Genomic DNA, 115,343 nt, shown 5'->3' with positions numbered 1-115,343 from the left:
AATGTACAGTTCTCTGTAAATCCGGATAACGACGAGATCATTGCAATCGAGATTAATCCAAGGGTTTCGCGTTCATCGGCATTGGCCAGTAAGGCTACAGGTTATCCGATTGCTAAAATAGCTGCTAAACTTGCTATAGGTTATAACCTGGATGAGCTGGAAAACCAAATTACAAAAACTACATCTGCATATTTCGAGCCAACACTTGATTATGTGATTGTGAAAGTTCCCCGTTGGAACTTCGATAAATTCAAAGGAGCGAACATGGAGTTGGGCTTGCAGATGAAATCTGTAGGTGAAGTAATGGCCATCGGACGTACTTTTATTGAAGCGGTACAAAAAGCTTGTCAGAGTTTGGAAATTGGCAGAGCTGGTTTAGGTGCTGATGGGAAACATAGCCGAAGTATTGAAGAGATTATGCATGGTCTTGAACATCCAAGCTGGAATCGTTTGTTCCTGATTAAAGATGCCATGAGTATGGGTGTACCATTAGAGTCAATCCGTAAAGTTACGCGTATTGATAAATGGTTCTTGTCACAAATACATGAATTGGTTCAGCTGGAGACTGAATTGAAACGTTATTCGCTAAATAATATTCCTAAAGATTTCTTCTTTACCTTAAAGCAGAAAGGTTTCTCTGATATTCAGATTGCTTATCTGCTAGGAAATGTAACGGAAGACGAAGTTTATGAGCGCAGAAAGTCATTAGGCATCAAACGTGTTTATAAAATGGTAGATACTTGTGCTGCTGAGTTTGCTGCACAAACGCCTTATTATTACTCTACTTTTGAAGAAGAGAATGAATCCCTTCGTTCAGATAAAAAGAAAGTAATCGTATTGGGATCTGGTCCTAACCGTATTGGTCAGGGTATAGAATTCGATTACTCTTGTGTGCATGGTTTGCTCGCCGCCAAAGAGAGTGGCTTTGAAGCAATCATGATCAATTGTAATCCTGAGACGGTGTCTACAGACTTTAACATGGCTGATAAGCTATACTTTGAGCCTGTATTCTGGGAGCATGTACGTGAAATCATCGAGTTGGAGGATCCAGTAGGTGTTATTGTTCAATTGGGTGGCCAGACGGCCTTAAAAATGGCTGAGAAGCTCCAGGAGAACGGCATAAAGATCATTGGTACTTCTTATAACGATATGGATGTTGCTGAAGACAGGGGACGTTTCTCTGACTTACTCAAAGAATTGGACATTCCTTATCCAAAATATGGTGTTGCAGAAAACGCTGAAGAAGCAATTGTTGTAGCAAATGAAGTGGGGTATCCGGTATTGGTTAGACCAAGTTATGTATTGGGTGGACAGGGGATGAGCATTGTGATCAACGATGAAGACCTTGAAAAGGCCGTTGTTAAATTATTAGGTGACCTTCCCGGTAATCGCGTCTTGATTGACCACTTTCTGGACAGAGCGGAAGAAACCGAATCGGATTCAATCAGTGATGGTGAAGACGTTCATATTGTTGGATTGATGGAGCATATCGAGCCGGCTGGAATTCACTCTGGAGACTCTAGTGCTGTGTTGCCGCCTTTCAGTTTGTCTGAAAAGGTAATGAACGACATGGAGACTTACTCTAAAAAGATTGCGAGAGCCTTAAATGTAATCGGTTTGTTAAACATTCAGTTTGCAGTTAAAGACGAGAAAGTATATGTAATTGAAGCCAATCCAAGAGCGTCAAGAACTGTTCCTTTCATTGCTAAGGCTTATGATGTTCCTTACATTAACATTGCCGCTAAAGTGATGCTAGGTGTCAATAAGCTGAAAGATTTTACCATCGAGCGTAAACTGGAAGGTTATGCGATTAAAGAGCCTGTTTTCTCTTTCTACAAATTCCCTGAGGTAACTAAAGAATTGGGCCCGGAAATGAAGTCGACAGGGGAATCCATCAGATTTATCAAAGACACTGAAGATCCTTACTTCAGACAGCTTGTTAAAGAAAAATCAATGTATTTATCTAAATAATATAAAGTCCCGAAAGGGACTTTTTTTATTAACTCCTTTTTTATTCTTTTCCCCAGATTCTGGTGTTAAGATCCAGTTCGTTAATAATTGCATACATAAAGCGAATGATGCTTAGGTCTTCATCTAATGATTTGGTAGTAAGAAGGCTTTTAAATACGGGGGGCTCAAAGTAGTCTTTCTCTAGGGGGAAAGCTATGTAAACGTAAGAACCAATAAAAGATACAGAGATTGTATCGGCGCTTTTGTCGTTTAGCTCGCATAATCTTTCCATCATTGCAGGAGTAAGAATATATCTGGCTTCTACCTGATCAGTTGAATAGGTAACAAAGGCCTTGTTAAATTGGATATTCTCCAGCTTTACAAGCTGTTTACTTGATGAGGAGAAGATCGGCATTTTATCGGATATCCAGGCGCCCAGCGCACTTCCCATGTCCTTTGGCTTAACTACTGTTAGGCCATTAAAATGTTTGTTGAAATCGGCACAAAATACGATTCCCTTTAAGATGGTGTGCCAATGCTCTTGTCGGCCGTTTTTTGTTTGTGTCTCGGTTTTGTATTCTGCATGAACTTCAGAAAAAGAGAACCTTGTTTTTCCTGCATTGCCATAAATTTGATCCTGACTCCTATATCTATCCGGGCGTTGAGTGAATAGCTGAGAATTAATGAAATCGCTTTCCGGTAACCCATACTTGTATTCGATCTCTAAACTTGGATCTATGGACTTTAATACCGTAGCTACCACTCTTTGTTTAAATTCATGCCTGTAGTCATTAAACTTTTGGCTGGAATTACTGAAAAGAACAATAGAAGTAATTATGGATGCGCCACCACTTATGGCTCCCGCGATCATTAAGCTGCCAAGTAAAACGCCGATTGCTATAAGTATTACGCCACCTGCAAGAAACAGGTAGGCCTTTGTTTTTATATCGGAAACCTTTTTTCTCTGTATTTCAAGTTCATTGAGTATGATTTGTAAAGCGGCCCCTGTCGCAGTTTCTTCTGCCATTAGTTATTAAAAAGATCTTTTGCACTTATATTTTTTCGTTCTTCTTCTGTGTTTGCCAGTACAGCAATGGGCTGATAGTTCATCATTCCGGCAAAAATGTTTCCCGGGAACATCATAATTGCATTGTTGTAATCGGTAACTGAGGAATTGTAAGCTCTTCTTGCGGCTGCAATTTGTTCTTCGCTCTCTGTCCAGGTGCTTTGTAGGTTCAGGAAATTCTGGTTTGCTTTCAGATCCGGATAATTCTCTACGTTTACCATTAAGCCTTTAACGCTTGAGCCAAGTTGCTTATCCAGGTCTAATCTTTCCTCGTTACTTAAGTTTGGGCTCGCGGCTTTGGCACGCAATTCTACCACTTTGGTTAACAGGTCTCCTTCATACTGCATGTACTGTTTTACAGTCTCAATTAAGTTTGGAAGTAGATCAAATCGTTTTTTAAGCATTGCGTCAATTGCAGAAAAAGCATTGGCTACCTGGTTCTTTTTGCCGATCAGCGAATTGTATATGCCGATTCCAAAAATTAGTAGCACAGCGATGATAATAGCGGCAATAATCATTATGATAAGGGTTAAGAGGTTAATTAATATTTAAATATATCAAAATTTAACATTCTCAAGCTAAAATTATTTTACGAAAAAAATGTAATAAATAACCCTGTCTCGGAGAAGACAGGGTTTAATCAATCAATATTAAAAAGGAGAACCTTTTTAATTATCCTAAAAGTACAATTCCTTTGGCTTAAAATGAAAAAATCCTCGCTATCTTACGATAACGAGGATAATCATCCCTATTGTTTATTACCATTCATAAATGACTGATAACATGTAGGTATTTGCAATTAGTAGGCCAATCTGTTATACGTCTTCTTTTTTAGGGGTAACTACCTTATATATAGTGTTATGTGCTGTTTTTCTGAAAATGTGCCAAATTTTTTAGAGGGAAAGAATATCCCCAATGTGTAGAAACTAAATGGCAAATATACACGGCAGTTCCACGCTTGGTTATCCAAATAGCAATGAAAATACGTCTTCAATCTTCCTTACAGGGGTCAATTCAATTTTAAATCGATCAAGAATAAGACCCTTTAAATTATAATTGGAAATAAAGATTCTTTCAAACCCAAGCTTCTCGGCTTCCAGGATCCGTTGTTCGATTCGGTTAACTGCTCTGATCTCTCCTGATAGGCCAACCTCTGCTGCGAAACAGATTTTAGAGGATATCGCGATATCCTCATGTGAGGAGATTATTGCAACCATTATTGCCAGGTCAATTGCGGGGTCTTCAACTTTAATTCCACCGGCTATGTTTAAGAAAACATCACGAGTACTTAGTCTAAAGCCACATCTTTTTTCCAATACGGCAAGGAGCATGTTCATCCTTTTGGTATCAAAGCCATTTGCAGATCGCTGTGGCGTTCCATAGGCTGCTGCGCTAACCAATGCCTGTGTTTCGATTAACATCGGTCTTGCGCCTTCTAGGGTAGCCGAAATTGCAATCCCGCTCATTTCTTCGTCACGTTGTGATAGCAGAATTTCGGAAGGATTGGAAACTTGTCGCAAACCCGTACTGTGCATTGCATAAATTCCTAATTCAGCGGCAGCTCCGAAACGATTCTTGATGGAGCGCAGAATTCGATATACATGATGCCTGTCGCCCTCAAACTGCAGAACGGTATCAACCATGTGTTCCAGAATTTTTGGTCCTGCAATGGTGCCGTCTTTGGTAATATGGCCAATTAAAAATACAGGCGTATCCGTTTCTTTTGCAAACCGGAGTAATTCGGCAGTACATTCTCTTACCTGAGATACACTTCCGGGGGTTGAATCGATATTAGCTGAGTGAAGTGTTTGTATAGAATCGACAACAATAATATCTGGCTCAAGTGTTTCAATCTGCTTAAAAATGTTTTGGGTTGAAGTTTCTGTTAGGATATAACAATCTGCTTTAGGTTTGGCAGTAATGCGTTCGGCTCTCATTTTAATTTGCTGTTCGCTTTCTTCTCCGGAAACATATAGAATCTTTTTGCCCGAGATATTTAAGGCAAGCTGAAGCATCAGCGTAGATTTACCGATTCCAGGTTCACCTCCAATTAGTATAACAGAGCCGGCAACTAAACCTCCACCCAAAACCCTGTCAAGCTCCAGGTCGCCTGTTAAAATTCGTTCTTCGCTAATGGATTGTATATCATCAACTTTAGATGGTTTATTTAAGCGTTGGGTACCGCTAGATGTTTTCCAGGAAGGGACCTTAGGGCTTGTTTTCTCTATAATTTCTTCGACGAAGGTATTCCATTCATTACATGAAGGACATCGCCCAAGCCATTTTGCTGATTCATACCCACAACTTTGGCAGAAATATGCTGATTTAGTTTTAGCCAATTGATTACAATTTAATTCTACTAATTTATGCTTAATTCTATTAAAACAAACAGGCCCGATCTCTATGAAATCGGGCCTGTTTAGTTAATAAGTTAATTTTTACAATTTAATTTCTTCGTCTTTTGAAGAAAGAAAGTGAAACTCAGTCAAATTATAAGATGAGACTGATCTGATTTTAATTCGTTGTCCGAATTTAAAAAACCATTTCCACTGTAAAGAGATAAAGCCCTTTTTAATGAAAGCTTCGATATACGGGTGTACACAAAGCGTAATATTTTTTTCGTTTTGCTCCTGCAAAATATAGGTCAGGTTATTTTCAATGTCATCCATTAAAACAATACTGGCCTTAATTTCCCCCGTACCGTCGCAGGTAGGGCATTTCTCACTGGTTACAATGTTCATTTCGGGCCTTACACGCTGACGTGTAATCTGAACAAGGCCAAACTTACTTGGCGGCAATATGGTGTGCTTAGCGCGATCCAGTAACATCAGATCCTTGAGATAGTCGAACAACATTTTACGGTTAACAGGCTTGTGCATATCGATAAAATCGATGACTACAATACCACCCATATCCCTTAAACGAAGTTGGCGGGCAATTTCCTTAGCAGCTTCTTTATTAACCTGCAAAGCATTGTCTTCCTGATTCTCTTTACTAGCTGTTCTGTTTCCGCTATTTACATCAATAACATGAAGCGCTTCAGTATGTTCAACAACAAGGTACGCTCCTCCAGCTAAGTTTACTGTTTTACCGAAAGAGTTCTTGATTTGCTTTTCAATACCAAAATGTTCAAAAATAGGCTCTTTATGTTTGTACAGTTTAACGATCTTTTCCATTTCTGGAGAGATTTCGTGTACATAGGAACGAATATCTTCAAACAAGTTATTGTCGCTTACATAAACATTTGTAAAGTCAGTGCTTAGAATATCACGGATCAATGTTGATGTCCGATCCATTTCTCCCCAAACTCGTTTAGAAGGTTCTGCATCAGGAAGCTTCTTAATAAAGCTTTCCCATTTAGCTACAGAATCTAAAAGGTCTTTTTGAAGTTCTGCAACTCCTTTACCTTCTGAAACGGTTCTGATAATTACCCCAAAATTCTTAGGTTTAATACTTTCAATAATCTTTTTTAAACGATTACGTTCAGTATTGCTCTTAATCTTTTTGGAAATAGAGATTACATTAGAGAAAGGAACTAATACAATATATCTGCCGGCTATTGAAAGGTCTGAACTCAAACGAGGACCTTTAGTTGAAATTGGCTCTTTTGCTATCTGAACAGGTAAAACAAGATTCTTGCTTACTACTTCAGATATTTTGCCTGCTTTGTTAATGTCTCCCTCTAGCTTGAAATTATCCAGTAAAGTGCCATTAACAGAGCCGTTACGCTTGATTTTAGTTAGCTTAATTAAAGATTGGACTTGAGGACCAAGATCAAAATAATGCAGAAATGCATCTTTTTCATAACCAACATCTACGAACGCAGCATTTAGACCCGGCATGATTTTTTTGATGCGGCCTAAATAAATGTCGCCAACGGCGTAATTGTTGTTGATCTGTTCTTTATGAAGTTCTACAAGTTGTTTGTCTTCAACTAAAGCTATGGTTACTCCCAGTGGAGAGGAATCTATAATTAATTCTTTTACCAAAAGCTACAGATTTTAAGGCATTTAATGCCTTATTAACACATGGACAAATAAAAAAAACATTGCAACGAAAAATAAGGCTAAGATCTTGTCGTAGCCTTATTTTCTGTGCAAAACAATAAGAAAAATTATTTTTTCTTATGTCTGTTTTTTCTTAAACGTTTTTTGCGTTTGTGGGTAGCCATTTTATGTCTTTTTCTTTTTTTACCGCTTGGCATAATCTTGAATTTTAAATATTTTTTTAATCTGTTTATTAATTTTTACTCTTTAGCTCCAATACCTTATCATCAATGAATTTAGATAATTTGGGATTGGCGGCTAGCTTTTTACTCTTAAGATACGCATCAATAGCATCTGTATTTTTACCCAGGCTTTCATAAGCTGTGGCTAAATAGAAGTATGCATCTGGAGTAGGCTTAATGGCGATAATGTTGTTAAATCTGATTATGGCTTTATCAAACTGGCCAGATTTAATCGCGAATGTACCTAAACTCATATTCGCTTTCAAATTCTTTGGGTCTTTTTTTACCACATCCATCAATAACGCAATACCTTTCATTGGCATTCCCATTCCATTAACAATGGTAATTCCCAAACCGGTTTTCGCATCAGCACTCGTAGAGTCAATACTTACCGCATTAGTATAAGCAGCATTTGCTCTTTGTAATAATGCAGGTTGTAATATACTGTCTCTTGAGTTGTCAAATGCCTTTAAAAAACGGTCTCCGGTAATTAACCAACTGGCTAATGTTTTCTCTTGATTGGCTATAATCTCAAGGTATAAAGCACTTGGTGCACTCTGTTCAACATCATCCCACTTTTGAGCAAGCACTTTAGCGGCTGCAACCTTATCGGGAGATGCTTTAAATGTGTTCTCAAGTGAAGTAATTTCAGCAGCAAAGTTTGGACTGATCAGGGTTTTACCAGAAGCCGAAACTTCTTCCAAACTAATTGGCTGAGGGGTTTCTGATGTCATCTGCCCTGCGGCTGGAACATTCGTTGTTTGCTCTTTCGGCTTAACTAAACCTTTAATATCCCTTGTAAACAAAAAAGCTCCAAGCAATACTATTGCTCCAATTATGATAATTTGTTTTGAACGGATATTGTTTAGCATAAGTTGATTAAGCTTCTACGCTTACTTTTTTAGAGTTGTTTTTTACTTTGTCAACAAACACTTTTGCCGGTTTGAAACTTGGTACAAAATGCTCCGGGATAATAATTGCAGTGTTTTTAGAAATATTTCTCGCAGTTTTTTGCGCTCTCTTTTTTACAACAAAACTACCAAAACCTCTAACATATACATTCTCTCCTCCGATCATACTGTTCTTGATCACTTTGAAAAATGCCTCAACGGTTTCTTGTACATCTACCTTTTCAATTCCTGTTTTTGTTGATATTTCTGAAATAATATCTGCCTTAGTCATATTCTATTATTTATTTATAGTGTATTATATACTTTATAAGTGTTTTGGGGTTGCAAAAGTATTGCTTTTTAATGAGATAGGAAAATAAAAGATGATTTATTTGTTTCTAATTGTATCAGAGAATTGCAAGTTTTGCCGAAAACAAATTAATAACGCCGTATTTTTGTGTCTATGGCTTTTCAAACAGAAATAGTAAAATGGTATTTAAATCATAAAAGAGACTTACCATGGCGGGGTACAACGGATGCTTATGTGATCTGGCTTTCAGAAATTATATTGCAACAAACCAGAGTTGAGCAGGGATTGCCTTATTTTAATAGATTTTTAGAGAATTACCCAACAATTACAGCGTTTGCAGCAGCTACCGAGACCCAGATTCTTAAACTATGGCAAGGGCTGGGTTATTATTCAAGAGGAAGAAATATGCTTTATACAGCAAAGCATATTCAGGATGTTTATAATGGTGAGTTCCCTACAAAGTACGACGATCTAATTCGCTTGAAAGGGATAGGAGATTATACTGCTGCGGCCATTTCATCATTTTCTTCGAATGAGATGAAGGCAGTTTTGGATGGAAATGTGTTCCGGGTATTGTCCAGATGTTTTGGAATCGAAACGCCAATAAACAGCCCTGCCGGTAAAAAGCAATTCATAGAGCTGGCCCAGAATCTAATAATCGGCCAGGAACCTTCTGTATACAATCAGGCCATTATGGAATTTGGTGCATTGCAATGCAAACCTAAATCTCCTTCCTGCGAATCCTGTCCTGTTCAATCTGATTGTTTTGCCCGAAAAAATGATCTCGTAAATACGCTTCCTATTAAAGAGAAAAAGCTTAAAAAACGCACACGTTATTTCAATTATTTAGTGTGTTTTAATGGAGATGAGATCCTGGTAAATAAAAGAAACCCGGGAGACATCTGGCAGGAACTGTATGATTTTCCTTTAATAGAAACTGACGATAATTATCTGGAAGCACAAGAACAATTTCTGACTATATTGAAGAATAATTTTGGTGACGCCTGTACTATTACGCCGTTAGAGCAGAAAAAACATTTATTAACCCACCAAACTATATATGTTCAATTTTTTGCTTTAGATAATTATATCATTAACTTTAATCAGAATGCAGAAATAAAATGGGTTTCATTAAGCGAGCTGGAGGAATTGCCACAGCCTAAAGTGATAACAAATTTTATAAGCTCTTATTCCGTAAATTAGATAAATCAGAATTCATGTCAGGTATTAACAAAGTTATTTTAGTTGGACATTTAGGAAAAGATCCTGAAGTCAGACATTTAGATGGAGGTGTAACAGTAGCAAGTTTCCCATTGGCAACATCAGAGACGTATAACAAAGATGGCAAAAGAATAGAGCAAACAGAGTGGCATAATATTGTTTTGTGGAGAGGTTTGGCAGAAGTAGCCTCAAAGTATTTGCAAAAGGGCAAACTGGTGTATATTGAAGGGAAGCTTCGCACCCGCTCTTTTGAAGACAAAGAGCGAGTAAAGAAGTATGTTACAGAAGTCGTTGCAGAGAATTTTACAATTCTGGGCAGAAAAAGTGATTTTGAACAAACCCCATCTACGGGCGAGAATAGTACACCAAAAAGCGAAACGGATTATATAGATCCAAGCGATGCCTCCGGCGATTTACCTTTCTAACTAAATATAACGAACTAAATCTGTTACTCTACCGTAACAGATTTAGCCAGATTTCTCGGTTGGTCTACATTACACCCTCTTAATACTGCTATGTGATAAGATAGTAATTGAAGCGGTATGGTGGCCAATAATGGTAAAAATGCCTCACTGGCATCGGGTATTTCTATACAATAGTCTACCATTTTTCTAACCTCAACATCGCCCTGAGTAACTATAGCCAAAACAATTCCTTTTCTGGCTTTCACTTCCTGGATATTGCTGATTACTTTTTCGTAGGACGAGTTTTTGGTTGCGATAACAACAACCGGCATTTCCTCGTCAATAAGCGCAATAGGGCCGTGTTTCATTTCTGCGGCCGGATACCCTTCTGCATGGATGTAGGAGATCTCCTTGAGCTTTAAAGCGCCTTCCAACGCCACAGGGAAACCGCTTCCCCTGCCAAGAAATAAGCAATTTCTTGAATCCTTAAATTTCTGAGCTATTTCTTTTATAAGATCATTAGATTCAAGTGCTATTTGTATTTTATCAGGAATGCAATCTAACTCAGTAAGTAATTCAACCAATTTAGAATTGGTGAGTGTGCCTTTTTGCTGAGCCATATAAAAAGCCATCAAGGTAAGCACAGTAACCTGGGCGGTAAAGGCTTTAGTTGAAGCAACTCCGATTTCAGGGCCGGCATGTGTATAAACACCTGCATGCGTTAATCGTGGTATCGAAGCACCTACAACATTACACACTCCAAAAATCGTAGCACCCCTTTCTTTGGCCATTTCGATGGCGGCCATCGTATCCGCTGTTTCACCCGATTGAGAAATGGCAATCACAATGTCTTTTTCAGTGATAATTGGATTCCTGTATCTAAATTCTGAAGCATATTCCACTTCTACAGGAATTCTTGCATACTCTTCAATTAAATACTCCCCTACAAGGCCAGCATGCCATGAAGTGCCACAGGCAACAATAATTATACGATCAATATTTTTTAGCTTGTCGGCATATTCTTTTATTCCGCCCAATTGTACTTTACCCTCATTAGGGTAAATACGCCCACGCATACAATCTCTGATAGAGCGCGACTGCTCAAAGATCTCTTTAAGCATAAAGTGTTCATAACCACCTTTTTCGAGCATCTCAAGTTTTAGTTCGAGCTCTTGAACATATGGCGTTTGTACAACATTATCCAGGCGTTTTATCAATAACTCATCACGTTTAATAAACGCAATTTCATTGTCGTTCAGGTAGATTACATTCTTCGTGTACTCAACAATAGGCGTGGCATCAGAGGCAATAAAATATTCACCATCACCAACCCCAATAACCATTGGGCTTCCTTTTCTTGCAGCGATCAATTGATCTGGATGCTCTTCGTCCATCAAAACAATTGCGTAGGCGCCGTTAACCTCACGTAGGGCCAGTCGAACGGCTTCGAGCAAATCTATCTTTTCATTTTTGTAAATTTCTTCAATTAAATGCACTAAAACCTCCGTGTCGGTATCACTTTTAAATTCATGACCCCTGGTTATTAGCTCTTCTTTAAGCGTTGCATAATTCTCGATAATTCCATTGTGAATTATAGTAAGCTTGCCATTGTTGGAAGTATGTGGGTGTGAGTTTCTATCAGAAGGAGCCCCATGGGTTGCCCATCTGGTATGGCCAATTCCTGAAGTGCCAGATAAATTCTTCCCTGCGGCAAAGTTCTCCAGTTCAGTAACCTTTCCGGCTTTTTTATAGATGTTTAACCCGTCATTAGAAATAAGTGCGATACCAGCACTATCGTATCCGCGGTATTCTAATCTTTTTAGTCCTTTAATAACTATTGGCCAGGCTTCTCTGTGACCGATATAACCAACTATTCCACACATACATACTGGGTTTAAAAAATATATCCTCCGAAATTAATGATCTCGGAGGATATAAACACAATAGTGTATAAATAAATTTAGCTAGTCGACTATGTTGTAATAGATGTTTAGCTTGATCCCTTTTTCGCCTGTAGCGGGAGTTGCGGTGTTTATGATTGACCTTGCTCCGGAAGTTAAAGAAGGGAAAACATTGTATTCAGTAAGTGAACTAGGTGCCAGGTAAGTACCATAATCTACAGTCTTATTGTCAATTAAAGCCTGCAGGTAACTAGTTACAGTAAATATATATCTTTTATTAGTCGTGTCATAGAATCCACCAAATGCTGCTTCAGAACCGGCATACGTAGCGGGTGGGTTAGGATTGGCCTGTGTAGGACCCTCGTTGTCTGGAATGTTTGCTCTCTGACCGGCTATATCAAGTCTGTAAAGTGATAACCTCTGAGCAGCATTCCAGGGAGAGACATCTGTTCCGCTTTTAAGGTTAACAACCAATTCTGCTCTGTTAATTACTACACGGGCGTCTGCATTTCCGGCCTTTACCTTATCTACAAAAGCTTTTAGATCGGGGAAAGAAATTTTATTCCTTACGCCAGAAAGTGCTTGTAAGTAAGTAACATCAAATGATGCCGTTGGCGCATCTAATTGCGCTTTAACTGGTGTTCCTGTGTAATCATGTTTAACAGTTGCTGCTATAGGGCCCGAACTTGAGGATATAGGGAAATTAACCGCTACAGTATCTTTTTCGACAACGCTTGTTCCAACCTGCTTTTTATAATAAATCTGAAGATTAGCATCAGTTCCACCAAAATTGATAAACATTACACCTCCAGGACCACTTGAGGAAGTTTTGTTAACACTTACCTGCAGGCCTTTAAATACTGCCGAGAATTTAGTGTTTGTTGCTCTTTGTGCTGAATCTACATTTAAAATATGTTCCTGAATAAATGTGTTGCTTAGCTTTATCCTTAGTTGCGGAGCCACAGCCTTAAGTGTATCTGGTTTTCCTTTCACGATATCCGTGATTTTAAAAGGCGTTTTTGGCTTTATCTTAGTTGTAATAGAGCCCACCACCTCAGTTTCTACAGGCCATACTTTATTACTTAAAAAGACCTTTTGTAAAGAAAGATCATCTTTAAGCTGGTGCACATTCAGGCTATAAACGGAAGTTGTTGTATCACCATAAAATTGAGTTGAGTAAGGTAAAACCAGAATCGCTGAATCTACGGTTGGTATTCCTCCGAAACTATAACTAGTTGAAGGAAGGCTTACCGTCATAGAAAGGCTTGCTTCGGTAGTTCCAAAAGTAGCATCTCCGGTAGTATAACCCAGGGGATGTCTTGCTAATCCAATTGATGCAGTAGCTGAATCAAGAACAGTTTTGGAATCAACCAGAACGGTATTGTCTAAAATACCTTTAATAGGAGAGTCGCCATCAGGTGTAAGGCCGATAGTATTGGCATCTTTACAAGATGCAAAAAGAAAAAGACCTATCAACAGGGTCAATAAGTCTAGTTTTATAAATTTCATATTTTAGAATACCTGAGTTTAAGCTATTGAAACCAATTCTTCATCCGAAATCTCTTCATATAATGAGTAGAAGTTTTCGAAATTTTCGGTTAAATTAAAAGCTAAAGTTGGCTTATTAGAATCTTTAACAAATTTTAACACATCAGCATTGATGTTTTCATCAGCTAAAACTACTGCGTCAGAATAAGTTACTGCTCCAATATGCAAGGCACTACAATCTGCTTTTTCAAATACTTTAGTATCCTCAACAGTCATAGAGTTCATTACTGCTTTTTTATACAAATCAGTATTCATTGTTTCAGAGAAACAGTCCTCATAAATTGAATACACCACTTTTGAATTTTTAAAAGTAGGATCGTTTTTGTAAGTAGTTTTAATATATGCAGGTACTAAAGATGTCATCCAGCCATGGCAATGAACGATATCTGGAGACCAGCCTAATTTTTTAACGGTTTCAAGCGCACCTTTACAGAAGAAAATTGTTCTTTCATCATTATCAGCGTAGAACTTGTCTTCCTTATCCCTAAATACATACTTGCGTTGGAAATAATCTTCATTATCCAGAAAGTAAACTTGCATCCTTGCCGCCGGAATTGAGGCAACTTTAATGATCAACGGGTTGTCATTGTCATCAATAATAATGTTCATGCCTGAAAGACGGATAACCTCGTGTAATCTGTTCCTTCTTTCATTAATGTTTCCAAACCTTGGCATTAAAATACGGATTTCAAATCCTTTATCCTGCATTGCCTGAGGTAACTGACGGGTAATTTCTGAAATCTTTGTGAGTTCAAGGAAAGGCGACATCTCGTGTGTAACAATCAGTAGCTTCGTTTTGGCCATCTCCATATTCGTAAATAAAAATTTATGTTAAAGAAAAGATTATCAAGGGGCAAAGGTAAGCAAAATAATAACATTTATCAATATAATACGCAAGATGTTTTGTTGGGAATGGATAAATAACCAACTTTGCCCCCTGAAATTTTATAAGCTGGTTTGGAAGTACTAAATACTATTGCGGCGTTAAAGTCGTTGCTTGGCCCAATTAAATTGGCTCAGCAGAAAATTGCTTTAGTGCCAACTATGGGTGCGCTGCACAAGGGTCATGTGTCATTAATAAAAATGGCTCAAAAGCAGGCTGATATAGTGGTTTGCAGCATATTTGTGAACCCTACTCAATTTACAGATCCTAAAGATTTAGAGAAATATCCGCGTCCGCTGGAGCATGATATGGCTATGCTCAAAGATGCCGGATGTGATGTGGTATTTATGCCTTCGGTAAAGGAAATGTATCCTGCCGAAGAGAAATGGCATATTGATCTGGGACCCGCAGAGTTTCTTTTAGAAGGTGAATTTAGAAAAGGACACTACCAGGGAGTAACCCAAATTGTAAAAAAACTATTTGATGCCGTAAGTCCGGACGTCGCGTTCTTTGGACAAAAGGACTATCAACAGGTATTGATGATCCAAAACATGGTCGCCTATTTCAACCTTCCGGTTCAAATTATCTCTTGTCCGATTATAAGAGAAGACGATGGGTTAGCCATGAGCTCAAGAAATATACATCTTAGTGCTATCGACAGAAAAAATGCGTTAGTATTAAGCAAAGCACTTACCTATGTAAGTGATAATTTTAAGAGCAAAAGCATACCTGAGCTTTTAGAAAAGGCCAGGAAGCTAATTGAAGAAACACCTGGGGTTGAGCTTGACTATTTTACGATTGCCGATGGAAAAACATTACTTCCTGAGACAAACGAAAAAGATCAGAATATTATAGCTCTTGTAGCTGCCAAAGTAGGGCAAACAAGGCTTATCGATAATATGATACTTAGCTGAAAAACGGAAAACCATTCATTCAGAAACTTTATCTAACTTTGCGTTATGATTATCGAGATATTAAAATCGAAGATCCACCGTGTTAAAGTAACACAGGCAGAACTGAATTACGTTGGAAGTATTACCATTGATGAAGATCTAATGGATGCTGCGCAAATTATTGCAAACGAGAAAGTGCAGATCGTGAACAACAATAACGGTGAGCGTTTCGAAACCTATGTAATAAAAGGTGAAAGAGGAACAGGAACCGTTTGTTTAAATGGAGCTACAGCCCGTAAAGTTCAGGTGGGTGATATTCTTATCATTATGTCTTATGGATCTTTACCAATTGAAGAAGCGAAAAAATATCACCCGATATTGGTTTTCCCTGATGATAATAACCATTTGCTGAAATAGGCTGTAATTATATTATAAAAAATAATACTATGCTACCATAGTAATTTGGTTGAGAAATACTAAATTTGGCAGTACGTATTTTTTTATTATATATAATTATGCTATTTCAACTAAGTGAAGAACAATTGATGATTCAGCAGGCTGCAAGGGATTTTGCACAAAATGAACTTAAGCCTGGAGTTATTGAAAGAGATGAACACCAGAAATTTCCGGCAGAACAAGTAAAAAAGCTTGGTGAACTAGGGTTTTTAGGGATGATGGTTTCAGAAAAATACCACGGTAGCGGTATGGATGCAGTTTCATACGTACTGGTAATGGAGGAGCTGTCTAAGGTAGATGCATCTGCCTCTGTAGTTGTTTCTGTAAACAACTCTTTGGTATGTTACGGTTTAGAGGCGTTCGGCTCCGAAGCTCAAAAAGAAAAATATTTAAAGCCTTTGGCGTCCGGCGAAAAGATCGGGGCCTTTTGTTTGTCGGAGCCCGAAGCAGGTTCTGATGCAACATCGCAGCAAACGACCGCAGAAGATAAAGGTGATCATTACCTGCTAAATGGCACCAAGAATTGGATTACCAATGGTGGTACAGCCTCAACATACCTCGTAATTGCACAAACAAATAAGGCGTTAAAACATAAAGGGATAAATGCGTTTATAGTAGAAAAAGGAATGGAAGGTTTTACGGTTGGTCCAAAAGAAAACAAATTGGGTATCCGTGGATCTGATACACATTCTCTAATGTTTAACGACGTTAAAGTGCCAAAAGAAAATAGAATTGGTGAAGATGGATTTGGGTTTAAGTTTGCAATGAAAACGCTTGAGGGCGGTAGAATTGGTATTGCGGCACAAGCCCTGGGTATTGCAGCCGGAGCTTACGAGTTGGCACTAAACTATTCAAAACAACGTAAGTCTTTTGGTAAACCCATTGCAGAACATCAGGCAATCGCCTTTAAGCTGGCAGATATGGCCACTAGCATAGAAGCGGCAAGAATGCTGGTTTATAAAGCAGCATGGTTAAAAGACCAGGGGCAATCCTACACACTTGCCGGCTCGATGGCTAAGCTGTATGCTTCAAAAGTAGCCATGGATGTAACAGTAGAAGCGGTTCAGATACACGGCGGTTACGGATTCGTAAAAGAGTATCATGTTGAGCGATTGATGCGTGACGCTAAGATCACCCAGATTTACGAAGGAACTTCTGAAATTCAAAAAATGGTAATCTCCCGAGAGATCATCCGTTAAATAATCGTAATTATTATCTTTGTTTTTATAAACTTATCATAGTTTATAAAAACAAAGAAATATGCCCGAAATTCTCCTTTTATGCGTTATGTTAATTCCGCAGATTGTGGCTGGGATACTTGCGAAAAGCATGGGCAGGAAATTTTGGTTCTGGTTTTTTATCTCCTTTCTTATTCCTATCATTTCATTAATAGTGCTGCTGTTTTTAGAAGATAAAAGTGAGCAAAGCGGGTATGAACTGGCCGACCACGTAAAAGAAAAAAATTAAAAGAATTTTATAACTCAATATTAAAGCATGAAAGAGTCAAACTCATTGAATCAGGTAGCCGAATTTCACAGAACGTTTAAGCATCCTATAGAGAATTCGCCCATTATTCCATCAAAACAAAGAAGTGATTTAAGAGTTTCTCTGCTTGTTGAAGAAGTGAAGGAATTACAACAAGCCATTGAAGAGAATAACCTGGTTGAGGTAGCAGATGCTTTATGCGATATACAGTATGTATTAGCTGGTGCTATTTTAGAATTTGGTCTTGCAGATAAATTTAAAGACCTTTTTGATGAAGTACACCGTTCAAATATGAGTAAGGCATGTAGGTCTGAAGAGGAGGCAAATCAAACAATAGCCCATTATAAGGCTAAAGATGATAGCGATTCCTATTTTAAAGAAGAAGACTCGTTGTTTTTAGTGTACAGAACTAAAGATAACAAGACATTGAAATCTATAAATTACTCTCCTGCGGATCTTGAAAGCATTCTTTAGAGAATTTGGGAATGACATGGGAGCATACAGAGTAAACGCCGTCATCTCTACGCTAGGAGAGATGACGGCGACTTGTATTTAATCTTTATCAGAACCTGCAATAGCTCCAAATATAGCTTTAATCAAGGCTATTACTATTGCTAAAAGTGCTGCTGCCCAAAATCCGGTAGTATTAAATCCTGCCATAAGGTAATCAACCAATAATATCATTAAAACAGTGATAACGAACGACATCAACCCTAACGTAAGAAAGTTGATGGGGAACGTAAACAGGCGCAAAATAAGGCCAATTGTGGAATTTGCCAATGCAATTAATATGGCTGCAATAATTGCAGATCCATAACCATCTACATGTACCCCGGGTACAATTCTGGCCCCCAGAAATACTGCAAGACCCATTAATAAAATTTCGACAATTAGTTTCATAAAGCTTAATTTAGTGTTATGGTTAATTTTTTTGTTAGGATATTGATGGCATTTTGTGCCATTTCATTTGTTTGTTCGTGTACATCAACAAATAGTAAGCCACTTTTAATAGGTTTCTCGGCCGATAGTTCATCTATTGTATTTGGTAATATAGATCAGCCCGGGCTTTTGCAACTTAAAAATGCACCAGCTGCCGACTCTGTTTTTTACGATGTGATTTCGGTTTTGCAAACACCATCTGAGAACGATACGACCATAAAAGAAACGCCCGTTAAGGGCCAAATACGCATTATTGAGGAGGAAGTAGTATTTGTTCCTGAAGAACCATTTGTAAAAGGCAGGGATTATTTAATTATCACATATTTGAACGCACGCTTTGGCAATGCCGAAGATATTATGAAGGGTAAAGTGAATTATAGCATAAAACCTTTGCAGAAATTATTAACCAGATAATAACTTCTGCTCACATAATTCACACATAACCACACTTTGTTCACAAAAAGGACTTCGTGGATTTTGTGTGAAGGAGATTTGAATCAGGTGTGAAGAAACGGTAATCTTGTGAAGAAGTTGGCAGAAGCTAAAAATGGCTTTCTTTTACAAGCAGAAGTGATTGTGTTATAGCATTTTTAATTTGCAAAAATATTTCTTACATTTGCACGGTAATAGAGGTAAGAGGGGGCAAAAGTCCCCTCTTTTCTATTACTGGTGAATTGGTTATGCAGATAGAAAAAAGAGTAACAGAATTAGTAGAAGAAAAAATTTCGGACAGACCGGAGTTGTTTCTTGTTGAGGTGAAAATGCTGCCAAATAATAAACTGATTATTCATGTTGACGGCGATGAAGGAATCACTATACAGGATTGCGCAGCCATTAGCAGACATGTTGGTTTTCATTTGGAAGAGGAAAACACGATTGATAAAGCTTATAATTTAGAGGTTTCGTCTCCCGGAGTTGGGGAGCCATTGAAACTGAAAAGACAATACGATAAAAACATTGGCCGCGATTTAAGTGTAAAGCTTGCTGGCGGTGAAATAAAAGAAGGTAAATTGCTTTTTGTAGATGACAATGGCATCACTATAGAAGCAAAAGTGAAAGAAAAAGGAAAAAAGGCGGTTCTGGTAGAAACCGGAATCGACTTTAATAGTATAACAGAAACAAAGGTTTTAATTTCATTTAAATAAGAATGAGCAATATTAATTTAATCGATTCATTTCAGGAGTTTAAGGACTTTAAGAACATCGACCGCCCTACAGTGATTAGTGTGCTGGAAGAGGTATTTCGCAGTATGTTGCGTAAAAAATATGGTACTGATGAGAATTGTGACGTAATTGTTAACCCGGATAACGGAGATTTAGAGATCTGGCGTACCAGAAAAGTGATGGAAGATGGCTTTTCTGAGGACGATGATTTAGAAATTGAACTTGCTGAGGTTAAACAATTAGATCCGGATATGGAAGTTGGCGACGATTACATTGAGCAGATCACTTTAGAGAGTTTCGGAAGAAGAGCTATATTAGCAGCCCGTCAGACACTTGTTTCAAAAGTATTAGAACTTGAAAAAGACGAAATCTTTAAAAAATATAAAGACAGGGTTGGAGAGATTGTAACCGGAGAGGTTTATCAGGTTTGGAAAAAAGAAACACTGGTTCTTGATGATGAAGGCAACGAATTAATGATGCCTAAAACTGAACAGATCCCGGCTGATTATTTCAAAAAAGGTGATACCGTTCGTGCCGTAATCCTTAAAGTGGATATGGTGAACAGCACTCCAAAAATTATCATCTCGAGAATTGCCCCTGAGTTTTTACAGCGCTTATTCGAAATCGAAGTTCCTGAGATTTTTGATGGTTTAATTACCATTAAGAAAATTGTTCGTGAACCAGGAGAGAGAGCTAAAGTTGCTGTAGAATCTTACGATGATAGAATCGATCCGGTAGGAGCTTGTGTGGGTATGAAAGGTTCTCGTATACATGGCATTGTTAGAGAGCTTAAAAATGAAAACATTGATGTAATTAACTTTACCAATAACATTTCATTATATATCACCAGAGCATTAAGCCCGGCAAAAATCACATCTATTAAATTAGATGATGAAACAAAACATGCTTCAGTTTATTTAAAACCTGATCAGGTTTCATTGGCAATTGGTCGCGGTGGTCATAACATTAAACTTGCTGGTAAATTAACCGGTTATGAAATAGATGTGTATCGTGAAGCTGGTGAAGAAGATGAGGATGTGGATATAGAAGAATTCTCGGATGAGATCGATAGCTGGATCATAGATGAGCTAAAAGCTATCGGATGTGATACTGCTAAAAGTGTGTTAGCACTTTCCGTTGATGAATTGGTTAAACGTACCGATTTGGAGGAAGAAACCATCAAGGAAGTGATGAGTATTTTGAAATCAGAATTTGAATAATACAAAAACTCACGACCTACAGATGAAATAAATAAGAATAAACGTTACTTTTGTATAAGAATTAAAGAAAAAATAGGATATCAATGTCAGACGACAAACCAATAATTTTATTTAAAGCAGTTAAGGAACTTAACGTAGGGATAGCTACGGCCGTTGAGTTCCTGGAAAAGAAAGGCTTTTCTGTTGAGAATAAACCCACTACTAAGCTCTCTCGCGACATGTATAATGCGCTGTTAAAAGAGTTTCAGGGCGATAAAATCGTAAAAGAAGAAGCCAATCAAATTGTTATTGGTAAAATTCGTCGTGATGAACCTGAAGTAACTGAGAAAGTTGCTGAAGTACCTAGAAAAAATGTTGAATTCGAAAACGAAGGCGTTTTAATCAAGAATCTTCATTCGTATACTCCTCCAGCTGAGAAGCCTAAGGAAGAAGCTCCGGCTAAACCGGCAGCGCCAGAAACTCCTGCAGATAAAACAGAAGAAGGCTCTTTACCTGGTGTTAAAATAGTTGGAAAAATAAATCTTGATGATTTAAATTCTAAAACACGTCCGGTTAAAGCGGACGAAACTCCTGCCCCTGTGCCTGTCCCAACACCAGAGCCAAAAGCTCCTGTTGCTGAGGAAGCACCTAAGGAAGTTGTAAAAGAAGAAAAACCGGCTGAAAAAGTTGAGAAGCCAGTTGAAGAGGTAAAACAAGAAGTTGTAAAACCTGTAGAAGAGGTTAAACCAGTAGTGGTTGAACAACCTAAAGCTGTAGAGCCACCTGTAGTGAAAGCTCCAGRRGYWKNTGGYRMCTAAAGTAGTGCCGACTCCTCCTCCTGCACCTAAGGTTGAGAAACCTGAAGAAACGGAAGTAATTAAAGCTCGCTCTGTAAAACTTTCAGGTCCGAATATCATTGGTAAAATTGTTTTACCGACTACGCCTGATCGTAAATCTCAACCAGTAGCATCTTCGGCTGATAGCGCTGATGCGAAAAGAAAACGTAAACGTAAAAAAACTCCGGGTGGGCATCCTGGACAGGGCGGCCATGGCCAACCTACCGGTGGAGGTAACCAACAAGGTGGTGGACAGCCAAGTGGACAACAAGGACAACCGGGTCAACAACGACCTGCACCCCCAGTTGGCAACAGACCGGATTTTAGAAATAATACAAACAATACAGCCAACAGACNCKAMNCTYTWSSRANAGCAAACCAGGAGGCCCAGGAGGTCACAGTGGTCCGAAAGAAGAACCTACGGAAAAAGAAATACAAGATCAGATTAAAGCAACACTTGCTCGTTTAAGTGGAGCAGGTAAATCTGGTAAGTTTGCTCAGCGTGCTAAATTACGTCGTCAAAAACGTGATGATGTTGCCCTTTCAGCAGATGAAGCTGCAATGGAACAAGAGTTGCAATCTAGAGTTTTAAAGGTTACTGAGTTTGTTACAGCAAATGAATTGGCTACAATGATGGATGAGCCGGTTACAAAGATTATCGCAACTTGTATGAGTTTGGGAATGTTTGTATCTATCAACCAACGTTTGGATGCTGAAACCTTAACGATTGTTGCTGATGAGTTTGGTTATGAAATACAATTCGTTAAACCAGATGATGAAAGTGATATTGTTATTGAAGAGGAGGATTCTGAAGACGATTTATTACCAAGAGCACCTGTTGTTACCATAATGGGACACGTGGATCATGGTAAAACATCACTACTGGATTATATCCGTAAAGCGAATGTGGTAGCTGGTGAGGCGGGTGGTATTACCCAACACATTGGTGCTTACATGGTAACTACACCAACAGGAAAACAAGTTACTTTCTTAGATACACCGGGTCACGAAGCCTTTACAGCGATGCGTGCACGTGGTGCTAAGGTAGCGGATATTGCAATTATTGTTGTAGCGGCGGATGATGCTGTGATGCCTCAAACAAAAGAGGCCATCAACCATGCTCAGGCCGCGGGTGTACCATTGGTATTCGCCTTTACAAAAATTGACAAGCCGGGTGCAAACTCAGATAAGATACGTGAGCAATTATCAATAATGAATATTCTTGTTGAGGATTGGGGTGGAAACTTCCAGTCGCAAGAGATATCTGGTAAAAGCGGTTTAAATGTAGATTTACTATTAGAGAAAGTTTTATTAGAGGCGGAGTTGTTAGACTTGAAAGCTAATCCTAATAAACGTGCAACAGGTAGCGTAATTGAGGCTACTTTGGACAAAGGACGTGGTATTGTTACAACGGTTCTTGTACAGGCAGGTACATTGAAAATAGGTGATCCAATTTTGGCAGGTAGTTATAGTGGACGTGTAAAAGCGTTATTTAACGAGCGCGGACAAAAAGTAGATAAAGCAGGCCCATCAGTACCAGTTCAGGTATTGGGTATGCAAGGTGCACCAACAGCAGGCGATAAATTCAATGCACTTGAAAGTGAAGTTGAAGCAAGAGAAATTGCAAACAAACGTTTACAGTTAATGCGTGAACAGGGTCTTCGTACTCAGAAACACATTACTCTTGATGAGATTGGCCGTCGTTTAGCGATTGGTAACTTTAAAGAGCTTAATTTGATTGTTAAAGGTGATGTGGATGGTTCAATTGAAGCACTATCTGATTCATTATTGAAACTTTCTACTGAAGAGATTCAAATCAATATTATAAGTAAAGCGGTAGGGCAGATCTCTGAATCTGATGTATTGTTAGCTTCTGCTTCTGATGCGATCATTATAGGTTTCCAGGTTCGCCCATCTTCAGGTGCGCGTAAACTGGCAGAGGCTGAGCAGATAGATATCCGTTTGTACTCTATTATCTATGATGCGATCAATGAGATCAAAGCGGCGATGGAAGGTATGTTGGCTCCAGAATTTGAAGAGAAGATCACTGCTAACGTTGAGATCAGAGATACCTTTAAAATTACTAAGGTGGGTACAATTGCCGGATGTATGGTATTAGATGGTACAATTACACGTAATAGCAAAATCCGTATCGTTAGAGATGGTGTGGTAATTTACACAGGTGAATTGGCTTCATTGAAACGTTATAAAGATGATGTTAAAGAGGTATCCAGAGGATACGAATGCGGATTGAATATCCATAACTTCAATAATATTGAAGTAGGCGACATTGTTGAAGCTTACGAACAAGTAGAAGTTAAAAGGAAATTGTAAAAAATAGATAATATATAAAAGGCGCTTTAAAATTTTTTAAAGCGCCTTTTTACGTTTTACATTAGCTTAAGTTGCTCGTTTATCTGAAAATTTTAATAATGTCATCAGAAACAGTTACTATTCTACTTGGATCTTTACTTTTAACAAAAGTACAAAGCTCGTCAATACTAGGATAGTCATCTTTACCTATGAACAGGCGGGCATCATCGATAAGTATTCCGTGGTAAATCTTTGAGGCCAAAATAATTTCCAGTTCATTTAATATAGGTGTATTCTTATCTGCTTTAGCGGTTATTCCGGATGAGTAGTGCCCATCAAGCCAGAACAGCGCTGGTTCATCAATCTCATTTAAAAGGGTTTTTAGCATTATCCCACTGTCTCCCTGAATAATTTTAACATTAGGATAGGCTTTAAATCGCTCGACTGCCTTGATGTGCAGGTCCTCCCCAAGTTCTATGGAATACACTTTCTTGAAATGTTTTCTTTGAGATTCTACCATATCACCTAGGTATGTTCCTGTTTCTACAAATATATCGAAGTTGTTTGCCTCTCTGTATTTATGAATATTGTTCTGCTTAATGATGTGTAAGGTTGGCAGGTCCGTATCAAGATCTAAATAGTCGATAAATTGATCAAAACGGTTTCTATATTTTTTAAATAATAAAGATAACTTCCTGTCGTCTGAACTTTTAAATATTGTATCTCTAATTCGTTTTAACATTTTTTAATTTTGTTTTAATCAAATATATATAATTTATCGACGTATTATAAAGCAGCCAATATGTCGTCAATCCTATTAAAATAGGTGTGGTTTTTTAAAATATTAACCTGCATTTTTTTGATCATTTCAATTCGCTCTTCTGGATGCGAAATGTAATGATGCGTTTTTTCAATAAAGTCGCCGCTGTCAGTAGCAATTATCAATTCGTCTTCATTAAAATATTTCCTGGCGAGCAAATTATCGCAAATTTGGAATCCACCAAGCATGGTGGAGGTGAAAACACGTTCATTAAGTAATATTTTGTTTTTAATTTGGGCTTCTGTATGAACATTTGGAGTTATAAATGAGCGGCTGTACAGTTGTCTGGTTTCGATCGTTTCTGGATTGATCATATTATGCTCTGTATATTCCAGGTAATTGTCGAATTCCTTTTTTAAAGGCTCTATAAACGAGTTGTATGTTGTGAGGCGGTGACCAATGTTACCAACCCATAAAAAGTCGAACTCTGGTGCTGGTAATGGTTCTGTGTATTTTGTTTTGTCTGCACAATGGAGCAGTTGAATAACCTTTAGACCCAATTCTTTTTGATAGCCTGAAAAAAATCTTTCATTAATGAGTTCATCATGTTGGGACCAAATCAATATGTTGTGTTTTGAACTATATTTACTTAAGACCTGTTTGGTTTTTTTAAGTATTGTGTCAATTTGTGGCTCGTAATCACAAGGTGAATAGAAAGATCCCCAAAGAACAAGAGCTGTAGGTTTGAGCCTATTTAAGGGTAGATAAGGAATATTATCTACTGAAGTGAATATAATATCAGGACTGAAAGCGACGAGCTTGAGTTTTTCTGCTGGCCAAAATGAATTTTGGAGCTTACTTATGTCAAAAAATTGAAAGGAATCGCCACGATCTATAAAAGCATTTTTAAAACCATTAGCCACAGTTTTAGCCGCGTAACTCCATTTGTTGGTTGTTTGATAGATGTAAGCAATTTTTTTCATTAAATGAATTTAGTTGATATTTGGAGAAATACAGCTATAAGCTGATCCACTTTTGTGGAAATGACATTCTGATATTTGGGTCGCTGTGATTTACCCATTTTTTAGGCCCTATGACAATTTTATCAGGGTTTGGATTAAGCCAAGCTGCCCACCAGCTAAAACTGCTATTGGCAATGATATTATGCTTGCAGGAGCTCATTAATTGCATGTCAATATAGCTAGACAATTCTTTATTCCAAGAGATAAAGGTACAATTATCAAGATTTAGGTTTTCTGTACACCAAACAATGTCGTCAGAGAAAATAAAGAAACTTGGAGAAGTTAAATCGGATTGGACGTAACTAATCGCTTGTTTGTAATACTCAGGGCCACATAATCCCCCAAGAAGTGGATCTTTAAGATAGTCTCCTCGTCTGATGTGAATGGAAACGCTATTCTTGAGTTTAACCTGATCCAAAATCTGTTGATTTTCCTTGGAAAGAGGAGATGTGAATTGGAAATCGTTTTTTATTTCATCGGCAATATTCTCGAAATATTTAAAATTTTGCCAGTATCCCCAATAATATGCTGTTCTTGGATTATTGAGAATAGATTCGTTGAATGAAAAGAGGGTTTTTTCTTCTATATAAGTATTCTTGAGACCGAATAACCTCCTAAGTTTCCTATAAATCCATTTTTTATTGTAGTATAAATTACTCGTAAATGATGAGACCTTGTTTATTTTCGAACCAAAGATATTCTCTAATTCAAACCCGTTATGCAGTGGGTAGTCATTATAACCATGCAGATCTGCTTTAACATTGGGAAACTTATTTTGTAAAGACTTATACAGGGCATATTGAAACATTTGATTGCCTAAACCGCCTAAAAATCTGATAATTTTCATTGAATTGATTAATGTTTAGTAAACAGGGAATGTTTGTTACAAGTACTGCACATTTTTATGTAGATAATTGGCCTATTCCTTTGATTGAAAGCTTAAATGCTTTTCTAAGCTGACGGAAACTCACATAAGACCATTTAAAAATATTCTTATTTAATAGTAACGAAAGCGCATTCATTTTAGCTTTTTTTATGTAAATTATTTCAAACCAGTAGTTAAACAACATCATTTCAAAAGGTATTTCAGGATATTTATTTAAAGATCTGTTTGCTGCTTTTAATTTAGTGAATAAAGAAAGGTAGTCTGCGAAATTAGGGGTACTATAATCCCATTCTAATATACTGAAAAAAGCATCTGTCAATTTTTTGTCAGCATTTATTTGGAGCTTGGTTAGCTGTTTCTCTTTGATTGAACGAACTTTTATTCGGCCGAGTTCTGATTGTACTATGGAAGTATTGCTGCCATGAATTCTGTATTTTACCAGAATGGAATCTAAGTTACCTACAGGGTATTTGTCTGAAATTCGTATAAATAGTTCATAATCCTCTGCCGGTGCATAGTCATCGTAGCCGTTTAATTCTTTTAATACGGCCTTTTTATACATTACCGTTGAATTGATAAACGTATTTTGAAAGAGCAGCGTCATTTTTATTTTATCGGGTTCGATAGGAACAGTAAATCGGTTGTCAGCCACTGGGGTGCCAACCTCGTCGATAACAGAACCATGTCCGCCACACAGTGCAAAATCCGGATGTTCCTGAAAGAAGTTGTATTGAAGTTCTAAGCGGTTATGTACTGCAACATCATCACTATCTAATATTGCAATATACTCGCCCCTGGCTTCATTTAGAACAACATTCCTCGTATATGTTAAGCCCCTGTTTTTATCATTGTGAATTAACCTAATCCTGGGATCTTTGAAGTTGCTTATGATGTCGACCGTTTCATCTGTAGAACCATCATTCACGATCAATAATTCAAAGTTTTTAAAAGTTTGGTCCAAAATACTTTGAATTGACTCACTTATATAATTTGCTGCGTTGTAAGCAGCCATAAAAACTGTTATTTTTGGGTTCATGCTGAACAAAGATAATGTTGATGAGTGAGAGAGATTAGGATTATGACTGATAATTAGGTGAAAAAAGATATTATTTAGGCATTACTGACAATTCCCTTTTGTAGGCCTCATCAAAATCGCATTCATCAGAAAGTTGCTTTATAGTATTAAAAGCATTGTTACTAAAATTCTTTAAGAGCGCTCTGTTTTTGACAAAATTCTCTAGTTCTTTAACAAATAACATCGCAAGGTCCTCTCCATTGTCGAGATTTTCAACCAGAATTCCATTTTCTTTTTTGCTGGAAATGTAATTTGAAAGTTCACCCACGTTCGTTGATATTGGGACAACACCCAGGTTCATCCCTTCGAAAACAACAAGCCCCCAGCTTTCTCTGTGGGAGGTAAGCAGCAATAGATGCGCTTCCTTATAATAGTTATTCAAGATGTTTTTATCGTGGACTTCTCCAATGACGAGTGAGTTCGGTGGAACAATTGTTTCTCCTGCTTTAAAATCACCTATAATTTTAAATTCAACTGGAAGATTTAACTGGTAACAGATTTCTGCGATCCTGATCAGCACATTTGGCCTTTTCTCAGGGCTGTTTCGGGCAACAAAAAGGACCTGCAATACGCCGTCATAATCTTTCACAGGAAAAAAGCCGTTAAAAGCAATTTTATTCTGAATAACTGTTAATCTTTCTAAATACTTATCCGGGACATTATTTAGTCGGTACAATTCTTTAAACTGTTGGATAAGCACCTTTCCTACCACTATCCTTTTGTTTATTCTAGGTACATGAGGGATGCTATACCATTCTATTCCTTTGTCGTCATCGGTAAAATTATGCATAATATCGATTACCTGAACGTGAGGTTCTAAAAGAGGAATCAGGTCATACATAAATCTACTGCACCACCCAGAAACTATAGGGCTTTCTTGCGCGTTTATAGCTTTAGCTAATTTTTTGAATAAGTGTTGTTTAAGTTCTTTTTTTTCAGCCCATCTGCCTAGTTCAATGACATCCGCGGCAGCCTCAAATTCTTCTTGGAATCCATTAGTTATAGACCTGTCGGTAATGAAGCAAAGTGGTTTAGGGTCATTAAAAAGATTCATTATATCTACATGGACACGCTCTGCACCTCCAAAAGACCATGAGGGAAAGAAAAAGTAAATATTTCTTTTTTTTGAAAGTTGTGTTTTTATGTTAGAATATCTGGATAAAGCAGTAATGTTTTCTGCAAATCTTTTAATCTTTTTAAKCAYMMTAAAYYMYTTTNGNCTTYWKTWYYKAYAGKWSTAKRWNCTAANNGATTMGTTACCCATCCATGAGCTTTTTTATTTTGGAGGTAATGGAATCTGGAGTAATAATAGATGGTAGCAGATAGCTCAGAATCTTCCTTTGTTTTGATTTCTTTTTGTGCGAATAAAAAATATACTTAAACGGAGTGATTAAAGTTAACCTTATTCTATTAAATAGGCTTAGGTTCCCTTTATGGCCAAATTTTAATGCCAGGTAGTAATCATCCATAATTGCATTGGAATTGCTAAAATTTTCATATAATCTGCTCTTATAATTCAACGTCAGTCTTCCGGATGTTATGTAGTGTTTTAAAGATAAATTAGAATCATAATATAATTGATATCCTTTAAGAACGATTCTTAAGCAGTATTCAGTATCCTCGGCAGACAATATACTCTGATCATTTTTATTTATTAAAACTGAAGGGAATGTCATATATGTATCCAAGTAGAGTTGTGTTCTTGATGCTAATCCGGCGCCCCAAAGTCTTGCTTTGTACGTGACATCTCCGGTATTTTTAGCTTGTTTTCCAACGGCATAACCTTCTTTAACTTCATCAAACCATTCAGGAAAGGAAATTCCATCCTCAGATACGGCAATGGCCTGACCGCCAACAGCCCCAATTTTTGGGTCTTTGTCCAAAATATTAAATGCGACATTAAGGTAATCCTGGCTTAACCAATTATCATCATCGCAAATTATAAAATATTCATATTTGGCTTGGGTTATTCCCTTTTGAAAAGCGAATAATTTGCCTGGTTTACTTTCGTGGATAACATTCAGGGGAACATGTTGAATATCATGTTGTCGCCATATTTCTGTTGCACAAGCAGATGTGCCATCTGTTGACGCGTTGTCTACGAGGATGATCTCCCAATTTAAGCTTTTTTGAACAACCTGAGCGGCAAGGTGATTTAGTGTTTCTGAAAGCCTGGTTGCTCCATTATATGTACAAATGATAACGGTAATGCCTTTTTTCATTGAATTTTATTTCCTTCTTTTTGAATTAGCTAAATGTTTGTAATTCAATTAGCTTTTTATAGAGGCCATTATAGTTGATCAATTCCTGATGAGTTCCTGTTTCAATAATCTCTCCCTTATCAATAACAATGATAAGATCGGCACCATGTATTGTACTTAATCTGTGAGCAATTACAACGGAAGTACGGTTTTCCATCAATTTGTWTWWTRCANTMYTGMMYWWKYYWWWCYRAWYSYRWMTSMAGAGSNTGAGGTTGCCTCATCAAGAAGCATAATAGGAGGGTTTGCCAAAACAGCTCTTGCTATGCATAAGCGCTGTTTTTGTCCGCCAGACAATTTGTTCCCCCTGTCACCAGTAAAAGTTTGATAACCATTTTCCGTTTGTAGAATGAACTCATGTGCGTTAGCAATTTTTGCTGCGGCAATTACTTCCTCTTCAGTTGCGTTTGGTTTGGCAAAGGCAATATTGTTAAATATGGAATCATTAAATAAAACAGATTCCTGGTTAACCATACCTAATTGAGAACGAATACTTTCTACAGTTAAATCCGCATAGTCGAGCCCATCAATTTTAATGTGCCCTGATTTTGGGTCATGAAACCTGGGTATCAAGTCCATAAGGGTGCTTTTTCCGCCACCAGAAGGTCCTACTAGCGCTATAGTTTTGCCCTTTTCAATAGTAAGATTAATGTTCTTCAATACCTCTTTTGATTCGTATGAAAATGAGACATTTTCAAAAACCAGGGAATGGTTGAACGAAGATATCTCTTTTGCATCGGGCTTATTGACCTGTTCTGGCTTGGTATCAATTAAATCGAGAACACGTTCTCCGGCAGCTATTCCGGTATGGATTCCGCTAAAAGAATCAGTAAGGGCTTTAGCTGGACGCATTACCTGTGAAAATATAGCTATATATGCTATAAATTGACTTGTTGATAGTGCACCTGGCTGATGGCTTATAATCAGGCGACCACCATACCAAACAATGAATGAAACCATTACTATACTTAAAAACTCAGACAAGGGGGAGCCAAGTTGCTGGCGCCTTACCATCTTACGGTTTATGTTGGAATAAAAAACGTTCTCACTGTGGAATTTTTCTTTTATCCTCTCAGAGGCGTTAAATGCTTTAATAATTTTTATTCCACCTAAGGCTTCATCTAAAAAACCAATCATTTTTGCAAAAGACTCGTGGGCTTCCTTGGCCTGGTGTTTTATTCTTTTTACAATTTTACTTATTACAAAGGCTGAAATTGGAATGACCAATAAGGAAAATAGGGTTAGTTTTACAGAAATAGATAAAAGCACCAAAATATAGAAAATAAGCGTGAGGGGCTCTTTAAATACAACCTGCAGTGTGTTTGTGACTGTAAATTGTACAACTTGTACATCGGCAGACACTTTTGATATTATGTCTCCTTTACGTTCATTATTGAAATAACCAACATGTAAATTCATTACGTTTTCAAACACCGTTTTTCTTAGGTTAAGCAAGGTGTGAACCCTTAAGTCTTCCATAGTTCGTTGAGAGAAGTACCTGAATACATTGGAAAGTAAAACAGAGATCACAATAATGATACAGATATAGGTTAAGGTTTTTTCCTGCCCGTTTGTGATTATTGATGAGTTTACAAACTCTTTAAATTGTGCTGTAATATTAAATGCAGATGCAGCATTATCGGCCAAGCCGGCACTTTTAGTAGGATTTTCAGATATTAAGGTTTCAAATAATGGGGCTAATAAGGTAAGGTTGAGTACACTAAATATAACGGAAAGAACGGTTGTGATAACATAGGGTATAGCAAATTTTTCTATTGGTTTTGCAAAGGAAAGTAATCTGAAATAGATTTTCATTGAAATGTATTTAGTATTTTATCTGTTATGATAATTTTGTTGTTTAAGACTAATAATTAAAGAGCAAAGGTACACACTATTTAGTTTTATTAGTCAGGATTCATTTATCCAGTCTGGATTTCTAGTCTTCAATCAATAATGATAATAGCTGTAATAATCTGCTTGCTATAATCATTTTTGATGTTGGGTTGGAATTTTTACTCTCTATATCAGCAGAGGCTGAATCTTTTATCATGTTCAAATATATTAAAATGACAGTGTAATATAAAACGATGTATATTTGTATTTCATGTACCAAAGCACTGCAATTGACATAGTAATACCTTCTTTCAGGTTAGATGAGAATGTACTTTTAAATATTTTCAATGTTGAAAGACCCGCTGGATTTTTAGTGAATTTTTACATTGTAGCTGATAATCCTTTGTTGGCTATACCCGATAATATTTTAATATTAGCTGCTGAAGATAAAATCAACCTGATTAAAAACGAAATTAATCTGGGGTTTTCCAAAACCCGGAATAATGGAATTAGGTTAGGTAAGGGTAAATGGGTCTTGTTGCTGGATGATGATATTGCACCCTCAAAAAAGCTACTGATAGCGTATGCAGAGGCAATTAAAAAGAATCCGGATTCTATTGGTTTTGCTGGAGTAACTAATTTCCCCCCTCCATTTAACGCTGCTACTCAGGCTATGGATATTAACGGTACAACTGGGCATTTTAAGGCTGCTTTAGATAACAAACCTTTGGTGTGGGTGCCAACTGCGAATGTTATGTTAAATAGAGAAAAAATGGACATTACTTTGTTTAACGAAAAGCTGGATAAAGGTGGTGAGGACGTAGAGTTTCTACTAAGGAATTGCTTATTGTATAAGGAAAAATATATTCCTGTGCCTGATGCAGTTGTAGAGCACCCATGGTGGGATAATGGGGCCATCCAAACTGAAAGGATTTTTAGATATGGACGTGGTGCAGCTGATATTGCTGTACTTGATACGATTAAACCTTATACTTATCATGATTTCCTGAATACCTCGGAACTTTTTTTTCTTTTGCTTGTTTTTTCGCCTTTAATAATGTTTTTTTATTCTGTTAATGGATTGGGCCTGTTGATGTCCATCATCCTTTTCGTGGAAATTTTAACCAACGTCATCAAGGCCTTTTATAAATCAAAAACATTTTCACTTCCTGTGGCCTTGGATCTTTTTTGGATCAAGAACTGTTATGAGGCGGGATACTTGTATCAAAGCTTACTAAGTGGCAGGCTTTTGGGGTTTGGAGAGCGCATTGAAATGGGATTTGCTAAGGAAAACCCCAGTTGGTTCAGATTAAATAAATGGAAGCTCATAAAAATGATCCTTCTATTGGTGCTGTTTATTATCACTCGTTTTTAATTCCATTTTTGCAACGAATAGTCTTTTTTCTGACAGCATTGAGGTATTTTTTGAAATTAATGTCCTCATTATGTCTTGAATTTATTCGGTGATAAAGGTGAAAGCAAACTGCTTTTAATTTTAATTGTCTTTGTCTGATTCCAAGATTTGTTAGCCTTGCAGCTAGTTCAATATCTTCATGGCCCCAACCTTCCAGGTCATTGTTGTAACCATTTACAGCAATAAAGTCATGCTTCCAAAACGAAAAATTACAGCCCCTCAGGTTGTTGGATCGAAAATGATTGCCTTTAAAGAAGGCTGAAAAAATAGGCAAGTAACTAGCATTTATTTTACTGCCGACTCCCTTAGTTAAGGAACTGATGCGAATGTTCTTGGTGCTTATTATGGTGTTGGTTAAGTCTGCTGAAAGCATTGATCTGCTTCCCTTTATATAATAGCCATGCTGAGCTTCCTCGATATGGTCGGCAATAAATTTTGGATGTAAAATAATATCACCATCTATTTGTATTATGTAATTGCCAGAGGCAGAAGAGATAGCCCTATTCATAATAATGGTTTTTCTGAAACCCAGATCTTCTTGCCACAGATGTTTAATAGGCACTTTTATCTGTTGCTTGAATTCTTCTATTATTACTTTTGTCCTGTCGTCTGAGCCGTCATCAGCAATGATTATTTCATCCGGGAATGCTCTTAGGTTCAAAATGCTCTTGAAAACGAGATCGAGTGCCTTTGGCCAATTATATGTAGATATAACAAGAGTTACAGCGATTTTGTTATTCATGCCTATAAATATTTGTCTATACCAGATTCACAATAAACTTTTTTAAGCGCTATAGTCTCCTTAAATAACATCTCGTTTTCCGCTAAAGAAGCTCTGGAATTTTCCTTATGGTAGATATGAAAAGCAATGGCACCCAGCTTAAGAAACCTTTTTTGCAGCCCAATGTTTAGTAATCTGGCAATAAACTCCTTGTCCTCTGGACCCCATCCAATAAAACTCTCATTATACCCGTTTACTTTTATGGCATCAGAACGCCAGAAGGCCATATTGCATCCATGAATTTCATATAATTCGGCGCCTTTAACTTTGTATTTTTTTTCGAAAAGAGGCCATAAAAAAGGGATACGTACGACGCTATAAAAATTGGCTATGTTTTTACTGAAGATATTAATTTTCGAAACCTTCTTGCTGATTAGTTTAGCGGAGAGCTCCTTATCAATATAACCACGACTTGCCCTTACAAAGGTGCCAGGCACAGCGAAGTTTATATGGTCTTCGATAAACTTCCTGTGAATAATGATATCGCCATCTATTTCAATAATATAGTCGCTCTTTGCACCTGCAATGGCCTTGTTTAAAATAAGGGTTTTCCTAAACCCAAGATCTTCCTGCCAGAAATGTAATATAGGAATCTTGAATAGCTTCTTGTATTTTTCAATTATTGTTTTAGTCTCTTGGGTAGATCCATCATCAGCAATGAGTATTTCATCAGGCATTTTAGATTGCATTAAAACACTAGACAGGACCAGGTCCAATGCTGCGGGCCAATTGTAGGTAGAAATTAATAAAGCAGCTGTAATTCGTTTTTGCATTAGGTAGATTGGGATAAAGGCACAAATTTACAACTTACGTGCCCTAATTTATAATTCAATGAAATTTGCTCCTTTCTTGTATCGTATTGGTATGTGAATTTATTCGGGTTTTAATACGGTTGATGAGACCTGAAGTTTTTTCCAGTGATTGGATTTTTTTTCATACAAGAAAAACTTTGCCAGTTTATACTTGTCTTTAAGATATGGTGCATATTCAACTCCGAATGTCCTATGTGGGATGTTTGGATCTTTTGACAAACATTCGTTGATTGCGGCTGTATATACGGTAGGCCCAGTCATCTTATGGACATCATGGGGAAATTCGTTTTTCCTGATATTCTGAAGCATCAGCTCCATGGTTTTTTGAAGGAAGGGGTGACCAGGTTCATAAAACAATGCCCATTGTACGTAACAAATGGGATTCTTTTCAGGGGATAGTACTGCTACATCATCGGGTCTAATAAATTGATTGAAATTCTGTTTAACATTACAGTCAATGTCTAAATATATACCACCTTTTTTTAATAAAATGGCATACCTAAAAAAGTCTGCTTTAGCCGCGCCGATATTTAGTTTTTGATATAGTTTAAATGTTTCATCATCAAACTCTTCTGAGAGGAATTTCTCGATCCTTTCATCGTCGTAAAATTCATACTGATAGTCAGGATTTCTTTTGAGGAATTTAAAGATATGCCAACGCGTAATTAAAGGCAGGTTCTTTGATTTGAATGTTTGATGTATGATTTTTGGTATAGGCATTTTAGAATAAAAAAAGATGTTGGGAATAACGCGTTAAATAATGAATAAATTCTATTTCTTTGTACCAAAGATAGTTTATTAATGGATACCAATTATCCCCTTTTAAAAGGAATTGAGCAGGGAAATTTTTTGGCTTTGGCCAGAGCCTTAACATTGGTTGAAAATGATATTGCACCTTCTGCAGATATTTTGCGCATGCTTAATGTTAAGTCGGCAGTTCCGATAATTGGAATTACCGGACCTCCGGGGGCTGGAAAAAGTACACTCGTAAACGCAATAACAGAACAATTTGCCAAACAGAATAAAAAAATAGCCATTCTGGCAGTGGACCCCACCTCTCCATTTAATTTTGGTTCATTGCTGGGTGATCGTATAAGAATGGCTCAGCAGTTCAATAATCCTAATGTATATATCAGATCTGTAGCAACAAGGGGCGCATTGGGGGGAATCTCCGCAAAAACCATAGAAATGATTGATGTGATTCGGGCGGCTACTTTCGATATGATTATTGTAGAAACGGTTGGGGTTGGGCAGTCCGAAATTGAAATTGCAGGGCTTGCCGATAAGACTGTAGTTGTTTTGGTGCCAGAATCAGGAGATGAAATCCAGAGTATAAAATCGGGAATAATGGAAATAGCTCAGGGGTTTGTTGTGAACAAAGCAGATCGAGAGGGTGCTGATGTGTTTACTAACACCTTGAAGAAGTTAGTTTTGCATCACAAGATCCCAGTTTTTAAAACGGTTGCGGATAAAAAGGAAGGCATAGATGAACTTTGCGAATGGTTGACAATTCCTGTTGAATCTGATGGAAAACGGAAGGCATCGTTACTGGCTGAAAAGGCATTTAAGATTATAGCGCACTATCGTATGAAAAATGTTGATAAAGTTAAACTTCATTCGGAGATGGTAAAAGCGTTGAAAAGATCGGATTTTAACATTTATAAGTTTACTGATCAATGGATTTAGGTGATTTTGTCTTAAAAACAGGACTTTTCTGTATACAGGATTAGGACAATATTTGAAAAATGTTAATTGTTTTTGGTAGTATATAACTTTTGTTTTACATGCTGAAATTAGAATGTCTGATTGTAAAAGTCATCTAGGCGGCTGTAGGCGGTGTTTTTGTGCTTTTTATGCCGTAATGAATTGAGGATTCATTTTTATTGATATTTTTTTAATACAAAACATAAATACTATTCGTATTATGTTTGCATAATTGTCGGTATTTAATAAATTTGGAACAGAGTTTGTACAAGTGTTTTGAGAAATTAAAAATTTGTTTAATTTTGCTACACAAAAAAAACATACAATTAAAATTTGTTTAACCTTAAAAAAGAAAATTATGAATTATTCTACTTTAAAAAAGAGTCTAGCAGTTTCTTTTGTTGCGTTGATGGGAGTAACCTCTCTAGCTAACGCTCAAGATTCTACTGGAACTTCTTCTTCGGCCAAGGTATTTGGTGGAAGAGGTCAGTACAGATCTTGGTCTTTCGGAATCAACGGTGGTGTTTTATCTCCATTTGTTGCTATCGGTGGTACTAATGATTTCAATAAGATGGACGTAAACTTAGGTTACGGTATCTCGCTAAGAAAACAATTAGGTCATGCATTTGGTATTGAAGGTAACATTTTCCGTGGAAAAGTATCTGGATCAAGCAAAAACGCTTCAACTTCTCCTAAAGAATTTGAAACTGAAATTGGCTATTCTGCTGACATCAGAGGTGTTGTTAACGTTGCTACTGTTGATTTCTTACGTCGTGAGAACTCAGTTAACTTCTTCGTTACTGCTGGTTACGGTTTAATCGCTTATGCTCCGAAAGTTGATGGTATTGACTGGAAAGATAAAGCTATAGGTGATGTTAATGACAGACACGATGCTAAAACTTATGTTAAAGAAGCTTATATCCCAGTTGGTGCTGGTGTTAAATTCAAAGTTTCTGAGCGTGTATCGTTTAACTTAGGTTATACTATGCACTTCATTGATGGAGATAACTTTGACGGAACTTACGCAAACGGTGCTTCTAACAAAGATAAATTCTCTTACGGATATGCTGGTTTAGAATTCTCTCTAGGTTCTAAATCTAAACCGAACTTGGATTGGGTTAACCCACTTGCTTTAATGTATGATGAATTGAAAGATCCTTCATTACGTCAAGAAGTTGAAGCTTTAAAAGCTCGTGTTGCTAATGTTGAGCAAGCTGTTGAAGGTTTGAAAAAAGATTCTGATGGTGACGGTGTTTCTGATCAATTTGACAAATGCCCAGGTACTCCTGCAGGTACTGCTGTTGACGGTTCAGGATGTCCTCTACCTAAAGTAACTGCACCTGATACAACTAGCAATGTTACTGGTTTTGAAACTATCCAATTTGAATTTAACTCATCAGTTTTAAAAACTGAAGCTTACCCTACTTTAGATAAATTATCTTCAGTATTGCGTGAAAACGGTGGTAAAGTAGCTGTAAACGGTTACGCTTCAAGCGAAGGTACTGCTGCATACAATTTGAAATTATCTAAAGACAGAGCTAATTCTGTTAAAACTTACTTAGTTAACTCTGGTGTTAACGCTAGTCAAGTTGTAACTAAAGGTTTTGGCGAAGCTAATCCAATTGCTTCTAACGATACTGAAGAAGGTCGTATCCAAAATCGTCGTGTTGAAACAGCTAGAAACTAATACTTTCTAACAACAATACTTAAAAAGGGCCCCATAATTTGGGGCCCTTTTTTTATTTTATCAGCCAGTGCGATTAGTAGGTTTCAATGGATGCACTTATCATTATCAAAATATTTTCACTTACTCCCCAATTAAATTAATTCTGGTTTTATAATTGAGGGAGGAAAAGGCTAATAAATTGTATTTAGGACTATTTTATCTAAGTTTGTAGTAAGATGTATTTTTTTAGAAAAAGAGACCCCAGCAGGCCCACTAACATTAACATTAAAATAATGCATATTATTAATGCAACGGCAATTATTGTATTTGTTGCAGGTATTTTATGGAAATTAATTGATTGGATTTTACTGAAATGAATAGAATAATAAACACAAAAAATGCCCCGGCCCCAATTGGCCCATACAGCCAGGCCGTAACAGCAAATGGCTTTTTATTTTTATCAGGGCAGGTTGCTATAAACCCTGAATCAGGAGAGGTTATACAATCTTCAATTGCAGAGGAGACACATCAGGTTATGAGAAACATTAAGGCTGTTCTATTAGAAGCGTCTTATGGTTTTGAGGATGTTGTCAAGACAACTATTTTTTTGTCGGACATGGCTTTGTTTGCTGAAGTAAATGAGATATACGGATCATTCTTTCATAAGAACTTTCCTGCGCGAGAAACCGTAGCGGTAAAGGGTCTGCCAAAAGGAGTAAATGTAGAGATATCTATGACAGCTTATAAAGGGTAAGTTTTGCCAAAATCTAACCTTAAGTTTTTTTTTGCCGGCATTTTATCTTTTGCGATCTGGGGATTCTTTTCGATACCACTAAGAAATCTTAAAGAATTTCCTTCTGAAGAGATTCTGTACTATAGAATTTTTACCTCCCTTGTGTTTATTTGGATTACCATTTTTATTTTCAGACGTAAATATCTGAAGAGTGACATTGCCTACTTATCATCGATAACTTCTAAGGAAAGGAAAATAGTTTTCCTGCAGTTAGCGACGTCCACTGTACTTTTAACCTCAAACTGGTATACCTACATTTATGCAGTAAACAATGTAAGTTTACAGTCGGCAGCATTTGCTTATATGGTTTGCCCGTTAATTACAGCGTTTGGAGGGTTCATTCTTTTAAAAGAAGAGCTATCAAGATTAAAGCTTTTATCGTTAGCAATAGCCTTGTTTAGCATTATCCTACTTGCTACCGGATCTTTAATCGAAGTGGCATGGTCTGTTATTATTGCGACTTTATATGCTTTCTATTTGATCATACAGCGTAAAATGAAAAATCTGGATAAGTTAAATGTTTTGGCGACTCAAATTGGGTTGGCAGTACTTTTGATGATGCCGTTATACATAGGTAACCATGAATCTTTTCCAACTAATTTATGGTTTTGGGGAAACATTACTGTGGTTGCAGTGATATTTACGATAATTCCTTTGTTTATGAGCCTGTACGCTTTGATAGGAATTCCTTCATCTACGCTTGGAATAATTATTTATGTAAATCCGCTTATCGCGTTTGCAGTAGCTATTTTTTATTTTAATGAACATATTGATTCCCATAAGCTATTGGCCTATTTGTTATTATTAGTTTCGGTTATTGTATTTAATTGGAGCATAATAAAAGATATATTTACATTTAATAGAAAAAATATTTAAAGCCTTGTTTGTTTCTACCTTAGATACGACTATAGAATTTCTTAAAGGCGTAGGGCCTAAACGTGCTGAACTTTTTCAAAAAGAGTTAGGTATTTTTACCTATGAACATCTCTTGAATTTTTTTCCCTTCAGGTATATTGATCGGACCAGATTTTATAAGATTAGTGAATTAGATCCTGAATTACCCTATGTACAAATACTAGGCAGGATAACCAGTAAGGAACAAATAGGTGAAAAACATAAAAAACGCCTGGTGGCCCGACTCACTGACGAGACGGGCTCAATAGAACTGGTATGGTTTCAGAGTTTGAAGTGGGTTGATGAAAATGTTACTAAGGGTAAAGTTTATATTGTATTTGGGAAGCCCACAGTATTTAATGGTTCATTTAGTATTTCACACCCAGATTTAGAGAACTACCCCAGACCAACAACTATTACTGGTAACTTAAGGTTGCAACCTGTATACCATTCTACTGAAAAACTAAAGAAGTTTTTTCTGGATAGTAGAGGGATCCAAAAACTGCAGACTTTATTAATTGAACAGCACCTTAAGGAAATAGCTGAAACCATCCCTCCATATATTCTGGAAAAATATCAAATGGTTGGCAGGAAAGAAGCCTTGTTAAATATTCATTTCCCTAAGGATGTTAAATCGTTGAAATCTGCGGAGCGGAGATTAAAATTTGAAGAACTGTTTTATATTCAACTTCAATTATTGCATAATAAGCAGCTGCGTGAAATGAGATTTAAGGGTCACTCATTTGAAATAGTTGGAGAAAGAATAAATACGTTTTATAAAGAGATCCTGCCTTTTCAACTAACAAATGCACAGAAAAGGGTAATAAAAGAGATCAGGCTTGATACACAGCGAGGAATTCAGATGAATCGACTCGTGCAGGGAGACGTGGGGAGCGGGAAGACAGTTGTTGCGCTTATGAGCATGCTCCTTGCAAGCGATAATGGTTATCAGGCCTGTATGATGGCTCCTACAGAGATATTAGCACGTCAGCATTATCAATCTATTGTAGATCTGTTAAAGGATCGACTGGTGAAAGTTGCTATTCTTACAGGTAGCAGCACAAAGAAACAAAGAACACAACTTCATAATGACCTTGAAGCTGGTGAGATTGATATTCTGGTTGGTACGCATGCTTTGATAGAAGACAAGGTCGTGTTTAAGAATTTGGGACTTGTGGTAATTGATGAACAACATCGGTTTGGTGTTGAACAGAGAGCAAAACTTTGGAGAAAGAACGTTATCCCCCCTCATATCCTAGTGATGACTGCTACACCAATTCCACGTACATTAGCTATGACGTTATACGGAGACCTTGATGTGTCTATTATTGACGAATTGCCAGTGGGAAGAAAACCAATTGAAACAAGACACCTTTATGAGGGGCAACGCCTAAGGATGTTTGGGTTTATGAAGGAGGAGATTAGGAAGGGGCGCCAAGTTTATATTGTATACCCCCTGATAAAGGAGAGCGAGAAGTTAGATCTATTACATCTTGAAGCGGGAATTGAGCAACTTAGTTATCACTTTCCTTTACCCGATTATCAACTTAGCATAGTGCATGGAAAGATGAGCAACGCAGATAAACAATTTGAAATGCAACGCTTCATTGATCACAAAACACAGATTATGGTTGCCACCACAGTTATTGAGGTTGGTGTAAACGTACCCAATGCTTCGATAATGGTTATTGAAAATGCAGAACGATTTGGACTCTCACAGCTACACCAGTTACGTGGAAGAGTAGGCAGAGGTGCAGAGCAATCATTTTGTATTCTAATGTCAGGAAATAAATTGAGTCCCGATGGTAAGCTGCGGTTAGAAACCATGGTAAAGACAAACAACGGATTTGAGATTTCGGAAATAGATTTACAGTTAAGAGGTCCCGGAGATATTTCGGGAACACAACAAAGCGGTGTACTGGAACTTAAGCTTGCTGATCTTGCTAAAGACCAGCAGATATTACAGGAAGCTCGAAATACTGTAATTGAAACGCTTTCTGAGGATCCTAATCTGGAGAATCCTCAAAATAGTCTCCTAAGAACTTACCTCTCTAAAAAAAGCAGAGGCATAGCATTTGATAAAATATCTTAATCCTCGTCACTTCCCGGTAGTGATCCAGAGCCTGAATAAGCACCTTTGCGTATAATAGGTGTTTTAAGGTATTTGTAAAGTTCATCAAGATGTAGCAAACTTCCGTTTGTAAGATTGCCCAGAAAGATAATTACAATGTTTTTCTGAACATCGCGTACATAAATGTGTCTGAATCCATGCCACCATCCGGTATGATAAACTACTTTACGGCCATTATCTCCATCAAATATGCGCCACCCGTAGCCGTAATTAAAATGCCCGTTGATGGCTTTGTTATGGCCTGTATAGGCAGAATCAAGACTTGCCTTTTTTAATAACCTGCCATTCTTTAAAGCTTTGTCATATAGAACCAAATCATGCAGTGTACTATAGATACCCTTATCACCTACTGGACCATCTAGAAAATTTTGTGCTACAGAGTATCTCCATGAACGGTCATGACCAACAACATCTACAGGTATTTTTGGGTAAACCGTAGTTGAATAAACATGAGTATGCTTCATACCAGCCGGTTTAAAAATGTTCTCCATCATATAATCGGAATAGGGCTTGCCTGTTACTTTCTCTATGATTGCTGCCAACACCATATAATTGGAGTTGTTATAGTGAAAGCGATTATCCGGTTTGGTATATGGATTTGGTTTTTTCTCTGCGATGACCTGCATCACATCCTGATTTGATACTCCTTTTTTCATGTCACGCTTTTCTTTGCGCCATATGTCATCGATGAAATACACGTAGTTCATCATTCCGCTACGGTGCGAAAGGAGCAGTTTTACTTTGATTCCATCATACGGAAAGTTAGGGTAAAACTTTTTTACATCATCATTTAAAGAAAGTTTGCCTTGTTCAACTAATTGCATGATGGCAGTACCGGTAAAAGTTTTAGTTACTGAGGCGAGTTCAAATTCAGAGTTTATCTTTAGGCTATCGCGATGCAGGTAATCTGCCCAGCCGATAGCTTTTTCATAAAGGATTTTACCATCCTTTGCAACCAGCATATTTCCGTTAAAGCCGTACTTTTTATGAAGATTCTGTACAAAATCAGCTATCCATTTATCCCCTTTTGCAGGGTCATATGCCAAAAGCACACTATCAGCCTTATCATCTTCAACAGTACGCTCTTTACTGGGCTCTTGTAATGTTGTGCTTTTTCTGGAATTTGAACAGGCAATAAATAAAAAGGCGGCCATTGAAGCCACTGCTAGAATATTACGATAACTCATGAATTGTGTGTACAGTTTAAAAGCCCGAAAATTAAGGAATAATAATGCTTTTAACGTAAAAGAGTTTTAAACATTGCAGGTTTTATTTTATTTGCAATTTTTTTTTGAAGTTGTATTAAACATCTGACACTAAAGGGCTCTTTAAAAATTTTAAAAACCCTAAATTTGCAGGTATAAAACTTAGAATACTATGAATTTTAGAATCGAACACGATACGATGGGTGAAGTACAGGTACCTGCTGATAAATATTGGGGTGCTCAAACTGAACGTTCAAGAAATAACTTTAAGATTGGTCCGGAGGCTTCAATGCCAAAAGAAGTTATACATGCATTTGGTTATTTGAAAAAAGCTGCTGCCTTAGCCAATACTGAGCTTGGTGTTTTGACAACGGAAAAGGCCGATTTAATTGCAAAAGCGTGCGATGAAGTTGTTGCAGGTAGCTTAGACGATCAGTTTCCCTTAGTAATCTGGCAAACCGGTTCAGGTACTCAAAGTAATATGAATGCCAATGAGGTAATAGCAAATCGCGCTCACGTTTTAAACGGTGGATCATTGGGTGATGATAAAAAAGTGCTTCACCCCAATGATGATGTAAATAAGTCTCAGTCATCAAACGATACTTATCCTACAGCTATGCATATTGCTGCTTATAAACAAGCGGTAGAAATTACCATACCTGGATTAGAAAAATTGCGCAACACTTTACATAAAAAGGCAATTGAATTTAATGATATCGTTAAAACTGGACGTACCCATTTTATGGATGCAACACCTTTAACGCTAGGGCAGGAATTTTCGGGTTATGTTCAACAAATAGATAACAGTATCAGGGCGGTGAAAAATGCTCTGGTAATGATTAGTGAACTTGCCTTAGGCGGAACAGCTGTTGGGACTGGTTTAAATACACCTAAAGGATATGACGTTCTGGTTGCTAAGAAAATTGCAAAATTAACAGGACTTCCTTTTGTAACAGCACCTAATAAATTTGAAGCACTAGCTGCCCACGATGCCATGGTTGAACTTTCTGCTGCTTACAAACGTACTGCCGTTTCTTTAATGAAAATTGCAAATGATGTAAGGATGCTAAGTTCTGGTCCTCGTTGTGGAATAGGCGAGATCATCATTCCTGATAACGAACCGGGTTCCTCTATTATGCCAGGTAAAGTTAATCCGACACAACCTGAGGCTATGACTATGGTGTGTGCTCAGGTAATGGGTAATGATGTTACAGTAGGTATTGGTGGAAGTAATGGCCATTTTGAGTTGAATGTTTTTAAACCTGTTATTGCTGCTAACGTTTTACAATCAGGAAGACTAATCGGTGATGCCTGTGTCTCATTCAATGATAAATGCGCTGAGGGAGTATTACCTAACCTACCGGAAATTAAGAAACATTTACAAAATTCTTTGATGCTCGTTACTGCGTTGAATCCTCATGTTGGATATGAAAATGCAGCTAAGATTGCAAAAAAAGCGCATAAAGAGAATAAAACCTTACGCGAAGCTTCCATAGAATTGGGCTTGCTTACCGGTGAACAATTTGATGAGTGGGTTCGTCCAGAGGATATGGTAGGTAGCTTAAAATAGGGAATGAATAAATACCCATATATGTGGAGATTATTGTTTCCTGTGTTATTGTGTTTATGCGTACTCTTCTCTTGTAGAAGAATGCCCAATGTACAAGGAGAAGGATCGCCAATTTTGCAGGGGATTTGGAATCAGGATAGTGTGCCAAATGCAGATCAATTACTGAACTACACACAACATAAATTCAAATTCACCTGTGATTCATTTTATGTAGACCTGGTTACCCATTCTAAAGTGAATTACTATGCAGATTCCTGCTTCAATAACGGAGTGTGGAAAGAATATGCTAAGGGGGTTTATCAGGTTAGGGCTGACAGTGTTTTTTTGACAGGTACTTTCACAAAGTCTAATTATAAACAAAAGATTTCGGGATGTTACCAGATAGGACAGTATATTAAAATCTTCAAAATTAAATTGGCAGATACAAATAGGTTGTTGCTTGAAGGCACCGATAATCAAAGAGAGGTGGATTTAAAGCTTGTAGAAAAAATAATTTGTACACCGCAGGGCTTATAGTATAATGCAGAGCAATTAAAAGTAGACAAAGATGAAAAGAGTAGGTAAGGTTTTTAAGGCAATTATAATTTTTTCTATGTTGGCCTATATGCCATTAAGCGCAGGTGCATGGGGAATGCTTGGCCATAGAATAGTAGGGCAGATAGCAGAAAGCCACCTTAGTAAGAGAGCAAAAAAGAGCATTAAAGAGATTTTAGGTTATGAAAGCTTAGCGATGGCAAGTAATTGGGGTGATTTTATTAAGTCGGACCCTTCTTATAATTATCTCTACAACTGGCATTTTGTAAACCTACCTGCGGGATTGGATAAACAAGGGGTATTTGACTTTTTAGATAAAGATACAGCTGCCAACGTATACAATAAAGTTCCGCAAATGATTTCTGTTTTAAAAAATAAGCAAAGCACACCAGATCAAAAAAAGCTTGCCATGCGTTTGCTAATACACCTGATCGGCGATTTAAATCAGCCAATGCATACGGCTCGTAAAGAAGATTTAGGGGGGAACAAAATTTTTGTTACCTGGTTTGGAGAGAAGTCCAACTTGCATAGAGTATGGGACGAATCATTAATAGAGTATCAGGAGTTGAGTTACACAGAGTATGCTAGCGCTATTAATTATCCTAATGATGAACAATTGAGGGCTTGGAGAGACAGCTCTCTTAAAGATTTTGTTTATGGATCCTACCTGGCATGCAATAAAATTTACGAGAACACAAAACCTGAAGATAAGCTGAGTTATAAATACAACTTCGACTTTGTAAATCTGTTGAATGAGCAGCTGCTCAAGGGAGGTGTTTGTTTGGCAAATATTCTAAATGAAATTTACAAATAATGAAAATTCTAATGGTTTGCCTTGGCAATATTTGCCGCTCGCCATTGGCAGAGGGAATTATGAGGCATTTGATTAATGAGGAAGGATTAGATTGGGGCGTTGCTTCGGCAGGAACAGGGGATTGGCATTTAAATCAACCTGCCGACAGCAGAAGTATTGCTGTTGCGAAAAACTTTGGATATGACATTTCTAAACAAAGGGCTAAACATTTCAATAAAAACATGTTTAATGAATTCGACAGCATCCTTGTGATGGATAGAAATAATTTAAAGGACGTTCAGAGATTAGCAACAAGCGAAGAACAACGCAAAAAAGTAAAGATGTTTTTAACGGACCAAAACGAAGTAACAGATCCATATTTCGACAGTAATCTTTTTGAACCGGTGTTTTTAGAGATAGAAGCAAGATGTAAGGAATTGATCGAAGAGCTTAAGGGGCATATGTAAACTGATGCGTATTATGGAATCACCAAAATTATTTATGTTACTACTGGGCTGTACCCCACCGGGCAGGCATACGGAACAACATGATGTTTTCTTTACAGTAGGAAGTTCATTAAAAGATATTAAACAAGAAATCATTGCTTTTTGGCCAGAGGCAAATTGCAAAATACATATTGATGCCTGGCGCGAGGTAACAGAGGTTGACGGGTACCAGATAAAAGTTGTAAGCAAGAAAGATGAATCCACCGCTGATAAACTTTTCTTTTTAAATTTGGGCGGTTATAAAGAGGGGGAGTTTGACGAGCTTCACTATAAAATGCTAACTGTTTCTGATGAGAAGGCCACAGCTATTAAAAAGGCAAAAGAAACAGCCTTTTATAAACATACAGGATTTGAAGGGGCTACGTCACATATTGATGATAAATATGGTGTAGATGTTGATGATGTGTTTGAAATTGAGGACATTCTACCGACTAGTATTAAACAATATTATAAGTTGCAAATAAGCTCAGCTGCAGATATCCCAAAAGATGAAATGCATTTAGGATACCTTATACTTAGTAAGTTATAAGGAAATAAAAAAGGGCGCAATTTTATGCGCCCTTTTTTATTTGGTTATTTTTTAAACCCCGAATTCCTTGTCTAAGTATTCAGAAACTTTAACAATTGCATTGTCAATGGTATCACTTAAAATAGTAATGTATGATCCTGATTTTGCAGTTGCAATAATGTATTTCAAACAATCATTTCCATTATTATTGATAATGATTTCCATGTTTGGTTTTACCTCATGTATGCCATCTATCAACAAATTAATTATTTCCTGTTGATCGCGGCCTCTCAGGTATTTTTCCTGGCAGATAATGATTTTATCAAACATCTGTGCTGCAATTCTGGCAGTTTCTTTTATGTCTTCATCTCTCCTGTCGCCTGTGCCTGATATTACTCCTACGTGTTCGGTTGCTTCAATGGTTTGTAGGTAGGCTTTTATTCCATTAAAGCCATCAGGATTATGAGCAAAATCGACCAGAATCTTGAACTCCTTAAATTTAAAGGTGTTCATCCTGCCCGGTGTTTGAGCTGCCGAAGGTATAAATGTTTCTAATGACATTCTGATGTCTTCGATCTTATATCCCCATAAAAATGTAGCAAGTGTAGCCGCGAGCACATTCTGGATCATAAAATCAACGCTGCCACCAAAAGTCAAGGGGATGTGGGTAACCTTTTCTACCCTTATTTTCCAGTCGCCTTTTTTGATGGTAATATAGCCGTTCTCATAAATAGCGGCAATACCGCCTTTTTTACAATGCTCTTTAATAACGGAATTTTTCTCGTCCATGCTAAAATATGCGATATTGCTATCTGCATTATTGGCAATTTTTATACAATATTTATTATCGGCATTAAGTACACTCCATCCAGTTCTCTTTACTGCACCAATTACTACTTCTTTTACCCTGCAAAGATCGTCTAGCGTATGAATATCGGATATTCCAAGGTGATCCTCCTGGATATTGGTGACAACACCGATGTCACACTTGTTAAATCCTAACCCGGCTCTCAAAATACCTCCGCGAGCGGTTTCTAATACAGCAAATTCGACGGTTGGATCTCTTAAAATAAACTCTGCACTAACCGGCCCCGTAGTATCGCCTTTCATGAGCTTTGTATTTTGCACATAGATACCATCAGATGTTGTAAAGCCAACTCTGGTTCCATTGCTTTTAACAATATGGGCGATTAATCTTGTCGTGGTAGTTTTTCCATTGGTTCCTGTAACCGCAATAATTGGAATCCTTGCGTCCTTGCCTGGCGGATATAGCATATCAATAACAGGAGCGGCTACGTTTCTAGGTAAGCCCTCACTAGGCGCAAGGTGCATTCTGAAACCAGGAGCTGCATTTACTTCTAAAACAACCCCTCCGTTTTCCGGAAGTGGCTGAGTTAAGTTTTCGGCCATGATATCTATGCCACAAATATCTAGGCCAATTATTCTTGAAATGCGCTCACTAATAAATACGTTTTGCGGATGAACCAGATCTGTAACATCAATTGATGTACCTCCTGTACTCAAGTTCGCGGTTGATTTTAGATACACGGTTTCGCCCTGTGGAGGTACAGATTCTAATGTGTAATCCTTTTTTGCCAGTAAATCTAAGGTATCCCTGTCAACCGTAATTTCAGTTAGAACATTTTCATGACCATAACCTCTTCGTGGGTCTTCATTTTCCTTATCTATCAATTGTTGAACGGTATCCTGCCCGTTCCCGGTAATATGTGCCGGAACACGCAGCGCAGCAGCAACCATTTTATGATCAATTACCAGTACTCTGAAATCGTATCCGGTAATAAACCGTTCAATTATTATTCTTCTTGAATAGTTCTTAGCATATTCAAAAGCTTCGGTGGCCGCTTCTACAGTTTTAACATTTATAGTGGCTCCTCTACCATGATTTCCGTCCAGTGGTTTAAATACCAACGGGAAGCCAACCTTTTTTATAGCATCGGGAAGATCCTCGATATCTGATATGGTTACTCCTTTAGCAACTGGAATAGCAGAATCCTGTAATAGTCTCTTAGTTTCATCTTTATTGCCGGCAATATCAACAGCTATGCTGTTGGTTTTTTCCGTCATGGTGGCACGAAAACGAACCTGATTTTTACCATATCCCAACTGAACCAGGGAACTTTTATTTAGCCTTATCCACGGGATATCTCTTGAAATCGCTTCGGCTACAATGGAACCGGTACTTGGCCCCAATCTTTCCATTTCTCTAAGCTCACGCATACGTTGTATATCTGTCTCCAAATCGTATTCATGGTTGTTTATCAATGCTTCAGCAATTTGAACAGAGGCTTCGGCAGCATAAATTCCTGCCTTTTCTTCAATGTAACTAAATACGACATTATAAATGCCTTCCGTTTTAGTTTGTCGAGTCCTTCCGAATCCAGTATCCATGCCTGCAAGGGTTTGAATTTCTAATGCAATATGTTCAATTACATGACCCATCCAGGTACCTTCCTCAATCCTTGCTAAAAAACCACCAGGCTCCCCCTTAGAGCATCGGTGAGTTTGTAAGGTTGGGATCAATTTTTCAATACGTTCTCTAAAACCATCGATAAGATTGGTAGGCCTCTGCTCCATTTCCCCAAGATCCAGCCTCATCTGAATCAACTTTTTTCTGTTTATCGACCAAATGTTTGGTCCACGAAGCACCTGTATGCCTAATATTTTCATTGGTATAAATTTGTTCTTTAATGATTAAATCCACCTAGCGTTAGTTCTATAACACGCTAAGCTTAAATAAGTTTGTTGTTTACTATTGCTCTCTTTGAAGAAAATGCCCTTGGCTTTTTACAGCATATTTTTAAAAGTATTTCGAATTTTTACCCGGATTACTTTATGCTTTAAATGGAGAGATTAAAGTATAAAAATTTTCCGAGAATTATGCAGTTGTAAATCCAATTTGTTGTGAATATATTTTGTGTAAATAATTTGGAGGTAAAGTTTAAATAATGAAATTGTTAATTGGGTTAAAATTGCATTACAAATCAATTTTATCTAAGTTTGGCCCTATTGGAAATATAAATATTTAAAATGGCTCCGAAGGGTAAATTAATTATTATAGGGGGTGCAATAAATACCGGAAGTTTTACCGAAACTCAGTTCGGGTTGCCCCAAAATATGAACTTTTTTGAAAGAGGTATTTTAAAGAAAATCACTGTTGAATCTGTAAGAGATAGTAAATCCAGATTTGAAATCATTACCACAGCCTCACTTATTCCAGAGAAAGTTGGAGAAGAATATATAAAGGCATTTGCGCAGCTTGATGTGCATGACGTGGGTGTATTAAATATTAATAGTCGGGAGCAAGCCAATTCAAATGAGAACTGCGAGAGGGTTAAGGCTGCTGATGTGATTATATTTACAGGAGGAGATCAACTACGCTTGTCATCCATATTTGGAGGGACATCGATTCACCAAATCTTGTTAGATAAGTATCAGAATGAACCTGTAGTAATTGCAGGGACATCAGCTGGTGCGGCGGCATCTTCAAAAAATATGATCTATCAGGGAAGTTCTAAGGATGCTCTTTTGAAAGGAGAGGTTAAAATTACCGGTGGATTAGGGTTTATTGATGGTGTAATTGTAGATACGCATTTTGTCCAAAGAGGTAGAATTGGTCGTCTGTTATATGCTACAGCAAGTAATCCGGGGATTTTGGGAATAGGTTTAGGTGAAGATACCGGATTATTTATTTCCGAAGGAAATAAGATGGAAGCAATAGGCAGTGGAATGGTTATTTTGGTTGATGGGAGAGATATGGCTGACACCAATTTAACAGATGTTGAGATGGGGCAGCCAGTTTCTATTAAAAACATGATTGTACATGTGATGTGTGATGGAGATACCTATAACCTTACTGAGCATAAGTTGACCATTCATCATCCAAAGGTTGTTTCAACAGATTAGGATGAAAGTAATTATACATGGTGGTTTTTTTAGTGAATCTGATACCAATCAGGAGACAAAAAGGGCAAAGCAGCAGGCGCTGGCTTCTATAGTTACCCAAGCTCATAGTTATTTGCAAACGCATACGGCTTTAGAAACCGTAGTTTATACTGTAAGTTTGCTTGAAGATGACCAATTGTTTAATGCAGGTTTGGGATCTCAGATACAAAGTGATGGCAAGGTACGTTTAAGCGCGTCTTTAATGGATGGTAAAACACAAAAATTTAGTGGGGTTATCAATATTGAGGATGTAAAAAACCCTATTCAGGTTTCCGAGAAATTGCTAAGCTATGAAGACAGAGTGCTAAGTGGCGAAGGAGCATGTGCTTTTGCTACCAAAAATGGCTTTGGTTATTTTGATCCTATTACCCCACAAAGGCGGCAAGAGTACGAGGCAAAATTGAATCAGCAGGAAAGAAAAGGGACTGTAGGTTGTGTAGCATTGGATGCTGATGGCGATATAGCCGCAGCAACCTCTACAGGGGGAAAAGGCTTTGAAATCCCATGCAGAGTAAGTGACTCTGCCACTGTGGCAGGAAATTTTGCAAATCAGTTTGCTGGTATCTCTTGTACAGGTGTAGGAGAAGATATTGTTAACGTTGCAATGGCAGCAAAAATAGTGACGCGTGTAACGGATGGGTTTACTCTGAAAGATGCTTGTGAGAAATCTTTTGCAGAGTTGAAACTTATAGATGGTTTTGCCGGCGTAATAGGAATTTCATCAAAAGGAGAAATTTATCACTTAGACTCTCATTCTTATATGGTTTGGGCTGCTTTTGATGATGGATTAGAAGTGTTTCCTTAATAACACCTAACTGTTTGCGATAACGTAACAGTTATAATACGGTTTTTCTTATAGATTAACTGCATGCTAACACTAATTTTAATTTCGTGAAAGATATTTGACCTGCGGCATTGGCGCACGAAAACTTAATTATTAACGAAATGGACTCACGCAGAGATTTTTTAAAAAAGATAGCGTTATTATCAGGCAGTACAGCCATGTCGACTATGGTGCCTTCTGCAATACAAAGGGCTTTTGCTATAAATCCGGAAATAGGTAGCACATATCTTGATGCCGAGCATGTGGTTATACTAATGCAAGAAAACCGCTCCTTTGATCACTGTTTTGGAACCTTGCAAGGTGTAAGGGGGTTTAATGATCCCCGAGCTGTTTATTTGCCGGATAAAAAACCTGTATGGTTGCAAACGGATGCGAGTGGCAATACCTACTCCCCATTTCGATTAAATATAAAAGATACAAAAGTTACCTGGATGGGCGATCTGCCTCATTCGAGAGCAAGCCAGGTAGATGCCAATAACTATGGAAAATACGATAAATGGCTTCCTGCAAAACGATCGGGGAATAAGACATATGCTGATATGCCTTTAACATTAGGCTACTATACCCGCGAGGACTTACCATTTAATTATAGTATGGCCGATGCTTTTACGGTATGCGACCAGAACTTTTGCTCTGCAATGACAAGTACTACACCTAACCGTTCTTTCTTTTGGACAGGCAAAATTACTCATGATGAGGACGGCATTCCCAAAGCCAACATCAGAAATACAGATTTTGGTTATGGGAATATGCCATGGAGTACTTTTCCTGAATTGTTGGAAGAGAATAACATCCCATGGAAATTCTATCAAAATGATTTAAGCTGTGGAGGTGGGTTTATTGGTGAAGAAAGATCCTGGTTATCAAACTTTGGGTGTAATCTTCTGGAATTCTTTAAAGCGTATAATGTTAAATTCTCCGAGCGGTATATAAAAAATCTACAGAAGCAAGCAGAAGAGCTTCCTGGTGAGATTAATAAATTGCAGGAAAGAACCCCATCTAGTGATGAAGACGGGAAAAAGGCGCTAGAAAGCGTTCGAAAAAAACAAGAGGTGTTAGATAATGCGCGCAGCGAACTTTCAAAGTGGAACAAGGAAAGTTATGAAAAACTGTCGGAGAAAGAAAAGAGCCTATACAAAAGTGCTTTCGTAGTCAATTCTGGAGATGCTGATTTTCGATCTATTACGGCGCTAACCTATAATGATAAAGGTGAAAAACGAAAGGTGACTGTGCCAAAAGGAGATTTGCTTCATCAATTCAGACAAGACGTAAATACAGGGAAATTACCAGTTGTATCCTGGCTTGCAGGACCGCAGAACTTTTCTGATCATCCAAGCGCTCCATGGTATGGAGCCTGGTACGTATCAGAGATTCTGGATATCTTAACTAAGAATCCTGAAGTTTGGAAGAAAACAATATTTATTGTTACTTATGATGAAAACGATGGTTATTTTGACCATGTTCCTCCTTTTTCGATTTCAGATGCTAAATTGCCCGGAACCGGAAAATGTTCTCCAGGTATAGAAACTGAGATAGAACATGTACGTTTGGAGAATGAATTAAAACAGGGAATTCCTAAAAATCAGGCGCGCGAAGCGCCTATAGGCTTAGGTTTTAGGGTGCCGATGGTTATTGCGTCGCCGTGGACCAGAGGAGGTAAGGTGTGCTCACAAGTTTTTGACCACACTTCAACTCTACAATTTTTGGAAGGATTCGTAAATAAAAAATTCAAAAAGAACATAAAGCTTGATAATATTAGCGAATGGCGTCGCACGATTTGTGGGGATCTTACGTCCGCTTTTAATCCTTATAATGGGGATAAATTAGAAAAGATCGCTTTTCTTGACAGAAATAAAAATGTTGAAACCATATATAATGCCAAATTTAAAGGTGATCCTATAGGGTTCAAAAAACTTTCTGATGCAGAGATCAGGAAAATTGAAGGTGAAAAGGCAGGAATGTTGGTGCAGGAAAAAGGAGTACGCTCATCTTGCGCCTTGCCTTATGAACTATATACTGATGGGGGGCTAAGTAAGGACAAGACAAGTTTTGAAATCAATTTCGTGTCGGGAAATCAAATTTTCGACAAAAAAGCAGTCGGATCTCCATTTACGGTAAGCGCACCTGTTAAATACAATGATGAAACAAGTAAAGATGAAATCTCTAGAAACTGGTCATTTGCTGTTTCCGCGGGAGATCATTTAAATTACAGTTGGCCCGTTAATGCATTTGAAAATGGTGTCTATCATCTTCGAGTTCATGGGCCAAATGGGTTTTATAGAGAGTTTATTGGGAACAAGAATAATCCGCAGGTAAACTTACAGGCTAGTTATGAGCATAACCGACTTAGTCCGGTTAAGTTGACGGGTAATATTAAAGTTGATATTGTTAATAATGGAGCAACAGCTCAAACATTTATTATAATAGACAATAGTTATGGCAAAGGCCGTCAAACAAAATTAGTTGCGGCGGGTGGTAAAGCGAGCGTTGTGCTAGACCTTTCAAAATCTTACCATTGGTACGACATCAGCGTGAAGCTACAAGGGAATGATGTTTTTGAAGAGCGGTTTGCAGGAAGAGTAGAAAGCGGTGTTGAGACTAAAACGGATCCCCTAATGGGCGGGATTGTTTAGGATGGTAAAGATGATATAGTGTTGTTTATTACTTTTGTTATATCTTTACCGCATGAACAAGAGTTGGTTAGCAATCATTTTTCTGATTATATCAAATCAAGCAATGACCCAAACCAGTCATTTTCTGCCTCAGCAACCCCCTCAGGGAAGTGGGGCTATAAATATTGTGGTTTCCAATCTGGATGAGAACGAAGGAGATACATACTTTGCTGAAGCCGAGAAAAATGAACGAAATGGAGAACTTAATGAAGCAGTAACCTTATTTGGGAAAGCAGCTTTTGAATACAATAGTGCTAAACAATTTGCTCGTTATGGTGAAGCATTAATGAGATTAAGTAACGTTCATTATCAGTTGGCTCATTTTAGTGAAGCAGAACAAGTTGTTTTAAATGTAGCCTTAAAAAATTACTCAAAAATCGGAAGCCGAAACGGGCAAATGGAATCTTATAGCCAGTTGGGTAGGATTTACCTTGCGTTGAATAAGCCTACCCAATCTTTGTGGTTTTATACCCAGCAAGGAATATTGGCAAAGCAAATAGGGAATAGTTCGGCTTATATAGAGTCTGTTTTGGGTGCTGCAAATGTAAAAATCAGAAAAAAAGAATATGCTTTAGCAACTAAAGATATTAATAGGGCTGAGCTTTTAGCAAAATCAGCAAATACCAATGAATTCAAAAATCAGATTAAAGAGGCAAGATCTATGCTCCCTGCACTAGCAGCAGCAAAACCTGCAAAGAAATCATCAAAAAAGAAATAAAAATACATAATTGTAATCTTCTGTATTTGAAGGTGTTTTTAGTTTAGTTTTTTTAATAGTATTTCCAGAACTTTCGTAAGTTTACAGAAAAGAGACAGTATTATTACTGTCTCTTTTCTGTTTATTTATGAAATTGGTATCATATTAGTGTGTAATTATAAAATGGATTTTAAATTAGTAAAAGAGATGTTGAAAAGAATATTATTGGTAACCTTTACCGCCGCTGTACTCGCATGTCATGCATCACCGCAACCTCAGCAAATGGTTCAGGGTGTAAGTAATATTGTGCCCGATGAAAAACAAGCACTGGTATGCAAAGAAATAGTTACGCTCATTGAAAACTGGAATTACAAGAAAATAAAAGTAAATGATTCAATATCTTCTTTGATTTTGGATAAATACATAAAGGATTTGGATCCTTATAAGTATTACTTCTTATCATCAGACATAAAAGAGTTTGAAAAATTTAGATTTTCTTTGGATGATGATTTTAGAAGTGGAAATCTAAATGCACCTTTTTATATCTTCAATGTATACCTGAAAAGATATAACGAATGGTTGGCATATTCTCTAAATCAGATAAAAGCTAAGTACGATTTCAATCAAAATGATACTTATACTTTTGATCGGGAAAAAATGCCATGGGCAGCATCTTCAACCGCTTTGAACGATATCTGGAAAAAGAAAGTAAAATATGAGCTTGTGAACCTAAGAATCGCAGGTACAACCGAAGCTAAAAATGTTGAGACCTTAACCAAGAGGTATCAGAATTTAAAGTCGCAGGCATCTAAAGTTAATAATCAGGATATATTCCAGACCATTATGGATGCCTTTACGGAGACAATAGATCCGCATACTAATTACTTTAATCCAGCCAACGCACAGGCCTTTAATGAAGATATGGCTCGCTCATTTGAAGGTATAGGCGCAAGATTACAATTGGAAAATGAAGTGCTTAAAATTTCAGAGATCATTCCTGGAGGGCCGGCTTTTAAAAGCAAACTGCTAAGTGCAGGAGATAGAATTGTAGGTGTAGCACAAGGGAATGCAGAATTTGAAGATATCATTGGCTGGAGAATAGAAAACTCTGTCGCAAAAATTAAGGGCCCTAAGGGAACTAAAGTTAGATTGAAAATAATTCCTGTAGGAATGGAACTTTCTTCGAAACCAGTAATCGTTGAGTTGCTTAGAGAAAAGATTGTGATGGAAGAACAATCTGCTAAGAAAAAAGTGAAAACAATACAATCTAACGGCCAGCCATATAAGATTGGTATCATTACGGTTCCGGCATTTTATGCAGATTTCAAAGCTGCAAGAGCTGGAGATCCGAACTATAAAAGTACAACCCGTGATGTACGATTATTAATTGATACCCTTAAAAATCGCGATAAGGTTGATGCAATAGTAATGGATTTAAGGGCCAACGGTGGAGGCTCTCTGGTAGAAGCTATTGATCTTACGGGTTTATTTATTGATAAAGGGCCTGTTGTGCAGGTTAAAGACCTTAAAGGAGGGATTGAAGTTAATGAGGATACAAATGCAGGTGCAATTTGGGAGGGGCCTTTTGGTGTAATGGTTGATAGATTGAGTGCCTCTGCTTCGGAGATTTTTGCGGGCGCAATTCAAGATTATGGACGGGGAATTATTATGGGAACCCAGACTTACGGTAAGGGAACCGTACAATCTTCGATTGACATGAATCAGCTTGTAAATCCGTCGATCCTGCAAAGACTTGCTGCTTTAGTAGGTAAAAATGTAGCGGGCGGAGCTGCAGGTAAAGATGGAGTTGCACCACCTCAATTGGGTCAGATCAATTTAACAATGGCTAAATTCTATCGTGTAACTGGTAGCAGTACACAACATAAAGGTGTAATGCCTGATATAGTATTCCCTTCTTTATACCCAATGGACAAAATTGGAGAAGATACTGAAAAATCGGCATTGCCTTGGGATGAAGTGAAGAAATCTAATTTTATAGCAGTTGCAGACCTTAACCCAATTAAACCTGAATTGATCAAGCTTCATCAGGAACGAATGGCTAAGTCTTTAGATTACAAAATCCTTAACCAGGATATTGCCGACATGAAGAAAAGAGAAAAAGAGGTTTCGATAACTTTAAACGAAAGCAAACTTAAAGCAGAGCGCGACAGTCTTGAAGCTAAATCACTGGAAAAAACAAATCTGTTGAGGGCAGAAAGAGGTCTTGCTCCAATAAAGAAAGGCGCAAAAATTGCTAAGGAAGAAAGCTTTGATTTTGTTGAAGAAGAGAGCTTAAAAGTAATGCTTGATTTTATGAAGTCAGCGAATCCTAAAGATAAGAGTGTCGTTAAAACAGTAAAAGAATTCCAGTAAAAGATTATTAATAATTTTACAAAAAAAAGCCTGATCAAATCTGGAGGGCACTGAAAAAGTCCTTTACAAAAATGGGGTAGTTCATAAATCATGAATTACCCCATTTTCTTTAAATTGTAAGAAGTTTTTCTAGCTGAAATTTCCTGTGGCTAATCTAAGGACGTCAAATTCAGTTATTTCATAACTTTATTTATCTCATATATTTTCGAGCTCCTTTTTCAGTGCCCTCCAGATTTGATCAGGCTTTTTTTAGACCATCCTCCGATATCTATTTCTTATTGTCAGAGGCTTTTTGCATTTGCATGGCCATCATTTCTTTCATTGTTCGATTCATGCCTTCAGTAGATCCATCAAGGAAAATAACATTGCCTTCACTGTTCTCGGCAAATTGTTTAATGGATTCTGTCCACATAGTAAAAAGAATAACTGAGATATCAAGATTAGCCTCTTCCATTTCTTGGGCAGCTTTGGTCATACCATGCGCAACTTCTGCACGAAACAGCGCAATACCCTGACCTCTAAGCTGGGCAGCCTCACGTTCTGCAGCAGCAGCAATTTTAATAGCATTACCGTCTGCCTCAGCACCTTTGGTTTTTGTAATTAATAAAGCCTGACCTTCGTTTTCGGCGGCAGCTTTTAAGTTGTTTGAGGCCACAACGCGACTCATGGAGCGCATAATTTCTTCATCGAATGTAATGTCGTTAAGCTGTAGATCTTGTAAGTGATAGCCCCAGCTTTCTAGTACCTGATCTATCTGATGTTTAACATGATCAACAATTTCATTTCTCTGTGCAAGCACATTTGCTTGCTTTTGGGTGGCAACGTATGCCCTTATAGAGCCCTCAATAGTACGAATTAGAGCTTGCATTAAGTTCGTAGAATCTACGAATTTGAAGGCAACGTTTTTAATCGTTTCCTCGTCATGATTAATTACAGAGTATAGCAACATGGCCTTAAAGTATACATTGGCCTGATCTTGTGTTACGGCCTGGAAAGAAAGCTCCACAGATCTGTTTTGTATTGAAATTCTGGAGTGAATATTTTCAATAAGGGGTATTTTTAAGCTTAATCCCGGGCTTAATAATCTTCTGTATTTTCCGAAAATAGTTACTACTGCAATTGTGCCTTGTTTAACCGTTACAAATGAACTGATTAATATCACAGCTGCGATAAAAAGGATAATGTAAAAAGTGTATTCCATAGCGTTATAATTAATTAGAATAATGAATAAGTCAAGGTACGAACAATCGGGCACAGATATTGTATTAGTAACTAATGTAACTAAAATTTACCTTATGAATGTTAAACGAACTTTTGGAACCATCTTAACTGTTTTGGGAATAATAGCGCTTATTTATGCTGGGTACGGATATGTTCAACATAGCATTCAGACCAGGGAATTGATCGTAGTTGCCGTTATTGGTATTATATTCTTCGTGTCTGGTATAGGCTTAATAAAGAATACAAAAGACGAAGCTTAGTTCTTTCTTAATTCAATGCGTCCATTTGCAGAGAAACTTAACTGATGTTCGGGGAAGTCAGTATTGGTTAACCACTGAATCTTTTTAAAGGCAGTGTAATGGGTGTCTATAGTTAAATTGTTGATCTTATCTTGTTTTACGGAAATGATGTCTGCAAGAATAAAATCGCCGTTTGAGTTGATTTTTAGTTGTAATAATGGAGCAAATCCATTAGGTCCTTTAAGACTAAACATTCCATAAGTACAGAAGTTACCAAGACTATATGCAATGAACTTATTTTTATACACTTCGACTGCCCTTGTAACATGTGGGCCATGGCCAAGGACTACATCTGCTCCTGCATCTATCACACCATGAGCAAACGCATATACATTCCCTCTGTTCTCTTCATAAAATATTTCATCGGTTCTGGGAACATGTTCAAATTTGGCTCCTTCACCACCACCATGAAAGGAAACAATAACAATGTCAACCTGTGCTTTTAATCTTGAAACGAGCGATTTTGCACTATCAAGTTTATTGATAGAGACCGTGTTTTCATTGGGTGCAAATGCACAAAAAGCGTATTTGATGCTGTCTTTTTCGAAAATTACTGAGGGATGCGACTGCAAGCCTGCGTAATGTATGTTTAGTGAATCAAGAATCTCGGCGGTTCTTTTCCTGCCCTTAAAGCCAAAATCGCCAACATGATTATTAGCAATACTTAATAAATTGAAGCCCGCATTTTTTATAATTCCGGCATATCTTTCTGGCATTCTAAATGCGAAACAACTATTTCCGGTAGTGTCTTTACATTTTGTCGATTTACCACTGTTCAGAAAACATCCTTCAAGATTTCCGAAAACGATATCTCCTTTTAAAAAGGTATCGACATTTTTAAAGCTCTTTATAGCGTCTCCCTTTGGTAAATTAGATTTATCAGGATAGGCGGATCCGAGCATGATGTCGCCAACACCAATTATAGAAATGGTGTCTTTTTTAAAAGCTGCAGTATCCTTTTGGAGGATATTTTGACTCTGTGAAACTTCAGTAGTAGTTGATGCTGTGGTAGTGCAACTTAACAAGATTAAGCTGAGTATGATATTTAAAAGGCTTACGCTTAGAAGTCTCATTTTTATTTTATAAAAAAAGTCTTCCTAAAGTATCAGGAAGACTTAAATGCGTTTTTGTCCAAATAGAATTTATTCCTCGATCAGATCATTCTTTACGGCATCTATTATTCTTCCGCCTTTATAGAAATATCTTGAGTAATAAGGTTCATTTAAATTACTGATTACGACACCGCGTGTTGATGAAGCATGAGCAAAGCGATTATCTCCCAAATAGATGCCGATATGCGTAATGGTTCTGCTTTTTATTTTAAAAAATACAAGATCACCTTCTTTTAGTTCATCTTTTGGCAATGGATCAACCATGCTGAAAATATCTCTTGAATTTCTTAATATGGTAGTGTTGAAAACTTTATCGTAAATAGCTTTTGTAAAAGCGGAACAATCAATCCCTTTACTCGTGTTTCCTCCAAATCTGTAAGGAGTGCCAATCCATTCGTAAATGAATTTGTAGAGTTTAATATTAGAAGTTGCATCAACAGCAACACCCATCACTTGCGAAAAATACTGCGAAGCTAAATTATCGGGATCCTCTAATTTATTAGTTTCTTTTGTTTTTGTTTGTGCGYYKWKNGGCCSAAAGGCTGCACAATACAATCAGGGAAGACAACAAAAACTTTTTTATCATGTTATACTGTTAAGTTTGGGTAAAAGGCACTTACACTTAAACGTACACCACTAGGGCTTATTGTTTGGATGGCAAACATATGTATTTTACAAATGTTATCCAAATGTCATGGACCTAATATCAAAAGTTATTAACATTTTTTGTAACCTTAGTGTGCATTTTACATCATTTTCTTCGATATGTTGCAATAAAGAAGTAGATTTGCTCTCGTAAATAAAAATCAACACCCAACAATGAGTGCAGTAGAAATTAATAAAGATACCTATCTGAAGTGGTTTGAGTCGATGTTGCTGATGCGCAAGTTCGAAGAAAAAACTGGACAACTATACGGACAACAGAAAATCCGTGGATTTTGTCATTTATATATTGGCCAGGAGGCCGTTGTTGCAGGAGCAATTTCTGCATTGCAGCCGGAAGATTCCATGATAACTGCTTATCGTGATCATGCTCATGCATTGGCAAAAGGCGTAAGTGCAAATAGCATTATGGCCGAAATGTATGGTAAAGCTACAGGTTGCTCAAAAGGCAAAGGTGGTTCTATGCACATGTTTAGTAAGGAATTTAATTTTTATGGTGGCCATGGTATTGTGGGCGGACAAATCCCTCTTGGMGMMGSTMTTSCGWTNTKMTGAAAAATATAAAGGCACTAAAAATGTAAATGTTTGCTATATGGGTGATGGAGCCGTTCGTCAGGGAGCTTTAAATGAAGCTTTCAATATGGCGATGCTTTGGAAATTACCTGTAATATTTGTTTGTGAAAACAACGGTTATGCAATGGGTACCTCAGTTGAGCGTACCACCAACATGGTTGATATTTATAAAATAGGATTAGGTTTCGATATGCCATGTGCCCCAGTTGACGGAATGGATCCTGTTGCAGTTCACAACGCAATGGATGAAGCTGCTCAACGTGCAAGAAATGGCGAGGGACCGACTTTCTTAGAGATGAGAACTTACCGTTATCGTGGACACTCTATGTCTGACCCTGCTAAATATCGTACTAAAGATGAATTAGAAGAGTATAAAGCTAAAGATCCTATTGAAACAGTAAGAGAAGCGATTCTTAAAGAGAAATATGCTGATCAGGCATGGATTGAAGAAATTGAAAATAAAGTAAAACAGATTGTTGATGAATCTGTGAAATTTGCTGAAGAGTCTCCTTGGCCTGAGGCATCAGAATTATATACTGATGTTTATGTGCAACAAGACTACCCATACGTACAAGATTAATTTAGAACGCATTTCAATAGATATATAGAATGGCTGAAATAGTTAGAATGCCCAAAATGAGCGATACCATGACAGAAGGTGTTATGGCTAAGTGGCATAAAAAAGTTGGCGATAAAGTTAAAAGCGGCGATGTTATGGCCGAAGTGGAAACCGATAAGGCAACCATGGATTTAGAATCATATTGGGATGGTACCGTATTGTACATTGGTGTAGAAGAAGGTAAAGCTGTTCCTGTTGATGCTATAATTGCTGTAGTTGGTAAAGAGGGTGAAGATTATAAAGCTGCTCTTGACGCCGAAGGCGGTGCAACACCTGCTAAAGAAGAACCTGCGACAGAGAAATCATCATCAGATAAACCTGTTGAGGAGAAAAAAGAAGCTGCTTCGGCTCCTGCAGTAACTGATGCAGATTTAGAAAAACAAGGTGTTACGGTTGTTCGCATGCCTTTATTAAGTGATACTATGACTGAAGGCGTAATTGCTGAATGGCATAAAAAAGTAGGCGATAAAGTTAAAAATGATGACATACTTGCTGACGTAGAAACCGATAAGGCTACTATGGAAGTGATGGGTTATGCTGAAGGAACGTTATTACATATTGGTGTTGAAAAAGGACAAGCGGCTAAAGTAAATGGAATTATTGCCATTGTAGGTCCGGAAGGAACTGACATTAGTGGGATACTTAGCCAGGGCGATGCGCCGGCAAAACCTGCTGCCGATAAAAAATCTGATGCTCCAGTTGAAGAGAAATCCTCACCAGTGGCTCAGAAAGAAGAAGCTCCTGTTGCTTCAGGAAACACTGATCGAGTAAAAGCATCACCGTTAGCGAAAAAAATTGCTCAGGAAAAAGGAATTGACCTTAGTCAGGTTGCTGGCAGTGCAGATGGTGGTCGTATCATTAAAAAAGATATTGAAAACTTTAAGCCTGCTGCCAAAGCTGCTGAATCAGGTGCCCCTGCAGAAAAATCTGCACCGGTACTTGCACAATATTTAGGTGAAGAGAAATTCACTGAGAAACCTGTTTCTCAAATGCGTAAGGTAATTGCTAAACGTTTGAGCGAAAGCTTATTCACTGCACCGCATTTCTACCTTACCATGGTTATCGACATGGACGCCGCTATTGCTGCACGTACTAAGATGAATGAATTCTCTCCTGTTAAATTATCATTCAATGATTTAGTTCTAAAAGCAGTAGCTGTTGCTCTAAAACAACATCCAAATGTGAACTCTTCTTGGAGAGGTGATGCAATTCGTTACAACGAGCATGTAAACATAGGTGTAGCTATCGCTGTTGAAGATGGATTATTGGTTCCTGTAGTACGGTTTGCTGATGGAAAATCATTGTCCCGTATCTCTGCTGAGGTTAAGGATTTCGCACAACGTGCGAAAGCTAAAAAATTACAGCCTGCTGATTGGGAAGGTTCAACTTTCACTGTTTCAAACTTGGGTATGTTTGGTATCGATGAATTTACTGCTATCATCAATACTCCGGATTCTTGTATTCTTGCTATAGGCGGAATCTCCCAAGTGCCAGTTGTTAAAAATGGTGCGGTTGTTCCAGGAAATATAATGAAAGTTACATTGAGTTGTGACCACCGTACGGTTGATGGCGCTACGGGTGCTGCATTCCTGCAAACATTTAAAGCATTAATGGAAGAACCTGTTAGGTTATTAGTTTAATCAGAATTCTCTTCAAAGAGATTTAAATATTGAGCTTGCCTGTGTATAATACAGGCAAGCTTTTTTATGCTTGTTACTTTTTGTACTTTTGCGCTCATGTCGAATATCAAACCCTCTTTAGCTAAAGGAACCAGAGATTTTTCTCCACAGGAAATGGTAAAACGTAACTATATTTTTGATACCATTAAAACGGTGTTTAGAAAATATGGATATGCGGAAATACAAACTCCCTCAATGGAAAATCTAGCAACCTTAACCGGTAAATATGGTGATGAGGGTGATAAGCTTATATTTAAAATTTTAAACAGCGGTGATTTCCTTTCTAAGGTAAAGCCAGAAGTGCTTTCGCAGGCAAATTCAAATGCCATTATCTCATCGATTAGCGAAAAAGCATTGCGTTACGATTTAACGGTGCCTTTTGCACGCTATGTTGTTATGCACCTGAATGATATTTCTCTTCCTTTTAAACGATTCCAGGTACAGCCTGTATGGCGTGCCGACAGACCACAGAAAGGACGCTACAGAGAGTTTTATCAGTGCGATGTGGATGTTGTTGGATCTGATAGCTTATTGAATGAGGCTGAGTTTATACTGATCTATCAGGAAGCATTGAGCAACCTTGGATTAAAGGACTTTACTATAAAAATCAATAACCGTAAGATATTATCAGGAATTGCTGAAGTTGTAGGCAAACCTGAACTAATTATAGATATGACTGTTGCTATTGATAAACTTGATAAGATTGGTTTAGAGGGTGTCATTAAAGAGCTATTGGAGCGTGGGTTTACTGAGGTAGATATAGAAAGATTAAAGCCGGTTATTTTGCTAGAAGGTACTAACGAGCAAAAACTGGATAGTTTAAAAACAGTATTGTCCATTTCAGCAACAGGACTTAAAGGTGTTGAGGAAATAGAGGCGGTGTTTGATTATGTAAATTCAATGCTTAAATCAGACTCATCTATGAATCCGAATGTTGAATTAGATATTACGCTGGCAAGAGGATTAAATTATTATACAGGTTGCATATTTGAAGTGAAAACCAATGAGGTTGCCATGGGTAGCATTGGTGGTGGTGGAAGATATGACGATCTAACTGGTATGTTTGGTTTAAAGGGCTTAACCGGAGTTGGGGTATCTTTTGGTGCGGATAGAATTTATGATGTATTACAGGAACTGAATCTTTTCCCTGAATCTGCAGCTGCCGGCACAAAGGTTCTGATCAGTAACTTTGATAAAGAAGCCGAAAGATATGCGCTACCGATCTTACAGCAACTGCGTGAGGCAAATATTGCTGCGGAACTATATCCGTCTTCTGCGAAGCTTAAAAAGCAGATGAGCTATGCTGACGATAAACATATTCCTTACGTAATACTCATCGGAAGTGAAGAAATGAACAATGATGTCTTAACATTGAAAAACATGAAAAGCGGACAGCAAGAGAAGTTAACTATTGCTGCTATTGTTGAACTGTTAAAAGTTAATTAGTCTTTGAGGAAGCCATAAAGGTCTCCAAATTTCCTTTTGCTTTAGTGCTGATCTTATTTCTTAAAAAGGTTGTCCATCCTAATAAAAGCCCTGTAAATCCAAGGGCTTGTTTAGCCCAAATGTAAAAATTGAAATGATCGGTATGCTTTGTTATTTTTCCGTTCTCTATTAGAAAGGAGGCTTTAATTCTATTAACTACCATGTTTCCTGTCGCGGAAAAAGTATAATATGCATCCCATTCGGCGCTTACCACCTGCTCATTTCCCGAAATATTTTTAAACTCAATTCGCATATCCTTGCCGCTTTTGATAAGCATAGCCCACATAGAACGTACCTGTTTTGCATTTAAATTAGTAAATACAGGATCGCTAAAGGTAGCACTATCGGCATAGCAATCTTGCATTGCCTTTATATCTTTATTTTGAAAGCTAATATAAAAGTGGCGGATCAATTCTTCATTTTGAGTCATAACAGCAGCGTTTATCTGGTTTAGATGTAAGTTTTACCGGCCAAAATGCCTTCTATTTTGTCCAAAAGATCATCAATGTCAAATGGCTTAGCAAGAAAACCATTTGGCTTGTATTCACCATGTTCAACATTTTGGGCAGTATATCTCGCAGATATCATCAATACAGGGATTTGATCCGTGGTTGCATCAGACCTAAGTGTTTTTAGCAATTCGCGGCCGTCTCCATCAGGCAACATGATATCAAGAATAAGTAAATCCGGTTTAAGCTGCTCAATATGAAACATCATATCTGCGCTCTTGTTAAGGCCTGTTACATTATATGCTTCACTCTGTAAAATCAAGGTGATCACATCAAGGATAGCATGATTATCCTCAATAACAAGTATGTTTTTGTAAATTGTAGAGCCTTTTGCCAAAATAGAGATATTTAGTAGTACAAATATATTCAAGTAGAATGATTTGTTTATTGTTTATTTGAGAAATTTGAACAAATTATTGCAATAGTATGCCTAATGGTTACTGTTGCAACGTTAAAATAATCTGGGAGTTTCTTTGAACCTTTTTACATTATTAAAGTCCAAGAATAGAGTTTTAGGTTAGAATGGGTGTGGTTGTGGCGACTATGCCCTTTCTTATTTCAAATGAGGTTTGTATGTAGTTGTATTTACAATCGCTTTAAGCTCTTGTAAAATGGCATACAGGCCAAAATTTGTCCGGTTTACATAAATAAAATGCTTAACGCCCCTTGCTTGTTTGAACTCGGCCATCTTAGAAATCTTTTCACCATAGGAATATAGCTGCGCAAAAAAATCCGGATTGTCAAAATTAAATACTTCGCTTGTATATGGCCTCGCGAATAGTTCAATCATTTCACGATAAGCATGATAATAGAATTCGATCTGTTCAGCATTATCTTCCTTATGAATCATTTCTAGTTTTCGAAATGCTTCAATTGTCTTAGCTTTATCTTTAATCACATCAGTGGATATGAGTGAGAAAAAAGGGTAATAGAAGTCATCGGGCATTTCCTTTATACAACCAAAATCGATAACCCCTAGTTTTTCTTCCGGAGTGATCAAAAAATTTCCGGGATGAGGGTCAGCATGAACTGCTCTTAATTCGTGTTGCTGGAAGTTATAGAAATCCCAAAGGGCCTGACCAATTTTATTTCGTAATTCCTGTGAAGGTTTTGTCTTTAAAAATTCTTTTAGATGATGACCATCTATCCAATCCATCGAGATTATTTTCTTTCCCGACAGTTCCGGGTAATAAGTTGGGAAAACAACATTGGTCAGATTTTTACAGGCTTCAGAAAACTCGATAGAACGTTTTACTTCCAGTTCATAATCAGTTTCCTCTAATAAACGTTCTTCAACTTCTTTAATGTAAATATTTAATTCTTTCTCGCTCATACCTAATAAGCGGAATGCAAAAGGTTTTACCATTTTAAGATCAGAAGAGATGCTATCGCCAACACCTGGGTATTGAATTTTCACTGCAAGTTTTTTCCCGTTTAATTCAGCCGTATGAACCTGGCCAATTGATGCGGCATTGGTTGATCTGAGATTAAATTTGTCGTAGATCTTTTCTGGAGTTTTCCCAAAGCTTTTGGTAAAAGTTCTTACAATAAGTGGCCCTGATAGTGGGGGAGCATTATATTGTGATTGGGTAAACTTATCAATATAAGATTTAGGGAGGATATTTTTATCCATGCTTAACATTTGAGCAATCTTTAGTGCACTTCCTTTTAGTTCACTAAGTGATTTATAAATATCTGTAGCATTGTCTTCATTTAACTCATCTTTAGTAAGCTCTGGATTAAATAGCTTTTTAGAGTAGTGTTTGATATAGTTGCCGCCTATCTGAAATCCTGTTTTTACAAATTTGGCCGACCTCTGCGTTTTAGTTACGGGGATACTGCTTTGCTCTTTCATCTGATCTTAGAATCTCATCTTCTCTTTAAAATGCCCGTTCCTTGAAAGAAACTTGCCATACTCCAATAGATTGTCTATAGGTGATCTTTGAAATAGGTCAAAAGTTACATTTATACCTTTTTCTATTGCTTCGTCTGTTTTTTCAAACCCGGCGCTGTCATCATTCATCCAGAATTTTACTATAAAGGCAAATTGAATCCAAAGCGCATCTTTATACCTTTTGCTAAAAAATTTTCTTTCAGCCAGTTCTCCTGTTTCCAGACCTTCGTTCAAGATTTCTTCTGCAAAATGTTCAAATATTGGTTTTACTCCAGAAAGTGCATCTGGGGTCGAGAATCTGTCTTTAGCTGTTTTAAGGCTATAAATCACAAAACTTCTTTGCTTTTTGAGTACTTCAACATAGCTATAAAAAAAAGCAAGGATTTTATCTCTGGATGAATACTCGTTCCAAATCTCCTGTTGCTGTAAAGTATCAATGGTTTCCACTATTAATTCTACCCATATGATCTTTTCTATGCTTTCAAAAGAAGCGTAAAACTCATAAAAATCGGACTCAGATATCTTTAGTTTTTTAACAAAACTATAAACTGATTTAGGTTTCTCATCGTTCATTAAAACGTAATCGATGTAACCATTTCGAATTTGCTGAGCAGTTGCCATTTCCTTTTTATTTATATAACGTTTAAGTAGTTAGCATGTTTCAAAAACCATTTAAAGTTATTGAATTATTCTATCATCGTTTTGTAATAAAAAGTTGAATTGGGTTAAATGTTACAGGCCTAAACGGTGTTTTCTTAAGGTGTCCTTTGCAATATCATAGCCAGCATCAGCATGCCGTATAACCCCCAATGCCGGATCATTATGTAGCACACGTTTAATTCGCGCTTCAGCATCGGCAGTACCATCAGCAACTATCACCATTCCAGCATGTATAGAATACCCAATTCCAACTCCACCACCATGATGAAGTGAAACCCAGCTTGCTCCTCCAGCGGTATTAATTAGTGCGTTAAGAATAGGCCAGTCTGCCACAGCATCTGAACCATCCAGCATTGCTTCGGTTTCCCGGTTTGGCGAAGCAACAGAGCCTGTATCTAAATGATCTCTACCGATTACAATTGGGGCCTTTACCTTTCCTTCGGCCACTAATTTATTAAATGCCACGCCGGCTTTTTCTCGTTCTCCCTGTCCAAGCCAGCAAATCCGTGCAGGTAAACCCTGGAATGCAATGCGTTCCTGAGCCATGTTAATCCATTGTTTTAAACTCTCGTTTTCAGGAAATAATTCAAGGATCAATTTGTCTGTTTCGTAAATGTCTTGTGGATCCCCGCTTAATGCTGCCCATCTGAAAGGGCCTTTGCCCTCACAAAAAAGTGGGCGAATATAAGCTGGAACGAAACCAGGAAAGTCAAATGCATTTTTAACACCCACCTCCAGTGCGCGTCCACGCAGGTTGTTGCCATAATCAAATGTGATAGCTCCTCTTTTCTGTAATTCCAGCATTTGCCGCACATGCTTAGCCATTGTAGCATAAGAGCGTTCTACATACTTTTCAGGATTTGCAGTACGCAAAGCATTGGCTTCCGAAACACTCAATCCTTCTGGAAAATATCCAATTAAAGGATCGTGTGCCGAAGTCTGATCAGTTAAAGTATCAGGTGTAATATTTCTATCTATCAATCGCTGTAATAGTTCAACTGCGTTACAAACAACGCCGATGGATAATGCTTTACCTTCTTGTTTGTAKYGNNCAANGMTCKGWMRAKYGYMGYGTCTATGTCGTGTTCAATTTCGTCGATGTAACGTGTTTCTAGTCTTTTTTGAATGCGCCATTCTTCGACCTCAGCTGCCAGGCATACACCTTTGTTCATCGTTATTGCGAGTGGTTGGGCACCACCCATACCCCCAAGTCCAGCCGTAACATTTAAAGTATTTTTTAAATTACTGTCAAAGTGTTTTTTTGCCAACGCCGAATAAGTTTCATAAGTACCCTGTACTATGCCCTGCGAACCTATGTAAATCCATGAACCTGCTGTCATTTGACCATACATCATCAAGCCCTTATCTTCCAGTTCGTCAAAGTGCTGTTGGGTAGCCCATTTTGGTACTAGTTGGGAGTTCGATATCAGTATCCTTGGCGCGTCTTTATGTGTTGGTAATATTCCTACTGGTTTGCCCGATTGTATTAACAATGTCTCTGTATCTTCCAGGTTTTGTAATGCCTTAATGATTAATGCCAAGGCTTCTTTATTTCTTGCTGCTTTGCCTCGACCACCGTAAACAATAAGCTCTTCCGGACGCTCTGCAACCTCAGGGTCAAGGTTATTCAATAACATTCGCAATGCGGCTTCCTGTACCCATCCTTTGCAGGTTAATGTAGTGCCGGTTGGTGTATTTTTTTTACTGAGATCAAGATTTAAATTCATAAAAAGGCTGCGGAAACCCACTCATCGCCTAAGCGTGGGTGGGGGGAAAGCAGCTACCCCCTAATTTTAAAATTAAAATATTACTATTTTTTTTAGTCAATATAGCTATTGTTTTTAGTTATTTAATTAAGTCCGTACATTAGTATTGTGAAATTGGTATTGAAAATAATCTGGATACACTCCGCAAACCTATAATTGCTGTAGATACATTGGTAAAAGAACCAATAGGGTTTTTAAGTGTACAAATACAAATTGCAAAGTGGCTGTGATAGATGCGGATTTTAATGCCGCTCAAAACATTGCTTTGCTTGGGGTTGCTGTAAATCTGCCCGAAAGATGCGATATGTATAGTTGTACTGTACATTATTGATGTCTAAAGCCCAATCCATCACCAAGTCTGGTTGGGTAGTTTACAATAGCAGTCATATAAAGGCAATGTTACCAGACAAATGTATATAATTATATAGAATTGGTTAAGTTTGGTTTTTGAAATTGAAAGAAAAGATTTTACATATCAATAAAGCTATCTCGATCGTTTTGTTAATGGTCTTTTCCATTGCACTTACGCCATTTAGCATTCTTCATAGCCATCATGAGGAAGAGACGCAATGTGCAAAAAATGGAGAGACCTGTAAACATCAATTTCACGTGCGTAAGCATGCCGACACTTGTTTAATATGTGCGGCTCATTTCGAAAAAGATTACATCACTACCCATTCTCATTACACTTTATATCAGGTTAGCAAATCTGGTTTAAAGCCTGTAGAGGCAATCAGCAATTCTTATGCTGACTTAATCCGTTTAGGGTTAAGAGGACCTCCGATAGCTTAGCATTCTTTAATTTATTGCTTGTGATGACGCTGCATGAATTTTGTGCAGTGTATCATGATTTATACACTCAATTGAAGCCGACTTGAGCATTCAGGGAGGTTTGTAATCATATAATTATATTCATGAAAAAGATACAATTTTTAATAGTTGTACTACTATATACTTTTTTCTCTGCAACTGGTTTTGCTGCTGAACTAATAGAATTGAAAGGTAAAGTAGTGGATGCTGAAACCCAGCAACCGTTACCAGGGGCATCGATTTTAATTCCAGACCTTCGGGTTTCTGTAATGACAAATGAATCGGGTGAATTTACCTTAAAGAATGTGCCCGCCCGCGGGAGCTTCCTTGTACAGATTAGATACGTCGGTTATCAAACAATAACCCAAACTGTCGACTTTAAGAATGTAGGGTCGATGGAATTTGCGTTAAAATCAAGCGTAATCGAGGGGAGGGAAGTAGTTATAACAGGGTCGGCAAATAGTTCCGATAACAAAAAAAACAGCACTTCTATAGCAACGGTAAGCAAGGCCGATTTACTGTATCGTCCTTCAACCAACTTAATAGATGCCATATCCCGTACACCAGGCATATCTCAAATCACAACTGGCGCCGGAATATCAAAACCTGTTATCCGTGGCTTAAGCTACAATAGAGTAGTTACGCTAAATAATGGTGTTAAGCAACAAGGGCAACAATGGGGAGATGAGCACGGAATTGAAATTGATCAATACAGTGCAGACAGGGTTGAAGTGTTAAAGGGCCCGGCAAGTTTAATGTATGGATCTGACGCTTTAGGCGGGGTTATTAATATCCTTGATGCGCTACCGGCTCCAGAAGGAACCATAAAAGGAGAGTTTTTAACAAATTATGCCACAAACAATGGTTTGACAGGTAGCTCGCTAATGCTTCAAGGTAACGAAAACGGATTYRWWKWKAGAKNCAWNGARGYNCKKRKRWRRRKRCTTATTCTTATCAAACCCCAACAGAATATGTTCCCAACTCAGGATTCAATGAATCTAACTTTGAAGGGCAGATCGGGTTAAATAAAAGATGGGGTTATGCGCATTTAGATGCATCGAGCTTCCGCACTAATATTGGGTTCTATGAGCCAGCGCGAAATGAAGATGGGCAACTTGTAAACGAAGATGGAGCTCCATTTACAGATGAGCAGAATAAAGACAGGACGCTAGCATTTCCAAAACAAGATGTCCGTCATTATAAAGTTGCCTTAAACAGTAATATTTTATTAGGTGAAGGTAGTCTAAAAGCAACTTTGGGCTATCAGCATAATTTAAGAAGAGAACTGGAGGCGGCAGAGGAGGATCCTGCTTTGTTTTTAAATAGTTATACCTACAGCTATGATTTAAAATACTCTTTCAATGAAGTGAATGGCTGGGCTCCTGTAGTAGGTGTTTCAGGCGAATTCATTCATAGCTTAAATACAGGGGGGCAGGAGCAGCTAATCCCAGATTTTGATAGTCAGGCATTTGGAGGGTTTGCTTTTGTTAAGAAAACATGGGACAAAAACACTTTTAACATTGGTGCCAGGTTTGATTATAGAAAAATGACCGGCAAAGATTTTCATACTGATGATGTAGATTTTAGTGCATTTAGCAATAAGTTTTCACACATTACCGGCGCCCTTGGCTATACCCATGAATTTAATGATGCATTAAGTTTTAAGGCAAATGCCGGAAGCGCTTTTAGAGCACCAAATATTGCAGAGTTATCATCTAATGGCGTACATGAAGGCGTATTTCGTTATGAGGTAGGTAACCCAAACCTTAAGCCGGAGCAGAGTTATCAGTTTGATGCATCTTTTGATTATGAGAACAAATATCTAAGTGCCAGTTTAGGTGGTTTTGCAAATTATATCAATGATTATATCTATTATAATACCAGCGGGGAGTCGAAAGAAGTGGATGGCAGAAATTTCCCAGTCTACAACTTTGTTCAAGATAATGCCTTTTTAAGAGGTATCGAGGCCTCCTTAACGTTACATCCAGTAAGTTTTATTCACTTAGAGAATGGATTCTCCTTTACAAGAGCCACCAATCGCACTACCAAGGAATCTTTGCCCTTTATTCCTGCGGCAACTTTACGCAATGAATTGCGCTTTGAGCCAAAAATAAATGGCACCGAGCATTCTTATCTTTCTGTTGGTATTGATAATTTCTTTAAACAGAGTAAAATTGACAGTTTCGAACAGCCCTCATCTGGCTATACGCTTCTAAATGCAGCAATTGGAACAACCGTTAAGTTGAGTAAAACTCAAGAGATTACGATTTATATTGCAGGTAAAAACTTGCTGGACAAAGCTTATTATGATCATTTAAGTCGATTCAAGCCCGGAAGGTTAAGTGATGAAGACCCAACTCTTGGTATTTATAATCAGGGGCGAAATGTCACTTTTGGGGTGAACATCCCGTTTACTTTAAAAAAGTAACACATTGATGAAGAAAATAAGAGAGGGGCTAATTTTGATATTTGCCCCTCTCTTATTTTTAAGTTATCATACTCCCTTATATACACTTAGAAACTGTACCGATTTTTGTATTTCTACGGAAAGTAACCTGTCATTTTCATGGGCCGGAATTTCTTGTCTGAAAGCAAAAATCAACTTCTCCAGTTCAGGAGACGTTCTAAGAGGTCTTCTAAATTCTAAAGCCTGCGCAGCGGTTAACAGCTCAATTGCCAGAATTCTTTCTAAGTTATTTACAACCCTCAAGCATTTAGTGGCTGCATTTGCGCCCATGCTCACATGATCCTCCTGCCCGTTGCTAGAGACAATGCTATCTACGGATGCGGGTGTGCATAGTTGCTTGTTCTCGCTGGCAATGGAGGCCGCAGTATATTGCGTTATCATCAGCCCTGAATTTAACCCTGCATTTTTAACCAAAAAAGGGGGTAAACCTCTTTGTCCGGAGATCAATTGAAAAGTTCTTCTTTCGGAGATTGATCCAAACTCTGCTAAAGCAAGACACATAAAATCCAGCGTTAAGGCCAATGGTTGCCCATGGAAATTGCCGGCAGAAATGATTCTGTCCTCATCTGGAAAGACATTCGGATTGTCTGTTACTGAGTTAATCTCCGTTTCAAAAACAGATTGTATATAATTGATGCTGTCTTTACTTGCTCCATGGACCTGGGGTACACACCTAAACGAATAAGGATCTTGCGTTTGTTTACCGGCCTGTTTAATCAACTCACTCCCTTTTAACCAATTGCTAATACTAGCAGCAGTTTGAAGCTGGCCTACATGAGGTCTTATAAGGTGACTAAGGTCATCAAACGGATCTATTCTGCAATCAAAACTATCAATTGAAATGGCAGCTATGGCATCCGCCCACTTTGCAAGATGTTGTGCTTTAGAAATGCAGTAAATCCCATAGGCACTCATAAATTGAGTGCCATTTATTAGCGCTAACCCTTCTTTCGATTGTAGAACAAGTGGCTGCCAACCTAATGTAAGGTACAAATCGGCGGTAGCAGTCTTTTCTCCTTTATAAATTACACTACCTTCACCTATTAGTGGTAAAGCAAGATGTGCCAGAGGAGCTAAATCTCCAGATGCACCTAAAGATCCCTGGGTATAGATTACAGGTAGAATGTCGTTATTGTAAAAGGAGATAAGTCTTTGAACTGTAGTTAACGCTATTGCAGAATGTCCATAACTGAGCGATTGTATTTTCAGTAAAAGCATTAGCCTTACAATTGCTGCAGGAACTTCTTCTCCCGTACCACATGCATGAGATAGAAGTAGGTTATGCTGTAATTGACATAGCATTTCGGCCTCGATTTTTACATTTTGTAAGTATCCAAAACCCGTATTTATTCCATATATCGGAGCGTCATTGTGATTTAGTTTATCGTCCAAATACTTTCTGCACTTTTCAATTCTTTCAATAGCACTGTCAGATAGTTCGATGGTTTGCTTTTCGGCGATGACTTTTGTGATCTGGGCAAGGCATAACCTTTCCTGACCTAAATAATGAATGCTCATTCTTTGTTTATATTTTAGCAAAATTATAAATAATGCTTAAGTTTAGAACTTTCACTACCTTATTATTGTTTCATTTTAAAACTAACCTATGTTAAAAACAATCTCCTTATCCTTCTTTCTTTTATTCTGTGCAGCAACTTCAGTATTTGCTCAAAAAACCGATACGATTTCCATCAACTTAGAAAATGTTAAATATGCTTATCCTGTAAAATATTTTGCCGTTAATACAGAGGGGCAAGACCTTCGCATGGCTTATATGGATATCCCTCCAACCCAACTTACAAACGGAAGAACTGTGGTGTTGTTTCATGGTAAAAACTTTGGAGGATATTACTGGACAAATGTTATAAAAGCACTAACAAGCAGAGGATTTAGGGTTATTGTGCCTGATCAGATTGGATTTGGGAAGTCGTCAAAAGCCTTTCTCCACTATAGTTTTCATCAAATGGCCCAATGGAATAAAGAGTTGTTAGATGGTTTAGGTATTACAAAAGTTAGTGTTCTGGGTCATTCAATGGGAGGTATGCTGGCTACCCGATTTGCACTAATGTATCCTGAAAAAACTGAAAAGCTATTGCTTGAAAATCCTATTGGATTAGAAGATTATCGTCGTTTTATACCTTATTCGAGTACAGAAGAGCAGTATAAAAGGGAATTAACGGCAACCGCTGAAAGCATTAGAAAATACTATCAAGGTTCATACTTTACTGTTTGGAAAGCGGAGTATGAGGAACTAGTCCGGATTGCCGGGGGAGTAACCTATAGTGGTGATTTTCCACGTTGGGCAAAAGTTGCAGCCATGACATATACGATGATTTATGAACAGCCGGTAGTTTATGAATTCTATAACATTAAGGTGCCAACAGTACTGTTTATTGGTAAGGAAGATAAGACTATAGTTGGGAAGGGACTGCTTAGTCCTGATCAACAGGCGTTATACGGACAATACAAACTTTTGGGTAAACAGACTGCTGCTAAAATACCAGGTGCGAAAATTATCGAATTCGAAGCTTGTGGGCATATCCCGCATATAGAAATATCTACTGAATTTAATGTAGCGCTATTGGGTAGCCTATAATGTTTTCTTTGCCGGATCCTGTAAAAATATTTTAGATAAGGTGTCGTATAGTTCAGGATGTTTTGCATTGAACTGTTCAGGCTTTTCAAAGAAATATTCTGAAACTACGGCAAAAAATTCTGCTTCATTGGTTATGGCATAGGGATTAATATCTGATTTGCCATTTTCAATACGCCGTATCTCCTCATGGATCATTTTAACCCATGGAATGGTATACTCGTGTTTCAATAAGTGCTCAGGTACTCCATCGGTTGCTCCGTCAGACTTGTCCAGCAAATGAACAAACTCATGAATTGCAGTGTTCTCTTTATCTGCACTATTTGAAAAACCTTGAAGAAGGGCAGATCTCGATAAGATCATCTGCCCATTCATAAATCCATTACCTACCATACCCATAACCCTTCTTTCCTCACCTTCGTATTGAAATTCAGTATTAAAGGTGTCTGGATATAAAACTACACTGCTTAAATTATTATACTTCCAGTTATCAAAGCCAAAGACCGGAATAATGGCACTCGAAGCAATTAAAATTTTATCTAAAACGGTGATGTCTGTTCCAACACCTTCAATTCGGACATAGCTTAAAAACTCGGAAAGTTTCTGTTCAAATCTGGGTTTATCATCCACTTCCAGTTGCTGATAATAGCTTACGTTTTTAAATAGCAACTGTTTATCTCCCTCGCTTAAGTTTACATAATTATGGCGGTTATCTTTTCTAAGTATAAAATAAACTACCAGAAGTAATATTGGGATAAGAATAAATAAACCTTCCATTTATTATGCTTCCAGAATTTCTAATTGGGTAATCACCTGGTCTTGAGTAACTGGATAGGGAACATCATTAACAACACTCTGATAAACCGCCTCGAATAATGACAGGTAGCTTCCTCTTAAAGAAGGTACTGCGTGTACCGTTTTATTTCCTTGCTCATCAATTAATGTCAATTTGCCTTCTTTTCCTTCAGGTTCAATTCCATAGGAAGCGTCAGAAAGCTTCATTCTTTTTAACAGTTGTTCTTCTTGAATATCGGTTCTTTCTTTATGTAAAGAACCTTTTTCTCCATGTAAAACGAAAGCAGGTAATGCATCAACTAATAATAAATTAGAATGAACAAAAACATTCACACTATTTGGATAGCCTAAATGGATAGAAAAGTAATCATCAACTTTAGTATCCTTACGGTTTTTACCTAAAATTTTATGGAATGTCTCGGGTTTCCCGAATATACTAATCGCCTGATCTAATAAATGAGGTCCCAGATCATACATCAATCCACTTGCTGCTATAGGTTCCTCTTTAAAGGTCTTAGGCCCAATCGCTAATCTGTATCTGTCGTAACGGAAGTGAACTTCGTTCAGTTTTCCTAATTTTCCGCTTTCTATTACTTCACGTACAGCTGTATAATCGCTATCCCATCTTCTATTTTGGTAGAAAAATATTTTTTTACCCATACGATCGGCCAATTCAAAAAGTTCTTTTGCTTCTGTAGATGTGGCAGTGAATGGTTTCTCGACTAAGATATGCTTTCCAGCACTTAGCGATTTGGTCGCATAGTCAAAATGAGTATAATTCGGCGTGTTTATAATGATAAGTTCAATAGCCTCATCAGCTATTAAATCGTCTATTGTATTATAACTAATTACACCCGGATAATCATCCGCGGCTTGTTTTTGGTTGCGTTCAGTTACAGCATGTAATTTAAAACCTGGGTGTGCATCAACAAAAGGGGCATGAAATACCTTTCCAGACATTCCGTAGGCCATTAAGCCTGTTATAATTTTTTTTTCCATTTTAATATAAATTTCCTTTTAATTCTTCGAAGCTATTATAACCTCCGTAACATTGTGCTAAAAATAAGAAATCACTTTACTAAACGCTTAATATTATTGTAATAAAGCTTCATGTCTAATTGTATCTTTGTAATATGAAACCTGCAGAAATACATGCGAAATGGAAAATTTTGCAACAAAAGATAGCACAGGAATTTGATTCTGATGTACCTGATCTAAAAGTTATACTGTTTTTGATTGGTGTTCAAGAGTTAGGAAAAGGTCCTGGGAAATATAGTAAACGTCAAAAAGAGGAGCTAATGCATATTGCAACCTGTCGTTTATTAAGTGAAATGGGATTCTACGAGTTAGAAGGATTGGACCAGGACGGATGGCCTCATTGGAAACTTGTAAAGCCGGTTCCTTCGTTTGCAATGATGGAGCAGGAATTACTTCTTAAATCCCTTGCTATACATTATTTTGAAGATATCTACCAATAGGAAGAATATCATAAAAAGTAAAAAACCCGAAGTACATAGTACGACGGGTTTTTATTTTATAGGTAGATGTAAATGTTCTTATTTGCCTTGTTGTTGAGCTTCTTTTTTCAATTGATCGTTAGCAACGATAACAACCTCAACTCTACGGTTAGCAGCTCTTCCTTCTTCAGTCGCATTGTCAGCAATTGGTTCAGAAAAACCTTTACCTAAAGTGATTAAGCGTGATGATGGAACACCTTGAGAAACTGCATACGCTTTAACAGCTGCTGCTCTTCTTTCAGATAATGCCATGTTATAGGTTTCAGTACCCTTGTTGTCAGTATGACCAATAACTTTAATGTCAGTTCCAGGATATTGATTTATTGACCCAGCTAATGATTTAATATTTGTTTTAGCCTGAGCAGTTAAATCTGATTTGTCAAAACCAAAAAGAATACCACTATCAAACTTAACGATAATACCTTCACCCTCACGGATAACTTCAGCATTCGGGATAGCATTCTGTATTTCAGCAGCTTGTTTATCCATCCTTTTACCAATAAATCCACCGGCAGTACCACCAACTGCAGCACCAATAATAGCACCTACCGCTGTATTACCCGCTTTTTTACCGATAATAGCAMMRATCRSAMSASCSKCNTGYAGSKMNAAKASYRGCTCCTTTTTGTGTTTTTGTTAAACTATCGCAACCTTGAAATGCCATTGCACCAAGAGAAAGAGCGATACTAAATGTTGCTATTTTAAATTTTGAAGTAATCATAATATAATTGTTTGTTTTACTTTGACCCTAACTCAAACCTAATGCCAGTTTTATTGTTTCTTATTTTTATTGTCCTGCACCGTCAATTTTTGCAAACATAAATGTTACAAAAGGACAATGGCGTATTTTAATTTGTATGAAAGCGACCAAAATTCAGTACAACCACCTATTATTCTGAAAAATATTCTTCTAATTCTTTCAAAGTGTTTTCATCTGTAAGAAAATCTTTAATTACCAGGCCTTTTTCTAAAAGAATAATCCTGTCACAAACGTCTGTAACGTGATTTAAGTCGTGACTGGATATTAGCGTTGTCATTTTATGCTCCTGCTTCAAATTTTTAATTAATGATTTTAGCCGAATTTGAGTAGTGGGGTCAAGATTAGCAAAAGGCTCATCCAATATTAGCAGTTCAGGGTTTTGCATAAGCGCTGCGGCAATGCCGATCTTATTTTGATTGCCTTTTGAAAAATCGCGGATGTATTTGCCTTTATTAAGGATTTCATCATTAAAGAATTCAATGTATTGATTTAGATAATCCATTACATGGGCCGGGCTAAAGTTATGCAGGCCTCCAATAAAAGTAAAATACTCTTCGGCAGTTAAATAATCTATCAGAAAACCCTCATCAAGGTAAGATGCTGTGTAGTCTTTCCATTTATCATGTTTTGCAACATTCTCTCCTTTGGATAGGATTTGACCTGCATTTGGGCGAATCAGATCAAGTAGCATTCGGAATAGCGTTGTTTTTCCTGCTCCGTTATTTCCTACCAGGCCGATGGTTTCTCCGGCATTGATCTGTAATTGCTCAATATTTACGACGGTTTTATTCCCGTATATCTTTTTTAGATTTGAAATTTCTAGCATCATGGTTATTCTCTAAAGCCTTCGGCAATGTTATATTTTCTCTTATTAAATTGATTCACTAAAAAGGTTACCCAAAATTCGCGGGTTAATAGTGCAGCAGCTCCTAATGCTCCCAACGCAGCAAGTCCCCAATAAGGACGATCTACAAAGAAGAAAGGTAAGAATATTACATAAGGTAGCAGGAAATAAGGTAATCCTAAAACCCACTGACTTGCACCTACTCCCTGAAAATTAAATGTTGCAGCTTTAGTCAGGTCTATTGCCCTATAGTTTCGGGTTGCAAAATAGAGTACTATTATAGTTCCAATCCCAATATTATACAAATAGGCGGCAAACTGAACGGCCAAAATCTTCCAGCTGATAAACCCGTAAAGACTTATGATCAATGTGGTAAAACTGGACATTACAGTGAATAGTAAAAATTTAGCTTTAATGAATTTCCTAAAGTCAATTTTGTTAACCAATAACCCATCAAAATGAGCGGCTTGCCAGCCAAACATAAACTGACCATAAATACTAATTACACTGCCAGTCATAAAAACAGCAGCAAACAGCATGGCGGCAAAATTATCATTCTTTAAAAAATCTTTCTTATAAAAAAGAAAGCCATAAAAAACAAAGATCACACACATAATGAGGCTAGATCGCGTCCTTTTATGTCTAAGAATTAATTTTAGCTCTAGGGCAACTAGAGTGCCTATTTCTCCAAAACGACCGAGGATAGGGTAATCCGTACTCGTTTTTTTCTCCTCATTTTTACTTAACTCCTCTGTATATAAGTTATTACGAAGATWSCYKRMRYKAMSMWSWWMYRWTMYTAGSKCAATCCCACTAAACCCCAGGGCAACTAAAGGATGTGAAGCAATCACATTAAATATGCGATTTGATATTGCTGAAATAGAAAACACTCTAAAATACTCTAGCAAGCCAAGTATCAGAATCGAGGCGAGCATAATAGGGATAACCTTTAAGTTGGATATGCTCATTCTCTTAATGTAAAGTGCTGCGTAATTATTGAAGAGTGTAAGGGAAATAATAGAAACAATATACATTGTTGCTACAAATGAACCATGCACATCGGCTATTGCGGTTACACAAAAGGGAACGAATAAGAATAATGGCAGGATATTAAAAGCAGAGAATAATGCCCTTGCATTTAAGAAGTTAACTATGGTTTGTTTTGAAATTTTAAGGTGTAGGTAAGGTATGATACTGAGCGTGGGTAAATCCTGTAACTGAAGCCTCATCATCATTTCAATAGCAAAATAGTATAAAATAAAGCCATTAAATACAACGAAAATATCTTTTCCAGGGAAGGATTTTTCAATCAGAATCTCGAGGCTAAGTCCGGCAATTACTGCTACTGCAAGCAAATACAGAAGGATAAAGCCAATAAAAATTTGTGCAGCAATGGACCCCCCTTTATTCTTAGAGCGCCAAAAGGCTTTCCATTGATGATGTAGAAAAGTGATGAGCATATTAATAATTGTATTTGTTTTTCCAGTTCTGTTTTAGTTTTTCTCTTAATTTTTCCTCAGCCGGATTTTTACCGGGGTCATATAATTTGGTTCCGCTTATTTCTTCCGGAAGGTATTCCTGCGCAGAGAAATTTCCCTCATAAGCGTGTGAATATTGATAGTCTTTACCGTAGCCAATGTTCTTCATCAGCTTAGTTGGTGCGTTCCTGATATGTAATGGGACTGGTAAGTTGCCTGTTTGTTTCACCAAAGCCTGAGCTTTATTTATTGCATCGTAAGAAGCATTGCTTTTTACCGAAGACGCCAGATAGGTGACCGCTTGAGAGAGGATAATCCTGGCCTCAGGATATCCTATCACATTTACTGCCTGAAAGCAATTGTTTGCAAGTAACAATGCGTTTGGATTGGCATTGCCTATATCCTCTGATGAAAGGATCAGGAGCCTTCTGGCAATAAACAAAGGATCTTCGCCACCTTCTATCATTCTGGCCAACCAGTACACAGCTGCATTTGGATCACTACCTCTTATAGATTTAATAAAAGCCGATATAATGTCGTAGTGTTGTTCACCAGCCTTATCATACAAAGCAAGATTCTGTTGTGCATGAGCCAGAACGTTTTCATTGTTCAACGTTAATTTATTACCGCCAATTCCGTTAACTGCAATCTCCAAAACATTTAACAACTTTCTTGCATCTCCACCAGATAACCTGATCAATGCTTCATGCTCTTTAATGGTGATCTTCTTTTCTTTTAAAGCAACATCCTTTTTAATCGCTGTCTGTAATAATCCAGAAAGTTCGTCTTCATCCAACGCTTTTAAAATATAAACCTGGCATCTGGAAAGCAAGGCTGAGATTACCTCAAAAGAAGGGTTTTCTGTTGTGGCTCCTATTAGCGTTACCAGGCCACGTTCCACTGCTCCCAGCAAACTGTCTTGTTGTGATTTGCTAAAGCGATGGATCTCATCAATAAACAAGATGGGTAAGCCCATTAAACTGTTTTTGAGTTGGGCGGCTCTATCTATAACATCTCTTATATCTTTTACTCCGGAATTTATAGCACTAAGATTAAAGAAAGGACGATCAAGTGTTTGAGAAATGATATACGCCAGGGTAGTTTTACCAACACCGGGAGGGCCCCAAAAAATCATTGAGGGTAGCTGTCCGCTTTGTATGGCCTTTCTTAGTACGGCATCAGGCCCTACTAAATGTTTCTGGCCGACATATTCGTCCAAATTTTGCGGACGCATGCGTTCAGCTAAAGGAGGGAGGTTTTGCATAAAAGTAAAGATACAAAACCCCAGTTTAAAATATCATAGTTTTATACTACGATCCTGTGTTTTTAGCAGGCTTTTTCTTCCAGAATTTACGTTTTGGTTTATCTTGACGCATAGGTCTTTCTGAAGATTCAGCTGCACTTTCCAGAGGGGCTTCACCAAGATGTTCTGGTAAAGTCATTCTTTCGATTTGTTTTTCGATCAGTTTTTCAATGCTTGCCAGTTTACGTTTGTCCCTGTTATTAACCAGAGTAATTGCAGTGCCTTTAGTTGCTGCCCTGGCTGTTCTGCCAATACGGTGTACATAGTCCTCCGCATCATGAGGTACATCAAAGTTAATTACCAGATCAATTCCTTCTACATCAATACCACGACTTAGAACATCTGTACCAATTATTATAGGTAGTTGTCTGTTTTTGAATTTTAGTAATATACTTTCTCTTTCCTTTTGACCAAGATCCGAATGAAAAGCTTCAGCTTTCAGTCCCAAATTTCTAAAAACTTTACCCAGGTTTTTTACCTTTTCTTTTGTCGATGCAAAAACAATAATGCTCTTATACTCATCTGTTTTTAAAATAGAGGAAAGCAAAGGCACTTTTTGTTCATCATGTATCAGATAAACCTGTTGTGATATCCCTTCGGCTGGCTTGGATAAGGCTATGTTAATCTGTTCAGGGTGTTTTAGCAGTGTTCCCGCCAGCTTCCTGATTTTTGGAGGCATAGTTGCAGAAAACATTACGGTTTGCCTATTCTCCGGAAGATAGCTTACAATGCGCATAATGTCATCATAAAACCCCATGTCAAGCATCCTGTCTGCTTCATCCAATACCAAATGTTGCAGTTGATCCAGCTTTAAAACACCAGATGAAAGATGAGAAATCAGACGACCAGGAGTTGCAATAATAATATCCACTCCTTCCCGCATAGACCTCTTTTGTTGTTCATAGGCAATCCCGTCACCGCCGCCATATACAGTTAAAGAACTGATGTTTGTGAAGTAAGAAAGGGCTTCAACCTGTAAATCTATTTGTTGAGCAAGCTCACGTGTAGGAGCAAGGATCAAAGTATTGTTGTGACGTTCTTCTGTTCCAGCAATCATATTCATGATTGGCAACAGGTAGGCTCCGGTCTTTCCAGTTCCTGTTTGCGCACAGGCAATTAAATCTTTTTTGCTTAATATTAAAGGAATTGCCTGTTGCTGAATAGGTGTGGCATCACGAAAACCCATTGCTGATAACCCTTCAAATAAATCAGGGTTAAAATTAAAATCTTTAAAATCCAATATACTTTATGTTGTTTGCATTATCCGTATAAAAGTAACCTTTTTCTGCCACACATCAAACGGTTTTCTCTTCAACCTGAATTAGCTTTTTCATCTCCAAATTTCCATTGTATTGCGCACCGAATTCTATCTCCAGTGTTTCAGTTTTAATATCACCGTTTACTCTCCCTGTTTTTTTAATTTCAAGTTGGCTAACCTTTACTTTTCCGTTTACCGTTCCGTAAATAATTGCCGAGGTAGTTTCAATATCACCTACAATAATGCCCTTTTCGCCCAAAATAATGCCATTTCCAGTTTTTACATTTCCTGTTACCTTGCCGTCAATTCTTATAACCGATGTTCCTGTAAGCTCTCCTGTAACAACAAAACCGTCGCCTATTAATGTCGAAATTTCCTGTTGATTGATGTCTGGTATCTGAGACTGTTTGGTTTTCTTAAACATTATTCTAGTGTTAAAAAAGATCTGGGATTGATTATTTTACCGTTCTTATGGATTTCGTAATGTAAATGCGGACCTGTAGACCTGCCTGTAGAACCAATTTTTCCTATGTCATCGCCTGCTTTTACCTGCGCTCCTTCGCTAATTAATATCCTTGACAAATGACCATAATAGGTCTCAAATCCATTACCATGATTGATCACAATACAATTGCCATATCCTCCTCTTCGGCCAGCATAGGTTACCTTTCCGCTTGCTGTACTTTTAACTATCTCACCTCGTTTTCCTCTAAAATCTAATCCTTTATGTGTCTCTACATTTTCGCCGGTAAAGGGGTTTTCACGATGGCCATAACCAGAAGTAATGGCCCCGAAATGAGGATAACCCATTGGGGTAAAAGCAACATAGTCAATCATCTTATTAAGGTATCCTTCATAGAACTTACCAATTTCCTCAACCGAAAGAATATCAGAATTCCCTTCACCGCCTTCGTTTTTAACAATGGTTTTTAGACCTCTTGCTTTTAGAAATTTATTTATAGTAAGCAACTTCTTGTCGATCGACTCGTAGTGTTTTTTTAATGCAGAAGTATCTAGAGTTGTAGCTTCTTTTTTATTCGCCTGTAATTGTTTGCTCAGGAGTTCTTTTGATGATTCAACTAATGTCATGTTGTATGACAGATAGATTATCATTCCCAGCAAAAAAACAAAAGTACCCAATAGTCCAAATACATATTTTTTCCAATGTAAAATATAGCTGCTTGGAACCTGTATTGGCTTATTGGAGTTTTGATTGTTGTCTACAAAGATGATGGTTGTTCTATCCTTCTTCCTTGCCATAATTTAAGAATTTAAAATTTGTACGGATGCAAATATATCATTTTCAGGTTTATATAAAAGCATCCATATAAATTGGCAAAGACATTAATGTTACTTTTTCTTTTCGGCGTAACCGAATACTTTCTGTAACAGAAGGGTAGATCTGGCTGCTATATTGTCTCTAATCTTCAGTTCTTCCTGGGCAACCTGTATAAACATCCCGTCTATGGCTTTCTGTGCTACATAGTCTGAAAGGTCTGTAGATACCGGTTTTACCAAAGGAATTTTATTATATTGATTGGCAGCATCACCCCAATATTTTGTTGCACCAACCTTATTCAAACTTGTTGTAATAACAGGCTTAAATTTTTCCATCAGTTGAGCTGTAGTTACTCTTTTAAAATAGTTAGTTGCAGCATCTTTGCTTCCAAAAAGGATGTTAGTAGCATCAGCAATAGTCATTTGTTTTATTGCAGATATGAATATTGGTTTAGCTTCTTTGGCTGCATCCTCTGCTGCACGGTTTAAGCTGGTAATTACATTATCTGCAAGAGAACCTAAGCCAACACTGCGAAGTGTTTTCTCTACTTTTTGTGCTTCAGGAGGAAAAAGGATCTTAACGGCCATATTGCCTAAAAACCCATCCTTTGCTGAAAGCAAATCTGCACCATGCGATGTGCCCAATTCCAAAGCTTGCTTAATTCCTAAGCCCATTTCACTTGTTGTTGGAGTACCGCCTGTTTGGACCTGATTTAATATCTTTCCAATTTGAGCCTGGCTCTGTACATCACAACTGCTTAATGTTATGGCCGCTAATGCTAGTAGATAAATTTTATTTTTTTTCATTCAATGCTGTCTTGTCCTCCAAACTTAGCAAATCTTTGGCCAATAATTTTGCTGATTTAGCTAATTTGATGAATTCAGACCTATAGCCTTCATTATCATTCCCCATCGCTTTTTGGGCATTACGGATTACCTGATCAAAGTTTGAGTTCTGACGGAAATCGGATTCCCTTAGCAACATCCCAAATTCCGCAACCGCAGCACTAAACCTAAAGTTGTTAGAGGTTTTGTGAAAGGGAATTCTATTGTCAATTACTGGTTGTTCAATTAGCTTGCTCGCATTCCCATCTGGTTGTTTATAACGAAGTTTAACAGTTAACAATTCCTTATTATTTCCCGAAATAACAGGTTTGTCGTTTTTCTGGTATTTCAAATCATCAATACTACCCGAAAAAATGCTCGTTACACCAACAGGTACAACTTCATACAATGCCGTTACTGTATGGCCAGAGCCAAGTTCACCTGCGTCCTTCTGATCATCATTAAAGTCTTTGGCTTTTAGCATACGGTTTTCATAGCCAATTAATCTGTAGGATTGTACTCTCGATGGATTAAATTCTATTTGTAACTTTACATCTTTAGCTATGGTAAATAATGTTCCGCCAAATTCATTTACTAAAACTTTCCTTGCTTCGGTGATATTGTCTATATAGGCATAGTTCCCATTCCCTTTATTTGCAAGCACTTCCATTTTACTATCCTTGTAATTTCCCATTCCGTAGCCAAGAGTGGTTAAAAAGATTCCGCTTTTGCGTTTTTTCTCAATGAGCTTTTCCATATCATCATCACTCGATGCACCCACATTAAAATCACCATCGGTAGCTAAAATCACCCTGTTGTTTCCGCCTTTTATGAAATTTTCTGAAGCCACCTTATAAGCCAGTTCAATACCTTGCCCGCCAGCTGTCGATCCACCTGCACTAAGTTTATCCAGTGCATCTTTAATTTTGATCTTCTGATCGCCAGGAGTAGATGGTAAAACCAAACCCGCGTTACCAGCATAAACTACAATGGCTACTTTATCTGAAGATCTAAGCTGTTCAGTTAATAATTTAAATGACGACACGAGTAAAGGAAGTTTATTTGCCTGGGCCATTGATCCAGACACATCAATAAGGAAAACCAAATTCGAAGCAGGCAATTTCTCAGTAGAAATTTTACGGCCCTGTAAGCCAATCTTTACCAGTTTATGCATTGTGTTCCAGGGAGCATCAGCTATTTCCGTTACAATATTAATGGGATCTTTACCTTTTGGCTGTGGATAATCGTAGTCAAAATAATTTACCATTTCTTCTATTCTTACAGCATCAGCAGGAGGTAGACCGCCATTGTTGATAAACCGACGTATGTTGGTATATGATGCAGCATCTACGTCAATAGAGAATGTTGAAAGTGGGTTTTTTATGGCGTTTCTGAATTGATTTTCGTTAATTGAAGCATAAGATTCTGATGATTCATTAACGGGTAACGAGTTCATTACAACGGTCGATTGACTGATGCCTCTTATATGAACCGCTCCTCTTAATCCCGGAGCTGCCATTGCCTTTTTGTCATAACCTACTATAACTTCTTCTTTCAAAGAGGCACTCTCGTTTTCCAATTTAACATTTAAAACAGTACCGTTAATTTTTAACGTTAAAGGTTTATAGCCTATATATTCAAATGTTAAAGTTTGTTCGTTTTCCGGAACTGAAATGGTATAAAACCCACTTTTATTAGTTGATGCACTAATCTTTTTGTCATATGAAAACACAGTAACTCCCGCGAGAGGTGTTTTGTCATTTCTGTCAGTCACTATTCCCCTAATGGTCTTAACCGAATTTCTGGGAGCTTTGAATGCGGTAAACAGTAAAACAATAAATATTGGTAACAATAGCTTTTTCATAATCGTCTGTTTTTCTAAATGATGTAAGCTTTGCAGAAATTCCACACCARWKWCKARRARYAWNNNNATACTTGAGAAAATTATACCTGAAAGACCCTTTGAAGTTCATAAAGAATAACGCCAAAATCCAGGAGCAGGACGACGCTGCTTTAATTACACGCTATAGGCAAAGCGGTGATCTGGAACCATTGGGTATACTTTATAACAAGTATATGCACCTAGTATTTGGTGTGTGTTTAAACTATTTAAAAGACGAGGAGCAAAGTAAAGATGCAGTAATGCAGATTTTCGAAGAACTTGTTGTTAAGCTCAAAATTCACGAAGTACAGAACTTTAAAAGTTGGTTACATGTATTATCTCGTAACCATTGCTTAATGGCCCTTCGTAAGAATTCAAAAAATACAACCGTTTCATTAGAAGATACTTTTGTGGAAAACACAGATTTTGTGCATCTTGATATTGATGATACAAAAGAGACGAAACTTACCGTTATGGAAAAGTGTATGGAAACGCTTCCCGAAGAACAACGTGTAAGTGTAGACTTGTTCTATTTGCAAGAGAAATGTTATAAAGAAGTAGCAGATATTACCGGTTACGATATGTTAAAAGTTAAGAGCTATATCCAGAACGGTAAAAGGAACTTAAAAATTTGTATAGAAAAGAATAGTGGTGAATAACGATTGGTTAGATATAGGAGTTTTAGAAGATTATCTTGATGGTAAGCTTGATGCAAAGACTATGAACAGGGTTGAGCGTGAAGCGCTCGAAGATCCTTTTGTGGCAGAAGCATTGGCTGGCTTAAGCATGTCGCCTAAGCGATCTCTTGAATCCCTTTCTTTGCTTCAAAAGCAATTACATGAACGTGTTGCTGAGCATCATTCTGCCAAAAAAGCAACAGTAATAACCTGGCAACGCCTAAGTATTGCCGCTGCGGCTGCTGTCATATTTATATCTGTTGGAATTATTTTCTGGATGAAACAGGTGAATTATCAGGAGATGGCATCTAAAAGACCTAAAAAGATTGATGTAAACATAGCTCCAAAACCGAGTAGTGATAGTGTGATCGAAAATGCAGATGCTGTAGCAACACTTAAAACCGAAAGTGCAGATAAAGCCTCTACTGAAATTGATAAAGCAATAAAAGCAGCCAAGACCAATAGCTATGCTGCCAATTCAAAGGCTAAATCAAAATCCATAGCAAACAGTACTGAACCAACGCCGATTGCTGAGGCAACTGTAGCAGCTGCGCCGGCTTCAGCTGCAAGGGTGTCAAATGATTCAAGCGCCGCATTAANNWTGAMSWTSYTGTTGCTGCTTACGGGAAAAAAACTACTAAGCAAGCCTTAGGTGCACCTGGAGTAAAAGGCACCCTGAGAATAAGAGGACTGTCAAGTATTAAGGCAGATTATGATAATCCTGCAGCGGTGAGATTCACAATCGACAGTAAAGATACTAATGATATTCCAGTTGCCGTTGTAAATCAGTTTGCGCAAGGGGTATCAACAAAATCATCTAGAACGCCTTATCCAGCAATTGGATGGTCAAAGTTCAATAGTTATCTGACAGAAAAAAACAGCTATATAGCAGATGCGAAGAAAGGCCAGTCTGCTGAATTCAGGTTTGAAATAAAAGATCTCAGGCCTATAAATGTTGCCGTGATACGCGGCTTTTCAGAAAGATTCGATGAGGAGGTTATTCGCCTGATACAAATCGGGTCAGATTGGGATGTGCAGGACACTGCACATCCGATCGTATTTCTTACAATTGAGTATTAAAAAAACAAATGTATAATTCCGTAAACAATTGCAGCTAGTGTTGCAGAAACCGGAATAGTCAATACCCATGCCCAAAGTAAGCTAACGGTAACTCCCCAGCGTACTGCCGATACTCTTTTTAATAAACCAACACCTACAATTGAACCTGTAATGGTGTGGGTTGTAGAAACCGGGATACCAAAGTGTTCTGTAATACCTAAGGTTACTGCACCTGCAGATTCTGCCGCTACACCCTCAAAAGCATTTACTTTAGTGATTTTAGAACCCATTGTTTTTACAATTTTCCATCCACCACTCATGGTACCTAATGCAATTGCAGCATAACACGAAATAGGAATCCATTCAGGCATTGCATCTCCGGTGTGTAATACATTTGCCGCAACCATAGAAACATAAATGATCCCCATTACTTTTTGAGCATCATTACCACCATGAGTAAAGCTTAATGCAGCTGAAGAGATCAGCTGTAGTCTTTTAAACCATTTCTCAGCTACAGAAGGCCGGGCATTTTTAGATATGTGTAAAATGATAATGGATATAATAACCGATATCACCATACCAATAACCGGTGCCAGAACTATAAACGCAACAACTTTTAAAATTGGAGCAAGGTTAATGGCCGACATCACGCTTGCACCTACTGTAGCTGCTTTTGCCATACCAGCTCCAGCAAAACCACCAATTAAGGTATGCGAAGAACTTGAAGGGATACCAAACCACCAGGTAAAAAGATTCCAGGTAATGGCAGCGATAAGACCTGCCAGGATAACCTCAAGTGTTATAAAATTCTCGACAACAGTTTTGGCTATAGTATTAGCCACTTTATGATCTGTAAAGTAAAAATAGGCGGCAAAGTTAAATACTGCTGCCCATAGCACTGCCTGAAAAGGAGAAAGCACTTTTGTAGAAACGATGGTAGCAATTGAATTTGCTGCATCGTGAAAGCCATTTATATAATCGAATCCTATTGCCAGGATGATTACAACAACCAATAAGGTAGTTACCATTTTTTGAAGGTTTAAGCGTTCTTTACCAAAATAGATTCCAGCACATTAGCCGCATCTTCACATTTATCAGTAGCCATTTCAAGAGTTTGAAGAACCTCTTTTTGTTTGATCAATTCAATTGCGTTGGTTTCAAATTCAAACAAACGTGCAATTGCTAAATTGCAAACATAGTCAGCCTGATTTTCGCCGCTGTTAATCCTTACACAGGCATCAGCGATAACACGAATATTTTTAAAACTTCTTAATTCTTTAATTGCTTTATCCAAATCGGTACACATTTCTACCAATAGCTCAGCAAGTTTGATCATTGCATCGCCAACATTTTTAACATTGTATAATTCAATGTTACTAGCCGAGGCATGAATGTAATCTGCAATATCATCAACTGCACTGGCCAGCGCATGGATATCTTCCCTATCGAAAGGAGTGATGAAGTTCTTGCTAAGTTCAAGGAAAATCGAGTGGGTAATGTCGTCACCTACGTGCTCTAAACGCTCAACTTCCTTAATGTATTCTTTTCTTTTTTCTGTATCGGTTGCACTTAATGCCAGCAATAGAGCTTCAGAAATTTTCAATACGTTACTTCCAGCCTGTTCAAATAGCGGTTGGAACTTTTTGTCTTTAGGGGTGAAGAACTTAAAAATACTATTCATCTTTTATAAAATATGCTACAAAAGTATGAGTACAATGTTAAGTTAATGTTAAGTGTTAAGTTTTTTTAACTAAGCGAATTATGATTAGCCAACCTTTTCAAGTGTAAAGGCAAATGTTGTTCCGATCTGTAAAGTACTTCTTACAGATATGATTTGCTGATGGGCCTCAAGTATGTGTTTTACAATAGCCAATCCAAGTCCGGTACCACCTTCTTCTCTTGATCTGTGCGAATCAATTCTATAAAAACGCTCAAATAAGCGGGGTAGGTGTTTTTCGTCAATGCCAATCCCATCATCAGTTACCTCGATCAGATACTGGTCATGAAGTTCAAAGATTTTTATAGCGGTTGAACCACCATGTTCTCTGCCGTATTTTAGTGAATTCTGGATCAGGTTAATCATAACCTGTCTGATTTTTTCTCTATCCGCATTAACAAATGCAGCGTGGGTATATTTTTCTTTAAATGACAGTGTAATCTCTCTGAGTTTTGCTTTGTCTTCTAGACCTTCCATTACCTCCTTAGCCAGCAGTACAAAGTCAAATTTCTCATAGTTAATTGGAATCTCGCCTGTTTCTAATTTGGAGATAGAGTCAAGATCGTTAATTAAATAACTTAACCTTTCGACATTCTTACCTGCCTTTGTTAAAAATTTTGCAGCCATCTCAGGATCATCTACTAGGCAATCCTGCAAGGTATCTATATAGCCCTGTATGGCAAAAAGAGGCGTTTTAAACTCATGTGAAACGTTAGACAGGAATTCTCTTCTGAATTGTTCCTGTTTCTTTAAAACATCAATTTCACGCTTTTTTGCCCCTGCCCATTCTTTAACTTCTTGTTCAACATCGTTAATTGGATCAGAGCTTACATATTCTCCAAGGGCATCTTTAAGGTCCTTGCCCAATTTTAAATTGTGAATAAGCTTATATATAAGAACTATTTTAGAGTAGATGTATTTTTCGAGGAGGTAGTAGAAAACAATGAAACATGTTAAAAACGACACGCCAAAAGACATCAGCATAAAATACCAGCTATGCTGAAAGTAGAAATTTACAAGACCTATCGAAATACCAACTGCTAATGCTGCAATTAAAACTAATACACTTAATTTCATTCTTTTACTCAAATTAACTGTAAGATAGAGCGCTTACAGGTTGCAGGCAATTTACAATTATTTTATTTCATTCCGGCCCACTCATCATAAAACTGATCAAGATATTCTTGCATAAAATTATGACGTTTTTGAGCTATGTTTTTTCCTGCCGGAGTTTTCATTAAATCCTTAAGTAAAAAGAGTTTTTCGTAGAAATGGTTAATGGTAGGTCCCGTACTATTTTTATATTCCTCCTTACTCATATTCAGGTTCGGCTTAACCTCCGGATCGTAAAGCACCCGGTTTTTATATCCTCCATAAGTAAATGCACGGGCAATTCCGATGGCGCCTATAGCATCCAGCCTGTCGGCATCCTGAACAATATCAAGTTCTTTTGAGTGAAATGTAACAGTGCCTAAGCTCGCTTTATAGCTTAGGTTGATGATGATCTGTTTTACGTGTTCAATGACTAAAGAATCTACGTTAATACTTTCAAGGAAATCGCCAGCTATTCGTGGGCCGATTTCCTCATCACCATCATTAAATTTAGGATCTGCAATATCGTGCAGCAAAGCTGCAAGCGCAACAATTAATTCATCGCCTTTTTCTTGCGCATTTATTGTTAGAGCTGTTTTGTAAACGCGTTCTATATGAAACCAATCGTGGCCTGCTTCTGCATCTGCAAGTGTTTCCCTAACAAATTGAATAGTTTTTTCGATTATTGGATCCATTGGCTTATTCCTTAATGAGCCTTTCACCCTCAGGTCTTCTCGTGCCGTCATACAATTCATACTCGAGCATGCGACAGTCTAGTTTTCCATTATAGAATTCTATTTTACGCGTGGCTTTTAGTCCGATCTTTTTGGCCAGATCAGGGTTTCCTGTAAAGATATAGCCAAAATATCCTTTGCATTCCTGCTTCATAAAATCCCCCATACGCTTGTAAGTTAATTCCAGTTTAGAATGTACACCTAAGCGCTCGCCATATTCCGGATTAAATACTACTACGCCTTTGCCTCCTTCGGGAACTTGCGTTTCAGCGAAATCACATACCTCGAAAGTGATCAAAGTATCTACACCTGCTGTTTTAGCATTTTTACGACTTACATCTACAGCGTCTTCAGAAATATCAGTAGCGATGATCTGCAGATCAGCATTTTTTACAACCTGATCTTTCAGGATTCTTCTTTCTGCAAAAAATACTTGTTCATCGTAGCCAATAATGTGCATAAAGCCATAATTCATTCTAAATAAGCCTGGTCTGCGATTGGTTGCAATAAGAGCAGCTTCAATGGCCAGCGTACCGGAACCACACATTGGGTTTACGAAAGGAGACTTCTGATCCCATTTGGTGCCTAATACCGTTGCTGCGGCAAGCGCCTCTAACATTGGAGCTTTTCCCGGGATTTTACGATATCCGTGTTTAGCAAGTGTCTCTCCAGAAGTATCAATAAATACGTCGGCATCATTATCTTTCCAGTATAAATGGATTACAGCCTTATTGGCATCGGATCCGGAATTCGGACGGATACCTTTTTTGTCTTTAATGCGGTCAACTATTGCATCTTTTACCTTTAAGTTGGCAAAAAGAGGAGTGGTAATAGTTGGGTTATCCACATTTGAGGTAACGGAAAAATAACCTGAAAAATCAATTAACTCTTCCCATGGCATATCTGCCATTTCGCGGTAAAGCTCTTCCGGATTTCCAGCTTTAAAACTCTTTAAGCAGTATAAAATCTGGCTGGCGCACCTTAAATTCAAATTTAATCGAATACATTCAGACAAAGTGATGTCTAATTCTAAGCCTGTAGGGAAATCCCTTACTATGTCATAGCCAAGGGCTTTAACTTCATCTAGTAAATACGGCGACAGACGCTTGTTGCAGGTTATGATAACCTTACTTTTTGTGTGGAAAACTTGCATAATTAATTGTACGAAGTTATCAATAAAAATATAGAGATTTGAACTTCGTAGTAGAATAAAATAGTATTTGTTATGGAATTAAAAGGAAAAGTGCATGAAATTGGTGCATTACAGCAGGTGAGTGAGACTTTTAAGAAACGCGACCTTATCATAGAATATGCAGAAAACCCTACTTATCCTGAATACATCAGGTTTGAGGCTTTACAAGATAAAACAGCTTTGTTTGATAGCTTAAAACCAGGCGATGATGTAGAAGTAGCATTTAATTTACGTGGTCGTCCGTGGACTGATAAAGCCGGAAAAACATCTTATTTTAACAGTCTAGTAGTATGGCGTATTAATGCTTTAACAAACAGTGCAGCGGCATCTACACCAGAATATGCTCCGCCAGCTGATTTAAACAGCGCACCGGGCGAGGAAGATGATCTTCCTTTTTAAAGATCTTTTTTAAATAAACAAATTGACCACCGTGCCGTCCTGATTCAGGGCGGCACTTTTTTTTACACAGTTCGTAGTTCATAGGAGATTGCCCGGGTCAACTTTAGGCCTGCGTTAACACTGGTTCGAGACTTCTTCGGAAAAAGGTACCTGTTTTCCAAAGCAATCTTCTTCCAGTCCTTATTCTGCCCAACACCAGGTGCCAACTTGAATATATCAAAGACCGAATCATCGTAAGCAAGCCTTGGAGGGGGCAGGGTAAGTAGAAATGGAAGTAGATATTGCCCGGTTTGACTGTTAAAATTTGTTAAATTAAAGCTTTTGTGTTAATGCTTCGTTAATTTTGAATATCCGATATGAAAAAAAGAAGCCTTTGGTTAATCACCGGCCTTATGACCATAGCTTTGCTTGGGGTGTTTATAATGCAATTGTATTATATAAGGGAGGCTTATAATCTTAAATCACAGCTTTTTGAACAGGATGTAAATCAAGCACTTAACAGCGTAGTTAATAAAGTGCAGAAACGTAATGCCGCACTTTACATTACTAAAAGAGACCAGCAGCTGGAGCGAGATCGTGAAGCGGAAGTTCGTAGTCAGGCACAACAGCTGGTAGAATACAAGGAACGCTTTAAAGATCAGGAGCAAAAGCGATTGCTTGAGCAGCGGAAATTAATTGTTGCGGACTTAAACCAGAATGATTTAGAGATTAAGAAGTCGTATGCTAATCCGATTCTGATTACCGAAGCTGAATACCTTGCGGCATCTGATTTAAATAATCCATTGCAATCGCCAGTGCACGTTGATGTGAATGTGGGTTTAGATGCCTATGGAAACCTGATCAACGGACAGTTCAGATCAACCTTTGTCCCGCAGGAAACAAAATCATTCATTATTGCATCTAATCAGTTACCCGATACAATCAGGTACCATGCCGTTAACCCCGCAACAGGAAAAAGTGTGCTCATTAGCGTACCCACAGTGAGTAATGAGCTATCACGTAAATTTCAATTTGAAAATAACCTTGCCAAAAGAAGGTATGATGATGGACTGAGCAGGTTGATGTCTGATACTATTCCTTTAAAAAGCGATTCTGATATCCTAACTCAGGTTAAAGATGTAGCTCAGGAGATGAGAGAAGCGAATGTACCGCTCAGCAAGATGATATCGAAGGAAAGTCTGGATACCTTAATCCAAAAAGAACTTCTAAATAGAAATATAACGCTGAATTATGATTTCTGGGTCAGCCTTGCAGAAAAGGACTCACTGGTATATGTAAAAGCTTCGACCAATATCGATAATGTGTTGCCAAAAAATACCTTCAAGGCTACTCTTTATAGTTATATTATTAGAGATCCGGGAATGCTTTATATTAGCTTTCCCGACAAAAATTCTTTAATTCTTAGCAACATGTGGGCTACCATGGCCTCTTCTGCTGCCCTGTTATTTGTATTGATCTTCATTTTTGCCTATACCATTTATGCAATAATGAAGCAAAAGAAAATCTCGGAAATGAAAACGGATTTCATTAATAACATGACTCACGAATTTAAGACTCCGGTAGCCACAATTATGATTGCCAGCGAGGCTCTCAAAGATCCGGAGATCGTTGAAGATAAAAACCGCATTAGTAGATTAGCGGGTATTATATATGACGAAAATGTTCGTCTCGGGAATCATATAGAACGGGTTTTAAGTATTGCAAGATTAGAGAAAAAAGAGCTTAAACTGGAGCAGAGTGAGGTTGATGTTAATGATGTAGTTGCTGCAGTTGTAGATAGTATGGAGCTTCAGTTACAAAAAAGAAATGCTGCAGTTAACCTGAACCTTAAAGCCGAAAAATCTCTTATTTACGGTGATGAACTGCATCTCTCTAACGTAATTTACAATCTGGTAGATAACGCAAATAAATATAGTGGAGATATCCCTAAAATAAATATAAGTACAAGAAATACAGGTAAACACCTGATTATTGAAGTTTCTGATCAAGGAATAGGGATGACTAAAGATCAGACCAAGCGTATTTTTGACCAGTTTTATAGGGTGCCAACGGGTAACTTACATGATGTAAAAGGCTTTGGTTTAGGATTGAACTATGTGCAGGACATCATTAACCAGATGGGTGGAACAATAAAGGTGCATAGTGAAAAGGATAAAGGAACTGTATTTGAAATAAGCTTACCATTAAACCATAATTAACGACACACGCATGAAAAGAATTTTATTGGTAGAGGACGATCCGAATTTAGGGCTTCTTTTACAGGATTACCTACAGCTTAAGGGCAAATTTGATGTTATACTGTGTGTTGATGGTGACGAAGGTTTAAGGGCTTTTACAAAGCAGGACTTTGATCTTTGTATACTTGATGTGATGATGCCTAAAAAGGATGGATTTACGTTAGGTAAAGAGATTAGAAAGATCAATCAGGATGTGCCTATTATTTTTGCGACTGCTAAGGCCATGATGGAAGATAAAGCATCTGCATATGACCTGGGCGGAGATGATTACATCACAAAACCATTTAGAATTGAAGAGTTGCTTTTAAGAATAAATGCGCTGTTAAAACGGGTAGCGGTAAAAGAAACACCAGAATCAGGCACAGCTCAAACGCTATTTCAAATTGGTGACTATAGCTTTGATTATACAACACAACTTATAGATTATAAAGGACAACAGCAAAAGCTGTCGACAAAAGAGGCTGAATTGCTTCAGCTGTTATGCTTAAAGAAGAATGCTGTTCTTACCAGAGAGGAAGCCCTGCTTAGTATCTGGCATGACGACAATTACTTTAACGGCCGCAGTATGGATGTGTTTTTAAGTAAACTAAGAAAATACCTTAGGGAAGACCCTAAGGTAGAGATTCTTAATGTTCATGGTAAGGGGTATAAACTGCTTGTAAATTAAAGCAGGAAAGCCTTTAAGGCCGATTGGGCGTAATCTCCCCAATCCTTTAAGGCCGAATTTATAGTTTCTCTTAAGGTTTTATTGTTTACTGGCTTGCCCTTGGTGGGCATCTTTAATTCATTTGGGGTAACAGGCTTGTCTGTTACTGTTTTTGCAAACCATGTTATGTTTTCATGAGGCAGTGCAACACCAAGGATCATTCCCGGCAGGCCGGTAAATGATTCTGGCCCTCCAGATACCGGGATTTTATCGGTATAAAAGGCTACCACATAAATGGAGTCTAAAATAACAGCGTTCGCTCTGCGGCATTCGTAACCTGCTATGGTTCTTAGTTCGCTGGTGATTTTCCAATTTATTTTTCTGGTGGTATCTTTTACCAAAAAGGTTTCTTCGTATACTACTTTCTGCGCGGTAAATAAGCCTGAGGCAAGATCGGTATATATAGTGTTGCTTTGCCCGGTTGACGGGTCACTAAAGAAATAATTTCTTGAATTACTTTCATCGGCTATGGGGGTGTAAAGGGTTTTATCTTTAGAAAAAGCCAAAGTGCTTTTTAATACCTTGAATTGTGGCTGGTTTCTTTTGTAAGCTTCGTACGCTTGTTGCATAAAGCCACTGGAACTTTTTTCCATTTGTCTTTTCATTATGGCGAACATGTTAGAGCTCTTTTCGAATTCTATTACGCCATCTGTAGCAAACCTTACATTTTGTGCAAACAGGCTGCTTACATTTAATAACAAGAAGCAGAAGCTGAGTATAATTAGTTTGTGTTTCATATTCTTATTTTTTAGTAGGAGCTGATCCGCCCATTTTGCTGAAATCCCAGCTAATTGTGCACATAAAATATCTTTGAATAGTTGTATAACTGTTTTGATTAACCATGTTACCGCTGGCATATCTGCTGAAGCCTACATTTTGGTTAAGTAAATCGTTTCCGGATACAGAAACCCTTAGGTTGTCTTGTTTAAAGAACTTTTTGGTGATGCTTGCATTCCATATAAAGCGTTCCAGATCCTCATTAAAGGTTTGTGTCTTCCCCGTGAATTGGTAATTACCATCAGAGCCAATTTGTATTTTGCCAGGCAGGTATATGTTAAAGTTCGCATTACCCTGAAATCCCCAGCCTTTGTTGTTGGTGCTGTTTCTTGATGAAGAGCTAATGACGTTGTAGCTTGGTCCTCCCGAAATCCGGAAATCATATTTTTTCTCCTTGTATTTGGATATGTTCAGGCTTCCTGAATAGCCATACGATTTGGTAGTGTTTAACTCCGTTCTTACTGTGTCCGTTACTCTTGTATAATTTACATTTCCGTTTGAGCTAAGGTTTAGACCTACACTCATATCTATAGGTTTGATCTTTCTGCTTGTTCCAAAATTGAAATAATAGTTGTACGGACTTTTGTCGCTTAGATTAATAGACTGATAAAAGTTTTTTCCAAGACGATCAGTCGTAGTGTGGTTTACTATAGGATTAGTTGTAAAAGAGTAGCTACTGCTAAAGTATACATACTGGTCGCTCAATATTTTGTAAGAGTTGTAGTACAAGTTAAGGCCGCTTCTAAAAGATGGTTTCAAATTAGGGTTACCAATGGTTTCATTTAATGGATCTGTATTTACTCTAATTGGCTGGATCTGATCAATGCTAGGCTGATTGGTATTACCGTAGTACCCGAAATACAGAGATTTTTGTTGAGAGAACCTGTATTGATAAGTAAATTGAGGGTTCCAGTTTGTAAAGTTTCTTTTAAAGGTTTTATCGGTATATGCATCGAATTGTTGAAACTTTACATCACTTACCTTGGTGCCAATATTTATTGTCGACTTATTTTTCTTGTAATTGAATGTTATTCCTCCCTGGTTGGAAAGCTGATCCAGATCAAAGTTATTACTGAACTCTCTATCCAATTCATCATAAGCTCCTGATGCGGTTTGGTTAAATGATTTGCGATCAGAATTGCTGTTGTTGATACCCAGGCCATAGCTTAATGCAAGTGTTATTGTTTTAGATAACGGCTCGGTGTAAGTAATGTTAGAGTTAAATGTTTGATTGTGTGTATTGTTGGTTTTGAATTGATTTACTGATTCTGTTTGGGTTTTGTCGCCAAGCTCATTAAAGAATTCACTTGTCGAATTAAGATAGCCCTCGGTTTGGTTTTCATTTACTGCTTGTTTAACATTTACTGAGAGGGTTCTTCCTTTCTTTTTCAACTTTTTAGTCCATAAGGCACTTGCGTTGAATAATTTTTGGTCGCCATCATTACTTAGCTCTCTGTCCGTCGAATTTTGTAATGAATTGTCTCCTCTTAAAGTTGAAGAAATGAAATTATCTCTTGTTTTACTGTTTTTTAATGTTCCATCAACCATTATTTTTAATGTTGAGGTTGTGTCTAGCTTTATGGTGTACGTAAAGTCTGCTTTTTGCCTGAACATCAGGTTGTCAAATTTTTGATGCGAACTGCTGTTTGTAACGCCGGTAGACAGGTTGTTTTGAGTCAGGTTATCTCTTGTTCCCTCAACACCAATTGAGCCTATTTTGTAGTTCGAATTGATGGCATGTTTATCACTATCCCATTTGTTTTCATAATGCAATCCGCCGCTATGAGCTGATGGAATACCTTGCCCATTGTATTGTCCGTCAAAAGAGTCAAAGTCGTCGTTATTTCCGTAGAAATATATTCCGCCATCATCGCTAAACTCCATATTATTGGACGAGCCTCCGTATTTGTCTCTATCACCCCAGCCTAATCCGGTTTGGCCGGTATTTCCTGAGATACCATATGCAGAGAACTTTTGCTTACCCTTAAAGGCGTTAAACATGGCCTGGCTTTTATAGAATTTATCTGTGCCTAAGCCGCCTTCAACTTTCCCGAAGTAACCGTTTTTCTTGTCCTCCTTTAATTTTATGTTAATGGTTTTCGTTTTTTCACCGTCGTCAATTCCTGTAAATGTTGCCTGGTCGCTTTTCTTGTCATAGAGCTGTACTTTATCAACCATGTCGGCACGGAGGTTTTTGGTTACCAGTGTCGGGTCATCACCAAAAAATTCTTCGCCATCTACCAATACCTTTGGTACAGTTTGACCCTGCGCAGTAATTTTTCCGTCCTTATCGACCTGTATGCCGGGAAGTTGTTTAAGCAGGTCCTCGACTTTATCGTTGGGTTGTATGGTAAAGCTGGCGGCATTAAACTCCGTTGTGTCTCCCTTAATTTTAATGGCTGCAGCTTTACCTTGTATAATTACCCCTTCAAGTAAGGTAGCTTTGAGGATTACGCTAATGTTGCCAAAGTCTTTAGTTGATTTGGCAGAGTCTAGTGCGAAATCTTCAATATAATCTGCATAACCAGGGTAGGTTACCATGAGGATGAATTTTCCGGCTTTTAAGTTGTTTAAAGCAAAGGTGCCTTCGGGGGTGGCTCGTGTGTACTTTACAAGTGTGGAGTCCTTTTGGTTTAATACTGTTATTGTTGTGTTTACCATCTTATAAGTGGCAGCAGTATCTACTACAGCGCCCTTGATCGAATATTGGTTCTGCGCAAACAATAACATCGAACTGAACATCAGCAGGAGTGTTAGAGAGGTTAATTTCATATGATGAGTTTTGTTGGGTACAAGATATAACTAAAAGCTTAGTAATGAAATTAGGGAATTGTTAAAGTTTGTTAAAGAATGTTAAAATGCAGATTGTAACGCATTTTTTACCGATTAGGTTTAAGTAGTAAGTTCTTATTAACTTTGTAGCATGTCGAATTCTGAAAGCGCTAATCCTGCGGAACTTGCCGCAAGGTTTGTGAATTATACTTCTAAGCATATATTCCTTACGGGAAAAGCAGGAACGGGTAAAACAACATTTCTAAGAAGGTTAATTGAGCTTACGCACAAGAAAGCTGTTATTGCCGCCCCTACAGGTATTGCTGCTATAAATGCGGCAGGTGTTACTATACATTCCTTGTTTCAGTTGCCTTTTGGAACTTATTTGCCAAAACAGCCGGATGCAGATGGAGACCATTACAATCAGCAATATAATACACCGAAATCTATTGTAAGGCATTTAAATATGACCGCAGCAAAACGTAAGGTTATTATTGATATGGAGCTGCTGATTATTGACGAGGTGAGTATGTTGCGTGCTGATTTGCTGGATGCAATAGACATGATTTTACGTTATATCAGAAGAAACAATACGGCAAGTTTTGGTGGGGTTCAGGTGCTGTTTATTGGCGACTTGCATCAGTTACCCCCGGTTGTAAAATCGACCGAATGGAATTTACTTGGGCAGTTTTATAAAAGCGCTTATTTCTTTGATGCACTTGCTCTGCAAAACAATCCGCCGATATATATTGAGCTTGAAAAAATCTATAGGCAGGCTGATGAAGTTTTTATAAACCTGCTTAATAACTTACGTAATAATACCGTAACTGCGCAAGATGTAGCGTTGCTTGAAAAGTATTATAGGGCTGGTTTTAAACCTTCAATAAACGAGAAGTACATTACATTGACCACACATAATAATAAGGCCGATACGCTGAATAAGCAAAGTCTTGAAGAGCTAAAGGCAGCTTCGTATTTATATGTGGCGAAAGTTGAAGATGATTTTAGTGAGTATTCATATCCAGCAGAGCATATTTTAGAATTAAAGGTTGGTGCACAGGTAATGTTTATCAAAAATGACCCAACTGGTGAGCAACGTTTCTTTAATGGGAAAATAGCTGTCGTTACTGCGTTAAAAACTGACCTGATTGAAGTGCAGGCAGAAGGCAGCAACGAGAAGATCATTCTGGAAAAATATACCTGGAAGAATATAAAATATACTACGGATAAGGTTACAGGCGAAATTCATGAGGACTTAGCGGGTACTTTTACACAGTATCCTCTTAAGTTGGCCTGGGCAATTACAGTACATAAGAGTCAGGGTTTAACCTTTGAAAAGGCTATTATAGATATCGGGAATGCATTTGCACCAGGACAAATTTATGTGGCGCTTTCTCGTCTCCGCTCATTAGACGGTTTGATTCTTACTTCCCTGATTTCTGGATCGGGCATCCGACAGGATCAAAATGTATCTTTCTTTTCAAGAAACAAGCAGGAGCCGGCCAGATTGGAAGCTCAGATTAAAGAAGAAAGCGATGCGTTTTTGCGTTCTTATCTATTGCAGTGTTTTGATTTGAATCCACTTGATAATTACGTTTACGACCACGTGCATTCTTATACTAAGGATATCAATAAATCTGCAAAACAAAAACATCATAAATGGGCTGCACAGTTGTTAAAGGATCTAAGTGAGCTGAAGGCACATGCAAATAAATTTCTGGGACAGATACAGCGCCTGTCGCAAGTTAAAACAGAAGAAGGGTTGTCTGCATTACTTGACAGGACCGCCGCCGCCGAAAATTATTTTAATCCTTTATTGTCCGCGTTTTCAAAGAGGATCTTTGAAAGGATGGAACTGGTAAAACAAGATAAACAGGTGGTGGCTTTTTTAACAGAGCTATTAGAGATGGAAGGTCTCTTTTATGAGCAGGTAAAGAAGATCAGTAAAGCAACTGCTTTATTAAAGGCAACCCTAAATGGGGTAGAGTTTACCAAGAAGGATGTGAACGAGCTAATTGATCAGACAAAAAGAGCGTCTCAGATGGAAAAGGTATTTGCTATGCCCGGTAAGCTTGATTTTACAGAAAAGAAATCTAAGACCTCTAAGCCGAAATCAGGTACAGGTAAGGCCAAGGTAGAAAAGGCACCTAAAGTTGATACCAAAGAGTTATCGCTTGTGCTATTAAAAGAAGGGAAAACCATAGCTGAAATTGCAGCCGAGCGTAAAATGGTAGTAGGCACTATTGAAGGGCATCTTGCACATTATGTCGCCAGACAAGAGGTCTCAGCAAAAGATATAATCGGGGCCAGAAAACTGGATAAGATACTGGATGCAATAACAGAGTTAAAAACTTTACAGATGAATCCGATTAGAGATTACCTGGGACGGGATTATTCTTTCGGGGAAATTAAGATCGGTGTTGCAGCTCATTTGGCAGAGAGATAGTATTTTAAATACTAATCTCTCCCTCAAAAACTTGTTCGGCCGGGCCACACAAAAATACGTTGGTAAACTGCTTTCCATCGTAATCGAACTGGATTTTAAGATCTCCGCCAAGAACTTTAATTGGAGTTTCTATATGGCCAATTTGATGGTTGTGCTGAGCCATTGATAGTGCAACAGCAGTTACGCCAGTTCCACAGGCATAAGTTTCATCTTCTACCCCTCTCTCAAAAGTACGAACAAAGAGATGATCGCCTTTATCTTCTACGAAATTTACATTGATCCCTTCTTTTTTATAGGTCTGGTTGTTTCTTATAGATTTGCCGTTTTGATAAACGTCGTAATCCTTTAAGTTTTGCATCTCTGCTACATAATGAGGAGACCCTGTATTTAAAACGTAAGCATCGCCATCTTTATTAATGGTATTGATATCGATCATCTGAAGGTCTACCCAATTGCCTTCTTCTGAAATCTTGGCATAGTGCGGCCCATCAACTGCCAAAAAATCAGTCTCTTGACCAATTACACCCAGGTGTTTGGCAAATGCCACGATGCATCTTCCTCCGTTACCACACATGCTGCCCAGATTTCCATCTGAATTGAAATAAAGCATTTCAAAATCGTAATCTGCATGGTTTTGTAAAAGCATTAAACCGTCTGCTCCAATGCCAAAACGCCTGTTACACAGTTGTAAAACCGCATTATTATCTGTATATTTAAAGGAAAGATCGCGATTATCAATCAGAATAAAATCGTTACCGGCTCCCTGGTATTTGAAGAAGTGAATGTTCATCTCTAATGCGTGGTGTTCATTTAACATTTTTTAACAGAATTCGTGACTTATTTCAGATGCAAATATCGTTGATATGGTATTAAATTTGACTAAATCAATGAAAAGAAAAACAATTGTAAGCAAATATGAGACTTGTATGAGTTTACAAAAGGAAATAAAATAAATAATATATAAATGAAAAGAATAGGATTAATAGTGTTGGCTGCATTTATAGGTGGTGCGGCTGCAATTGGTGGCTASAWMKKAWKAGMRYCRWRWASKGCTCAATTATCGTTTCAGGATCAGCAAAAAGTACTTTTTGCAAGTAATTCAAAGGTGTCTTCGGCTGGAGCGGTTGATTTTGTTGAGGCGGCGGCGGCAGTTTCGCCTGCGGTAGTACATATCAGAACTTCATATTCAGGCGGTAGTGGCGAATCATCTCCAATGGATATGTTTGATGAGTTTTTTGGTGGTGGGGGCAGAAGAATGCAACGCGCACCAAGGGCAGCTTCTGGGTCTGGGGTGATATTGACTCCAGACGGTTATATCGTTACCAATAATCACGTGGTAGAAAATGCTGATAAAATTGAGGTGGTTTTGTCTGACAGACGCAAGGTGAGTGCTAAAGTGATAGGTAAAGATCCAAATACAGATTTGGCACTTATAAAAGTGGATGCTACTGACTTGCCGGTTGTGAAAATGGGAAATTCGGACAACGTTCAGATTGGTGAATGGGTATTGGCTGTTGGGTTCCCCCTTGATTTACAAACAACTGTTACAGCCGGTATTGTGAGTGCAAAAGCACGTAGTATAGGTATTTTAGCCAGAAATCAGGATCAGCCAACTCAGCAAGAGTATGATGAATACCAAAGAACAGGTAAATTGCCTACACGTACAAACAGCAGTATCGAATCTTTTATTCAGACAGATGCGGCTATTAACCCTGGAAACAGTGGTGGTGCGTTGGTAAATGCAAATGGTGAGTTAATTGGTATCAATGCAGCTATAGCATCACAAACTGGTACCAACGTTGGTTATGGCTTTGCTATTCCAATCAATCTTGCTAAAAAGATTCTTGACGATTTCAGAAAATTTGGTACAGTTAAACGTGGCTATATAGGTGTAATGTTTGCACCGCTAGATGCGGATCAGGCTGAGAAATTCCAGATTAAAGAAAATACAGGACTTTATGTTACTGATGTAGTACCTAGTAGTGGAGCTGCAGCTGCAGGTTTGCAAAAAGGAGATATCATTAAAAAGGTTGAAGGATCTGTAATTTATGATTCACCTGACTTGCAGGAGAAAATTGGACGTTTGAGCCCTGGCGATAAAGTTCAGCTTACTTATTTAAGAGATGGATCAGAGAAAAATGCTACCATTACTCTGAAAGGAGATAATACAGGTGGTGTTTCAACTAAGACCGCTTCGACAGGAAAAGCGACAGGAGCTAGCATTGGTAAGCTTGGTGCTTCCTTTGCCCCASSMCSCKCTNGCGTTAAAAACTAAGTATGGTGTTAAAAACGGAGTTGTGGTTACAGACATACAAGAAGGTAAGGTGTTTGATTCTATTGATATTCCTAAAGGGATGTTGATTACAACAGTAAATGGTAAACCTGTAAACAGTATTAAAGATGTAGAAGATGCATTGCCATCATCAAAAAACGGGATGACTACTATTTCAGGTGTTGGCCCGAATGGTAATTACACATTCAGTTTCTAAACTCATTTTTCTATAATTGGAACGGGGGATGGCGAAAGTTGTTCCCCGTTTTTTATTTATCATAATATTGTAATATTAGAATGTTTCTAAATAGTCGATTTGTATCTGAAATTAACATATTAATTCTTTTATTAAATACTTTTGCACAACAGAACTAAAATATAATTCTAATGGCTAGTTTCGGAAACGCTTTTTCCTCATCTATAGGAAAAAAATTAATAATGGGTATCACCGGCCTGTTCCTTATCTCATTCCTTGTCGTGCATTGTTTCATCAATTCACTGATTATTGTTAATGACGGTGGCTTAACCTTTAATATGGGTGCACATTTTATGGGCACCAACTGGATAATCCGCGCAATGGAAGTTGTGTTGTTTGCAGGCTTGCTTGCTCACATTATTCAAGGATTTAGGCTTGTTTTTCAAAACCGCGCTGCAAGACCTGAAAGATATGCAGTGAACAACGGAGCGGCTAATAGTAAATGGTACTCTCGCTCTATGGGTTTATTGGGAACATTATTGTTGATATTCCTGATTGTTCATATTTCTAAATTCTGGGTAATGTCTCGTTTTACGGGAATTCCTACGGTGGATGCAAACGGAAACCACGACCTATTTGCTGTAATGGTAGAAACGTTTAAAAATCCATGGTTAGTATTGCTTTATGTGGTGGCTATGGTTTCATTAGCTTATCATTTATTACATGGTTTTTCTTCTGCATTTCAGACATTAGGCTGGAACCACAAGAAATATACTCCGCTTATCAAAGGATTTGGTTTTTGGTTTTCAATCATTATTCCTTTGCTTTTTGCATTGATGCCCATTGTGATGTATCTGGGCTATATTAATTAATTTTTGATCTTAAGTTTAAATAACATGGCAGAATTAAATGCTCATATACCCGAAGGAGAATTAACCGATAAATGGACTAAACTACGTTCTTCTATGCCATTGGTTAATCCGGCCAATAAAAGAAGCATCGAAATAATTGTAGTAGGTTCCGGACTTGCTGGTGCCTCTGCGGCAGCAACCCTTGCAGAAATGGGTTATAAGGTTAAGTGTTTTTGTTTTCAGGATTCGCCAAGACGAGCGCACTCTATTGCAGCTCAAGGCGGTATCAATGCAGCAAAAAATTATCAGAATGATGGTGATAGTACTTATCGCTTGTTTTATGATACGATAAAAGGTGGCGATTACCGTGCCAGAGAGGCTAACGTACATCGTTTGGCTGAGGTAAGTGCTAATATTATAGATCAGTGTGTGGCACAAGGTGTGCCGCTGGCTAGAGAATATGGTGGTTTGTTAGACAACCGTTCTTTTGGTGGTACACAAGTTCAAAGAACATTTTATGCTGCCGGACAAACCGGTCAGCAATTGCTTTTAGGGGCATATAGCGCTTTAGAGCGTCAGGTAGGTATGGGTAAAGTTGAAATGTTTACCCGCCATGAAATGCTTGAAGTGGTTGTAGTAGAAGGCAAAGCAAGAGGAATTATTGCGCGTAACTTACTTACCGGGGAGCTTGAGCGTCATTCTGGTCATGCTGTATTATTGTGCAGTGGTGGTTACGGAAACGTATTCTACTTGTCTACAAATGCAATGGGCAGTAACGTAACCGCAGCCTGGAAAGCCCACAAAAAAGGAGCTTTCTTTGGTAACCCATGCTACACTCAAATTCACCCTACTTGTATCCCGGTTTCGGGAGATCATCAGTCTAAACTGACCTTGATGTCTGAATCGTTGCGTAACGATGGACGTATCTGGGTTCCTAAGAAAAAAGACGATCCTCGTAAGGCTTCAGAAATTCCTGAAGACGAAAGAGATTATTATTTAGAACGCAGATACCCTGCTTTTGGTAACCTTGTTCCTCGTGATGTTGCATCTCGTGCAGCTAAAGAGCGTTGCGATGCCGGTTACGGAGTGGGTAATTCTAAGCTTGCTGTTTACCTTGACTTTAAAGCAAATACAGAACGTTATGGCCGAATTGAGGCTAGTAAGCACAATATCCACAATCCGGATAAAGAAACCTGTATGAAATTAGGTCGTGAGGTAATCAAAGAAAAATATGGTAACCTGTTCGATATGTACGCTCAAATCACGGGAGAAGATCCTTATGAATTGCCAATGCGTATTTATCCTGCTGTTCACTATACTATGGGTGGTTTATGGGTAGATTATAACCTAATGACCACTGTGCCGGGCTTATATGCTTTAGGTGAGGCTAACTTCTCAGATCATGGAGCGAACCGTTTAGGTGCTTCGGCATTAATGCAAGGTTTGGCTGATGGATATTTCGTTATCCCATATACTATTGGTGCTTATCTTTCAAAAGAACTGGCTACTAAGCCAATTCCGCAAGATCACCCAGCGTTTGTAGAAGCTGAGGCAAGTGCCAAAGGGATTCTTGACAAGTTCTTGTCCATTAAAGGAACCAAATCTGTAGATCATTTCCATAAAAAATTAGGAAAGATCATGTGGGAGAAATGTGGTATGGCGCGTAATGAAAAAGGTCTTAAAGAAGGTATCGCTGAAATTCAGCAACTTCGTAAAGAGTTTTGGAGTGATTTACGTGTACCAGGCAGTGCAGATGAAATGAACCCAGAGCTTGAAAAGGCTGGTCGTGTGGCCGACTTTATTGAACTAGGTGAGTTGATGTGTATGGATGCATTGAATAGAAATGAATCATGTGGCGGTCACTTCAGAGAAGAGTATCAAACTGAAGAGGGAGAGGCATTACGTGATGATGAAAACTATGCTTACGTTGCCGCATGGGAATATAAAGGTGATGTAACTTTTGAACTTCACAAAGAAGAATTGAAGTTTGAAAATATCAAAGTTGCACAAAGAAGTTATAAATAGCTAAGTACTAAAATCTCAATATTATGAGTACAGGAAATATGAATTTAACGCTTAAGATCTGGCGTCAAAAGAATAACAAAGCCAAAGGCAGTTTGGTAGATTACAAGATATCAGAAGTATCTCCTGATATGTCTTTCTTAGAAATGTTCGACGTACTGAACGAAGACCTGGTTGCTAAAGGTGAGGAACCGGTTGTTTTTGATCATGACTGCAGGGAAGGAATTTGTGGAGCATGTTCTATGTTCATCAACGGAAGACCACACGGACCAAAAGAAGGTATCACTACCTGTCAGCTGCACATGCGTTCATTTAAAGATGGTGATACCATTGTTGTTGAGCCATGGCGTGCAAAGGCTTTTCCAGTGATAAAGGATTTGATGGTAGATCGTGCCGCATTCGATAGAATCATTGCTTCTGGAGGCTTTATATCGGTGAATACGGGCAATGCTCAGGATGCAAACAGTCTTCCTATTCCTAAAGTTCAGGCAGATTCAGCTTTTGAAGCTGCAGCTTGTATAGGTTGTGGTGCTTGTGTTGCTACTTGTAAAAATGCTTCTGCAATGTTATTTGTATCTGCAAAAATATCACAGTTGGCGCAATTGCCTCAGGGACAGCCAGAACGTTATCGCAGGGTTCAAAGTATGGTTGCTCAAATGGATGCTGAAGGTTTTGGTAACTGTACCAATACCGGTGCATGTGAGGCAGAGTGCCCTAAAGGAATATCATTAGAGAATATCGCACGTATGAATAGAGATTTTTATTCAGCAAAATTTGTATCTGAGGAATCTATTTAATAGATTTATCTAACGAGACAAGGGTATTACACACAAAACCCCGGCTATTTTAGCTGGGGTTTTGTGTGTAATAGAGCGCTGAGAGCGGATTAATTCTTCTTTTCTTTGGCTTCTTTCTTCTTTAGGTCGCTTGCCTGTTTAACTTTAGTAGTAATTTTTATTACTCCATCTTTACCCGCGTCACCGTATAGTGCTCTCGCTGATTTATCTTTTAATACTTCAACTGACTCGATGTCATTAGGGTTTAGGTTTGATAATTTAGATGCATCTTGTTTTTCTCCATCGATAACATATAGTGGTTTTAGATTACCATTGATAGGCAATAGACTGTTACCTTTGATTTGTATCCCTTGTACTTTTCCTTGGAGAGCAGGCTTAGATTTATCTAGTGTGAAGCTTATAGGGATGTTATATTTTACCCTCACATTCTGACCCCCCTGAGCTCCTGGAATCCATTTTGGACCCTCCTCCATAACCCTAACTGCTTCTTCATCTGTACCGGCACCGAGTTTTCTGTCTACTTTAATGTCAGTCAATTCCCCATCTGTTTCAACAATAAAACTCAAAAATACTTTACCTTCTACATTGTTTTTTTGAGCCTCTTCTGGATATTTAACACTTTTCCTTAGATATTCGTAAAATTTCTCCATCCCGCCAGGAAATGACGGTTGCTTATCTAATGATACGAAATCGTATACTTTTGAATCGTCATTGTTCGAGGATGCCGATTTCTTTAAATACCCTCCGATTACTACTTGAGGTAATGCAATGTAATCTTTTAAAACAGCAAGATCTTGATTTTTAACTTCTATATGAGTTTGTTGGGTAGCATCATCAATCAGTTTAAATTGGGCATTAAAAGTATATTTACCGTCAGGAATACTTTTAAATTTTGGATACGAGAGAATGGCTCTCATTACTTCTGTGTCACAACCTGAGCCTAGACTTGTTGCTGCGCTTACTTCTTCTGCTTCTCCATTTTTAACGATGAATTTGATCTGGCTATTACCTTGTACTTTTGATTCGTATGCAGCTGCAGGATATCTGATGGTTCTTTTGAGATGGTTGTAAAAATCTGTCCAGTCAGTATCTATCTTTGCGTTTGAAGTTTTGCTTGTTGTAACAGCTTTTTGGAGAACTTCATCTGTACTTTTATTTGAACGTGGTTTAGCCGGATCTTTTATAACATCTGTTATGGCTTCTTTAACTACGTTTAAAGGTTCCTCCAAAGGAATTTCTTCCGCCATCTTTTTTATTTTTTCATTATTTCTGATTGTTGCCGAAGACATAATCAGTGTTACTGCAAATAGCGGAACAAACATCCCGTATTTTAGCATTGCCGTTTTTCTGGATCTTTGTTTATGTAACATGTAAATTCTTTTTTTAATTAATGATTTATTAAAAAAGCTGTTTGTTAGTGTATTTGCAGGAATTCCAAATGCACTGCTCAATAGTAATAATGCATATTGTTCTTTATCGCCCTGATAGGTTGCGGCTTCTTCATCGGCCAGATATTCATGGATGTGTTTAACCGTTGTCTTATAAAAATAGATTACAGGATTAAACCAGGTGACTATTCCCACTAATTCGAAAAAGAGTACGTCAAGTGTGTGCCATTGTCGGATATGAATTTCCTCGTGTTTTTGAATGGTTTGAATTTGAGGTAGGTTTTGGTCAATAACTTTTTTCTTAAAAAAGGAGAATGCTGATCCGCTTTTTTTTCTTTTTAGTAAGATCTGCACAGAAATAAGCTGAAAGATAAATCTGCCAACAAAGAATAAAATACCGGTGAGATAAATAAACACCAGCGTATTGCCTAGATTAAAGCTGTTGGCATCGTCTTTTACGACTGCCATTTGGGTAATAAAGTCATTGATTTGAACAACCCCTGTATATACCGGTTTAGTAGCAGGCTGTGTAGTAAACCATTCAAATCTTAAAAATGGTATTGCAAGAGATGATATCCCGGCAGCCACCAGGTAAATTCTATTCCATAAAAAATAAGTTTCCTTGTCTAACAATAACTTATAAAAGCCATAAAATACAACTAGGTAAATATTGACTTGAAGGATGTAATGTGCCCAGGTCATCTTGGTCTGTTTTTAATTTTGTTAATCATTTTAAGAATTTCATCAACATCACTCAGATCAAGTTTCTCTTCCTTAACAAAGAAAGAGAACATGCTTTCCACTGAATTTTCAAAGTAGTTGCCCAACAGTTTTTCTGTCGCATGGCGTTTGTATTCCTCCTTACTAATTAATGGGAAATACTTATGGGCTTTACCAAAGGCTTCGTGATCAATGAATCCTTTTACCTCCAGAATGCGGATGATTGTAGAAACAGTATTATAAGCCGGTTTAGGCTCTGGAAGGAAATCCATTACGTCTTTAACGAACCCTTTCTCTATCTGCCATAAAATCTGCATAATCTGTTCTTCTGCTTTTGTTAAATCTTTAATTTCCATGAATTATTAGTTTAGTATTTAGTTGTGATTTTAGTTATACGCATACTGCGCAATATTTGTATAACTAAAAACTTAGTATAAACTTAAAACTAATTATTTAGTTTTCAAAATATTTATTGAAGATTTATTTTTGAATCGTATCTTCCTCAGAATATTTATACCCTTTGTTATGATAACAAACAGATTGCTCTGGTTTACCTTACTCCTTTTTCTTAATTCGGCTGTGGTAAATGCACAGCAAGTGATTGTAAAAGATGCTATGATCAGTAAAATGGTTGATGATGTATCTGCAACTAATTTGGAAAATCTGGTAAAAAAGTTAGTCTCCTTTAATACCAGACATACGCTAAGTGATACTTCCAGTAAAAAAACAGGGGTAGGAGCTGCCAGAACATGGATAAAATCGGAATTTGAAGAATATGGCAAATTGGGAGGAGGCCGGTTACAGGTTTCTTATGATGCATTTACTCAGAAAGCAGATGGGAAGAGAATAATTACCCCTTCAGTGCTCAAAAATGTGGTTGCTGTGTTGCCTGGAACAGATCCGAGGGATAAAAGGATTTTATTGGTGTGCGGACATTATGATTCAAGAGTCACAGATGTAATGAATGTAAAAGATTTTGCTCCGGGCGCAAATGATGACGCTTCAGGTGTAGCTGGTGTATTGGAGATGGCCAGGGTAATGAGTAAAGGTCATTTTCGCAGCACAATAATGTTTGTGGCGATGGTTGGCGAAGAACAGGGTCTTTATGGGGCTGCAAACCTTGCAAAACGAGCAAAGGAAGAAGGCTGGAATGTTCACCTGGTAATGAATAATGATATGATTGGTAATTCCTATGGAATGGAAACTGACATTAAAAATAACACAATGGTGAGGGTGTTTAGTGAAGGTGTTCCTTCTGCTGAAACCAAAGAAGAGGCAACTATGCGCCAATCTATAGGAGCAGAAAATGACGGTAGGGCAAGACAGGCCTCAAGATATATTAAAGAGGTTGGAGAGCGGTATGTAGATAATCTGATTGTTAAATTGGTTTACCGAAGGGACAGGTTTTTAAGAGGGGGAGATCATACGCCCTTTTCTTTGCAGGGATTTACCGCTGTAAGAATAACCGAAATGAATGAAGATTTTAATAGGCAGCATCAGGATATTAGAACTGAAGGTGGATTTAAATATGGTGATTTGCCGGAATATGTTGACTATGGCTATCTGCAGAAAATAGCCAGAATGAATTTGGCAGTGCTTTCAAATCTTGCCTCATCAGCCGGGGAGCCTGAAGACGTAATCATGCTGACATCAGCACTTACCAATAAAACAACGCTCAAATGGAATGCTCCTAAAGGAAAACTTCCGTCAGGATATTATGTGTTGGTGCGCGAAACTACCTCACCAGTTTGGGAAAAGAAGATTTTTGTAAATGATACCTCCGCAACGATTGCTTATTCAAAGGATAACTATTTTTTTGGAGTACAGTCTACAGATGCCGATGGACATGAAAGCCTGATTATTACACCCAGACCGGGCAGATAAAGAAAATGGCGGACCTAAACCGCCATCTCTTACTATTAACTAAAACTAAACTTATTTTTTGTGGCGCAATAAACCTGGTTTAGTGCGTCTATATATGGAACCGTTCTCTTATTTAGAGAAAGGATTGCTTACTTTTACCATTTCAGTTTTGTTGGCTGATGAAGATTTCAAAGCAACGTCTTCATTATGGCTATTTGATATACTTGTGGCAAATGTTAAAATCATCATGATGAAAACAGGAACCAGTAAAAGTAAAAATGGCGATACGTTTGCTAACTTTTTCATAATCGTTTTGTTTTGATGAAACAAATAGAATAAATAAAAAAGTGCTGCTAAAATCTTTTAGACGAAGTAGATATTATCCTAGATAAACGGTTAAATTGAATAGTTTTGTGATTAGTTGTATTATTTTGCGAGTTGGTAGAAAAAAAATGCCAGTTCGTCGAAAGCGAACTGCTTAAGCACGCTAATTAATTTATTTTGGACCTATGAAATTTTGTTTAGTCATCGTTTAATGAAAAGTAGAAACTCCATTATTATACATCTTCTCTTTTGGCTCTTTATTGTTCTGTTTGTGGCTGTAGTGGTTATTTACAGTAAAGAACCAGTGTCTTTATATAAGCTTGCTATAAACTTTGGCTTTTCCGGATTGATCAATATTTCTATTTTTTATATTAACTATACTCTGTTAATTCCTTTATTGGTAAAAGAGAACAAGAGATATGGCCTTTACATCATATCCATCATTTTACTAATGTTGATGATGAGCTTCATCAAAACCGTTATAGCTATTTTGCATTCCGAGACTATTTTGCAGCATCTTAATAGTAATGGTGTTGCCGAATATACACCTATTTCTACCTATGCAATTAGTGCATTGTTTATTTCGGGCTTTTTTATAGCTGTTAGTTCGTTGCTTAAACTAGCAATAGATTGGTTTGGAAATGAACATACTCAGCGTAATTTGGAAAGTGAAAAGAAGGAAATGGAATTGCAATTTTTAAAATCGCAATTGAACCCTCACTTTCTGTTTAATTCTTTAAATAACATTTATTCTCTCGCTTATCAGAAATCTGATAAAACTGCTGATGCGATATTAAAGCTATCGGAAATTATGCGCTATATGATCTATGAAAGTAATGACAGCTGGGTTTCTTTAAGTAAAGAAATCGAATATGTGCAAAGCTTTATAGAACTGCAGAAATTGAGATTTAAAGATGGTGCAGCTGTTGAATTTACAATGAATGGAGAAATTGATAATCAACAGATCGTGCCTTTAATATTAATATCATTTGTTGAGAACGCTTTTAAGCATGGGGTAGCTAATGATCCTAAAAATCCGATTAAGATCAATATCATTGCCAATCAGAAGATATTGCATTTTAGTATAACCAATAAAAAGAATAAATATAATAAAGATGAGATGGGTGGCGTAGGGCTAAACAATGTTGAACGGAGGTTGCAATTACTTTATCCGGATAGGTATAAATTAAATATTGTAAATTCGGCTACCCATTACACCAGTGAGTTAATGCTTGATATATGATAAAGTTAAAATGTATTGCGGTTGATGATGAGCCGTTAGCGCTTGATATTATTGAGGACTATGTCTCTAAAGTACCGTTTCTTGAATTAGTTAAGCGGACTGAAAATGCTATAGAGGCTTTACAGCTTGTTCAGGCTGGAGGCATTGATTTGGTGTTCCTAGATATCCAGATGCCAGAGCTTACGGG

At 37.7% G+C, this 115,343-nt stretch carries 99 protein-coding genes and 7 pseudogenes (2 of these 106 cut by a window edge); 52 read left to right on the top strand and 54 right to left on the bottom strand.

The window, feature by feature from the left end; all coding sequences use genetic code 11:
• On the top strand, positions 1 to 1,971 hold the 3' portion of the coding sequence (gene carB, locus N824_RS25370) for a carbamoyl-phosphate synthase large subunit (RefSeq protein ID WP_048907899.1). Its footprint begins 846 nt before the window's first position; the window shows 1,971 of its 2,817 coding nt (coding positions 847-2,817); the start codon falls outside the window, past its left edge; it ends in the stop codon at positions 1,969 to 1,971.
• Between the two features lie 40 nt (positions 1,972 to 2,011).
• Here the strand turns inward: carB and N824_RS25365 are convergent, their stop codons facing one another.
• The 6 genes from N824_RS25365 to N824_RS25340 form a co-directional block, all read right to left on the bottom strand.
• A complete protein-coding gene (locus tag N824_RS25365; protein WP_048907898.1) occupies positions 2,012 to 2,977 on the bottom strand; it encodes a DUF3137 domain-containing protein in 966 nt (321 codons plus the stop codon).
• On the bottom strand, positions 2,977 to 3,534 hold the full coding sequence (locus N824_RS25360) for a LemA family protein (protein WP_048907897.1): 558 nt from the start codon (positions 3,532 to 3,534) through the stop codon (positions 2,977 to 2,979). Before N824_RS25360 ends, N824_RS25365 begins: the two co-directional genes overlap by 1 nt.
• A 444-nt stretch (positions 3,535 to 3,978) precedes the next feature.
• Positions 3,979 to 5,355, bottom strand: coding sequence for a DNA repair protein RadA (radA, locus tag N824_RS25355; RefSeq protein ID WP_048907896.1), 1,377 nt, complete (start codon positions 5,353 to 5,355; stop codon positions 3,979 to 3,981).
• A 99-nt stretch (positions 5,356 to 5,454) separates the two neighbouring features.
• Complete coding sequence (locus tag N824_RS25350; RefSeq protein WP_048907895.1) at positions 5,455 to 7,005, bottom strand: Rne/Rng family ribonuclease; 1,551 nt, start codon at positions 7,003 to 7,005, stop codon at positions 5,455 to 5,457.
• A gap of 250 nt (positions 7,006 to 7,255) precedes the next feature.
• Positions 7,256 to 8,116: a tetratricopeptide repeat protein gene (locus N824_RS25345; RefSeq protein ID WP_048907894.1), complete on the bottom strand. Its 861-nt coding sequence runs from the start codon at positions 8,114 to 8,116 to the stop codon at positions 7,256 to 7,258.
• Positions 8,117 to 8,123: 7 nt separating this feature from the next.
• Positions 8,124 to 8,426, bottom strand: a complete 303-nt coding sequence (locus N824_RS25340; protein ID WP_008240139.1) for an HU family DNA-binding protein — start codon at positions 8,424 to 8,426, stop codon at positions 8,124 to 8,126.
• A 171-nt stretch (positions 8,427 to 8,597) separates the two neighbouring features.
• Between N824_RS25340 and mutY the strand changes: the two genes are divergently transcribed.
• On the top strand, positions 8,598 to 9,647 hold the full coding sequence (gene mutY / locus N824_RS25335) for an A/G-specific adenine glycosylase (protein WP_048907893.1): 1,050 nt from the start codon (positions 8,598 to 8,600) through the stop codon (positions 9,645 to 9,647).
• 14 nt (positions 9,648 to 9,661) lie between these two features.
• Positions 9,662 to 10,090: a single-stranded DNA-binding protein gene (locus N824_RS25330; RefSeq protein ID WP_048907892.1), complete on the top strand. Its 429-nt coding sequence runs from the start codon at positions 9,662 to 9,664 to the stop codon at positions 10,088 to 10,090.
• A gap of 23 nt (positions 10,091 to 10,113) precedes the next feature.
• Here N824_RS25330 and glmS read toward each other — a convergent pair whose 3' ends face one another.
• From glmS to N824_RS25315, 3 genes are all read right to left on the bottom strand, one after another.
• A complete protein-coding gene (gene glmS / locus N824_RS25325; protein WP_048907891.1) occupies positions 10,114 to 11,952 on the bottom strand; it encodes a glutamine--fructose-6-phosphate transaminase (isomerizing) in 1,839 nt (612 codons plus the stop codon).
• Positions 11,953 to 12,033: 81 nt separating this feature from the next.
• Positions 12,034 to 13,479, bottom strand: a complete 1,446-nt coding sequence (locus N824_RS25320) for a DUF4270 domain-containing protein (protein WP_048907890.1) — start codon at positions 13,477 to 13,479, stop codon at positions 12,034 to 12,036.
• A gap of 18 nt (positions 13,480 to 13,497) precedes the next feature.
• Positions 13,498 to 14,322, bottom strand: coding sequence for a glycogen/starch synthase (locus N824_RS25315; RefSeq protein ID WP_048907930.1), 825 nt, complete (start codon positions 14,320 to 14,322; stop codon positions 13,498 to 13,500).
• Between the two features lie 153 nt (positions 14,323 to 14,475).
• On the opposite strand from N824_RS25315, the gene panC reads away from it, so the two are divergent.
• The 4 genes from panC to N824_RS25290 all read left to right on the top strand — a co-directional run bounded on the left by panC (position 14,476) and on the right by N824_RS25290 (position 17,709).
• Entirely contained in the window at positions 14,476 to 15,315 is an 840-nt protein-coding gene (panC, locus tag N824_RS25310) for a pantoate--beta-alanine ligase (protein WP_048907889.1), read from the top strand.
• A gap of 45 nt (positions 15,316 to 15,360) precedes the next feature.
• Positions 15,361 to 15,711, top strand: a complete 351-nt coding sequence (gene panD / locus N824_RS25305; protein WP_048907888.1) for an aspartate 1-decarboxylase — start codon at positions 15,361 to 15,363, stop codon at positions 15,709 to 15,711.
• 98 nt (positions 15,712 to 15,809) lie between these two features.
• The gene (locus tag N824_RS25300; protein WP_048907887.1) at positions 15,810 to 16,949 is read left to right on the top strand and encodes an acyl-CoA dehydrogenase; all 1,140 of its coding nucleotides are present in this window, start codon (positions 15,810 to 15,812) and stop codon (positions 16,947 to 16,949) included.
• Positions 16,950 to 17,244: 295 nt separating this feature from the next.
• On the top strand, positions 17,245 to 17,709 hold the full coding sequence (locus tag N824_RS25290) for a nucleoside triphosphate pyrophosphohydrolase family protein (protein WP_048907885.1): 465 nt from the start codon (positions 17,245 to 17,247) through the stop codon (positions 17,707 to 17,709).
• Positions 17,710 to 17,787: 78 nt separating this feature from the next.
• Here N824_RS25290 and N824_RS25285 read toward each other — a convergent pair whose 3' ends face one another.
• Positions 17,788 to 18,135, bottom strand: a complete 348-nt coding sequence (locus N824_RS25285) for a phage holin family protein (RefSeq protein ID WP_048907884.1) — start codon at positions 18,133 to 18,135, stop codon at positions 17,788 to 17,790.
• Positions 18,136 to 18,153: 18 nt separating this feature from the next.
• Here N824_RS25285 and N824_RS25280 point away from each other — a divergent pair, with 18 nt between their 5' ends.
• The 4 genes from N824_RS25280 (at position 18,154) to infB (ending at position 23,706) form a co-directional block, all read left to right on the top strand.
• On the top strand, positions 18,154 to 18,588 hold the full coding sequence (locus N824_RS25280) for a hypothetical protein (protein ID WP_048907883.1): 435 nt from the start codon (positions 18,154 to 18,156) through the stop codon (positions 18,586 to 18,588).
• A 266-nt stretch (positions 18,589 to 18,854) separates the two neighbouring features.
• The gene (gene rimP / locus N824_RS25275) at positions 18,855 to 19,319 is read left to right on the top strand and encodes a ribosome assembly cofactor RimP (RefSeq protein ID WP_048907882.1); all 465 of its coding nucleotides are present in this window, start codon (positions 18,855 to 18,857) and stop codon (positions 19,317 to 19,319) included.
• A 2-nt stretch (positions 19,320 to 19,321) separates the two neighbouring features.
• A complete protein-coding gene (nusA, locus tag N824_RS25270) occupies positions 19,322 to 20,557 on the top strand; it encodes a transcription termination factor NusA (protein WP_048907881.1) in 1,236 nt (411 codons plus the stop codon).
• 1,376 nt (positions 20,558 to 21,933) lie between these two features.
• A complete protein-coding gene (gene infB, locus N824_RS35290; protein ID WP_235207295.1) occupies positions 21,934 to 23,706 on the top strand; it encodes a translation initiation factor IF-2 in 1,773 nt (590 codons plus the stop codon).
• Positions 23,707 to 23,785: 79 nt separating this feature from the next.
• Here infB and N824_RS25260 read toward each other — a convergent pair whose 3' ends face one another.
• The 7 genes and pseudogenes from N824_RS25260 to N824_RS25230 form a co-directional block, all read right to left on the bottom strand.
• Positions 23,786 to 24,427 carry a hypothetical protein gene (locus N824_RS25260; RefSeq protein WP_048907880.1) on the bottom strand — a complete coding sequence of 214 codons (642 nt, stop codon included), beginning with the start codon at positions 24,425 to 24,427 and terminating at the stop codon, positions 23,786 to 23,788.
• A 44-nt stretch (positions 24,428 to 24,471) separates the two neighbouring features.
• Positions 24,472 to 25,428 (bottom strand): glycosyltransferase, encoded by a 957-nt coding sequence (locus tag N824_RS25255; protein ID WP_048907879.1) that lies wholly within the window; start codon positions 25,426 to 25,428, stop codon positions 24,472 to 24,474.
• Positions 25,429 to 25,462: 34 nt separating this feature from the next.
• Complete coding sequence (locus N824_RS25250; protein WP_048907878.1) at positions 25,463 to 26,314, bottom strand: alpha-1,2-fucosyltransferase; 852 nt, start codon at positions 26,312 to 26,314, stop codon at positions 25,463 to 25,465.
• A 55-nt stretch (positions 26,315 to 26,369) separates the two neighbouring features.
• Positions 26,370 to 27,389, bottom strand: a complete 1,020-nt coding sequence (locus tag N824_RS25245) for a glycosyltransferase (RefSeq protein WP_048907877.1) — start codon at positions 27,387 to 27,389, stop codon at positions 26,370 to 26,372.
• Positions 27,390 to 27,459: 70 nt separating this feature from the next.
• Complete coding sequence (locus N824_RS25240; RefSeq protein ID WP_161662360.1) at positions 27,460 to 28,482, bottom strand: glycosyltransferase family 4 protein; 1,023 nt, start codon at positions 28,480 to 28,482, stop codon at positions 27,460 to 27,462.
• A 202-nt stretch (positions 28,483 to 28,684) separates the two neighbouring features.
• Positions 28,685 to 29,650, bottom strand: a complete 966-nt coding sequence (locus N824_RS25235) for a glycosyltransferase (RefSeq protein ID WP_048907875.1) — start codon at positions 29,648 to 29,650, stop codon at positions 28,685 to 28,687.
• 25 nt (positions 29,651 to 29,675) lie between these two features.
• Positions 29,676 to 31,504, bottom strand: a pseudogene (locus N824_RS25230) (ABC transporter ATP-binding protein).
• Positions 31,505 to 31,793: 289 nt separating this feature from the next.
• On the opposite strand from N824_RS25230, the gene N824_RS25225 reads away from it, so the two are divergent.
• Positions 31,794 to 32,897: a glycosyltransferase family 2 protein gene (locus tag N824_RS25225; protein WP_048907874.1), complete on the top strand. Its 1,104-nt coding sequence runs from the start codon at positions 31,794 to 31,796 to the stop codon at positions 32,895 to 32,897.
• On the opposite strand, the gene N824_RS25220 is transcribed toward N824_RS25225, so the two are convergent.
• The 3 genes from N824_RS25220 to N824_RS25210 form a co-directional block, all read right to left on the bottom strand.
• Positions 32,884 to 33,678: a glycosyltransferase family 2 protein gene (locus tag N824_RS25220; protein WP_152542457.1), complete on the bottom strand. Its 795-nt coding sequence runs from the start codon at positions 33,676 to 33,678 to the stop codon at positions 32,884 to 32,886. The genes N824_RS25225 and N824_RS25220 overlap by 14 nt on opposite strands.
• 2 nt (positions 33,679 to 33,680) lie before the next feature.
• Positions 33,681 to 34,490 carry a glycosyltransferase family 2 protein gene (locus N824_RS25215; RefSeq protein WP_084498449.1) on the bottom strand — a complete coding sequence of 270 codons (810 nt, stop codon included), beginning with the start codon at positions 34,488 to 34,490 and terminating at the stop codon, positions 33,681 to 33,683.
• Between the two features lie 99 nt (positions 34,491 to 34,589).
• Positions 34,590 to 35,249, bottom strand: a complete 660-nt coding sequence (locus tag N824_RS25210; RefSeq protein WP_048907873.1) for a glycosyltransferase family 32 protein — start codon at positions 35,247 to 35,249, stop codon at positions 34,590 to 34,592.
• An 81-nt stretch (positions 35,250 to 35,330) separates the two neighbouring features.
• On the opposite strand from N824_RS25210, the gene meaB reads away from it, so the two are divergent.
• From meaB to recG, 6 genes are all read left to right on the top strand, one after another.
• The gene (gene meaB / locus N824_RS25205; protein ID WP_048907872.1) at positions 35,331 to 36,215 is read left to right on the top strand and encodes a methylmalonyl Co-A mutase-associated GTPase MeaB; all 885 of its coding nucleotides are present in this window, start codon (positions 35,331 to 35,333) and stop codon (positions 36,213 to 36,215) included.
• Between the two features lie 376 nt (positions 36,216 to 36,591).
• Positions 36,592 to 37,920: an OmpA family protein gene (locus tag N824_RS25200; protein WP_048907927.1), complete on the top strand. Its 1,329-nt coding sequence runs from the start codon at positions 36,592 to 36,594 to the stop codon at positions 37,918 to 37,920.
• Positions 37,921 to 38,135: 215 nt separating this feature from the next.
• Positions 38,136 to 38,276: a DUF6728 family protein gene (locus tag N824_RS38115; protein ID WP_306413933.1), complete on the top strand. Its 141-nt coding sequence runs from the start codon at positions 38,136 to 38,138 to the stop codon at positions 38,274 to 38,276.
• Complete coding sequence (locus tag N824_RS25195; protein ID WP_048907871.1) at positions 38,273 to 38,653, top strand: RidA family protein; 381 nt, start codon at positions 38,273 to 38,275, stop codon at positions 38,651 to 38,653. Before N824_RS38115 ends, N824_RS25195 begins: the two co-directional genes overlap by 4 nt.
• Before the next feature lie 3 nt (positions 38,654 to 38,656).
• A complete protein-coding gene (locus N824_RS25190; protein ID WP_048907870.1) occupies positions 38,657 to 39,568 on the top strand; it encodes an EamA family transporter in 912 nt (303 codons plus the stop codon).
• A 4-nt stretch (positions 39,569 to 39,572) separates the two neighbouring features.
• On the top strand, positions 39,573 to 41,678 hold the full coding sequence (gene recG, locus N824_RS25185) for an ATP-dependent DNA helicase RecG (protein ID WP_048907869.1): 2,106 nt from the start codon (positions 39,573 to 39,575) through the stop codon (positions 41,676 to 41,678).
• Here recG and N824_RS25180 read toward each other — a convergent pair.
• Positions 41,675 to 42,904, bottom strand: coding sequence for a serine hydrolase (locus tag N824_RS25180; RefSeq protein ID WP_052334267.1), 1,230 nt, complete (start codon positions 42,902 to 42,904; stop codon positions 41,675 to 41,677). The two genes, recG and N824_RS25180, sit on opposite strands and share 4 nt — an antisense overlap.
• 190 nt (positions 42,905 to 43,094) lie before the next feature.
• On the opposite strand from N824_RS25180, the gene fumC reads away from it, so the two are divergent.
• Genes fumC through N824_RS25155 form a run of 5 tightly spaced genes read left to right on the top strand, consistent with a single transcriptional unit; the run spans position 43,095 to position 46,854 of the window.
• Positions 43,095 to 44,492, top strand: coding sequence for a class II fumarate hydratase (fumC, locus tag N824_RS25175; protein WP_048907868.1), 1,398 nt, complete (start codon positions 43,095 to 43,097; stop codon positions 44,490 to 44,492).
• A 3-nt stretch (positions 44,493 to 44,495) separates the two neighbouring features.
• Positions 44,496 to 45,008: a fumarate hydratase gene (locus tag N824_RS25170; protein WP_235207294.1), complete on the top strand. Its 513-nt coding sequence runs from the start codon at positions 44,496 to 44,498 to the stop codon at positions 45,006 to 45,008.
• A gap of 31 nt (positions 45,009 to 45,039) precedes the next feature.
• On the top strand, positions 45,040 to 45,840 hold the full coding sequence (locus N824_RS25165) for a S1/P1 nuclease (RefSeq protein WP_048907866.1): 801 nt from the start codon (positions 45,040 to 45,042) through the stop codon (positions 45,838 to 45,840).
• Positions 45,840 to 46,286, top strand: coding sequence for a low molecular weight protein-tyrosine-phosphatase (locus N824_RS25160; RefSeq protein ID WP_048907865.1), 447 nt, complete (start codon positions 45,840 to 45,842; stop codon positions 46,284 to 46,286). The genes N824_RS25165 and N824_RS25160 overlap by 1 nt, the downstream gene beginning before the upstream one ends.
• A gap of 13 nt (positions 46,287 to 46,299) precedes the next feature.
• On the top strand, positions 46,300 to 46,854 hold the full coding sequence (locus N824_RS25155) for a DUF1543 domain-containing protein (protein ID WP_048907925.1): 555 nt from the start codon (positions 46,300 to 46,302) through the stop codon (positions 46,852 to 46,854).
• Between the two features lie 51 nt (positions 46,855 to 46,905).
• Here the strand turns inward: N824_RS25155 and cphA are convergent, their stop codons facing one another.
• Positions 46,906 to 49,521: a cyanophycin synthetase gene (cphA, locus tag N824_RS25150; protein WP_048907864.1), complete on the bottom strand. Its 2,616-nt coding sequence runs from the start codon at positions 49,519 to 49,521 to the stop codon at positions 46,906 to 46,908.
• Positions 49,522 to 49,881: 360 nt separating this feature from the next.
• Here cphA and N824_RS25145 point away from each other — a divergent pair, with 360 nt between their 5' ends.
• The 5 genes from N824_RS25145 to N824_RS25125 all read left to right on the top strand — a co-directional run bounded on the left by N824_RS25145 (position 49,882) and on the right by N824_RS25125 (position 57,382).
• Positions 49,882 to 50,757 (top strand): cyanophycinase, encoded by an 876-nt coding sequence (locus N824_RS25145; RefSeq protein WP_048907863.1) that lies wholly within the window; start codon positions 49,882 to 49,884, stop codon positions 50,755 to 50,757.
• Position 50,758: 1 nt separating this feature from the next.
• Complete coding sequence (locus N824_RS25140) at positions 50,759 to 51,601, top strand: isoaspartyl peptidase/L-asparaginase (protein ID WP_048907862.1); 843 nt, start codon at positions 50,759 to 50,761, stop codon at positions 51,599 to 51,601.
• A gap of 140 nt (positions 51,602 to 51,741) precedes the next feature.
• On the top strand, positions 51,742 to 54,273 hold the full coding sequence (locus tag N824_RS25135) for a phosphocholine-specific phospholipase C (protein ID WP_048907861.1): 2,532 nt from the start codon (positions 51,742 to 51,744) through the stop codon (positions 54,271 to 54,273).
• A 52-nt stretch (positions 54,274 to 54,325) separates the two neighbouring features.
• Positions 54,326 to 55,030, top strand: coding sequence for a lipopolysaccharide assembly protein LapB (locus N824_RS25130; protein WP_048907860.1), 705 nt, complete (start codon positions 54,326 to 54,328; stop codon positions 55,028 to 55,030).
• Between the two features lie 162 nt (positions 55,031 to 55,192).
• Positions 55,193 to 57,382 (top strand): carboxy terminal-processing peptidase, encoded by a 2,190-nt coding sequence (locus N824_RS25125; protein WP_048907859.1) that lies wholly within the window; start codon positions 55,193 to 55,195, stop codon positions 57,380 to 57,382.
• Positions 57,383 to 57,650: 268 nt separating this feature from the next.
• Here N824_RS25125 and N824_RS25120 read toward each other — a convergent pair whose 3' ends face one another.
• Positions 57,651 to 58,583 (bottom strand): SPFH domain-containing protein, encoded by a 933-nt coding sequence (locus tag N824_RS25120; RefSeq protein WP_048907858.1) that lies wholly within the window; start codon positions 58,581 to 58,583, stop codon positions 57,651 to 57,653.
• A 22-nt stretch (positions 58,584 to 58,605) separates the two neighbouring features.
• Between N824_RS25120 and N824_RS25115 the strand changes: the two genes are divergently transcribed.
• The gene (locus tag N824_RS25115) at positions 58,606 to 58,863 is read left to right on the top strand and encodes a hypothetical protein (protein WP_235207292.1); all 258 of its coding nucleotides are present in this window, start codon (positions 58,606 to 58,608) and stop codon (positions 58,861 to 58,863) included.
• Here the strand turns inward: N824_RS25115 and N824_RS25110 are convergent.
• Together N824_RS25110 and N824_RS25105 are read right to left on the bottom strand one after the other, a co-directional pair.
• Positions 58,860 to 59,975: a CapA family protein gene (locus N824_RS25110; RefSeq protein WP_048907857.1), complete on the bottom strand. Its 1,116-nt coding sequence runs from the start codon at positions 59,973 to 59,975 to the stop codon at positions 58,860 to 58,862. The two genes, N824_RS25115 and N824_RS25110, sit on opposite strands and share 4 nt — an antisense overlap.
• A 69-nt stretch (positions 59,976 to 60,044) precedes the next feature.
• Positions 60,045 to 60,464, bottom strand: coding sequence for a C40 family peptidase (locus N824_RS25105; RefSeq protein WP_373419296.1), 420 nt, complete (start codon positions 60,462 to 60,464; stop codon positions 60,045 to 60,047).
• A 369-nt stretch (positions 60,465 to 60,833) separates the two neighbouring features.
• On the opposite strand from N824_RS25105, the pseudogene pdhA reads away from it, so the two are divergent.
• From pdhA to hisS, 3 genes and pseudogenes are all read left to right on the top strand, one after another.
• Positions 60,834 to 61,830 (top strand): annotated as a pseudogene (gene pdhA, locus N824_RS25100) (pyruvate dehydrogenase (acetyl-transferring) E1 component subunit alpha).
• 29 nt (positions 61,831 to 61,859) lie between these two features.
• Positions 61,860 to 63,509, top strand: coding sequence for a pyruvate dehydrogenase complex dihydrolipoamide acetyltransferase (locus N824_RS25095; RefSeq protein ID WP_048907855.1), 1,650 nt, complete (start codon positions 61,860 to 61,862; stop codon positions 63,507 to 63,509).
• 96 nt (positions 63,510 to 63,605) lie between these two features.
• The gene (gene hisS, locus N824_RS25090; protein WP_048907854.1) at positions 63,606 to 64,994 is read left to right on the top strand and encodes a histidine--tRNA ligase; all 1,389 of its coding nucleotides are present in this window, start codon (positions 63,606 to 63,608) and stop codon (positions 64,992 to 64,994) included.
• Here the strand turns inward: hisS and N824_RS25085 are convergent.
• From N824_RS25085 to N824_RS36365, 6 genes are all read right to left on the bottom strand, one after another.
• Positions 64,987 to 65,463: a nuclear transport factor 2 family protein gene (locus N824_RS25085; protein ID WP_048907853.1), complete on the bottom strand. Its 477-nt coding sequence runs from the start codon at positions 65,461 to 65,463 to the stop codon at positions 64,987 to 64,989. The two genes, hisS and N824_RS25085, sit on opposite strands and share 8 nt — an antisense overlap.
• A gap of 20 nt (positions 65,464 to 65,483) precedes the next feature.
• Positions 65,484 to 65,912, bottom strand: a complete 429-nt coding sequence (locus N824_RS25080; RefSeq protein ID WP_235207291.1) for a response regulator transcription factor — start codon at positions 65,910 to 65,912, stop codon at positions 65,484 to 65,486.
• 183 nt (positions 65,913 to 66,095) lie between these two features.
• On the bottom strand, positions 66,096 to 67,397 hold the full coding sequence (locus tag N824_RS25075) for an AarF/ABC1/UbiB kinase family protein (RefSeq protein WP_048907851.1): 1,302 nt from the start codon (positions 67,395 to 67,397) through the stop codon (positions 66,096 to 66,098).
• Positions 67,398 to 67,403: 6 nt separating this feature from the next.
• A complete protein-coding gene (locus tag N824_RS25070) occupies positions 67,404 to 68,057 on the bottom strand; it encodes a TetR family transcriptional regulator C-terminal domain-containing protein (RefSeq protein WP_048907850.1) in 654 nt (217 codons plus the stop codon).
• A 111-nt stretch (positions 68,058 to 68,168) separates the two neighbouring features.
• Entirely contained in the window at positions 68,169 to 69,116 is a 948-nt protein-coding gene (hutU, locus tag N824_RS36370; protein WP_200869938.1) for a urocanate hydratase, read from the bottom strand.
• Positions 69,074 to 69,823 carry a hypothetical protein gene (locus N824_RS36365; protein WP_200869937.1) on the bottom strand — a complete coding sequence of 250 codons (750 nt, stop codon included), beginning with the start codon at positions 69,821 to 69,823 and terminating at the stop codon, positions 69,074 to 69,076. Before N824_RS36365 ends, hutU begins: the two co-directional genes overlap by 43 nt.
• 187 nt (positions 69,824 to 70,010) lie before the next feature.
• Here N824_RS36365 and N824_RS39340 point away from each other — a divergent pair.
• The 4 genes and pseudogenes from N824_RS39340 to N824_RS35275 form a co-directional block, all read left to right on the top strand.
• Positions 70,011 to 70,193, top strand: a pseudogene (locus N824_RS39340) (zinc ribbon domain-containing protein); the annotation flags it as partial.
• A 116-nt stretch (positions 70,194 to 70,309) separates the two neighbouring features.
• A complete protein-coding gene (locus N824_RS25060; protein WP_152542456.1) occupies positions 70,310 to 70,654 on the top strand; it encodes a hypothetical protein in 345 nt (114 codons plus the stop codon).
• Positions 70,655 to 70,776: 122 nt separating this feature from the next.
• A pseudogene (locus tag N824_RS35280) lies at positions 70,777 to 71,697 on the top strand (TonB-dependent receptor plug domain-containing protein).
• Positions 71,580 to 73,100 (top strand): annotated as a pseudogene (locus tag N824_RS35275) (TonB-dependent receptor domain-containing protein). Before N824_RS35280 ends, N824_RS35275 begins: the two co-directional pseudogenes overlap by 118 nt.
• Positions 73,101 to 73,166: 66 nt before the next feature.
• Here N824_RS35275 and hutH read toward each other — a convergent pair.
• Positions 73,167 to 74,657, bottom strand: a complete 1,491-nt coding sequence (gene hutH, locus N824_RS25050) for a histidine ammonia-lyase (RefSeq protein WP_048907848.1) — start codon at positions 74,655 to 74,657, stop codon at positions 73,167 to 73,169.
• 88 nt (positions 74,658 to 74,745) lie between these two features.
• On the opposite strand from hutH, the gene N824_RS25045 reads away from it, so the two are divergent.
• Entirely contained in the window at positions 74,746 to 75,735 is a 990-nt protein-coding gene (locus N824_RS25045; RefSeq protein WP_048907847.1) for an alpha/beta fold hydrolase, read from the top strand.
• Here the strand turns inward: N824_RS25045 and N824_RS25040 are convergent.
• Together N824_RS25040 and N824_RS25035 are read right to left on the bottom strand one after the other, a co-directional pair.
• The gene (locus N824_RS25040; RefSeq protein ID WP_048907846.1) at positions 75,730 to 76,509 is read right to left on the bottom strand and encodes a zinc-dependent peptidase; all 780 of its coding nucleotides are present in this window, start codon (positions 76,507 to 76,509) and stop codon (positions 75,730 to 75,732) included. The genes N824_RS25045 and N824_RS25040 overlap by 6 nt on opposite strands.
• 3 nt (positions 76,510 to 76,512) lie before the next feature.
• On the bottom strand, positions 76,513 to 77,526 hold the full coding sequence (locus tag N824_RS25035) for a Gfo/Idh/MocA family oxidoreductase (protein WP_048907845.1): 1,014 nt from the start codon (positions 77,524 to 77,526) through the stop codon (positions 76,513 to 76,515).
• Positions 77,527 to 77,660: 134 nt separating this feature from the next.
• On the opposite strand from N824_RS25035, the gene N824_RS25030 reads away from it, so the two are divergent.
• On the top strand, positions 77,661 to 78,005 hold the full coding sequence (locus tag N824_RS25030) for a hypothetical protein (RefSeq protein ID WP_048907844.1): 345 nt from the start codon (positions 77,661 to 77,663) through the stop codon (positions 78,003 to 78,005).
• A 78-nt stretch (positions 78,006 to 78,083) separates the two neighbouring features.
• On the opposite strand, the gene N824_RS25025 is transcribed toward N824_RS25030, so the two are convergent.
• From N824_RS25025 to N824_RS24985, 9 genes and pseudogenes are all read right to left on the bottom strand, one after another.
• On the bottom strand, positions 78,084 to 78,533 hold the full coding sequence (locus tag N824_RS25025) for an OmpA family protein (protein WP_306413932.1): 450 nt from the start codon (positions 78,531 to 78,533) through the stop codon (positions 78,084 to 78,086).
• 401 nt (positions 78,534 to 78,934) lie between these two features.
• Positions 78,935 to 79,633 carry an ABC transporter ATP-binding protein gene (locus N824_RS25020; protein ID WP_084498447.1) on the bottom strand — a complete coding sequence of 233 codons (699 nt, stop codon included), beginning with the start codon at positions 79,631 to 79,633 and terminating at the stop codon, positions 78,935 to 78,937.
• A 2-nt stretch (positions 79,634 to 79,635) separates the two neighbouring features.
• A pseudogene (locus N824_RS25015) lies at positions 79,636 to 81,108 on the bottom strand (DUF5687 family protein).
• A 1-nt stretch (position 81,109) separates the two neighbouring features.
• Complete coding sequence (locus tag N824_RS25010; protein ID WP_048907842.1) at positions 81,110 to 82,390, bottom strand: replication-associated recombination protein A; 1,281 nt, start codon at positions 82,388 to 82,390, stop codon at positions 81,110 to 81,112.
• A 46-nt stretch (positions 82,391 to 82,436) separates the two neighbouring features.
• The gene (locus N824_RS25005; RefSeq protein ID WP_048907841.1) at positions 82,437 to 83,669 is read right to left on the bottom strand and encodes a DEAD/DEAH box helicase; all 1,233 of its coding nucleotides are present in this window, start codon (positions 83,667 to 83,669) and stop codon (positions 82,437 to 82,439) included.
• Between the two features lie 55 nt (positions 83,670 to 83,724).
• Positions 83,725 to 84,111, bottom strand: coding sequence for a polymer-forming cytoskeletal protein (locus N824_RS25000; RefSeq protein WP_048907840.1), 387 nt, complete (start codon positions 84,109 to 84,111; stop codon positions 83,725 to 83,727).
• Entirely contained in the window at positions 84,111 to 84,947 is an 837-nt protein-coding gene (locus N824_RS24995) for a M23 family metallopeptidase (RefSeq protein ID WP_048907839.1), read from the bottom strand. Before N824_RS24995 ends, N824_RS25000 begins: the two co-directional genes overlap by 1 nt.
• A gap of 90 nt (positions 84,948 to 85,037) precedes the next feature.
• Complete coding sequence (locus N824_RS24990; RefSeq protein WP_048907838.1) at positions 85,038 to 85,772, bottom strand: DUF4197 domain-containing protein; 735 nt, start codon at positions 85,770 to 85,772, stop codon at positions 85,038 to 85,040.
• Positions 85,759 to 87,654, bottom strand: a complete 1,896-nt coding sequence (locus N824_RS24985) for a von Willebrand factor type A domain-containing protein (protein WP_048907837.1) — start codon at positions 87,652 to 87,654, stop codon at positions 85,759 to 85,761. The genes N824_RS24990 and N824_RS24985 overlap by 14 nt, the downstream gene beginning before the upstream one ends.
• 98 nt (positions 87,655 to 87,752) lie before the next feature.
• On the opposite strand from N824_RS24985, the gene N824_RS24980 reads away from it, so the two are divergent.
• On the top strand, positions 87,753 to 88,331 hold the full coding sequence (locus N824_RS24980; protein WP_048907836.1) for an RNA polymerase sigma factor: 579 nt from the start codon (positions 87,753 to 87,755) through the stop codon (positions 88,329 to 88,331).
• A gap of 747 nt (positions 88,332 to 89,078) precedes the next feature.
• Complete coding sequence (locus N824_RS24970) at positions 89,079 to 89,429, top strand: hypothetical protein (RefSeq protein WP_048907834.1); 351 nt, start codon at positions 89,079 to 89,081, stop codon at positions 89,427 to 89,429.
• Here N824_RS24970 and N824_RS24965 read toward each other — a convergent pair.
• The 5 genes from N824_RS24965 to N824_RS24945 form a co-directional block, all read right to left on the bottom strand.
• The gene (locus N824_RS24965) at positions 89,426 to 90,436 is read right to left on the bottom strand and encodes an inorganic phosphate transporter (RefSeq protein WP_048907833.1); all 1,011 of its coding nucleotides are present in this window, start codon (positions 90,434 to 90,436) and stop codon (positions 89,426 to 89,428) included. The two genes, N824_RS24970 and N824_RS24965, sit on opposite strands and share 4 nt — an antisense overlap.
• Before the next feature lie 11 nt (positions 90,437 to 90,447).
• On the bottom strand, positions 90,448 to 91,089 hold the full coding sequence (locus N824_RS24960) for a DUF47 domain-containing protein (RefSeq protein ID WP_048907832.1): 642 nt from the start codon (positions 91,087 to 91,089) through the stop codon (positions 90,448 to 90,450).
• Between the two features lie 84 nt (positions 91,090 to 91,173).
• On the bottom strand, positions 91,174 to 92,202 hold the full coding sequence (locus tag N824_RS24955) for a cell wall metabolism sensor histidine kinase WalK (RefSeq protein ID WP_048907831.1): 1,029 nt from the start codon (positions 92,200 to 92,202) through the stop codon (positions 91,174 to 91,176).
• Between the two features lie 62 nt (positions 92,203 to 92,264).
• Positions 92,265 to 92,912: an HD domain-containing protein gene (locus tag N824_RS24950; RefSeq protein WP_048907922.1), complete on the bottom strand. Its 648-nt coding sequence runs from the start codon at positions 92,910 to 92,912 to the stop codon at positions 92,265 to 92,267.
• Between the two features lie 4 nt (positions 92,913 to 92,916).
• On the bottom strand, positions 92,917 to 94,104 hold the full coding sequence (locus N824_RS24945; RefSeq protein WP_048907830.1) for a class I SAM-dependent RNA methyltransferase: 1,188 nt from the start codon (positions 94,102 to 94,104) through the stop codon (positions 92,917 to 92,919).
• A gap of 72 nt (positions 94,105 to 94,176) precedes the next feature.
• On the opposite strand from N824_RS24945, the gene N824_RS24940 reads away from it, so the two are divergent.
• The 3 genes from N824_RS24940 (at position 94,177) to N824_RS24930 (ending at position 97,446) form a co-directional block, all read left to right on the top strand.
• A complete protein-coding gene (locus N824_RS24940; RefSeq protein ID WP_048907829.1) occupies positions 94,177 to 94,542 on the top strand; it encodes a DUF3127 domain-containing protein in 366 nt (121 codons plus the stop codon).
• 356 nt (positions 94,543 to 94,898) lie between these two features.
• Positions 94,899 to 96,740 carry a sensor histidine kinase KdpD gene (locus N824_RS24935; RefSeq protein ID WP_048907828.1) on the top strand — a complete coding sequence of 614 codons (1,842 nt, stop codon included), beginning with the start codon at positions 94,899 to 94,901 and terminating at the stop codon, positions 96,738 to 96,740.
• A 10-nt stretch (positions 96,741 to 96,750) separates the two neighbouring features.
• A complete protein-coding gene (locus tag N824_RS24930; protein ID WP_048907827.1) occupies positions 96,751 to 97,446 on the top strand; it encodes a response regulator transcription factor in 696 nt (231 codons plus the stop codon).
• On the opposite strand, the gene N824_RS24925 is transcribed toward N824_RS24930, so the two are convergent.
• Positions 97,443 to 98,222 (bottom strand): GLPGLI family protein, encoded by a 780-nt coding sequence (locus tag N824_RS24925; protein WP_048907921.1) that lies wholly within the window; start codon positions 98,220 to 98,222, stop codon positions 97,443 to 97,445. The genes N824_RS24930 and N824_RS24925 overlap by 4 nt on opposite strands.
• 4 nt (positions 98,223 to 98,226) lie before the next feature.
• Positions 98,227 to 101,034, bottom strand: coding sequence for an outer membrane beta-barrel family protein (locus N824_RS24920; RefSeq protein ID WP_048907826.1), 2,808 nt, complete (start codon positions 101,032 to 101,034; stop codon positions 98,227 to 98,229).
• A 151-nt stretch (positions 101,035 to 101,185) separates the two neighbouring features.
• On the opposite strand from N824_RS24920, the gene N824_RS24915 reads away from it, so the two are divergent.
• Positions 101,186 to 103,480, top strand: coding sequence for a helix-turn-helix domain-containing protein (locus tag N824_RS24915; RefSeq protein ID WP_048907825.1), 2,295 nt, complete (start codon positions 101,186 to 101,188; stop codon positions 103,478 to 103,480).
• Positions 103,481 to 103,484: 4 nt separating this feature from the next.
• Here the strand turns inward: N824_RS24915 and dapF are convergent, their stop codons facing one another.
• Positions 103,485 to 104,270, bottom strand: coding sequence for a diaminopimelate epimerase (dapF, locus tag N824_RS24910; protein WP_048907920.1), 786 nt, complete (start codon positions 104,268 to 104,270; stop codon positions 103,485 to 103,487).
• A gap of 174 nt (positions 104,271 to 104,444) precedes the next feature.
• Here dapF and N824_RS24905 point away from each other — a divergent pair.
• The 5 genes and pseudogenes from N824_RS24905 to N824_RS24890 all read left to right on the top strand — a co-directional run bounded on the left by N824_RS24905 (position 104,445) and on the right by N824_RS24890 (position 109,618).
• Positions 104,445 to 105,755: pseudogene (locus N824_RS24905) on the top strand (S1C family serine protease).
• Positions 105,756 to 105,777: 22 nt separating this feature from the next.
• Positions 105,778 to 105,969: a hypothetical protein gene (locus N824_RS38110; protein WP_306413931.1), complete on the top strand. Its 192-nt coding sequence runs from the start codon at positions 105,778 to 105,780 to the stop codon at positions 105,967 to 105,969.
• Positions 105,970 to 106,139: 170 nt separating this feature from the next.
• Positions 106,140 to 106,820 carry a succinate dehydrogenase cytochrome b subunit gene (locus N824_RS24900; protein ID WP_048907824.1) on the top strand — a complete coding sequence of 227 codons (681 nt, stop codon included), beginning with the start codon at positions 106,140 to 106,142 and terminating at the stop codon, positions 106,818 to 106,820.
• Positions 106,821 to 106,844: 24 nt separating this feature from the next.
• Positions 106,845 to 108,824, top strand: a complete 1,980-nt coding sequence (locus N824_RS24895; protein WP_048907823.1) for a fumarate reductase/succinate dehydrogenase flavoprotein subunit — start codon at positions 106,845 to 106,847, stop codon at positions 108,822 to 108,824.
• 23 nt (positions 108,825 to 108,847) lie between these two features.
• A complete protein-coding gene (locus N824_RS24890) occupies positions 108,848 to 109,618 on the top strand; it encodes a succinate dehydrogenase/fumarate reductase iron-sulfur subunit (protein WP_048907822.1) in 771 nt (256 codons plus the stop codon).
• A gap of 89 nt (positions 109,619 to 109,707) precedes the next feature.
• Here N824_RS24890 and N824_RS24885 read toward each other — a convergent pair whose 3' ends face one another.
• Entirely contained in the window at positions 109,708 to 111,708 is a 2,001-nt protein-coding gene (locus tag N824_RS24885; protein WP_048907821.1) for a M56 family metallopeptidase, read from the bottom strand.
• Positions 111,705 to 112,082, bottom strand: coding sequence for a BlaI/MecI/CopY family transcriptional regulator (locus N824_RS24880; RefSeq protein ID WP_048907820.1), 378 nt, complete (start codon positions 112,080 to 112,082; stop codon positions 111,705 to 111,707). Before N824_RS24880 ends, N824_RS24885 begins: the two co-directional genes overlap by 4 nt.
• Positions 112,083 to 112,251: 169 nt before the next feature.
• Here N824_RS24880 and N824_RS24875 point away from each other — a divergent pair, with 169 nt between their 5' ends.
• The gene (locus tag N824_RS24875; protein ID WP_048907819.1) at positions 112,252 to 113,610 is read left to right on the top strand and encodes a M20/M25/M40 family metallo-hydrolase; all 1,359 of its coding nucleotides are present in this window, start codon (positions 112,252 to 112,254) and stop codon (positions 113,608 to 113,610) included.
• Between the two features lie 108 nt (positions 113,611 to 113,718).
• Here N824_RS24875 and N824_RS32090 read toward each other — a convergent pair whose 3' ends face one another.
• A complete protein-coding gene (locus N824_RS32090; protein ID WP_161662359.1) occupies positions 113,719 to 113,895 on the bottom strand; it encodes a hypothetical protein in 177 nt (58 codons plus the stop codon).
• A 229-nt stretch (positions 113,896 to 114,124) separates the two neighbouring features.
• Here N824_RS32090 and N824_RS24865 point away from each other — a divergent pair, with 229 nt between their 5' ends.
• Positions 114,125 to 115,156 (top strand): sensor histidine kinase, encoded by a 1,032-nt coding sequence (locus N824_RS24865; RefSeq protein ID WP_048907817.1) that lies wholly within the window; start codon positions 114,125 to 114,127, stop codon positions 115,154 to 115,156.
• On the top strand, positions 115,153 to 115,343 hold the 5' portion of the coding sequence (locus N824_RS24860; protein ID WP_048907816.1) for a LytTR family DNA-binding domain-containing protein. It continues 559 nt past the right edge of the window; only the first 191 of its 750 coding nucleotides appear in the window; the start codon lies at positions 115,153 to 115,155; the stop codon falls past the right edge of the window. Before N824_RS24865 ends, N824_RS24860 begins: the two co-directional genes overlap by 4 nt.

The sequence above is a fragment of the Pedobacter sp. V48 genome (assembly GCF_000523515.1).
Taxonomy (GTDB): Bacteria; Bacteroidota; Bacteroidia; order Sphingobacteriales; family Sphingobacteriaceae; genus Pedobacter.
Note: the sequence above shows the minus strand (reverse complement) of the source record. Positions and strands in the feature narration are given on the sequence as shown.

Bases quoted from the DNA above. Each gene is read 5' to 3' on its own strand.
- N824_RS25365 (WP_048907898.1), bottom strand. From the start codon at position 2,977: ATGGCAGAAGAAACTGCGACAGGGGCCGCTTTACAAATCATACTCAAT.
- N824_RS25360 (WP_048907897.1), bottom strand. From the start codon at position 3,534: ATGATTATTGCCGCTATTATCATCGCTGTGCTACTAATTTTTGGAATC.
- N824_RS25345 (WP_048907894.1), bottom strand. From the start codon at position 8,116: ATGCTAAACAATATCCGTTCAAAACAAATTATCATAATTGGAGCAATA.
- N824_RS25340 (WP_008240139.1), bottom strand. From the start codon at position 8,426: ATGACTAAGGCAGATATTATTTCAGAAATATCAACAAAAACAGGAATT.
- mutY (WP_048907893.1), top strand. From the start codon at position 8,598: ATGGCTTTTCAAACAGAAATAGTAAAATGGTATTTAAATCATAAAAGA.
- N824_RS25330 (WP_048907892.1), top strand. From the start codon at position 9,662: ATGTCAGGTATTAACAAAGTTATTTTAGTTGGACATTTAGGAAAAGAT.
- glmS (WP_048907891.1), bottom strand. From the start codon at position 11,952: ATGTGTGGAATAGTTGGTTATATCGGTCACAGAGAAGCCTGGCCAATA.
- N824_RS25320 (WP_048907890.1), bottom strand. From the start codon at position 13,479: ATGAAATTTATAAAACTAGACTTATTGACCCTGTTGATAGGTCTTTTT.
- N824_RS25315 (WP_048907930.1), bottom strand. From the start codon at position 14,322: ATGGCCAAAACGAAGCTACTGATTGTTACACACGAGATGTCGCCTTTC.
- panD (WP_048907888.1), top strand. From the start codon at position 15,361: ATGATTATCGAGATATTAAAATCGAAGATCCACCGTGTTAAAGTAACA.
- N824_RS25300 (WP_048907887.1), top strand. From the start codon at position 15,810: ATGCTATTTCAACTAAGTGAAGAACAATTGATGATTCAGCAGGCTGCA.
- N824_RS25290 (WP_048907885.1), top strand. From the start codon at position 17,245: ATGAAAGAGTCAAACTCATTGAATCAGGTAGCCGAATTTCACAGAACG.
- N824_RS25285 (WP_048907884.1), bottom strand. From the start codon at position 18,135: ATGAAACTAATTGTCGAAATTTTATTAATGGGTCTTGCAGTATTTCTG.
- N824_RS25280 (WP_048907883.1), top strand. From the start codon at position 18,154: ATGGTTAATTTTTTTGTTAGGATATTGATGGCATTTTGTGCCATTTCA.
- rimP (WP_048907882.1), top strand. From the start codon at position 18,855: ATGCAGATAGAAAAAAGAGTAACAGAATTAGTAGAAGAAAAAATTTCG.
- nusA (WP_048907881.1), top strand. From the start codon at position 19,322: ATGAGCAATATTAATTTAATCGATTCATTTCAGGAGTTTAAGGACTTT.
- infB (WP_235207295.1), top strand. From the start codon at position 21,934: ATGGAACAAGAGTTGCAATCTAGAGTTTTAAAGGTTACTGAGTTTGTT.
- N824_RS25260 (WP_048907880.1), bottom strand. From the start codon at position 24,427: ATGTTAAAACGAATTAGAGATACAATATTTAAAAGTTCAGACGACAGG.
- N824_RS25255 (WP_048907879.1), bottom strand. From the start codon at position 25,428: ATGAAAAAAATTGCTTACATCTATCAAACAACCAACAAATGGAGTTAC.
- N824_RS25250 (WP_048907878.1), bottom strand. From the start codon at position 26,314: ATGAAAATTATCAGATTTTTAGGCGGTTTAGGCAATCAAATGTTTCAA.
- N824_RS25245 (WP_048907877.1), bottom strand. From the start codon at position 27,389: ATGAACCCAAAAATAACAGTTTTTATGGCTGCTTACAACGCAGCAAAT.
- N824_RS25240 (WP_161662360.1), bottom strand. From the start codon at position 28,482: ATGAATCTTTTTAATGACCCTAAACCACTTTGCTTCATTACCGACAGG.
- N824_RS25235 (WP_048907875.1), bottom strand. From the start codon at position 29,650: ATGAAAAAAGGCATTACCGTTATCATTTGTACATATAATGGAGCAACC.
- N824_RS25225 (WP_048907874.1), top strand. From the start codon at position 31,794: ATGTACCAAAGCACTGCAATTGACATAGTAATACCTTCTTTCAGGTTA.
- N824_RS25220 (WP_152542457.1), bottom strand. From the start codon at position 33,678: ATGAATAACAAAATCGCTGTAACTCTTGTTATATCTACATATAATTGG.
- N824_RS25215 (WP_084498449.1), bottom strand. From the start codon at position 34,490: ATGCAAAAACGAATTACAGCTGCTTTATTAATTTCTACCTACAATTGG.
- N824_RS25210 (WP_048907873.1), bottom strand. From the start codon at position 35,249: ATGCCTATACCAAAAATCATACATCAAACATTCAAATCAAAGAACCTG.
- meaB (WP_048907872.1), top strand. From the start codon at position 35,331: ATGGATACCAATTATCCCCTTTTAAAAGGAATTGAGCAGGGAAATTTT.
- N824_RS25200 (WP_048907927.1), top strand. From the start codon at position 36,592: ATGAATTATTCTACTTTAAAAAAGAGTCTAGCAGTTTCTTTTGTTGCG.
- N824_RS38115 (WP_306413933.1), top strand. From the start codon at position 38,136: ATGTATTTTTTTAGAAAAAGAGACCCCAGCAGGCCCACTAACATTAAC.
- N824_RS25195 (WP_048907871.1), top strand. From the start codon at position 38,273: ATGAATAGAATAATAAACACAAAAAATGCCCCGGCCCCAATTGGCCCA.
- N824_RS25180 (WP_052334267.1), bottom strand. From the start codon at position 42,904: ATGAGTTATCGTAATATTCTAGCAGTGGCTTCAATGGCCGCCTTTTTA.
- fumC (WP_048907868.1), top strand. From the start codon at position 43,095: ATGAATTTTAGAATCGAACACGATACGATGGGTGAAGTACAGGTACCT.
- N824_RS25170 (WP_235207294.1), top strand. From the start codon at position 44,496: ATGAATAAATACCCATATATGTGGAGATTATTGTTTCCTGTGTTATTG.
- N824_RS25165 (WP_048907866.1), top strand. From the start codon at position 45,040: ATGAAAAGAGTAGGTAAGGTTTTTAAGGCAATTATAATTTTTTCTATG.
- N824_RS25160 (WP_048907865.1), top strand. From the start codon at position 45,840: ATGAAAATTCTAATGGTTTGCCTTGGCAATATTTGCCGCTCGCCATTG.
- N824_RS25155 (WP_048907925.1), top strand. From the start codon at position 46,300: ATGGAATCACCAAAATTATTTATGTTACTACTGGGCTGTACCCCACCG.
- cphA (WP_048907864.1), bottom strand. From the start codon at position 49,521: ATGAAAATATTAGGCATACAGGTGCTTCGTGGACCAAACATTTGGTCG.
- N824_RS25145 (WP_048907863.1), top strand. From the start codon at position 49,882: ATGGCTCCGAAGGGTAAATTAATTATTATAGGGGGTGCAATAAATACC.
- N824_RS25140 (WP_048907862.1), top strand. From the start codon at position 50,759: ATGAAAGTAATTATACATGGTGGTTTTTTTAGTGAATCTGATACCAAT.
- N824_RS25135 (WP_048907861.1), top strand. From the start codon at position 51,742: ATGGACTCACGCAGAGATTTTTTAAAAAAGATAGCGTTATTATCAGGC.
- N824_RS25130 (WP_048907860.1), top strand. From the start codon at position 54,326: ATGAACAAGAGTTGGTTAGCAATCATTTTTCTGATTATATCAAATCAA.
- N824_RS25125 (WP_048907859.1), top strand. From the start codon at position 55,193: ATGGATTTTAAATTAGTAAAAGAGATGTTGAAAAGAATATTATTGGTA.
- N824_RS25120 (WP_048907858.1), bottom strand. From the start codon at position 58,583: ATGGAATACACTTTTTACATTATCCTTTTTATCGCAGCTGTGATATTA.
- N824_RS25115 (WP_235207292.1), top strand. From the start codon at position 58,606: ATGAATAAGTCAAGGTACGAACAATCGGGCACAGATATTGTATTAGTA.
- N824_RS25110 (WP_048907857.1), bottom strand. From the start codon at position 59,975: ATGAGACTTCTAAGCGTAAGCCTTTTAAATATCATACTCAGCTTAATC.
- N824_RS25105 (WP_373419296.1), bottom strand. From the start codon at position 60,464: ATGGGTGTTGCTGTTGATGCAACTTCTAATATTAAACTCTACAAATTC.
- N824_RS25095 (WP_048907855.1), top strand. From the start codon at position 61,860: ATGGCTGAAATAGTTAGAATGCCCAAAATGAGCGATACCATGACAGAA.
- hisS (WP_048907854.1), top strand. From the start codon at position 63,606: ATGTCGAATATCAAACCCTCTTTAGCTAAAGGAACCAGAGATTTTTCT.
- N824_RS25085 (WP_048907853.1), bottom strand. From the start codon at position 65,463: ATGACTCAAAATGAAGAATTGATCCGCCACTTTTATATTAGCTTTCAA.
- N824_RS25075 (WP_048907851.1), bottom strand. From the start codon at position 67,397: ATGAAAGAGCAAAGCAGTATCCCCGTAACTAAAACGCAGAGGTCGGCC.
- N824_RS25070 (WP_048907850.1), bottom strand. From the start codon at position 68,057: ATGGCAACTGCTCAGCAAATTCGAAATGGTTACATCGATTACGTTTTA.
- hutH (WP_048907848.1), bottom strand. From the start codon at position 74,657: ATGAGCATTCATTATTTAGGTCAGGAAAGGTTATGCCTTGCCCAGATC.
- N824_RS25045 (WP_048907847.1), top strand. From the start codon at position 74,746: ATGTTAAAAACAATCTCCTTATCCTTCTTTCTTTTATTCTGTGCAGCA.
- N824_RS25040 (WP_048907846.1), bottom strand. From the start codon at position 76,509: ATGGAAGGTTTATTTATTCTTATCCCAATATTACTTCTGGTAGTTTAT.
- N824_RS25035 (WP_048907845.1), bottom strand. From the start codon at position 77,526: ATGGAAAAAAAAATTATAACAGGCTTAATGGCCTACGGAATGTCTGGA.
- N824_RS25030 (WP_048907844.1), top strand. From the start codon at position 77,661: ATGAAACCTGCAGAAATACATGCGAAATGGAAAATTTTGCAACAAAAG.
- N824_RS25025 (WP_306413932.1), bottom strand. From the start codon at position 78,533: ATGGATAAACAAGCTGCTGAAATACAGAATGCTATCCCGAATGCTGAA.
- N824_RS25020 (WP_084498447.1), bottom strand. From the start codon at position 79,633: ATGATGCTAGAAATTTCAAATCTAAAAAAGATATACGGGAATAAAACC.
- N824_RS25010 (WP_048907842.1), bottom strand. From the start codon at position 82,390: ATGCAAAACCTCCCTCCTTTAGCTGAACGCATGCGTCCGCAAAATTTG.
- N824_RS25000 (WP_048907840.1), bottom strand. From the start codon at position 84,111: ATGTTTAAGAAAACCAAACAGTCTCAGATACCAGACATCAATCAACAG.
- N824_RS24995 (WP_048907839.1), bottom strand. From the start codon at position 84,947: ATGGCAAGGAAGAAGGATAGAACAACCATCATCTTTGTAGACAACAAT.
- N824_RS24990 (WP_048907838.1), bottom strand. From the start codon at position 85,772: ATGAAAAAAAATAAAATTTATCTACTAGCATTAGCGGCCATAACATTA.
- N824_RS24985 (WP_048907837.1), bottom strand. From the start codon at position 87,654: ATGAAAAAGCTATTGTTACCAATATTTATTGTTTTACTGTTTACCGCA.
- N824_RS24965 (WP_048907833.1), bottom strand. From the start codon at position 90,436: ATGGTAACTACCTTATTGGTTGTTGTAATCATCCTGGCAATAGGATTC.
- N824_RS24960 (WP_048907832.1), bottom strand. From the start codon at position 91,089: ATGAATAGTATTTTTAAGTTCTTCACCCCTAAAGACAAAAAGTTCCAA.
- N824_RS24955 (WP_048907831.1), bottom strand. From the start codon at position 92,202: ATGAAATTAAGTGTATTAGTTTTAATTGCAGCATTAGCAGTTGGTATT.
- N824_RS24950 (WP_048907922.1), bottom strand. From the start codon at position 92,912: ATGGATCCAATAATCGAAAAAACTATTCAATTTGTTAGGGAAACACTT.
- N824_RS24945 (WP_048907830.1), bottom strand. From the start codon at position 94,104: ATGCAAGTTTTCCACACAAAAAGTAAGGTTATCATAACCTGCAACAAG.
- N824_RS24940 (WP_048907829.1), top strand. From the start codon at position 94,177: ATGGAATTAAAAGGAAAAGTGCATGAAATTGGTGCATTACAGCAGGTG.
- N824_RS24935 (WP_048907828.1), top strand. From the start codon at position 94,899: ATGAAAAAAAGAAGCCTTTGGTTAATCACCGGCCTTATGACCATAGCT.
- N824_RS24930 (WP_048907827.1), top strand. From the start codon at position 96,751: ATGAAAAGAATTTTATTGGTAGAGGACGATCCGAATTTAGGGCTTCTT.
- N824_RS24925 (WP_048907921.1), bottom strand. From the start codon at position 98,222: ATGAAACACAAACTAATTATACTCAGCTTCTGCTTCTTGTTATTAAAT.
- N824_RS24920 (WP_048907826.1), bottom strand. From the start codon at position 101,034: ATGAAATTAACCTCTCTAACACTCCTGCTGATGTTCAGTTCGATGTTA.
- N824_RS24915 (WP_048907825.1), top strand. From the start codon at position 101,186: ATGTCGAATTCTGAAAGCGCTAATCCTGCGGAACTTGCCGCAAGGTTT.
- dapF (WP_048907920.1), bottom strand. From the start codon at position 104,270: ATGAACATTCACTTCTTCAAATACCAGGGAGCCGGTAACGATTTTATT.
- N824_RS24900 (WP_048907824.1), top strand. From the start codon at position 106,140: ATGGCTAGTTTCGGAAACGCTTTTTCCTCATCTATAGGAAAAAAATTA.
- N824_RS24895 (WP_048907823.1), top strand. From the start codon at position 106,845: ATGGCAGAATTAAATGCTCATATACCCGAAGGAGAATTAACCGATAAA.
- N824_RS24890 (WP_048907822.1), top strand. From the start codon at position 108,848: ATGAGTACAGGAAATATGAATTTAACGCTTAAGATCTGGCGTCAAAAG.
- N824_RS24885 (WP_048907821.1), bottom strand. From the start codon at position 111,708: ATGACCTGGGCACATTACATCCTTCAAGTCAATATTTACCTAGTTGTA.
- N824_RS24880 (WP_048907820.1), bottom strand. From the start codon at position 112,082: ATGGAAATTAAAGATTTAACAAAAGCAGAAGAACAGATTATGCAGATT.
- N824_RS24875 (WP_048907819.1), top strand. From the start codon at position 112,252: ATGATAACAAACAGATTGCTCTGGTTTACCTTACTCCTTTTTCTTAAT.
- N824_RS32090 (WP_161662359.1), bottom strand. From the start codon at position 113,895: ATGAAAAAGTTAGCAAACGTATCGCCATTTTTACTTTTACTGGTTCCT.
- N824_RS24865 (WP_048907817.1), top strand. From the start codon at position 114,125: ATGAAAAGTAGAAACTCCATTATTATACATCTTCTCTTTTGGCTCTTT.